This is a genomic window from Acinetobacter sp. YWS30-1, assembly GCF_033558715.1.
Classification (GTDB): domain Bacteria; phylum Pseudomonadota; class Gammaproteobacteria; order Pseudomonadales; family Moraxellaceae; genus Acinetobacter.
In genome coordinates, this window is the sequence record NZ_CP114606.1 from 230,687 (window position 1) to 346,029 (window position 115,343).

At 43.7% G+C, this 115,343-nt stretch carries 95 protein-coding genes, 8 tRNA genes and 1 pseudogene (2 of these 104 running past the window's edge); 57 read left to right on the plus strand and 47 right to left on the minus strand.

Annotation, left to right across the window (positions count from 1 at the left end):
• The 16 genes from gspD to rplL form a co-directional block, all read left to right on the plus strand.
• A protein-coding gene (gene gspD / locus O4M77_RS01095; RefSeq protein ID WP_323713693.1) for a type II secretion system secretin GspD crosses the window boundary here: on the plus strand, window positions 1-609 show its final stretch. The gene continues 1,644 nt to the left of window position 1, outside the view; the window shows 609 of its 2,253 coding nt (coding positions 1,645-2,253); its start codon lies off the left edge, out of view; its stop codon occupies window positions 607-609.
• A 62-nt stretch (window positions 610-671) separates the two neighbouring features.
• Complete coding sequence (locus O4M77_RS01100) at window positions 672-1,331, plus strand: FHA domain-containing protein (RefSeq protein WP_323713694.1); 660 nt, start codon at window positions 672-674, stop codon at window positions 1,329-1,331.
• 78 nt (window positions 1,332-1,409) lie between these two features.
• A complete protein-coding gene (gph, locus tag O4M77_RS01105; RefSeq protein WP_323713695.1) occupies window positions 1,410-2,078 on the plus strand; it encodes a phosphoglycolate phosphatase in 669 nt (222 codons plus the stop codon).
• A 108-nt stretch (window positions 2,079-2,186) separates the two neighbouring features.
• Entirely contained in the window at window positions 2,187-3,680 is a 1,494-nt protein-coding gene (trpE, locus tag O4M77_RS01110) for an anthranilate synthase component I (RefSeq protein ID WP_179991966.1), read from the plus strand.
• A 98-nt stretch (window positions 3,681-3,778) separates the two neighbouring features.
• Window positions 3,779-3,854, plus strand: a tRNA-Thr gene (locus O4M77_RS01115).
• Between the two features lie 55 nt (window positions 3,855-3,909).
• Window positions 3,910-3,993, plus strand: a tRNA-Tyr gene (locus O4M77_RS01120).
• A gap of 36 nt (window positions 3,994-4,029) precedes the next feature.
• Window positions 4,030-4,105, plus strand: a tRNA-Gly gene (locus O4M77_RS01125).
• A gap of 21 nt (window positions 4,106-4,126) precedes the next feature.
• Window positions 4,127-4,201, plus strand: a tRNA-Thr gene (locus O4M77_RS01130).
• A 151-nt stretch (window positions 4,202-4,352) separates the two neighbouring features.
• Window positions 4,353-5,543: an elongation factor Tu gene (gene tuf / locus O4M77_RS01135; protein WP_179991967.1), complete on the plus strand. Its 1,191-nt coding sequence runs from the start codon at window positions 4,353-4,355 to the stop codon at window positions 5,541-5,543.
• 46 nt (window positions 5,544-5,589) lie between these two features.
• Window positions 5,590-5,665, plus strand: a tRNA-Trp gene (locus O4M77_RS01140).
• Between the two features lie 75 nt (window positions 5,666-5,740).
• Complete coding sequence (secE, locus tag O4M77_RS01145; protein ID WP_179991968.1) at window positions 5,741-6,181, plus strand: preprotein translocase subunit SecE; 441 nt, start codon at window positions 5,741-5,743, stop codon at window positions 6,179-6,181.
• Between the two features lie 7 nt (window positions 6,182-6,188).
• Window positions 6,189-6,722, plus strand: a complete 534-nt coding sequence (nusG, locus tag O4M77_RS01150; RefSeq protein WP_005232530.1) for a transcription termination/antitermination protein NusG — start codon at window positions 6,189-6,191, stop codon at window positions 6,720-6,722.
• A 117-nt stretch (window positions 6,723-6,839) separates the two neighbouring features.
• Window positions 6,840-7,268, plus strand: coding sequence for a 50S ribosomal protein L11 (rplK, locus tag O4M77_RS01155; RefSeq protein ID WP_004781668.1), 429 nt, complete (start codon window positions 6,840-6,842; stop codon window positions 7,266-7,268).
• Between the two features lie 3 nt (window positions 7,269-7,271).
• On the plus strand, window positions 7,272-7,967 hold the full coding sequence (rplA, locus tag O4M77_RS01160; protein WP_004781669.1) for a 50S ribosomal protein L1: 696 nt from the start codon (window positions 7,272-7,274) through the stop codon (window positions 7,965-7,967).
• 306 nt (window positions 7,968-8,273) lie between these two features.
• A complete protein-coding gene (gene rplJ, locus O4M77_RS01165) occupies window positions 8,274-8,780 on the plus strand; it encodes a 50S ribosomal protein L10 (protein WP_004781671.1) in 507 nt (168 codons plus the stop codon).
• A 48-nt stretch (window positions 8,781-8,828) separates the two neighbouring features.
• Window positions 8,829-9,197 carry a 50S ribosomal protein L7/L12 gene (gene rplL, locus O4M77_RS01170; protein ID WP_159123444.1) on the plus strand — a complete coding sequence of 123 codons (369 nt, stop codon included), beginning with the start codon at window positions 8,829-8,831 and terminating at the stop codon, window positions 9,195-9,197.
• A 63-nt stretch (window positions 9,198-9,260) separates the two neighbouring features.
• Here the strand turns inward: rplL and O4M77_RS01175 are convergent, their stop codons facing one another.
• Window positions 9,261-9,512 (minus strand): hypothetical protein, encoded by a 252-nt coding sequence (locus O4M77_RS01175; RefSeq protein ID WP_034170979.1) that lies wholly within the window; start codon window positions 9,510-9,512, stop codon window positions 9,261-9,263.
• Here O4M77_RS01175 and rpoB point away from each other — a divergent pair.
• The 3 genes from rpoB to O4M77_RS01190 all read left to right on the plus strand — a co-directional run bounded on the left by rpoB (window position 9,506) and on the right by O4M77_RS01190 (window position 18,578).
• On the plus strand, window positions 9,506-13,594 hold the full coding sequence (gene rpoB, locus O4M77_RS01180) for a DNA-directed RNA polymerase subunit beta (protein WP_004781674.1): 4,089 nt from the start codon (window positions 9,506-9,508) through the stop codon (window positions 13,592-13,594). The two genes, O4M77_RS01175 and rpoB, sit on opposite strands and share 7 nt — an antisense overlap.
• Before the next feature lie 158 nt (window positions 13,595-13,752).
• Window positions 13,753-17,952 (plus strand): DNA-directed RNA polymerase subunit beta', encoded by a 4,200-nt coding sequence (rpoC, locus tag O4M77_RS01185; protein ID WP_284880093.1) that lies wholly within the window; start codon window positions 13,753-13,755, stop codon window positions 17,950-17,952.
• A 260-nt stretch (window positions 17,953-18,212) separates the two neighbouring features.
• The gene (locus tag O4M77_RS01190; protein WP_034170980.1) at window positions 18,213-18,578 is read left to right on the plus strand and encodes a DNA transfer protein p32; all 366 of its coding nucleotides are present in this window, start codon (window positions 18,213-18,215) and stop codon (window positions 18,576-18,578) included.
• 67 nt (window positions 18,579-18,645) lie between these two features.
• Here O4M77_RS01190 and O4M77_RS01195 read toward each other — a convergent pair whose 3' ends face one another.
• Window positions 18,646-19,140 (minus strand): DUF4442 domain-containing protein, encoded by a 495-nt coding sequence (locus tag O4M77_RS01195; RefSeq protein WP_159123442.1) that lies wholly within the window; start codon window positions 19,138-19,140, stop codon window positions 18,646-18,648.
• A 117-nt stretch (window positions 19,141-19,257) separates the two neighbouring features.
• Here O4M77_RS01195 and O4M77_RS01200 point away from each other — a divergent pair, with 117 nt between their 5' ends.
• The 6 genes from O4M77_RS01200 (at window position 19,258) to O4M77_RS01225 (ending at window position 25,639) form a co-directional block, all read left to right on the plus strand.
• Window positions 19,258-20,139, plus strand: coding sequence for an alpha/beta fold hydrolase (locus tag O4M77_RS01200; RefSeq protein ID WP_323713696.1), 882 nt, complete (start codon window positions 19,258-19,260; stop codon window positions 20,137-20,139).
• Between the two features lie 98 nt (window positions 20,140-20,237).
• On the plus strand, window positions 20,238-21,605 hold the full coding sequence (locus O4M77_RS01205) for a Na+/H+ antiporter family protein (RefSeq protein ID WP_323713697.1): 1,368 nt from the start codon (window positions 20,238-20,240) through the stop codon (window positions 21,603-21,605).
• 332 nt (window positions 21,606-21,937) lie between these two features.
• Window positions 21,938-22,573, plus strand: coding sequence for an OmpW/AlkL family protein (locus O4M77_RS01210; RefSeq protein WP_323713698.1), 636 nt, complete (start codon window positions 21,938-21,940; stop codon window positions 22,571-22,573).
• 175 nt (window positions 22,574-22,748) lie between these two features.
• On the plus strand, window positions 22,749-23,093 hold the full coding sequence (locus O4M77_RS01215) for a lysozyme inhibitor LprI family protein (protein WP_034170983.1): 345 nt from the start codon (window positions 22,749-22,751) through the stop codon (window positions 23,091-23,093).
• A 154-nt stretch (window positions 23,094-23,247) separates the two neighbouring features.
• A complete protein-coding gene (gene htpG / locus O4M77_RS01220; RefSeq protein ID WP_323713699.1) occupies window positions 23,248-25,167 on the plus strand; it encodes a molecular chaperone HtpG in 1,920 nt (639 codons plus the stop codon).
• 199 nt (window positions 25,168-25,366) lie between these two features.
• Window positions 25,367-25,639 (plus strand): hypothetical protein, encoded by a 273-nt coding sequence (locus tag O4M77_RS01225; protein WP_180137768.1) that lies wholly within the window; start codon window positions 25,367-25,369, stop codon window positions 25,637-25,639.
• A 70-nt stretch (window positions 25,640-25,709) separates the two neighbouring features.
• On the opposite strand, the gene O4M77_RS01230 is transcribed toward O4M77_RS01225, so the two are convergent.
• The 4 genes from O4M77_RS01230 to O4M77_RS01245 form a co-directional block, all read right to left on the minus strand.
• Window positions 25,710-26,909, minus strand: a complete 1,200-nt coding sequence (locus O4M77_RS01230) for a hypothetical protein (protein WP_323713700.1) — start codon at window positions 26,907-26,909, stop codon at window positions 25,710-25,712.
• A gap of 94 nt (window positions 26,910-27,003) precedes the next feature.
• Window positions 27,004-28,422: a hypothetical protein gene (locus tag O4M77_RS01235; protein WP_323713701.1), complete on the minus strand. Its 1,419-nt coding sequence runs from the start codon at window positions 28,420-28,422 to the stop codon at window positions 27,004-27,006.
• 9 nt (window positions 28,423-28,431) lie between these two features.
• Window positions 28,432-28,611 carry a hypothetical protein gene (locus O4M77_RS01240; RefSeq protein ID WP_004781696.1) on the minus strand — a complete coding sequence of 60 codons (180 nt, stop codon included), beginning with the start codon at window positions 28,609-28,611 and terminating at the stop codon, window positions 28,432-28,434.
• A 256-nt stretch (window positions 28,612-28,867) separates the two neighbouring features.
• Complete coding sequence (locus O4M77_RS01245; RefSeq protein ID WP_166134776.1) at window positions 28,868-29,035, minus strand: hypothetical protein; 168 nt, start codon at window positions 29,033-29,035, stop codon at window positions 28,868-28,870.
• Between the two features lie 417 nt (window positions 29,036-29,452).
• Between O4M77_RS01245 and O4M77_RS01250 the strand changes: the two genes are divergently transcribed.
• On the plus strand, window positions 29,453-29,653 hold the full coding sequence (locus tag O4M77_RS01250) for a dodecin family protein (protein WP_179991974.1): 201 nt from the start codon (window positions 29,453-29,455) through the stop codon (window positions 29,651-29,653).
• 56 nt (window positions 29,654-29,709) lie between these two features.
• Here O4M77_RS01250 and O4M77_RS01255 read toward each other — a convergent pair whose 3' ends face one another.
• The 4 genes from O4M77_RS01255 to ompR form a co-directional block, all read right to left on the minus strand.
• The gene (locus O4M77_RS01255; protein WP_179991975.1) at window positions 29,710-30,405 is read right to left on the minus strand and encodes a DsbA family oxidoreductase; all 696 of its coding nucleotides are present in this window, start codon (window positions 30,403-30,405) and stop codon (window positions 29,710-29,712) included.
• Between the two features lie 204 nt (window positions 30,406-30,609).
• A complete protein-coding gene (locus tag O4M77_RS01260) occupies window positions 30,610-32,127 on the minus strand; it encodes an acetyl-CoA hydrolase/transferase family protein (RefSeq protein WP_159123434.1) in 1,518 nt (505 codons plus the stop codon).
• A gap of 205 nt (window positions 32,128-32,332) precedes the next feature.
• Window positions 32,333-33,793 carry an ATP-binding protein gene (locus tag O4M77_RS01265; protein WP_323713702.1) on the minus strand — a complete coding sequence of 487 codons (1,461 nt, stop codon included), beginning with the start codon at window positions 33,791-33,793 and terminating at the stop codon, window positions 32,333-32,335.
• 310 nt (window positions 33,794-34,103) lie between these two features.
• Window positions 34,104-34,868 (minus strand): two-component system response regulator OmpR, encoded by a 765-nt coding sequence (gene ompR, locus O4M77_RS01270; RefSeq protein WP_004781707.1) that lies wholly within the window; start codon window positions 34,866-34,868, stop codon window positions 34,104-34,106.
• A 336-nt stretch (window positions 34,869-35,204) separates the two neighbouring features.
• Here ompR and O4M77_RS01275 point away from each other — a divergent pair, with 336 nt between their 5' ends.
• Complete coding sequence (locus O4M77_RS01275; RefSeq protein WP_180034175.1) at window positions 35,205-37,556, plus strand: Tex family protein; 2,352 nt, start codon at window positions 35,205-35,207, stop codon at window positions 37,554-37,556.
• A 75-nt stretch (window positions 37,557-37,631) separates the two neighbouring features.
• On the plus strand, window positions 37,632-39,326 hold the full coding sequence (locus O4M77_RS01280; RefSeq protein ID WP_323713703.1) for a hypothetical protein: 1,695 nt from the start codon (window positions 37,632-37,634) through the stop codon (window positions 39,324-39,326).
• A 33-nt stretch (window positions 39,327-39,359) separates the two neighbouring features.
• Here O4M77_RS01280 and O4M77_RS01285 read toward each other — a convergent pair whose 3' ends face one another.
• The 6 genes from O4M77_RS01285 to O4M77_RS01310 form a co-directional block, all read right to left on the minus strand.
• The gene (locus O4M77_RS01285; protein WP_004781714.1) at window positions 39,360-39,677 is read right to left on the minus strand and encodes a hypothetical protein; all 318 of its coding nucleotides are present in this window, start codon (window positions 39,675-39,677) and stop codon (window positions 39,360-39,362) included.
• 61 nt (window positions 39,678-39,738) lie between these two features.
• Complete coding sequence (locus tag O4M77_RS01290) at window positions 39,739-40,815, minus strand: patatin-like phospholipase family protein (protein ID WP_166134788.1); 1,077 nt, start codon at window positions 40,813-40,815, stop codon at window positions 39,739-39,741.
• 158 nt (window positions 40,816-40,973) lie between these two features.
• Window positions 40,974-42,593 (minus strand): ABC1 kinase family protein, encoded by a 1,620-nt coding sequence (locus O4M77_RS01295; RefSeq protein ID WP_166134791.1) that lies wholly within the window; start codon window positions 42,591-42,593, stop codon window positions 40,974-40,976.
• Window positions 42,594-42,605: 12 nt separating this feature from the next.
• Window positions 42,606-43,319 carry a hypothetical protein gene (locus O4M77_RS01300; RefSeq protein WP_323713704.1) on the minus strand — a complete coding sequence of 238 codons (714 nt, stop codon included), beginning with the start codon at window positions 43,317-43,319 and terminating at the stop codon, window positions 42,606-42,608.
• Between the two features lie 14 nt (window positions 43,320-43,333).
• Window positions 43,334-44,278, minus strand: coding sequence for a bifunctional demethylmenaquinone methyltransferase/2-methoxy-6-polyprenyl-1,4-benzoquinol methylase UbiE (gene ubiE, locus O4M77_RS01305; protein ID WP_005232491.1), 945 nt, complete (start codon window positions 44,276-44,278; stop codon window positions 43,334-43,336).
• 260 nt (window positions 44,279-44,538) lie between these two features.
• Entirely contained in the window at window positions 44,539-45,243 is a 705-nt protein-coding gene (locus tag O4M77_RS01310) for an FFLEELY motif protein (protein WP_180052877.1), read from the minus strand.
• 206 nt (window positions 45,244-45,449) lie between these two features.
• Here O4M77_RS01310 and O4M77_RS01315 point away from each other — a divergent pair, with 206 nt between their 5' ends.
• Entirely contained in the window at window positions 45,450-46,871 is a 1,422-nt protein-coding gene (locus O4M77_RS01315) for a phosphate--AMP phosphotransferase (RefSeq protein WP_323713705.1), read from the plus strand.
• Window positions 46,872-46,919: 48 nt separating this feature from the next.
• Here O4M77_RS01315 and O4M77_RS01320 read toward each other — a convergent pair whose 3' ends face one another.
• Window positions 46,920-47,423 carry a hypothetical protein gene (locus O4M77_RS01320; protein WP_159123426.1) on the minus strand — a complete coding sequence of 168 codons (504 nt, stop codon included), beginning with the start codon at window positions 47,421-47,423 and terminating at the stop codon, window positions 46,920-46,922.
• A 180-nt stretch (window positions 47,424-47,603) separates the two neighbouring features.
• Between O4M77_RS01320 and O4M77_RS01325 the strand changes: the two genes are divergently transcribed.
• The 5 genes from O4M77_RS01325 (at window position 47,604) to pnp (ending at window position 60,778) form a co-directional block, all read left to right on the plus strand.
• Entirely contained in the window at window positions 47,604-51,314 is a 3,711-nt protein-coding gene (locus tag O4M77_RS01325) for an exodeoxyribonuclease V subunit gamma (RefSeq protein ID WP_323713706.1), read from the plus strand.
• Window positions 51,314-55,432 (plus strand): UvrD-helicase domain-containing protein, encoded by a 4,119-nt coding sequence (locus O4M77_RS01330; protein WP_323713707.1) that lies wholly within the window; start codon window positions 51,314-51,316, stop codon window positions 55,430-55,432. Before O4M77_RS01325 ends, O4M77_RS01330 begins: the two co-directional genes overlap by 1 nt.
• Window positions 55,433-55,503: 71 nt before the next feature.
• Window positions 55,504-57,276, plus strand: a complete 1,773-nt coding sequence (gene recD, locus O4M77_RS01335) for an exodeoxyribonuclease V subunit alpha (protein ID WP_323713708.1) — start codon at window positions 55,504-55,506, stop codon at window positions 57,274-57,276.
• A gap of 895 nt (window positions 57,277-58,171) precedes the next feature.
• On the plus strand, window positions 58,172-58,441 hold the full coding sequence (gene rpsO, locus O4M77_RS01340; protein WP_004637724.1) for a 30S ribosomal protein S15: 270 nt from the start codon (window positions 58,172-58,174) through the stop codon (window positions 58,439-58,441).
• A gap of 249 nt (window positions 58,442-58,690) precedes the next feature.
• The gene (gene pnp, locus O4M77_RS01345; RefSeq protein WP_323714077.1) at window positions 58,691-60,778 is read left to right on the plus strand and encodes a polyribonucleotide nucleotidyltransferase; all 2,088 of its coding nucleotides are present in this window, start codon (window positions 58,691-58,693) and stop codon (window positions 60,776-60,778) included.
• A gap of 161 nt (window positions 60,779-60,939) precedes the next feature.
• Here the strand turns inward: pnp and O4M77_RS01350 are convergent, their stop codons facing one another.
• The 8 genes from O4M77_RS01350 to O4M77_RS01385 form a co-directional block, all read right to left on the minus strand.
• Window positions 60,940-61,203 carry a YdcH family protein gene (locus tag O4M77_RS01350; RefSeq protein WP_004781728.1) on the minus strand — a complete coding sequence of 88 codons (264 nt, stop codon included), beginning with the start codon at window positions 61,201-61,203 and terminating at the stop codon, window positions 60,940-60,942.
• A 93-nt stretch (window positions 61,204-61,296) separates the two neighbouring features.
• On the minus strand, window positions 61,297-61,626 hold the full coding sequence (locus tag O4M77_RS01355; protein WP_004781729.1) for a chaperone modulator CbpM: 330 nt from the start codon (window positions 61,624-61,626) through the stop codon (window positions 61,297-61,299).
• A gap of 520 nt (window positions 61,627-62,146) precedes the next feature.
• The gene (locus O4M77_RS01360) at window positions 62,147-62,608 is read right to left on the minus strand and encodes a DUF2147 domain-containing protein (protein WP_179991984.1); all 462 of its coding nucleotides are present in this window, start codon (window positions 62,606-62,608) and stop codon (window positions 62,147-62,149) included.
• Window positions 62,609-62,795: 187 nt separating this feature from the next.
• Window positions 62,796-63,257 (minus strand): DUF2147 domain-containing protein, encoded by a 462-nt coding sequence (locus tag O4M77_RS01365; protein WP_323713709.1) that lies wholly within the window; start codon window positions 63,255-63,257, stop codon window positions 62,796-62,798.
• 277 nt (window positions 63,258-63,534) lie between these two features.
• Complete coding sequence (locus O4M77_RS01370) at window positions 63,535-63,984, minus strand: DUF2147 domain-containing protein (protein WP_323713710.1); 450 nt, start codon at window positions 63,982-63,984, stop codon at window positions 63,535-63,537.
• Window positions 63,985-64,201: 217 nt separating this feature from the next.
• Complete coding sequence (hslO, locus tag O4M77_RS01375; protein WP_004781734.1) at window positions 64,202-65,077, minus strand: Hsp33 family molecular chaperone HslO; 876 nt, start codon at window positions 65,075-65,077, stop codon at window positions 64,202-64,204.
• A gap of 50 nt (window positions 65,078-65,127) precedes the next feature.
• Window positions 65,128-66,984, minus strand: coding sequence for a cation:proton antiporter (locus O4M77_RS01380; protein WP_323713711.1), 1,857 nt, complete (start codon window positions 66,982-66,984; stop codon window positions 65,128-65,130).
• A 73-nt stretch (window positions 66,985-67,057) separates the two neighbouring features.
• Window positions 67,058-69,280 carry a primosomal protein N' gene (locus O4M77_RS01385; protein WP_180011868.1) on the minus strand — a complete coding sequence of 741 codons (2,223 nt, stop codon included), beginning with the start codon at window positions 69,278-69,280 and terminating at the stop codon, window positions 67,058-67,060.
• Between the two features lie 149 nt (window positions 69,281-69,429).
• Here O4M77_RS01385 and gspF point away from each other — a divergent pair, with 149 nt between their 5' ends.
• The 3 genes from gspF (at window position 69,430) to O4M77_RS01400 (ending at window position 71,822) form a co-directional block, all read left to right on the plus strand.
• A complete protein-coding gene (gene gspF / locus O4M77_RS01390) occupies window positions 69,430-70,635 on the plus strand; it encodes a type II secretion system inner membrane protein GspF (protein ID WP_323713712.1) in 1,206 nt (401 codons plus the stop codon).
• Window positions 70,636-70,818: 183 nt separating this feature from the next.
• Window positions 70,819-71,202: a type II secretion system major pseudopilin GspG gene (gene gspG / locus O4M77_RS01395; RefSeq protein WP_240904185.1), complete on the plus strand. Its 384-nt coding sequence runs from the start codon at window positions 70,819-70,821 to the stop codon at window positions 71,200-71,202.
• 284 nt (window positions 71,203-71,486) lie between these two features.
• Window positions 71,487-71,822 carry a hypothetical protein gene (locus O4M77_RS01400; protein ID WP_005232472.1) on the plus strand — a complete coding sequence of 112 codons (336 nt, stop codon included), beginning with the start codon at window positions 71,487-71,489 and terminating at the stop codon, window positions 71,820-71,822.
• Window positions 71,823-71,973: 151 nt separating this feature from the next.
• Here the strand turns inward: O4M77_RS01400 and lnt are convergent, their stop codons facing one another.
• Window positions 71,974-73,533 (minus strand): apolipoprotein N-acyltransferase, encoded by a 1,560-nt coding sequence (gene lnt / locus O4M77_RS01405; RefSeq protein WP_302700088.1) that lies wholly within the window; start codon window positions 73,531-73,533, stop codon window positions 71,974-71,976.
• Entirely contained in the window at window positions 73,530-74,369 is an 840-nt protein-coding gene (locus O4M77_RS01410; protein WP_004781742.1) for an HlyC/CorC family transporter, read from the minus strand. The genes lnt and O4M77_RS01410 overlap by 4 nt, the downstream gene beginning before the upstream one ends.
• A gap of 201 nt (window positions 74,370-74,570) precedes the next feature.
• Here O4M77_RS01410 and tusA point away from each other — a divergent pair, with 201 nt between their 5' ends.
• From tusA to O4M77_RS01435, 5 genes and pseudogenes are all read left to right on the plus strand, one after another.
• Entirely contained in the window at window positions 74,571-74,831 is a 261-nt protein-coding gene (gene tusA, locus O4M77_RS01415; protein WP_004781744.1) for a sulfurtransferase TusA, read from the plus strand.
• A gap of 245 nt (window positions 74,832-75,076) precedes the next feature.
• Window positions 75,077-77,866 (plus strand): annotated as a pseudogene (locus tag O4M77_RS01420) (type VI secretion system Vgr family protein).
• Complete coding sequence (locus tag O4M77_RS01425; RefSeq protein ID WP_323713713.1) at window positions 77,863-78,981, plus strand: hypothetical protein; 1,119 nt, start codon at window positions 77,863-77,865, stop codon at window positions 78,979-78,981. The pseudogene O4M77_RS01420 and the gene O4M77_RS01425 overlap by 4 nt, the downstream one beginning before the upstream one ends.
• Window positions 78,982-78,999: 18 nt before the next feature.
• Window positions 79,000-79,428, plus strand: a complete 429-nt coding sequence (locus tag O4M77_RS01430) for a hypothetical protein (protein ID WP_166134832.1) — start codon at window positions 79,000-79,002, stop codon at window positions 79,426-79,428.
• A 157-nt stretch (window positions 79,429-79,585) separates the two neighbouring features.
• Entirely contained in the window at window positions 79,586-80,548 is a 963-nt protein-coding gene (locus O4M77_RS01435) for an IS30-like element IS18 family transposase (RefSeq protein ID WP_180070468.1), read from the plus strand.
• 67 nt (window positions 80,549-80,615) lie between these two features.
• On the opposite strand, the gene O4M77_RS01440 is transcribed toward O4M77_RS01435, so the two are convergent.
• On the minus strand, window positions 80,616-82,328 hold the full coding sequence (locus O4M77_RS01440) for an electron transfer flavoprotein-ubiquinone oxidoreductase (RefSeq protein ID WP_323713714.1): 1,713 nt from the start codon (window positions 82,326-82,328) through the stop codon (window positions 80,616-80,618).
• Window positions 82,329-82,515: 187 nt separating this feature from the next.
• On the opposite strand from O4M77_RS01440, the gene O4M77_RS01445 reads away from it, so the two are divergent.
• From O4M77_RS01445 to O4M77_RS01465, 5 genes are all read left to right on the plus strand, one after another.
• Window positions 82,516-83,127 (plus strand): DUF1285 domain-containing protein, encoded by a 612-nt coding sequence (locus O4M77_RS01445; RefSeq protein WP_159123934.1) that lies wholly within the window; start codon window positions 82,516-82,518, stop codon window positions 83,125-83,127.
• Window positions 83,128-83,176: 49 nt separating this feature from the next.
• Window positions 83,177-84,055, plus strand: coding sequence for a glutamate racemase (gene murI, locus O4M77_RS01450; protein WP_166138033.1), 879 nt, complete (start codon window positions 83,177-83,179; stop codon window positions 84,053-84,055).
• Between the two features lie 115 nt (window positions 84,056-84,170).
• Window positions 84,171-85,199 carry a DUF4062 domain-containing protein gene (locus O4M77_RS01455; RefSeq protein ID WP_323713715.1) on the plus strand — a complete coding sequence of 343 codons (1,029 nt, stop codon included), beginning with the start codon at window positions 84,171-84,173 and terminating at the stop codon, window positions 85,197-85,199.
• 65 nt (window positions 85,200-85,264) lie between these two features.
• Window positions 85,265-86,278: a ferrochelatase gene (hemH, locus tag O4M77_RS01460; protein WP_323713716.1), complete on the plus strand. Its 1,014-nt coding sequence runs from the start codon at window positions 85,265-85,267 to the stop codon at window positions 86,276-86,278.
• A 21-nt stretch (window positions 86,279-86,299) separates the two neighbouring features.
• Window positions 86,300-86,944, plus strand: a complete 645-nt coding sequence (locus O4M77_RS01465) for an MBL fold metallo-hydrolase (RefSeq protein ID WP_323713717.1) — start codon at window positions 86,300-86,302, stop codon at window positions 86,942-86,944.
• 32 nt (window positions 86,945-86,976) lie between these two features.
• Here the strand turns inward: O4M77_RS01465 and O4M77_RS01470 are convergent, their stop codons facing one another.
• Both O4M77_RS01470 and O4M77_RS01475 read right to left on the minus strand, forming a co-directional pair.
• Entirely contained in the window at window positions 86,977-87,159 is a 183-nt protein-coding gene (locus O4M77_RS01470; protein ID WP_004781764.1) for a hypothetical protein, read from the minus strand.
• Between the two features lie 150 nt (window positions 87,160-87,309).
• The gene (locus O4M77_RS01475; RefSeq protein ID WP_179992857.1) at window positions 87,310-87,486 is read right to left on the minus strand and encodes a DNA gyrase inhibitor YacG; all 177 of its coding nucleotides are present in this window, start codon (window positions 87,484-87,486) and stop codon (window positions 87,310-87,312) included.
• 84 nt (window positions 87,487-87,570) lie between these two features.
• Between O4M77_RS01475 and O4M77_RS01480 the strand changes: the two genes are divergently transcribed.
• Complete coding sequence (locus O4M77_RS01480) at window positions 87,571-88,215, plus strand: SAM-dependent methyltransferase (protein WP_323714078.1); 645 nt, start codon at window positions 87,571-87,573, stop codon at window positions 88,213-88,215.
• 3 nt (window positions 88,216-88,218) lie between these two features.
• Complete coding sequence (locus O4M77_RS01485; RefSeq protein WP_125278829.1) at window positions 88,219-89,421, plus strand: TIGR03862 family flavoprotein; 1,203 nt, start codon at window positions 88,219-88,221, stop codon at window positions 89,419-89,421.
• 83 nt (window positions 89,422-89,504) lie between these two features.
• On the opposite strand, the gene O4M77_RS01490 is transcribed toward O4M77_RS01485, so the two are convergent.
• Both O4M77_RS01490 and O4M77_RS01495 read right to left on the minus strand, forming a co-directional pair.
• Window positions 89,505-90,083: a hypothetical protein gene (locus O4M77_RS01490; RefSeq protein ID WP_323713718.1), complete on the minus strand. Its 579-nt coding sequence runs from the start codon at window positions 90,081-90,083 to the stop codon at window positions 89,505-89,507.
• A 15-nt stretch (window positions 90,084-90,098) separates the two neighbouring features.
• On the minus strand, window positions 90,099-90,875 hold the full coding sequence (locus tag O4M77_RS01495) for a class I SAM-dependent methyltransferase (protein ID WP_323713719.1): 777 nt from the start codon (window positions 90,873-90,875) through the stop codon (window positions 90,099-90,101).
• Window positions 90,876-90,988: 113 nt separating this feature from the next.
• Here O4M77_RS01495 and O4M77_RS01500 point away from each other — a divergent pair, with 113 nt between their 5' ends.
• The 3 genes from O4M77_RS01500 to O4M77_RS01510 all read left to right on the plus strand — a co-directional run bounded on the left by O4M77_RS01500 (window position 90,989) and on the right by O4M77_RS01510 (window position 93,623).
• The gene (locus tag O4M77_RS01500) at window positions 90,989-92,260 is read left to right on the plus strand and encodes a hypothetical protein (RefSeq protein WP_323713720.1); all 1,272 of its coding nucleotides are present in this window, start codon (window positions 90,989-90,991) and stop codon (window positions 92,258-92,260) included.
• A gap of 122 nt (window positions 92,261-92,382) precedes the next feature.
• A complete protein-coding gene (locus O4M77_RS01505; protein WP_005232434.1) occupies window positions 92,383-92,577 on the plus strand; it encodes a hypothetical protein in 195 nt (64 codons plus the stop codon).
• A 92-nt stretch (window positions 92,578-92,669) separates the two neighbouring features.
• Window positions 92,670-93,623, plus strand: coding sequence for a 2-hydroxyacid dehydrogenase (locus O4M77_RS01510; protein ID WP_323713721.1), 954 nt, complete (start codon window positions 92,670-92,672; stop codon window positions 93,621-93,623).
• Between the two features lie 38 nt (window positions 93,624-93,661).
• Here O4M77_RS01510 and O4M77_RS01515 read toward each other — a convergent pair whose 3' ends face one another.
• The 4 genes from O4M77_RS01515 to O4M77_RS01530 all read right to left on the minus strand — a co-directional run bounded on the left by O4M77_RS01515 (window position 93,662) and on the right by O4M77_RS01530 (window position 96,046).
• On the minus strand, window positions 93,662-94,180 hold the full coding sequence (locus tag O4M77_RS01515) for a hypothetical protein (RefSeq protein WP_313483389.1): 519 nt from the start codon (window positions 94,178-94,180) through the stop codon (window positions 93,662-93,664).
• A gap of 108 nt (window positions 94,181-94,288) precedes the next feature.
• Entirely contained in the window at window positions 94,289-94,768 is a 480-nt protein-coding gene (locus O4M77_RS01520) for a hypothetical protein (protein ID WP_179992851.1), read from the minus strand.
• A gap of 235 nt (window positions 94,769-95,003) precedes the next feature.
• Window positions 95,004-95,393 (minus strand): hypothetical protein, encoded by a 390-nt coding sequence (locus O4M77_RS01525; RefSeq protein WP_159123919.1) that lies wholly within the window; start codon window positions 95,391-95,393, stop codon window positions 95,004-95,006.
• A gap of 122 nt (window positions 95,394-95,515) precedes the next feature.
• The gene (locus O4M77_RS01530) at window positions 95,516-96,046 is read right to left on the minus strand and encodes a hypothetical protein (protein WP_323713722.1); all 531 of its coding nucleotides are present in this window, start codon (window positions 96,044-96,046) and stop codon (window positions 95,516-95,518) included.
• A gap of 137 nt (window positions 96,047-96,183) precedes the next feature.
• Here O4M77_RS01530 and O4M77_RS01535 point away from each other — a divergent pair, with 137 nt between their 5' ends.
• Window positions 96,184-97,152 carry an IS30 family transposase gene (locus O4M77_RS01535; RefSeq protein ID WP_253105210.1) on the plus strand — a complete coding sequence of 323 codons (969 nt, stop codon included), beginning with the start codon at window positions 96,184-96,186 and terminating at the stop codon, window positions 97,150-97,152.
• Here O4M77_RS01535 and O4M77_RS01540 read toward each other — a convergent pair.
• The 3 genes from O4M77_RS01540 to glyQ form a co-directional block, all read right to left on the minus strand.
• Window positions 97,087-98,196 carry a hypothetical protein gene (locus tag O4M77_RS01540; RefSeq protein ID WP_323713723.1) on the minus strand — a complete coding sequence of 370 codons (1,110 nt, stop codon included), beginning with the start codon at window positions 98,194-98,196 and terminating at the stop codon, window positions 97,087-97,089. The genes O4M77_RS01535 and O4M77_RS01540 overlap by 66 nt on opposite strands.
• Before the next feature lie 69 nt (window positions 98,197-98,265).
• Window positions 98,266-100,335 carry a glycine--tRNA ligase subunit beta gene (glyS, locus tag O4M77_RS01545; protein ID WP_323713724.1) on the minus strand — a complete coding sequence of 690 codons (2,070 nt, stop codon included), beginning with the start codon at window positions 100,333-100,335 and terminating at the stop codon, window positions 98,266-98,268.
• On the minus strand, window positions 100,335-101,324 hold the full coding sequence (gene glyQ, locus O4M77_RS01550) for a glycine--tRNA ligase subunit alpha (protein WP_005232423.1): 990 nt from the start codon (window positions 101,322-101,324) through the stop codon (window positions 100,335-100,337). Before glyQ ends, glyS begins: the two co-directional genes overlap by 1 nt.
• Before the next feature lie 314 nt (window positions 101,325-101,638).
• On the opposite strand from glyQ, the gene O4M77_RS01555 reads away from it, so the two are divergent.
• Complete coding sequence (locus O4M77_RS01555; protein ID WP_180003003.1) at window positions 101,639-102,466, plus strand: transglutaminase-like domain-containing protein; 828 nt, start codon at window positions 101,639-101,641, stop codon at window positions 102,464-102,466.
• Window positions 102,467-102,664: 198 nt separating this feature from the next.
• Window positions 102,665-103,774 carry an HPP family protein gene (locus tag O4M77_RS01560; RefSeq protein ID WP_323713725.1) on the plus strand — a complete coding sequence of 370 codons (1,110 nt, stop codon included), beginning with the start codon at window positions 102,665-102,667 and terminating at the stop codon, window positions 103,772-103,774.
• Between the two features lie 73 nt (window positions 103,775-103,847).
• Here the strand turns inward: O4M77_RS01560 and O4M77_RS01565 are convergent, their stop codons facing one another.
• From O4M77_RS01565 to O4M77_RS01575, 3 genes are all read right to left on the minus strand, one after another.
• Complete coding sequence (locus O4M77_RS01565; RefSeq protein WP_004781797.1) at window positions 103,848-105,257, minus strand: SLC13 family permease; 1,410 nt, start codon at window positions 105,255-105,257, stop codon at window positions 103,848-103,850.
• A gap of 84 nt (window positions 105,258-105,341) precedes the next feature.
• Window positions 105,342-106,124, minus strand: a complete 783-nt coding sequence (locus O4M77_RS01570; protein ID WP_180053050.1) for a sulfite exporter TauE/SafE family protein — start codon at window positions 106,122-106,124, stop codon at window positions 105,342-105,344.
• A 180-nt stretch (window positions 106,125-106,304) separates the two neighbouring features.
• Window positions 106,305-106,577, minus strand: a complete 273-nt coding sequence (locus O4M77_RS01575) for a PspC domain-containing protein (RefSeq protein WP_034169835.1) — start codon at window positions 106,575-106,577, stop codon at window positions 106,305-106,307.
• Between the two features lie 250 nt (window positions 106,578-106,827).
• Here O4M77_RS01575 and O4M77_RS01580 point away from each other — a divergent pair, with 250 nt between their 5' ends.
• Window positions 106,828-107,514, plus strand: coding sequence for a hypothetical protein (locus O4M77_RS01580; protein ID WP_159123913.1), 687 nt, complete (start codon window positions 106,828-106,830; stop codon window positions 107,512-107,514).
• Between the two features lie 157 nt (window positions 107,515-107,671).
• Here O4M77_RS01580 and O4M77_RS01585 read toward each other — a convergent pair.
• From O4M77_RS01585 to O4M77_RS01605, 5 genes are all read right to left on the minus strand, one after another.
• Window positions 107,672-107,747: transfer RNA gene (locus tag O4M77_RS01585), tRNA-Lys, on the minus strand.
• Window positions 107,748-107,804: 57 nt separating this feature from the next.
• A tRNA-Lys gene (locus O4M77_RS01590) sits at window positions 107,805-107,880 on the minus strand.
• A gap of 21 nt (window positions 107,881-107,901) precedes the next feature.
• Window positions 107,902-107,977 (minus strand) — tRNA-Lys (locus O4M77_RS01595).
• Between the two features lie 197 nt (window positions 107,978-108,174).
• Window positions 108,175-110,016: a long-chain-acyl-CoA synthetase gene (locus O4M77_RS01600; RefSeq protein ID WP_323713726.1), complete on the minus strand. Its 1,842-nt coding sequence runs from the start codon at window positions 110,014-110,016 to the stop codon at window positions 108,175-108,177.
• A 174-nt stretch (window positions 110,017-110,190) separates the two neighbouring features.
• On the minus strand, window positions 110,191-113,625 hold the full coding sequence (locus O4M77_RS01605; RefSeq protein WP_323713727.1) for an Rne/Rng family ribonuclease: 3,435 nt from the start codon (window positions 113,623-113,625) through the stop codon (window positions 110,191-110,193).
• 769 nt (window positions 113,626-114,394) lie between these two features.
• Between O4M77_RS01605 and O4M77_RS01610 the strand changes: the two genes are divergently transcribed.
• Window positions 114,395-115,343, plus strand: partial view of an RluA family pseudouridine synthase gene (locus O4M77_RS01610; RefSeq protein WP_004781807.1) — the 5' portion only. 20 nt of this gene lie beyond the right edge of the window; 949 of the gene's 969 nt are visible here — the first part of the coding sequence; the start codon lies at window positions 114,395-114,397; the stop codon falls past the right edge of the window.

Below are 115,343 nucleotides of genomic sequence, written 5' to 3' on the forward strand. Positions count from 1 at the left end.
GTACGTCTGGAAGTTGAGCAGGAAGTCTCAGATGTAAAAGCCAATAAAGGCCAAGCGCAAGATCTGGTCACCAGCAAACGTGCGATTAAAACCTCGATTCTGGCAGAACATGGACAAACGATCGTATTAGGTGGCTTGATTTCGGACAATACCAGTTATGGACGTCAGGCAGTACCGGGTCTAGGGGCAATTCCAGGGGTGGGACGTTTGTTCCGCTCAGAAGGTAAGTCTAATCAGAAACGTAACTTATTGATCTTTATCCATCCAACGATTGTGGGGGATAAAAATGAAGTACGTAAACTGGCTCAACAACGTTATGCTCAACTCTATAGCCTGCAATTGGCACTCGATTCAGACGGTAATTTTGCCAAGTTGCCGGAAAGTGTTGAAGATGTGTATCAGCAGCGTATTCCAGTTTCTAAGACACCACTGACGAATTCGTCCTACCAGAATGTTCCGAGTGCGCCAGCATCAACGCGATCAGCCGTAGCAGTTGCTACACCGGTGGCAATTGAGCCAGGGATTCAGCGACAAGTGGTGCAGCCCGTCCAGCAGGTTGAAAAAAGTAGAAATACCGTTACAACAACAACACTTAGACCCAAAAGCTAGACCATTCGCATTTGCATACAGCATGTTATGATAATGTCAAAGAGAATAGAGAAGTAGATTTCATGACTTGGAAAATACAGGCAATTACCGATGATTTGACCGGACAGGAAATAGCGATTGACCGTGACATGCTGGTGGGGCGTCATCAGACAGCTGATATTGTGCTACAGGCTGCGGAAATCTCGCGTAAGCATGCTGCTTTTCTGCTAAAAGACGATGCTCTGTGGGTACAGGATCTAGGCTCATCTAACGGTACTTTCGTAAATGACCTGCGTATTGAGCAGGAAACGCGATTAAAACAGGACGATGTAGTCCAGTTTGCCAGCTTGAAATTTCTGGTTCTTGAACCTGTAGCACCTGTTGCGGTTGCGCCAGAAGTTGAAGAAACAGCAGAGCAAGTGGTTGAAGAAATCGAAACGGTCGAGAAAACCCCTGCCCAGCAGATGAATGATCAGGGTATTCCAGAATTGAGAGAGCGTGATGCTTCAGTCAACTTGACCCGTGATGGTATGCCGACCAATGTTGGTATTCCAAAACCTGCACCAATTGCTGAGGGTGTAGACCTGAGCTCGGTTAAGCCAGAACCCGCACCAATTCCGGTGGAACAGCCTGTTTCTCGTGTAGAGCAGGAAAAAGAAGCACAGAAAAATGCATCTATTGGACTGATTTCACTAATCGTTCTGATTATTTTGGCGATTATCGCCTGGGTGTTGTTTAAATAAGCCCATGATTGGTTACAATCGAGGCATGCATCACGCATGCCTTTTTTATAGCTGCAAATAAAGAAAATGAGGGTCAGGATGTCAATTGCACAACTGGAACAACGTAAGCTGATTTTATTCGATCTGGATGGCACCTTGGTGGATTCAGCCCATGATTTGTATCGGGCCATGAATATGAGCCTGAATGTCTTGCAGCTACCCCTGGTGACTGAGGAGCAGGTGCGAGTCTGGATTGGTAAAGGGACGTCCAAGTTCTGTGAAAGCGTACTCCAGCATCTGGTGGGAGAAGTACTACCTGCCCAACATCAGGAATTACTTACGACGTTCCTGGAAATTTATAATGCCGATCCTTGTGTAGATACCAAGCCATTTGATGGAATTATCGAGTTTCTGGAATGGGGTAAGGCTAACGATAAAAAACTGATCTGTGTGACCAATAAACCAGAAGAACCGGCACGCAGTATTCTGGATATTCTGGAAATGGCGAAATACTTTGATGACACCATTGGTGGTGATCGCTTTGCCGAGCGTAAGCCAGATCCGCGTCAGTTGTTGCATTGTGTGGAGCATTATGGCGTGACCAAAGAGCAGGTACTGATGATCGGGGACTCAGTCAATGACATCGAAGCTGCGCGCCGTGCGGGTATAGATTGTATTGTAGTCAGCTATGGCTATAATCATGGTGAAAATATAGCAGACTGTGATCCTCAAGAAATTATTGATGATCTACGTGAGTTGCTTGCTTAAATAGGGTACGAAGGAAATAAGATGAATAGTTGTAAGGTTTTTCGATGGCGTCGCTCAGTCCAATTCCATTTCCATACTGAGTAACCCTAATTTAAAGAGAAAAACCGAATGACAACTTCAGCTCAATTCCAGCAACTTGCATCTCAAGGCTACAACCTGATTCCTGTATACCGCCAGCGTCTGGCTGATACCGATACTCCTTTATCTATCTTTGCCCGTCTAAAACAGCACCAACAGGCTTATCTGTTCGAATCTGTGGAAGGGGGAGAAAACTGGGCGCGCTATTCAATTATCGGCCTGGGTGAATCGACTGTATTCTCCTGTAATGCGGGTGAACTGACTGTTCAGCATCCAGATGGCTCTATTGAAAAACAGCACTGTGCCGATCCATTCCAGTATATCCGTGACTTTCAGGCACAGTTTAAAGTACCGACCCAGGCAGAACTTCCAGCCTTACCAAGCTTTACCGGTGGTCTTGTCGGTTACTTTGGTTATGACTCAGTACGTTATATCGAACCTAAGCTAAAAAATGTGCCTGAAGCTGATCCGGTAGGCTTGCCAGATATCTGGATGATGCTGTCCAAAACCGTCATCGTATTCGATAATCTGAAAGATACCCTGTTCCTGATTGTCCATGCCGATGCAGCGGATCAGGCAGCTTATGAGAAAGCGCAGCAGCAGCTGGATGAGCTGGAAAATATTCTGGCAACACCAGTGAGCCTGAAAGCAGAAAAACATACAGCACCGCACTTTGAGTCTTTAACTGGACATGACAACTTTATTGCCTCTATTGAAAAGGTAAAAGAGTACATTCGTGCCGGAGATGTGATGCAGGTCGTGCCGGGTCATCGTATGGTTTCTGATTTCGATGGTGAGCCTTTACAGGTCTATCGCGCATTACGTCATCTTAATCCATCACCTTACCTGTTCCTCGTGCAAGGGCAGACCCTAGAAAATAATACGCCGTTCCATATTGTCGGCTCTTCACCGGAAATTCTTTCTCGTCTGGAAAATGGCATTGCGACTGTTCGTCCACTGGCGGGTACGCGTCCACGTGGCAAGACCAAAGAAGAAGATCTGGCACTGGAAAAAGATTTACTGTCTGATGAAAAAGAAATTGCCGAGCACTTAATGCTGATTGACTTAGGCCGAAATGATGTCGGTCGAGTATCCAAAATCGGTAAAGTGCAAGTCACTGATCAAATGGTGATCGAACGTTACTCGCATGTGATGCACATTGTGTCGAATGTACAAGGTGAAGTGCGGGATGATGTGGATGCGCTGGATGTTTTTAAGGCAACTTTCCCGGCTGGAACACTTTCTGGTGCACCAAAAATCCGTGCTATGGAAATTATTGACGAAGTTGAGCCAGTGAAACGCGGAATTTTTGGCGGCGCTGTTGGTTATTTAGGCTGGCATGGCGAAATGGACATGTCGATCGCGATTCGTACCTGCGTGATTCGTGAAAATAAGGTCTATGTTCAGGCGGGAGCAGGGCTGGTTGCGGACTCAAATCCTGAGTCAGAATGGAATGAAACCCAAATAAAAGCTCGTGCAGTGATCAAAGCGGTTGAATTATCATCAAACGGATTGATTTTGTGAGTTTTTGGCGTTTTTTTTGAAAAAAACACTTGCATGGATTCTGAGTTTTGCTAAACTGCACACCGTTCCGATACGAAACGTACGAAACACTAAGAAACGCCGGCATAGCTCAGTTGGTAGAGCAACTGACTTGTAATCAGTAGGTCCACAGTTCGAATCCGTGTGCCGGCACCATCTTAGGGAGTTTGGAGTGCGAAGTAAAGAACGACACTGATGTAAGTGTAAAAATGGTGAGGTTCCCGAGCGGTCAAAGGGGGCGGACTGTAACTCCGCTACGAAAGTTTCGAAGGTTCGAATCCTTCCCTCACCACCAATTTTAAGACTTCAAAGTGGTAAGTACCAACATCGTGCGGGAGTAGCTCAGTTGGTAGAGCGGCAGCCTTCCAAGCTGCATGTCGCGAGTTCGATCCTCGTCTCCCGCTCCATTGTTTGAAGTGCTAATATTTGCTCTTATAGCTCAGTGGTAGAGCACTCCCTTGGTAAGGGAGAGGTCTCGAGTTCAAATCTCGATAAGAGCTCCAGATTACAGTTTGGCAACGTGGTTGCAAAAATATTTCAAAAGCAGGCTATTTAGTCTGCTTTTCAAGTATTTGGTGTTTGATTTTTTTTAAACGATATGTCGGAGCTGGGTTTTACTCAGAATTGTGTTCGACGTAAACGAGGAAGATGAACATGGCTAAGGCTAAGTTTGAACGTAATAAGCCACACGTTAACGTGGGCACAATCGGTCACGTTGACCATGGTAAAACAACTTTAACAGCTGCGATTGCAACTGTATGTGCTAAAAAATTCGGTGGTGAAGCGAAAGACTACGCTGCAATCGACTCTGCACCAGAAGAAAAAGCACGTGGTATTACAATTAATACTTCACACGTAGAATACGATTCTCCAACTCGTCACTATGCTCACGTAGACTGCCCGGGCCACGCCGATTATGTTAAAAACATGATTACTGGTGCTGCTCAGATGGACGGTGCGATCCTTGTATGTGCTGCGACTGACGGTCCAATGCCACAAACTCGTGAACACATCCTGCTTTCTCGTCAGGTAGGTGTACCTTACATCGTTGTATTCTTGAACAAATGCGACCTTGTAGACGACGAAGAGCTTCTTGAACTGGTTGAAATGGAAGTTCGTGAACTTCTTTCTACTTACGACTTCCCAGGTGATGACACTCCTGTAATCCGTGGTTCAGCACTTGCTGCACTGAACGGTGAAGCTGGTCAATACGGTGAAGATGCAGTTGTAGCTCTTGTTGAAGCGCTTGACTCTTACATTCCAGAACCAGAACGTGCAATCGACCAAGCATTCTTGATGCCAATCGAAGACGTATTCTCAATTTCTGGTCGTGGTACAGTAGTAACTGGCCGTGTAGAAACTGGTGTCATCAAAGTTGGTGAAGAAGTTGAAATCGTGGGTATCAAAGACACAGTTAAGACTACTGTAACTGGCGTTGAAATGTTCCGTAAACTTCTTGACGAAGGCCGTGCTGGTGAGAACTGTGGTATCTTGCTTCGTGGTACTAAACGTGAAGACGTACAACGTGGTCAAGTACTTGCTAAACCAGGTTCTATCAAACCGCACACTAAATTCGATGCAGAAGTATACGTACTTTCTAAAGACGAAGGTGGTCGTCACACTCCATTCCTGAATGGTTACCGTCCACAGTTCTACTTCCGTACAACTGACGTAACTGGCGCGATTTCTTTGAAAGAAGGCGTTGAAATGGTTATGCCTGGTGACAACGTAGAAATGTCAGTAGAACTAATTCACCCAATCGCAATGGACCCAGGTCTACGTTTTGCGATCCGTGAGGGTGGTCGTACAGTTGGTGCTGGTGTAGTTGCTAAAGTAACTGCATAATCATAGAATAGAAAATAAGCTGGAGTTTCGGCTCCAGTTTATCTACAGGCCAGTAGTTCAATTGGTAGAGCGTCGGTCTCCAAAACCGAATGTTGGGGGTTCGAGTCCCTCCTGGCCTGCCAAGTTTTTTCAAAAGACGCTTGATGTCGGCAAAACTGGTCATATAATAAGTCGCGAAACCTACGACGAGTACAAAAATGTCGAATGATAAATCACGCGACGCATTAAGCGAAGCGGCAATTCCTCAAAGAAATAATCCTGCTGTAGATGTAAGTTCTGGTTCTCCATTAGACATTGTTCTATGGGTTATCGCCTTGATTTTATTGGTCGGTGCTATGATGGTAAACCAATATTTACCTGCATACTGGGCGCCTGCGAATGATATTTGGGTGCGCGTTGGGGTAATTTTGGCTTGTATCGTTGTGGCATTCGGTTTATTATACGCCACCCATCAAGGCAAAGGCTTTGTTCGTCTTCTTAAGGATGCACGAATCGAGTTACGTCGAGTGACCTGGCCTACCAAACAAGAGACTGTGACCACATCTTGGCAAGTCCTTGCTGTTGTAGTGATTGCAGCCATTGTTCTATGGTGCTTTGACTATGTTTTAGGCTGGTTAATGAAGTTTATTATCGGGTAAGAGAGCTATGAAACGTTGGTACATTATTCATGCCTATTCAGGTTATGAAAAACAAGTGATGCGTTCGCTTAATGATCGAATCCAGCGTAGCGCTGTTGCCGATAGCTTTGGTGAAGTCCTTGTTCCTACCGAAGAAGTGGTAGAAATGAAGGATGGCAAGAAGCGTAAATCAGAGCGTAAGTTCTTTCCTGGCTATGTATTAGTCGAAATGGAAATGAACGATGACACTTGGCACATCGTGAAAGAGTGTCCAAAAGTGCTTGGTTTTATTGGTGGTACGGCTGAAAAACCGGCTCCAATTACGCAAAAAGAAGCTGATGCAATTCTTGCACGTGTACGCAATACTGGTGAAGCACCGCGTCCTAAGACCATGTTTGAACCAGGTGAAGAATTACTCGTAATTGACGGTCCATTCACTGACTTTAAAGGTGTAGTGGAAGAAGTGCTTTACGACAAGTCACGCTTAACGCTGACGATTAACGTATTTAACCGACCAACTCAGGTTGAACTGGAATTTCGCCAAGTCGAAAAAACAGTTTAATTTGTTCGGGTTGAAAACGCCTGATTTGCGTGCAAATCAGGCATTGTTGTTGTAACGGTATCGTTACTTGAAATCATTGGGGAGCCTAACGGCGTTTGCACCCAGAGGTAATTTGAAATGGCTAAGAAGATTGACGGCTATATCAAGCTGCAAGTTCCAGCTGGTAAAGCGAATCCATCTCCACCGATTGGTCCTGCACTAGGTCAACGTGGTGTTAACATCATGGCATTCTGTAAAGAATTCAATGCTGCTACACAAAAAGTTGAAGCTGGTCTACCAATTCCAGTCGTGATCACTGTGTACAACGACAAGTCGTTCACATTCATCATGAAAACTCCACCTGCTGCTGTTCTTCTTAAGAAAGCTGCTGGTATCCAAAAGGGTTCTTCTGTACCTAACAAAACTAAAGTTGGTAAGTTGACTCGTGCTCAATTGGAAGAAATCGCGACTACTAAAGAACCAGACTTAACTGGTGCTGATTTAGACGCGCGTGTACGTACCATCGCTGGTTCTGCACGTTCTATGGGCTTGGAAGTGGAGCTATAAGACATGGCAAAGTTAACTAAACGTCAAAAAGCCATTGCTGCTGCTGTAGAAGCACAGAAAGTTTACACTTTAGAAGAAGCTGTAGAAGTTCTTACTAGCCTTCCAGCTGCGAAATTCAAAGAATCTTTGGACATCGCTGTAAACCTGGGTGTTGACCCTCGTAAATCTGATCAAGTTGTTCGTGGCGCGACTACTCTTCCTGCAGGTACTGGTAAAACTGTACGCGTAGCTGTATTTGCTCAAGGCGCTGCTGCTGAAGCTGCGAAAGAAGCTGGTGCAGACGTTGTTGGTTTCGACGATCTTGCTGAAAGCATCCAAGGCGGAAACCTTGACTTCGACGTAGTGATTGCTGCTCCTGATGCAATGCGCGTTGTTGGTAAACTGGGTACGATTCTTGGTCCACGTGGCTTAATGCCAAACCCTAAAGTGGGTACTGTAACTCCTGACGTTGCGACTGCAGTTAAAAATGCAAAAGCTGGTCAAGCGCGTTACCGTGTAGACAAAGCAGGTATTATCCACGCTGCGATCGGTCAAGTAGGTTTCTCTGCTGAAGCTGTTCGTCAAAACGTTGAAGCTCTTGTAGCTGACCTTAAGAAAGCAAAACCTGCTACTTCTAAAGGTGTTTACATTCAAAAGATCACTCTAAGCTCTACTATGGGTCCTGGTCTGATCGTTGATGTAGCAAACGTTTCTAAATAAGTTATAAACTTATACAGAATTTTAAAGCCCTGAGTAAGTTTTAAAGCACTGCTTTAAAACTTACGCAAGAAGAAACCGGTTTCGGACTACTTGCGAACTTAGGCAGACTTTGAATTGATAAATGTAAATTTATCAGCGTCAAAGACCTCAGGCGAGGGGAGTTTTATGCTTTCCTTTTAATACTCCAGCCTGCGTAGACGCGGTGGTGTGATTTGTTCATCCTCCGCGTGTGATTTCAGAGATGAATTCACGAATTGGGAGTGTGCTTGTGATCAGGCACATAAATCACCGTTAGGAGGTTTTACAATGGCTCTTCTTATTGAAGGCAAAAAACAGATCGTAGCTGAAGTAAGTGAAATTGCTTCTACTGCATTTGCCGCTGTTGTTGCTGACTACCAAGGTTTAACAGTTGAGCAATTAACTGCTCTTCGTGTTGAAGCTCGTAAACTAGGTGTTAAAACACGTATCGTGCGTAACACTCTGGCTAAACGCGCTCTTCAAGATACTCAATTCAATATCTTGAACGACAGCCTTGTTGGCCCAACAATCTTAGCTTTCTCGACTTCTGAAGACGACATGGGTGCAGCTGCACGCTTGTTCGAAGAATTCGCAAAAACTAACAAAGCATTCGAACTTAAAGCTGCTGCATTTGATGGCAAAGTTTACGAAGGTGCTGAAGTTAGCGTAATCGCGAACCTTCCGAACCAAGAAAAAGCGCTTACTATGCTTGCAAACGTTCTTCAAGCTCCTATTTCGAAATTGGGTCGCCTTATTACTGCGCTCAAAGAGAAAAACGAGTCAGAAGCTGCATAAGCTTAAATTTATTTCCACACCATTCAATTTCCATTTGGAGTTATTCTCATGGCTTTAACTAACGAAGAAATCCTAAACGCAGTTGCAGAAAAAACTGTTCTTGAACTTGTTGAACTAATCTCTGCTTTCGAAGAGAAATTCAACGTATCTGCTGCTGCTGTTGCTGTTGCTGCTGCTCCTGGCGCTGCTGCTGCTGCTGAAGAACAATCAGAATTCAACGTTGAGTTGACTTCTTTCGGTGGTAACAAAGTTGCTGTAATTAAAGCAGTTCGTGAAGCTACTGGTCTTGGCTTGAAAGAAGCTAAAGACATGGTTGAAGGCGCACCTACAGTTCTTAAAGAAGGTGTTTCTAAAGAAGAAGGCGAAGAGCTTAAGAAAAAACTTGAAGAAGCTGGTGCTACAGTTACTCTTAAGTAATTTCTTAAAGGAGCCGGTTTTTTTATAATCGGCTCCAAAAATTGGCTGATGGCTCTTGGGTCATCAGCCTTTTTGCGTTACAATAATCGGCTCGATTTTTGTTTGCATGATATAAAATTCATACAAATTAAAAATAAACATAATGAACAAACGCTTACCAATATTTTTCATTAAAAAAATATTGTTAAGCGTTTTAATACCACTAAAAATTGCAGCATTTGTAAAGAGTGGTGGCCATATCGGCCAGCGTAATTCCTTCTGAGCCCGTTCTGCAGGCGGGCTTGGTTTACACTTTCCGAGGACTCCAGATGGCATACTCATATACCGAAAAGAAACGGATCCGTAAGAATTTTGGTAAATTGCCTAGCGTCATGGATGCTCCGTACCTGCTCGCGATTCAAGTCGACTCGTACAGAACATTCTTACAAGATGGCAAATCACCAAAAAACCGCGAAGATATCGGTCTCCAAGCCGCATTTCGTTCAGTTTTTCCTATTGAAAGTTATTCTGGCAATGCTGCTTTAGAATTCGTTGAGTATAGTCTTGGTAAGCCTGAGTTTGATGTACGCGAATGTATCCTTCGTGGCTCAACTTATGCAGCACCAATGCGCGTAAAAATTCGTTTGATCCTGAAAGATCGCGAAACTAAATCAATCAAAGACGTACGTGAACAAGAAGTCTACATGGGCGAAATGCCGCTTATGACAGACAACGGTACTTTCGTCATTAACGGTACCGAGCGTGTAATCGTATCGCAATTGCACCGTTCACCGGGCGTATTCTTTGACCACGATAAAGGCAAAACTCACTCAAGCGGTAAAGTCCTTTATTCAGCTCGTATCATTCCTTACCGTGGTTCATGGTTAGACTTTGAATTCGATGCCAAAGACCTGGTCTACGTACGTATTGACCGTCGTCGTAAATTGCTTGCGACTGTGGTGCTTCGTGCGCTGGGTTATGCCAACGAACAAATTCTCGACATGTTCTACGAGAAAGTACCTGTGTATCTGGACATGGGTAGCTACCAGATTGACCTTGTTCCAGAGCGCCTGCGCGGCGAAATGGCACAGTTCGACATTGCTGACAAAGACGGCAAAGTCATTGTTGAACAAGGTAAACGTATTAACGCACGTCATGTACGTCAAATGGAAGCATCTGGTCTTGAGAAGCTTTCTGTTCCTGATGAATACCTGTACGAACGTATCACTGCTGAAGACATCCCACTGAAAGATGGTGATGTGATTGCAGCCAATACTGTTCTAAGCCATGAAATTATGGTGAAAATTGCAGAAGGCGGCGTGAAACAGTTCAACATCCTGTTCACTAACGATATCGACCGTGGTCCATTCATTGCGGATACATTACGTGCTGATACCACAGTAAGCCGTGATGAAGCACTTGTAGAAATCTACAAAGTCATGCGTCCAGGTGAGCCACCAACAAAAGAAGCTGCTGAGAACCTGTTCAACAACCTGTTCTTCTCTTCTGAGCGTTATGATCTGTCTCCAGTCGGCCGTATGAAGTTTAACCGTCGTTTGGGTCGTCCTTACGAAGTGGGTACTGATCAGAAGTCACGCGAAGTTGAAGGCATTCTCTCGAATGAAGATATCACTGATGTATTAAAAACATTAGTAGAAATCCGTAACGGTAAAGGTGAAGTCGACGATATCGACCACTTGGGTAACCGTCGTGTTCGTTCTGTGGGTGAAATGACTGAGAACCAATTCCGTGTAGGTCTGGTTCGTGTAGAACGTGCTGTTAAAGAACGTTTGTCTCAAGCTGAAACTGATAATCTGTCTCCGCAAGACCTGATCAATGCGAAGCCAGTGGCTGCTGCAATCAAAGAATTCTTTGGTTCAAGCCAGTTGTCTCAGTTCATGGACCAAAACAATCCGTTGTCTGAAATTACACACAAACGTCGTGTATCAGCACTTGGGCCTGGTGGTTTGACTCGTGAACGTGCGGGCTTCGAAGTACGTGACGTACATCAAACTCACTATGGTCGTGTATGTCCAATTGAGACTCCTGAAGGTCCAAACATTGGTTTGATCAACTCTCTGTCTGTTTACGCCAAATGTAACAACTTCGGTTTCCTGGAAACTCCATACCGTAAAGTGGTTGATGGCCGCGTAACTGATGACGTTGAATACCTGTCTGCGATTGAAGAAGTAGGTACTGTGATTGCACAGGCCGACTCTGCAGTAGATAAAGACGGCAACCTGTCTGAAGAATTCGTTTCTGTACGTCACCAAGGTGAATTCGTACGTATGCCTCCTGAAAAAGTGACGCATATGGATGTATCTGCTCAACAGGTTGTATCTGTAGCAGCATCACTGATTCCGTTCCTTGAGCACGATGACGCCAACCGTGCATTGATGGGTTCGAACATGCAACGTCAGGCTGTTCCTACGTTAATCGCTGACAAACCACTGGTTGGTACCGGTATGGAAGCGAACGTAGCACATGACTCTGGTGTATGTGTAATCGCGAAACGTGGTGGTCGTATTGAATTTGTTGACGCTTCGCGTGTCGTGATTCGTGTCAACGAAGACGAAATGGTTGCAGGCGAAGCAGGTGTAGATATCTATAACCTGATCAAATACACACGTTCTAACCAGAACACTTGTATCAACCAGAAAGTTCTTGTGAACCTGGGCGATAAAGTAGGTCGTGGCGACGTTCTGGCTGACGGTCCATCAACTGATGGTGGTGAGCTAGCATTGGGTCAAAACATGCGTGTAGCGTTCATGACTTGGAACGGTTACAACTACGAAGACTCGATCTTGTTATCTGAGCGTGTTCTTCAAGAAGACCGTTTAACGTCTATTCACATCCAGGAACTTTCATGTGTTGCACGTGATACCAAACTGGGTGCTGAAGAAATTACTGCCGATATCCCGAACGTGGGTGAAGCAGCGCTTTCTAAACTGGACGAGTCAGGTATCGTTTACATCGGTGCTGAAGTGACCGCGGGTGACATCCTGGTAGGTAAAGTAACGCCTAAAGGTGAAACTCAGTTAACTCCTGAAGAAAAACTGCTTCGTGCAATCTTCGGTGAAAAAGCGGCTGACGTAAAAGACTCTTCTTTACGTGTTCCATCGGGTACTAAAGGTACTGTGATCGACGTTCAAGTGTTTACACGTGACGGTCTTGAGAAAGACGAACGTGCTCAGGCAATTGAAAAAGCTCAGCTGGATGCTTACCGTAAAGACTTGAAAGAAGAATACAAAATCTTCGAAGAAGCAGCACGTGAACGTATTGTACGTCTGTTGAAAGGTCAGGAATCAAACGGTGGCGGTACTACTAAACGCGGTGACAAACTGTCTGAAGAATTGTTATCTGGTTTAGAACTTGTAGATCTGCTTGATATCCAACCAAGTGATGAAGCAATTGCTGAACGTTTAACTCAAATTCAAGTGTTTTTGAAAGAGAAGAGCCTTGAAATTGATGAGAAATTTGCTGAGAAAAAACGCAAACTTTCTACAGGTGATGAACTGACAACTGGCGTATTGAAAGTTGTTAAGGTTTACCTGGCAGTTAAACGTCGTATTCAGCCTGGTGATAAGATGGCGGGTCGTCACGGTAACAAGGGTGTGGTATCTAACATCCTGCCTGTTGAAGACATGCCGCACGATGCCAATGGTGTACCAGTAGATATCGTACTGAACCCGCTCGGTGTACCATCACGTATGAACGTGGGTCAGATTCTTGAAACTCACTTGGGTATGGCTGCTAAAGGTCTTGGCGATCAAATCGACAAGATGCTGAAAGAACAGCGTACAGTTCTTGAACTGCGTGATTTCCTAGACAAGATTTATAATAAGGTTGGCGGTCAGCAAGAAGATCTTGACAGCCTGACTGATGAAGAAATCTTGAAACTGTCTGGTAACTTGCGTAAAGGTGTTCCTCTGGCAACTCCAGTATTTGATGGTGCTGAAGAAGGTCAGATCAAAGAATTACTTGAGCTTGCTGGCTTGTCACGTACGGGTCAAACTGTATTGTATGATGGTCGTACTGGTGAACGTTTCGACCGTCCTGTAACTGTAGGTTACATGTACATGCTGAAACTGAACCACTTGGTTGACGACAAGATGCATGCGCGTTCTACTGGTTCTTACTCTCTAGTAACGCAACAGCCGCTTGGTGGTAAAGCACAATTCGGTGGTCAGCGTTTCGGTGAGATGGAAGTCTGGGCACTGGAAGCATACGGTGCAGCATATACGCTTCAAGAAATGCTTACTGTGAAGTCGGATGACGTTGAAGGCCGTACCCGTATCTATAAGAACATTGTAGATGGTAACCATTATATGGACCCAGGTATGCCTGAATCGTTCAACGTATTGACCAAAGAGATCCGTTCTTTAGGTATCAACATTGAACTGAAAAATGGTGACTAAGAAATCTCCCCCGACCCCTCTTTAAGAAAGAGGGGAGAAAGTCCCCCCTTTATAAAGGGGGATTTAGGGGGATTTTTGAGATTCCCGAATTTCAGTAAAAAACAATATTTGTGACCCAGTCGGGAAGTGAAAATCTCCTCGACACACGGAGAAAAAAATTGAAAGACTTGCTCGATATCATGCGCAAAAAGACGGATTCCGACGGTCATGCTCCAGTAGAGTTTGATCGTATCCGTATTGGTCTTGCGTCACCAGAAATGATTAAGTCGTGGTCTCATGGTGAAGTTAAAAAGCCAGAAACCATTAACTACCGTACGTTCAAACCAGAACGTGACGGTCTGTTCTGTGCCAAAATCTTTGGTCCAGTAAAAGATTACGAATGCTTGTGTGGTAAATACAAGCGTATGAAATACAAAGGCGTCATTTGTGAAAAATGTGGCGTTGAAGTAACAACTGCGAAAGTTCGTCGTGAACGTATGGGTCACATTGAGCTTGCGTCTCCAGTTGCACACATCTGGTTCCTGAAATCATTGCCTAGCCGTATCGGTCTTTTATTAGATATGACGCTACGTGATATCGAACGCGTATTGTATTTCGAATCTTATGTCGTAACTGACCCAGGTATGACTCCATTTGAGAAATACCAACTTCTGAACGATGAAGAATACTTCAATGCGTTAGAAGAACACGGTGATGAATTCACTGCGAAAATGGGTGCAGAAGCGGTTCAAGACTTGCTTAAAGATATCGATCTTGAAGCTGAAATTGCGCGTCTTCGTGAAGAAATCCCTAACACAACTTCAGAAACTAAGCTTAAAAAAGCCTCTAAACGTCTGAAATTGATGGAAGCATTCAACGATTCGAACAACAAGCCAGAATGGATGGTGATGAACGTACTTCCTGTACTTCCACCAGATCTTCGTCCGCTTGTACCACTTGAAGGTGGTCGTTTCGCGACTTCTGACCTGAACGACCTTTACCGTCGTGTGATCAACCGTAACAACCGTTTAAAACGTCTTCTTGACCTTGCGGCTCCAGACATCATCGTACGTAACGAAAAACGTATGTTGCAAGAATCTGTAGATGCATTGCTGGATAACGGTCGTCGTGGTCGTGCAATTACTGGTTCTAACAAACGTCCGCTTAAATCTTTGGCAGATATGATCAAAGGTAAACAAGGTCGTTTCCGTCAGAACTTGTTGGGTAAACGTGTCGATTACTCTGGTCGTTCGGTAATTACCGTAGGTCCAAGCCTGCGTTTACACCAATGTGGTCTTCCTAAGAAAATGGCGCTTGAGCTGTTCAAGCCATTTATCTTTGCGAAACTGCAAGCATCTGGTCAGGCTACAACCATTAAAGCTGCGAAGAAAATGGTTGAGCGCGAAACTCCAGAAGTTTGGGACGTTCTAGCATCTGTGATTCGTCAACATCCAGTGATGTTGAACCGTGCGCCAACACTTCACCGTCTAGGTCTTCAAGCATTCGAACCTATCCTAATTGAAGGTAAAGCGATCCGTCTTCACCCGCTCGTATGTGCTGCGTTCAACGCCGACTTCGATGGTGACCAAATGGCGGTACACGTACCATTAACACTTGAAGCTCAGTTAGAAGCTCGTGCGTTAATGATGTCGACCAACAACATTCTGTCTCCAGCGAACGGTGAGCCAATCATCGTACCGTCTCAGGATGTTGTCTTGGGTCTTTACTACATCACTCGTGATGCGGTAAATGCCAAAGGTGAAGGCATGGTGTTTGCGGACACTGACGAAGTGAACCGTGCGCTTGCGACTGGTCAGGTGGATATGCACGCTCGCGTGAAAGCACGTGTACACCAAACCGTGATCAACGAAAACGGCGAACGTGAACAGCAAACGATTATCGTAGATACAACTCCTGGTCGCTGTCTGCTTTGGGAAGTTGTGCCTGAAGGTATGGACTTCCAGCAAATTAACGTTGAGATGACTAAAAAGAACATCTCTAAGTTAATCAACTCTTGCTACCGTAAACTGGGTCTGAAAGACACTGTTATCTTCGCTGACCAATTGATGTACCTTGGCTTCCGTCAAGCGACTCGTTCTGGTGTTTCTGTAGGTATGGAAGACATGGTCATTCCACCACAAAAACAAGCGATTATCGGGAAAGCCGAAGCTGAAGTTCGTGAAATTGAACAACAGTTCGAACAAGGTTTCGTAACTGCCGGCGAACGTTATAACAAAGTTGTCGATATCTGGGCGCGTACTAACGACCAGGTAGCGAAAGCGATGATGGATAACTTGTCATTCACGACTGTTAAGAACAAACAGGGTGAGGACGAGAAACAGAAATCATTCAACAGCATCTACATGATGTCTGACTCTGGTGCCCGTGGTTCTGCAGCTCAGATTCGTCAGTTGGCTGGTATGCGTGGTCTGATGGCGAAACCGGATGGTTCGATCATTGAGACACCAATTAAAGCGAACTTCCGTGAAGGTTTGACAGTACTTCAGTACTTCATTTCAACACACGGTGCGCGTAAAGGTTTGGCCGATACAGCACTGAAAACAGCGAACTCTGGTTACCTGACTCGTCGTCTGGTAGACGTTGCGCAAGACTTGGTCATCACTGAGCCGGATTGTGGTACGTTGTCTGGTCTTGTCATGACTCCGTTCATTCAAGGCGGTGACGTGATCGAGAACCTGGGTACTCGAGTACTAGGTCGTGTAGTTGCTGAAGATGTGAAACGTGCTGGTACTGAAGAAGTTATTCTGCCGCGTAACACATTGATCGACGAAAAACTTGCAAACTACCTGGAAGAGCAAGGTGTCGATGAAGTTAAAGTACGTTCAGTCGTATCTTGTGAATCTACTTTCGGTGTTTGTGCGAAATGTTACGGTCGTGACCTTGCACGCGGTCACTTGGTAAACCCAGGTGAATCTGTGGGTGTTATGGCTGCTCAGTCAATTGGTGAGCCGGGTACACAGTTAACCATGCGTACCTTCCACGTAGGTGGTGCTGCGAGCCGAACTTCTGCTGCAAACAGCGTACAAGTCCGTAATAAAGGTACTGTACGTTTCCATAACGTAAAAACTGTACAACATGCCAAAGGTCACTTGGTATCAACTTCACGTTCAGGTGAAATCGGTATTGCAGATGACTTAGGCCGTGAACGTGAACGTTACAAACTGCCATATGGTGCGTCTATCTTGCTGAAAGATGGTGAAGCTGTAGAAGCAGGCGGTATCGTAGCGACTTGGGATCCGCATACACATCCACTGGTTACAGAAGTAGCTGGTAAAGTTCGCTTCAGCCAGATTGCTGATGGTGTAACTGCAACATCGAAAACTGATGATGCAACTGGTATGACCACTGTTGAAATCTTACCTGTAACAGCACGTCCTGCTTCTGGTAAAGATTTACGTCCAGCTGTTGTGCTTGACACACTAGACGGCGGTGAACAGTTCTACTTCTTGCCACAAAACACCATTCTTTCTGTCCGTGATGGCGAAACAATTGGTGTGGGTGACGTAATTGGTCGTGTACCACAAGAATCTTCACGTACTCGTGATATTACCGGTGGTCTGCCACGTGTTGCTGACTTGTTCGAAGCGCGTAAACCGAAAGAACATGCAATCCTTGCAGAAGTTTCAGGTGTTGTAAGTTTCGGTAAAGAGACCAAAGGTAAAAACCGTCTGGTGATTACTCCGGATGATGGTTCTGAGATCTACGAAGAGCTGATTCCGAAATGGCGTACCATTAACGTGTTCGAAGGCGAACATGTGAACCGTGGTGAAACTATTTCTGATGGTCCACAGAACCCGCATGACATCTTACGTTTGAAAGGTGAAGTGGCGTTGACTAACTACATCGTGAACGAAGTTCAGGACGTTTACCGTCTGCAAGGTGTAAAAATCAACGACAAGCATATTGAAGTGATCGTACGTCAAATGCTGCGTAAAGTGGACATCACTGACGGTGGCGATACAAGCTTTATCAAAGGTGAACAAGTGGATTACATCCGTGTGATGCAAGAGAACCAAGCTGTTCTTGCGCAGAACAAGTTCCCTGCGAAGTTTGAACGTCAATTGATGGGTATTACCAAAGCGTCGCTTTCTACTGACTCGTTCATCTCTGCTGCATCGTTCCAGGAAACCACTCGTGTGTTAACTGAAGCGGCTGTAACAGGTAAAGAAGATGATTTACGCGGTCTGAAAGAAAACGTAGTTGTAGGTCGTCTGATCCCAGCGGGTACAGGCCTGGCTTACCACTTAGAGCGTCGTCGTCAGGAAGCAGAAGCTGCAGAATTTGAATTGCACAATGACTTCTCTGATGTAGACCAGGCGTTGAGCCAAGCATTCAGCGATGAATTTAACGGTCTGTAATTAGCCGCTAAATCATTTTAAAAAGCCACCTTCGGGTGGCTTTTTTATTTCCTAAAATTATTCATATTTATATCGCTAGAAAAGATCAGATTATCTGGTGGTTACTTGTCCTAAATATGGAGAAATCATCAATAAAACATGATCTTTCATGCGCTCTTTACAAAATAAATCATGAGGGTTTCAAGATTTAACATCTTGTTATGAATCGCTCCTTAAAATCAGGTTAATCTTAAGTCAAAGCACGAAGGAAGGCCAAGATCATGAAAAAGTTAATGAGCGTAATGGCTGTTGCAACTATCTCCACTTTTATGTTGGCAGGCTGTGAAAATATGTCTGCTAAAGATCAGCGTATTGGCGCAGCTGCGCTCGGTGGTGCAGTGGGTGGTGGTGTAGGTAACAGAGTAGGTGGTGGTGTTGGTGCAGCAGTTGGCGGTGGTGCCGGTGCAGCAGTCGGTAGTAAAGCTCAAGGTGGTTCAAACCGTAATGCGACCTATAGTGGTGTCGGTGGTGCTGTAGGTTCTGCAGTGGGTAAAAGCATCTTTGGCGGTACAGGTGGGGCTGCAATTGGTGGTGCCATCGGTGGTGGTGCTGGTGCAGCGATCGAACAGAATAACCGTCGTCGTTAATCGACAGAACTATCCTCCAGATCGATTTAAAAGCGCCTCAATGGCGCTTTTAGTTTATTCAATTTCGTTATTTAGCTTCTCGAGGCTTGCCTTTGCTCTGTTTAAGGCGGATATAAACGGTCTTTTGTACCTCAGCGATACGCACACCGGAATCATCATAAATATTAAGCTGATACTGGCGATAAACCGGACTATGGTTAGCTGCCAGTTCTTTTACTGTTTGTACTTCCTGCTTGGAAATCCGGATGTCAGCATAGACTGTTCCGCGTCCTGGCGCCAGAAACTGAATGGTAGAGCTTTTATCCCAAACAATGTATTTCGGACCAAGATGATGCATCAGCAATAACATATAAAAAGGGTCGACCATGGAATACAGGCTGCCACCAAAATGTACTCCCACAATATTCTGATTCTTGCGAGTCAGTGGCATTTTCACGCGAACGTGATAATTGGCAAAGTCCATTTCATCAATGACAATGCCTGCTCCACGATAAGGGGCATAGCGATTCAGGATAAATTTGGATAACAAAGGCAGTTGCTGAATTTTTCGTAATAGGCTCATGCGGATATTCTTTTTTCTGGTCTTGTATGCATACTAGAACAACAAAAATAAGCTGGCATTGATAAATCGTGCCTATTTCAACAATAAAAGAGTCAATCAGCGAATAAGGATACATCTATGCAAAGACATAGCCAGTGGGTAGATACCAGCGATCATCAACGTCTCTATGTGAAAACCTGGGGTGAGCCTGAGCGACCGGCTTTGGTGCTGGTTCATGGTTATCCTGACCATCAGGATGTTTGGGAAGCGGTGATTTCTCACCTCGTTCAGGATTATTTTGTGGTGACCTATGATGTGCGCGGAGCAGGAGACTCCAGCGTTCCCAAAAAAATTAAGGACTATCGTTTGGAACGTCTGTGTGCAGATTTAGAGCAAGTGGTCGATCAGGTCTTGCCAGGACGAGCTTTCCACTTTGCGGCTCATGACTGGGGGTCAATCCAGGCTTGGGAAGCAGTCACCGAACCTAAATTTAAAGGCCGGATTTTGTCTTTTAGCACCATGTCAGGTCCATGTCTGGATCATGCTGCTTTCTGGATGCGTGAACAGTTTAAACAGTATAAGGCCAAGTTTTTTAAACAGATGACCAAGTCTTGGTATATCGCGGTATTCCAGCTACCTTTTATAGCACCTACAGCATGGAATTTCTTTAATGCAGAACGTTGGGGCAAAATGATCAGTCAGCTGGAACAGCAGGATAATCTGCCGCTAAACCAGAATATTGTCAAAGACGGCAAATATGGCGTCAATCTGTATCGGGCGAACTTTCTACCACGTTTATCTCGGCCTAGACAGCGTTTTGCGGTCTGTCCGGTACAGGCAATTGTGCTCAAGAAGGACCAGTTTGTTGGCCCGGATCTGATTAATGAAATGCCAAAATGGGTAGAAGATTTTTCCCAGGTAGAACTGAATGCCAATCACTGGGCAATTTTGAGCCAACCGGAACAGGTGGCTCATCTGATTCATAATTTTATTCAGCAAAAATTAACAGCGGCCACTTGATACGGAGATTGGGAATGTGACTCGGCAAGGGATAAGTGGAAGAATTTTTATCCGGATTTTCTGATAAAATAGCCATTTTCTCTCATTCCCAATTCATTATGTTCGCAATTCTTGTTGCTATTGGAGTCATGTTTGGACTCTCATTGGCACGTGTACCTGTGGTTTTTGCCCTGGTCATTGGTGCTGTTACGGGTGGTTTGCTGGCGGGTCTTGGCCTCCAAGGAACTTTAGACGCATTTAACAATGGTCTGGGCGGTGGCGCTAAAATTGCCTTAGCTTATGGCATCTTGGGTGCTTTTGCTTTGGCCTTGGCACGTTCCGGTTTGCCCGACTTGCTGGCCTATAAAATGATCACCACTTTAAAAGGTGAGGCATCAGAAAAGGCACAGAACAAGGTTAAATATCTGATCTTCTGTACCGTCGCATTGGCTGCCGTTTTCTCGCAAAACGTGATTCCAGTGCACATCGCCTTTATTCCGGTTCTGATTCCACCGTTATTGCTGGTATTTAACCATCTGAAGCTGGATCGCCGTTTGGTGGCCTGTCTGCTGACCTTTGGTTTGGTGGGAACATATATGCTGGTTCCAGTCGGTTTTGGTGCCATCTTCCTGAATGATATTCTGGGCCATAACATCAATACCTTTGGTAAACCTTATGGCTTTGAGATTACTTATGACCAGATTCCCGCTGCGATGGCGATTCCGGTCTCAGGTATGTTCGTGGGTTTGCTGGTGGCCATGTTTATCAGCTACCGTAAGCCGCGTCTCTATAAAGATATCCATGTGGAACAGCAGCAAAGTATCTCTGCTGAACTGGGTGTAGAACAAAAATCAGCGAAACCGCAAATTGCCAAACTGACCATCTGGATGGCAGCGATCGCGGTGATTGCAACTCTTGTGGTACAGCTCTATTCAGATTCCATGATTCTTGCCGGTCTGGTCGGTGTCGCAATCTTGAGTTGTGCCGGAATCTTTAAATGGAAAGAAGCAGATGATGTGATCATCACCGGTATGCGTATGATGGCCCTGGTTGGCTTTATCATGATTGCCGCGCAAGGTTTTGCTGCCGTGATTGAGGCAACAGGACAGGTTCCTGCGCTGGTTGAAGCGTCGGTTGACTGGATTGGTAATAGCCAGGCACTTGCCGCCTTTTTAATGTTGTTGATTGGTCTGCTGATTACTTTGGGTATCGGTTCATCATTCTCTACCATTCCGATTCTGGCGATTATTTATGTACCGCTCTGTATTCAATTTGGTTTTAGTCCTGCCGCAACTATTGCGATCATTGGGACTGCGGCTGCTTTGGGTGATGCCGGCTCTCCAGCATCAGATTCAACTTTAGGCCCAACATCCGGTCTGAATATGGATGGTCAGCATGACCATATGAAGGATAGTGTGATTCCAACCTTCATTCATTTTAATATTCCGCTTATCATTTTTGGCTGGATTGCAGCCATGGTTCTGTAAGTCCTTTTTAATCTGCTCTGATATAAATCGGAGCAGATTTGCCTAGATTTAAAATAAATTATAAGATGTATTTAAAATATATATTTAAATAAAAAATTAATATAAACCTGATTATTTTACTCTGAATATTATTATTTTAATCTGATTAAATTACTGGGTATTTAAAACCAACCAATATAGTCAATTTAAAATAAATAATTAATAATTACATATACTTAAATAATAAATAAAATTTAGTTTTATAATCTCTATTGCATATTAATTTAAGCCATGTTTATTATTAATTAAGAAATATTTTCTTAATAATTATTCTTCCCTTGGGGTATTTTAAAATGTTAAAGCAAATAGCTCTAATTGCATTAATGGGTCTTTCAGCATCTGCGATGGCAGGGCAATGGCAAGTGAAAGTGGGGGCTTCTGTATTAGCACCTACTCAGGAAACTGACCTGATTGCTGGTGTAGTTGAAGATGCTAAAGCAAGTAGCGAACTCAATTTTACTCCTTCAGTCGAATATTTCTTCAATGACAACATTTCAGCCGAATTATTATTGGCTACCCCATTTAAACATGATGTTGAGATGGCGGGTGATGTGAAAATTGCATCATTAAAACATCTACCACCCACGATTACAGCCAAATATAATTTTAAAAATTCAAGTCGCTTTACTCCATATATCGGTGTAGGTGCTACAGTATTCATTCCATGGGATGAAGAATTTAGCCAAACTGCAAAAGACGCATTAGATGTAGCAAAGCTTGATGCAGATGTTGCTTATGGGGTAGCTGGCCAAGTCGGCTTTAACTTTCAGCCAGCGGATGCAAAAAACTGGGGTGTCTTTGTTGATGCACGTTATGCAGACTTAGATACAGATCTGGAAGCAAAGACTGCTGATGGGACAAAAATTAATTTAGGTGAATTTGGAATCGATCCTTGGGTGTATACAATCGGTTATAGCTATAAATTCTAAGCTCCAATTTTTTGGTTCACTTTTTCCAAAAGCCTCATCCTGAATGGGGCTTTTTTTCAAAATAACAACGATTTATAACGTATTGAAATTGAGCAAATTGGCAATACTCAAATATATTAAAACGAATAAAGTAAATATTAATTGAATACGACTTAATAATAAGGAAGATCAAAGCATGAGTTTTTTGTCGAAGAGTCTTTTGATCTTCAGCACGTTGTTTATTTCACAGAGTTATGCTGCCAGTTTTAATTGTCAGAAAGCGACAACCGCGACTGAGAAAACAATTTGTGAACATCGTTTGCTGAATGACGCTGATGTCAAAATGAGTACCAGCTATAACATCTTGCGCCGTATGGTGCCGATGGGAACACGTTCGGTGATTCAACGCGATCAGGTGAAATGGCTACAATTTCGTGACCGCTGTCAGGAATCTGTATCCTGCTTGAGTCAGGTCTATAATATGCGTCAGCAGCAGCTGGATCTGCATTTTGATCGTATCTATAAGATGGGACCTTATTAAGTCTTATCCATCCCATCAATTAAACTGATAAAAATGAAAGCCATAAAAATATTTTTTGCGAAAAAATTATTTTAAGGCTATTGAAAATTATTGAACTCACTCCATTCATATAGGCAACAGTTAACATCTGTATCTAAAATAATAGGAGTGATTCATGAGCGATTTAAGCGTACAAAAACACAGTTTCCAGGCTGAGGTAGCGCAGTTACTGCACCTTGTGACCCATTCACTTTATTCAAATCCTGAAATTTTCCTGCGTGAATTAATTTCTAATGCTTCAGATGCGTGTGACAAATTACGTTTTGAAGGGATCAACCATCCTGAATATTATGAAAATGATCCTGACCTCCGCGTACGTGTCAGCCTCGATCCAGAAAATAAAACTATTACCATTTCAGATAACGGGATCGGTTTAAGCCAGCAAGAAGCCATTGAAAATTTGGGGACAATTGCCAAATCTGGTACCAAAGACTTTATGTCAAAACTGACGGGTGATCAGAAAGCTGATGCTCAGCTGATTGGCCAGTTTGGTGTCGGCTTCTACTCAGGTTTTATTGTGGCTGACAAGATTACCGTAGAATCACGCCGTGCCGGTACGGATGCCTCAGAAGGAGTGCGCTGGATCAGTGGCGGTACCGGTGAGTTCGAAGTTGAACAGATCACCAAAGAAGGCCGTGGTACCGATATTATCCTGCACCTACGCGAAGATGCGCTGGATTATCTGCAAAGCTATAAAGTCAAACAGATCATTAATAAATATTCAGATCACATTAGCCTGCCAATCCAGATGCAAAAAGAAGTCTGGCAGGAAGAAGAAGTTGCTGAAGGTGAAACACCAAAAGGCGGTCAATATGTGAAGACCGATGAGTGGGAAGCAATTAACTCGGCTAGCGCATTGTGGACTCGGAATAAATCTGAGATTACTGAAGAGCAATATACCGAATTCTATAAGAACCTGACCCATGATTTTGCTGCCCCATTGGCTTGGGCGCATAACCGTGTTGAAGGTAGTACTGAATATACCCAACTGCTTTATATCCCAAGCAAGGCGCCACAGGATATTTTCACCCGTGAAGCCAAAGCCGGCATCAAACTCTATGTGAAACGTGTGTTCATTATGGATGATGCGGATAACCTGATTCCAAACTATCTGCGCTTTGTACAGGGTGTGGTAGACAGTGCTGATCTGCCATTGAACGTGAGCCGTGAATTGCTGCAGGAAAGCCGTGATGTAAAAACCATCCGTGAAGGCAATACCCGCCGTATTCTGACCACTTTGGATAATCTGGCAAAATCTGAAGATGAAAAAGATCAGGAAAACTTCAAAACTTTCTACCGCGAATTTGGTGCGGTGCTGAAAGAAGGTTTGGGTGAAGATTTCGGTAACCGCGAACGCATCTTGAAACTGCTGCGCTATGCAACTTCGAGCAATGATGAAGTGAGCACTTCATTGGCGGACTATAAAGCACGTATGAAAGAAGGCCAGAAAGCGATTTACTACATTACCGCTGAAAGCCTGAATGCTGCGAAAAATTCACCGCAACTGGAAGTGTTCAAGAAAAAAGACATTGAAGTATTGCTGATGTCTGAACGCGTCGATGAATGGGCAATGAATTTCGTGCATGAGTTTGATGGTACACCATTGCAAAATGTCTCTAAGGGTGCAGTGGATCTAGGTGATCTGCAAGATGCGGAAGAGAAAAAAGCACTTGAAGCGGCTGCTGAACAGTTCAAACCTGTGGTTGAAAAGCTGACAGATTCTTTGAAAGACAAAACCAAAGAAGTACGTGTAACGACTCGTCTGGTTGATTCACCAGCGTGTCTGGTCACAGGAGAAGGGGAGCTTTCTCCACAACTGATCCGTATGCTGAAAGATGCAGGTCAGCCCGTACCGGATGTGAAGCCGATTCTGGAGATTAACCCGCAACACCCATTGGTGAAAAAACTGGAAGGTTCTGCCCAGTTTGATGATCTGGCCAATGTGATCTTTGATCAGGCCATGATTGCAGAAGGTGGTCTACCAGAAAATCCGGCTGAATATGTAAAACGTATTAACAGCCTATTGTTGGGTTAATTTTTATATTTCAAAAATCCCTCTACGGAGGGATTTTTTTATATTCTGAATCTAGTGTTTAAAACTTCAGTTTTTCTTTAATGATTTAAAAAAGCGATAGCCAGAATAAAAAAATACCTTTAGGTTTTAAATCTAAAAAATAGATAATAATTAAAATATTAATTTATAATAACGATTATTAAGTTAAGAGAATTCTCCCATGAAAAAATCACTGATGATGAGTCTGAGTACAGTCATTCTGATGTCAATGAGCGCAGCCACAATGGCCGATACTGAGTCCAAAAAAGTGACTCGTAGCGATCGTATTAGTTTTCAGGCACCCATGAAAAAAGAAGCGCCAAAAGTAAAACGAATGCAGCGTACCGACCGCGCGGTATGGAATATGCCACAGATGGAACAGCCTTCTTTGCAGCAAAAACGTGTGATTCGTAGTGATCGTATTACCTTTACAACGGTTGAGCACCGCCAATAAAAACTTATTGGATTCAGACATTAAAAAGCCCATATTTTATGGGCTTTTATAGTTTCGGATTTGTTCAAATTTAGAAAATGGCCTCAAGACGTACCATCGCACCCAGATAATGGCTGCGGTCCAGTCGGTCATCATTCAGATAGTTCAGGTCGCCTTGCACAAAGAACCATTCACGTAAGAAAGGCTGTCTCCAGGACACATAAGGTCCCCAGCGATTTAAGCGTAAATCTTTATCATCCAGATAGCCGCCCGTATAGATGCCATAGTTAAAGCGGTTGCCCTGGAAAAATTGATGCTGTCTGAAGGTATAGTTGTCCCAGGTCAAATCGTCTTCCTGCTCATCTGCATAGGTTAAACTTAACTGATTGGAAAAAAAGGCCTCATTGGGACGAGCATGGATCAGTTCCAGGTTGGTCCGCAAATAATTTTCACTCTGCAATCCATAGCGATAAATCTGTTCGGCATGAAAAGAGAAGTCATTCTGCATCGCCCAGTCTTTGCTGATTTTGGCCCGTACATAGATATCATCCCCAGAACGTACCCCCAGATCCAGATCGCTATCGAAAGGTAGGCCATTTGAAAATTCTGACCAGCGTAGTGCAAACGAGCTGTTGTTTTCACGGGTACGGCGAATATCCAGATTTTTATCCCGGGCATTGCCAGGATTTTCATTGGTAATTGCGACATTGTTATCCAGTTCGTTATCCAGGCTGTCATCACCAAAGACCAGACTTAACTTTTGTTCCAAGGTTGGAAGCTTGATTTTTCCTCGAATCCTCGGCTTGATTTCATAGTTTTCATATTTGTCCCAGCTATTATCCAGGATGATTCGCAAAGTCGCAGTTGCTGGCTCATCCGGGTTGGTCTGGCCAAACCAGTTATCAATCTTATGTGCGGTGCGGTCTGCCCATTCACGGATTCTTTTCTGCTTTTTGTCAGCCCAAGATTTATCTTCTGTTTCTTCGGTGGTGGGCACCATCGCTTCGTCTGACTGTTCAGGTAAAATCGTAGGCGTGGCATCGATCAAGCGTGGAATCTGATCTAAAATACCTGTACCTGTACCTGTACCTGTACCTGTACCTGTACCTGTACCTGTACCTGTACCTGTACCTGTACCTGTACCTGTACCTGTACCTGTACCTGTACCTGTACCTGTAGGCTGTTCTGTTTCTGCAGGTTCTGTAGGAGATGCTTCTGCCCAAACTGGGCTACTACTTAATCCCACGCCAAGTGATAGCAATAAGATTCGAGTAATTTGGTTTATTCGCATGAGTTGATTCTTGCTCTTATCGTATTTTATTTACTGCGCTAGTTTTCTAAAAAATAAGGAAAAAAAGCAAGGATAAACTACATAACTACATCAATTATTTAATGATTTGTGCCTGAATTGCCATATAAAGATCTAAAACCCGTACCGGCTGTGACAATCCTAAAACAATTTGATGAATTTTTTGCCAATTCAAATCCTTATCACGTTTGAGCATTAAATAAGGATAAGCGATTTCCTGATTGGACAATGCCAGGCGACGTTCTCCATGAATCACCCGAATTTTCTGATGTTCCTGTAGCAATAAAATTGGAGTAGAAAAATCAGCGGGCGCTTCCTCAAAATTGATAAATTTCTTTTGATGAATACACCGAGCCGGAATATAGGCATAGCTTTCCTCAGGCATCCAGACCGTTTCGGCTTGTTGCAGATATATTTCACTGAAAAGATCTATCTGATCAAGACAGGCACCTAAAGCTGCCCATGATATGGATTTTATCTCTATACAACGCCGTCCACGTTGCGTGCCCCAGTGCTGGATACAGAAATTGGCCTGCAAGAGGCTCGGTGCGCCTAAGAGCATCAGATATTTCAGACCTTGCCCTTGCTGATCGGTCTGCATGGAGATATAAACAGGACGTGCCTGCCAGTGCTCTTCCTCGGCATAATATAGCGCTATTTCCAGATCGGCCGGTTGGGAGACAGTCGGTTGTAATTCTAGGGCACAGAGACGCCGTATAGTCGCTCCAGCATGTTCTAAGGGATGCAGCAGGGCAGAGAATTTACCTAGCTGTATAGATTCAGGAAAATTAATATTTTCATCTATTATCAAAATAGAGGATGAACTATCCGTGTTGTCTATTTCTATAGACAGCTCAGCTGTTTTAGCTTCTTCTGTTTCGCTAGTTGCTCTGTCTAAATCAGGTTTAATTGTTTTAGACAATTGAGGTGCAGTGATCTTGGTCTGGATCTGCGAACTGCCCTGATGATAACGCGCGATTTCTAGGGTAAGCGTATTGAATTCGGCATCCTGAACAGATAAAGCCGGAATATCCAGTTGGGGATCGAGAGGAAAATATGCGTCTTGTTGCTGTTGCTGCAAAAGCCAGTGATGGCAATTTGCTAATTCATCCCATTCACTATGTAAAAAATCAGTTTGCTCTACAGGACCCAGCCAGATTTGCCAGCCTTGTTGTGGCTGATGCAAAAAGGCCCAGCCTGTTTCTGAATGTGCAGTGAGTGCCTGTTGCAGCTGGACAGGATTCTTAAAATAACCGCGATAACAGTGATGAAACTCGGTGCTCGCCGCAAACTGATGTGCTGCCAGCTCAGGCTGGACACGGGATTTAAAACTTAAAATCTGATTTTTAAAAACAGGTTCATCACAGAGATGAAAAATATCCTGGAGCCGTTTTTTGGTTCGGGCGGCTTCATATAAACTGAGGGATTTATGTTCTAGTTGCTGCCCCAATTCATTTAATTCTTTAATTAACTTTGCTTTTTCTAAAGCATTCATTTTAGCTCTCTAGATATATTTGAGTGCTTTATCCAGTGACTTGGCCATGATCATATTGACCGCAAGTTCTACCAATTTATATTCGGTAGAGTTGGGATCTGGATAACGCTCAGCCATTTCAATCAAAAAATCCACAGAAATTGCCTGCGGAGAAATTTTTCCCTGTATTAATGCTTGAAGCTGGTTCATAACAAGAAAGTCTGAAATCCATAAAAGATCAGGTTCTGATTATAAGCATCTGATCGACAAAATACTTGATTATTTTGAGTATTTTTTAAGCGAATTTGGTAGTTGTTTTTGAATAAAAAGTGAACGAAATCAAAATAAAATAAAAAATAATGAGATTCTTAATACTCGCTAAACAGAAGAACAAGTTAGATTTTTGGAGCCCTGAAATAAAAACAGACTGAATAATTCAGCCTGCTGGGAGATTTCGCTTAAAGACTTAAGCCGCTTTTTCAGTTTCTGCAGTTGCAGTATCTGTAGCTACAGTTTTAACTGGAGCTTTGCTCACAGGGAAATCTGGAAGATAAACCACTTGAGCCATTTGTGCTGAAGCTTGTAGAGAAAAAGCCATCACAGTTGCTGCGCATAAAAATTTAACAGTTTTCATAACATGACCTTTTAATATCTGGATGTTCAAGAGCTTGAACAAGGAAAAAATTAGTCTTAAATCACGTGAAAAATAATATCAAATGGCAATTAATAAAAAATGATCAAATCGGCAAGAAAAGCAACTAAATTTAGATAAAATACTCTATAAAACAATATATTAGAATATTTGCTCTAGATGGTTTTGGATTGTTTTTTATACATTTTTTAGATGTTTTAGAAGCTTTTAAGCAAACATTTATTTGTTGATTATTTAAAACTAGAGATCCAGATTTAAATTTTTTTTAAAGCAGTAAGGGCAGATCAGTATTTGTTCATTCCCTGTAAGTTTTTGCTATTACTTGTTTGCTAGGAGCTGTAGAGAAATTTAAATCGACTAAGATGAATGCTTCTATCTTCACAGAGTGAGTGTTGAATCATGGCAATTGCAAAAGTGGTAGAAGTCAATTCAAGCAGTAGTAAAAGCTTTGAGGATGCAATTCAAAGTGGCATCGCAAAAGTCACAGAGACGATCAAAAATGTTCAAGGTGCCTGGATCAATGAACAGAAAGTCGTGATTAATGACAATAAAATTACCGAATATCGTGTCAATCTAAAGATCAGTTTTCTGGTTGAATAATTCACATCATTCATAAAAAAATCCCCATCTTAAATGGGGATTTTTTGATTTAGTTTTTACTCAGGCTTTGCCGGAACATCACAAGCATCTGTAGAACACTGATCAGCTGCTGGCTGTTGTTGTGGTTCCTCTAAAGCTTTTTCAAGAACTTGCAAGAAAACTTCCTTCGGCTGAGCACCCGCCAAAGCAATGCGTTGATCAAATACAAAGAACGGAACACCGGTAACTTTGAGCTGGTCATGCGCTACTTCCTGGTCAAACTTAACAAAATCCGCAAATTCATCCGAGTCGAGTAAATCATCTACTTCAACCGGGTTCAGGCCAATACGCGCCGCGACATCTTCCAACGTTTCACGTTCACCAATTGGCAGGCCTTGCGTCATATAGCTGTAGAAAAAAGCTTCCTGAGCTTCATTGCCCAAGCCTTTGCTTTGTGCCAGGTGAATGATGCGATGCGCATTCAAGGTATTGCCAGAGTTGGCACCTTCCCAGTTAAATTCAATGCCTTCCTGTTTGGCCATGGCTGCGATATTGCGCTGCATGTCTTCAACTTCTGCCACTGAACGGCCATATTTTTGTGCCAAACGCTCAGAGTTGGAAACTTCCTGACGGACTGGCGCTTCAGGATCTAGCTGAAAACTATGCCAATGGACTTCAAGTTCAATTCCGCTTTCCTTTGCAGCAGCTTCCAGCCGTTTTTTACCAATATAGCAAAAAGGGCAGACCACATCTGACCAAATATCTACGCGCATGTCATGTCTCTAATCTTTGTCTTGTTAGAAGTATGAGGGTGAAGAACTGGAATTTAAAGCCCTGCATCCAGACTAAGTGCAGTTTAATCATTCAAAATATTTAGGAAGTTAAGCTGATTAGATTTTTATAGATGGATTTGTCCTCGTTTATTTATTATTTTTCCCATAAAAAACGCCCCGTAGGGCGTTTTCTGAAGCGGTCAATTAAGCAGTTTTGACTGCAGCTTCTACTGCAAGCATATGACCATTTTCTTCAAAGTTAGAATGCCAAGACAATGCTTCACGAAGCAAGTGAGGGGTATGGCCACCTTTCGCACATGCACGGTCGAAGTAGTCATTTAATGCATCACGGTACATTGGGTGGGCACAGTTGTCGATGATCGCACGAGCACGCTCACGCGGAGCCAAACCACGAAGATCTGCAAGACCTTGTTCAGTCACAAGGATATCAACATCGTGTTCTGCATGGTCGATATGTGAAGCAAACGGCACTACAGAAGAGATGTCGCCACCTTTCGCGATTGATTTAGTCACGAAGATCGCCAAGTGGGCATTACGCGCGAAGTCACCTGAACCACCAATACCGTTCATCATTTTGGTACCACATACGTGAGTTGAGTTCACGTTACCGTAAATATCAAACTCAAGTGCAGTGTTGATGCCGATAATACCTAAACGGCGTACCAGTTCAGGATGGTTTGAAATTTCCTGTGGACGTAATACAAGTTTGTCTTTGTAGTGCTCAAGGTTGTTAAATACTTTTTCGCCATATTTAGCAGAAAGTGTAATAGAAGAACCTGAAGCAAACTTCATTTTACCGGCATCGATCAATTCAAAGGTACAGTCTTGTAGTACTTCTGAGTACATGATCAAGTCTTCGAAGTTTGAATCTTTCAGACCCGTCAATACGGCGTTTGCAATGGAACCGATCCCTGCTTGAAGAGGGCCAAGGTTTTTCGGTAAACGCTCTTCAGCTACTTCTTTTTCAAAGAAAGCGATCAAGTGGTTAGCAATTGATTGAGTCTCATCATCTGGTGCAGTTACAGTTGATGGAGAGTCATGCAATTCATTGTTGAATACGATACCCACGATTTTTGAAGGATCAATATTGATTGCATGTGTACCGATACGCTCATCCACTTGAGTCAATGGAATTGCTTGACGTGTTGGACGGTAAGTCGGGATGTAGATGTCGTGCAAGCCTTCAAATGCAGGACTTAAATTCGTGTTGATTTCAACAATCACTTTCTCAGCAAAAATTGCAAAACTTGCAGAGTTACCTACAGAAGTTGTTGGAATGATGCCGCCATCTTCAGTGATCGCAACCGCTTCAATTACCGCCACATCAGGTTTTTTCAACTGCTGGTTACGCATCTGTTCAACGGTTTCAGACAAATGCTGATCGATGAACATCACTTCACCTTTGTTGATCGCTTTACGTAAAGTGCTATCTACCTGGAATGGTAAACGACGTGCCAATACGCCTGCTTCAGTGAGTTGCTTGTCCAAATCGTTACCGAGTGATGCACCTGTGATCAACGTGATTTTCAGTGGATTTGCTTTTGCGCGTTGTACCAAAGCTAAAGGAACCGCCTTCGCTTCACCAGCGCGAGTAAAGCCACTCATACCCACAGTCATACCATCTTCGATGAATTCAGCAGCTTGTTCAGGGCTGATGACTTTGTTGTGTAGGGAGGCTAAACGGATACGATCTAAAGACATTTCAACTCTCATAAATTCTTAAATAATGATACGGATTGTACCGATCAAAAAATGTATTTTGCATAGGTGTTAGGCTAAGGTCTAATTTTTTAGCTAAATGTAGGTATAATGAAAAATGATGTTTTTTAAATGATTGAATTATTAAAAATTAAAATGAATTATATAGAAATACTAAAAAGTCGTTTGTTGCTTTTATGATCACTTACTAGAAGTGATCAGTGAGCGTTTGACGAATTTTATCTAAGGTGGTTGGGGCAGCGGGTGCCTCGGAATCTGCTGTTTTCAGGGGTAAGGCGATAATGGCTTCCAGACCGCCTTCAGGCCGATTCTGGATATGCAGCTCACCTGAGTGAATATCTACAATACGTTTGACAATGGCCAGACCCAGACCACTACCTTGTACGGTACGCGCAGAATTTCCACGAACAAAAGGTTGCATCAGCGCTTCAATCTGGTCTTCCGGAATCCCTTCACCATGATCGGCCACACTGATCATCAGTTTATGGTTCTGCACATAGGCAGCCAGCTCGATCGGTTCGGCACCATAGCGTTTCGAGTTGTTGATCAGATTACCAATCAGACGTTTCAGCGACATGCTGCGTACCTCAACCAGGGGTATCTCTTGAGGTGTAAAGCGAATATCGAGTGGCTTAAACTGCTTGACCAGTTCCTGCAACAGCACATTAACATTGGTTTCTTGCAGTTCTTCATCGGAGCCATCCCGCATATAGGAAATGAACTGGTTCAGAATGGCATCCATATCCTCCACGTCATAAATCAGACCTTCCTTGAGGAAGTCTTCATCCGGCATCATTTCTGCGCTCAGACGGATACGGGTCAACGGCGTACGAAGGTCATGTGAAATCCCCGCGAGCATGATTCGACGATCACGCTCGGTTTGATCCAAGGTATAAATCATCTGGTTAAAGGCATGATTCACCTGACGGATTTCCAGCGGACCATGATTGGTATCCAGATAAGGGGCGGAACCATTTTTACTATAGCTGTTTGCTGCATTCTGTAGGCGGCGTAAAGGACGGTTCAGCTGACGCACCAGGGTCAGAATAATAATGCCGGCAATGAGTGGTGTACCAAGCAGCCAGCCTAGAATCAGTTCAGGGCTATAGTTGGCATAGGTTTTAAGAGGTTCACGTACCCAGTTGCCATTCATTTCAGGGGTTTGAATCCAGATGCGTGGACTTGGCTTGAACTGGAAATAAACGGTTGCCTGTTCGATTCTTAATTCTTTGGCCAGTTTGGTTTCAATCTGGTTAGTAAAGAATTCAGCAATAACCTTGTCTTTTACATTGGGGTATTCAGCCGGATTGGTGACATATTCGATTCCGATCCGGTTTTTGAGCCAGGTATCAATATCGACTTCCTGTTCTTTATGATAAAGACGCAGGTCCGGATTGTTGAGAATTTCTAGCTCCATGGCCAGATAACGCGCGTGTTGCTGAATTTCAGGTAAATAAAGTGTGCGCCAGAAAAACCAGATTGACATGAACAGGCTGAAACAGACCACAAAGACCACCAGTACAGTGGTTCGCATCGCTGCAGAGCGCGGCTTGATTTTGTCCAGAAAGCGTTCCCAAGGGGTACGTTTTTTTTCTGAGTAGCTGACAAAATCGGTAAATTTTTGTGGGTCGATGGGGTCGAGTTTCACTGAGCAATCCTGTGCTATGACTTCAGCAAATTATTATGAGTTGATTAAAAGGCCTTATCACACCGGAGTCAAACCATCTGTAATTTAGATATAGGTTGAAACCTTCGGTTCGACCTACTTTTGTTTCGGCAAAAGTAGGCAAAACCATTTTCATTCGCAAAACTCGTCAAATTGCGGCAAGTAATCAATTTATCGCAGAAACATTAGAGATGAATACCTCCTGCCTCAAACAGTTGCGAATGAATTTGTCACGTAATTAAAAACTAAATTGATAGACGGACGAATATTTTACTTTCTTCTAATAAGAAAATTATTCAGCACCATCTGGAACAAACACATAACCGACACCCCAAACGGTTTGAATATAACGCGCACGGGCAGGGTTTTCTTCAATCAAACGACGTAAGCGTGATACCTGAACGTCAATTGAACGTTCCATCGCACCCCATTCACGACCACGCGCCAGATTCATCAGCTTGTCACGAGTTAAAGGTTCACGTGGATGTTGGACTAAGGCTTTCAATACGGCGAATTCACCGGTAGTTAAGGTGACGACCTGTCCTTCACGAGTCAGGGTACGTGTCGACAGATCCAGTGACCATGGGCCAAAGGATACCACTTCCATTTGCTGGCTAGGAGCGCCTGGAACTTCACGGACTTGACGACGCAAAACTGCACGAATACGTGCCAGCAATTCATTTGGATTAAATGGTTTAGGCAGGTAATCATCTGCACCGGCTTCCAGACCTGCAATACGATCTGAATCGCTACCACGTGCGGTGAGCATAATGATTGGAATATCAATATTCGATTGGCGTAGGCGACGACAGATGCTGAGGCCATCTTCTACAGGCAACATAAAATCGAGCACAATCAGAGAAAACAGTTCCCGCTGTAATAATCGATCCATCTGGGTGGCATCGTGCGCAGTTTTAACGACGAAGCCTTTATCTTCAAGGAAACGTTGTAACAGGGTACGCAGACGCACATCATCATCGACAACCAGGATGCGCTCGACCCGGTCGGTTTCGGTATGTACAGCATCGGGTTTTTCAGCAGGTACCACTAAACTCATGAGGTGCTCCTTTATTCTTTATTGTCGTCATAAACAAAAAATGAAATATGCTTTGAGTATACGATTCATTACTATTAATTGACTATGCTCTAAAGCATCAAATATTGCAGTTAAAATCAAGACATAGATACCAAATATATACATCTATATGCGAAAAAAATCGTCCCGGAACAAGAATAAAATGCAAAGTTCATGCAAACTTTAGTGGAAAAACTGGAAAACGATCGTATACGGTTATCTGAAGCTTATATAAATTAATAAAAACAATGGTGGATTTTATAGACCTGGTCTTTATAATCATGCCATTTAGTACTTATCCTTGTGGGATCAAACACGATGACTGACTTAGTTCAGCAGTTGGCAAAAGAACTTGCCGTACGTCCAAATCAAGTAGAAGCTGCCATCAAACTGATTGATGAGGGTGCCAGCGTTCCTTTCATTGCACGTTACCGTAAAGAAGTAACGCAGGGCTTAGACGATACGCAACTACGCCAGCTCGATACACGTTTATCGTATTTGCGTGATTTGTATGAACGCCGTGAAAAGGTGATCGAATCACTAAAAGAACAAAATAAATTATCTGATGATTTATTGGCACGGGTGAATGCGGCAGAAACTAAAAATGCCCTAGAAGAAATTTACGCACCATACCGTCCAAAACGTACCAGCAAATCGTTTAAAGCTAAAGAAGCCGGTTTAGGTCCGATTGCAGAAAAAATCTTTACTGAAGCCGTGGATCCAGCAGAAGCTTTAGCAGGTTTTAGCCATGAAGATTATCCAGATCTGGAAAGCCAGCTCGATGCAATCCAGCACATCCTGATTGATGACTGGGCACAGAATATTGCGTTGACCACTGAGCTTAAAGCAATGTTTGCTAAAACTGCCGTGCTGAAAAGTCTGGTCGCTAGCGAAGAGAAAAAAGAAGTTGGTAAAAAATTCCGTGATTACTTCGATTTCTCTGAAAATCTGAACAAGGTACCTTCGCATCGCTTATTGGCAATGCTACGTGGCCGTCAGGAAAATGTACTGGGCCTTAAAGTAGATGGCGAAGATGATGCACCATTGGCACGTATTGAAACTGAATACAACCTGGATACCATTCAGCCGCAATCTCGTCAGGATTTCTTAAAGCAAACTGCGAAACTGTTCTGGCTTGGTAAAGTTCGTCCAACGATCGAACATTCATTATTGACTGAAAAACGTCTGGCTGCTGAAGCTGAAGCAATGCAGGTCTTTGCTGAAAACCTGCGTCATTTACTGCTTTCTGCGCCTGCAGGTGCCCGTACAACTCTGGGTGTAGACCCTGGTATCCGTACTGGTGTGAAACTGGCAGTGGTGAATGAATCAGGTGATGTACTGACACATAGCACCATTTACCCATTTGCACCGAAAGATGATAAAGAAGGTTCACTGACTGAATTGGCGCGTCTTTGCCGCGAATTCAATGTTGACCTGATTGCAATCGGTAATGGTACGGCCAGCCGTGAAACTGAAGCATTGGTTGCTGAAATGATGGCTGCAAATAGCGACCTGAAATTGACCCGTGTTTCTGTTTCAGAAGCGGGAGCTTCTGTTTACTCAGCATCTGAACTGGCTTCTCAGGAATTGCCTGAATTGGATGTATCGATCCGTGGTGCAGTATCAATTGCACGCCGTCTGCAAGATCCATTAGCAGAACTGGTGAAAATCGATCCTAAGTCCATTGGTGTAGGTCAGTACCAGCATGATGTAAACCAGACCGGTCTGGCAAAAACTCTTGAAGCAGTCGTTGAAGACTGTGTGAACTCGGTCGGTGTGGATGTGAATACTGCATCTGCTGCGATTTTGGGTTATATCGCAGGTCTGAACAAATCAATCGCGCAGCAAATCGTGGACTTCCGTAAGGAAAATGGCCGTTTTGACAACCGTCAGGACCTGAAAAAAGTGCCACGTCTAGGTGAACGTACTTTTGAACAGGCAGCGGGTTTCTTGCGTATCCAGCAAGGTTCAGAACCATTAGATGCGTCTGCAGTTCACCCTGAATCTTATCCACTGGTATCTAAAATTGTTGAAGCAAAAGCAACGACTGTTAAAGACATCATTGGTAATACTGAAATCATTCGTCAGGTCAATGCTGAAGAGTTTGTGGATGATAAATTCGGGCTGCCAACCGTTCAGGACGTTTTGGCTGAACTGGAAAAACCTGGCCGTGACCCGCGTCCAGAATTCCGTACCGCAAAATTCCGTGATGATATTACTGAAGTGGCTCAATTGACTGAAGGCATGCAGCTGGAAGGCGTAGTCACCAATGTGACTAACTTCGGTGCTTTCGTGGATGTTGGTGTACATCAGGATGGTTTGGTACATATTTCTGAATTAGCCAATGAATTTGTGGCTGATCCGCATAAAGTGGTAAAACCAGGTCAAATCGTACAAGTTCGTGTACTGAACGTTGATGTGGAACGTAACCGTGTCAATCTGTCGATGCGTCCTGAAGGCTCTGAAGCACCAGTGAAAGCACCACGTCAACCACGTCGTGACAATGAGCAACGTGGTGAGCGCAAGCCACAAGGCAAACGTCCACAGCATGCACGTCCACAAGGTGACCGCCCGCATGGCAAGAAACCTCAAGCGGCTAAACCACAAGAAAATAAAATTGGTGGTTTAGGAGCACTATTACTTCAAGCCGGGATTAAAGGTTCGAAATAAACAGATGAGTTTGTTTGAATAGTAATCTAAAATAAAAAGAGCCGTAAGGCTCTTTTTATACTATGGGGGAAATTTGTGAATAAAAAGCTTAATGTCATAGTTAGTTTTTTTCGTTATAGAACAGAAATAAGAAACTTATTAGAACAAAACTTTGAAGAAATACAAAAAATAGATTTTGAAAATTTCTTATTAGATATTGATAAATTATTAACTGATATTAAAAATGAAAAGCAGTCTATTAAAAAAGAACTTAAAGAACACAAAAATGATGAGTTTTATAAAAATATAGACTTTTTATATAATGAAGAAGAAATTGGTAATAAAATTTTAAAAAAAGAAAATCACTTGAAATTCTGTGGATTGCAAGAAAAATATTTTAAAAATATTAGGAGTATTATTCTATTATATAGAATAATGGAAATTAAACTTAAGAATGAAATTAACGAAGAAAAATTTTTTAATATAATTAATAAAATTGATTTTAGGAGTGGGATTTACTTTTATAATTTAGGGTATTACTTATATTTGAAAAATTTTTACTCAAAAGAGTTTAATGATAAAAATTTTATTAGAAAGGTTCTTTCTGATTTTTTAAATGATAAGGTTTTAAATATTTCAACACATTTTAGTGATGATTATTTCAAGGTTTATTATTTCCCTGATAGATTTTACGAACAGAACTTTACTTCTATTTTATTAAATTATAATGAAAATTTAAATAATAAGGTTAAGGTTAGAGAAGATTTAGATTTTGTATTATTTTTAAAAAATATTGCTAATATAAAAATGTTGGATTTACAAAATCATGTTATTGAAATGCTGACTAATCTTTTAGTAGATTTTGATAGTGAGTATGAAAGAAAGGTTGCTCACTATACTAATTTTACTGTTGCTCAATTATTAGGAACAAATAGAACTAAATTTAGATTAAATTCAACAGATTTTATGAATGATCCCTCTGAGGGAAATATTTTATTTGAATACTTACATCTCAATAAAATTGAATATGACTCACATAATAAAACTTTTTTAAGTTGTTTTACGTTTAATCATAATAGCTTAAATCAATTTAGATTATATGGGTTACAGGATAATAAACCTTGTACTGGTGTAAGCTTAGTTTATAACTCAAATTTTTTCTTTAATACGGATACTATGATTGTTGATTCTATTAAGGATAATAACTTAGATTCTGTAAATAAAGAAGATTTTAAAAATGGCCTTAAAATTCCTCTATTTAGATGTGTATATTTGGATTCTTTTACAGGCTATTTCGAGGTTGCTAAGAGAAATAAGTTTACTTTTTTTCAGGAAATTCAAGACAAGTCTTTAAGTGTTAAAAGCTGGGAAGACTACATGAAAAAAATGATGGGAATTGAAGAAAAAGTAAACAATTCAATGAACTATATATTAATTGCATTAAATTATATAAAAGGTGAAAGCCATAACTTAAAAGTGGATGATTTAAAATCAGCTAATAAAATTATTTCACCTATAAGTTTTCTATTTAAACATTTTGCTTTTCAAGAAGAGCAAGAATGTAGAATGGTTGTTATAGATAAAATTGAAAGTGATCATGTAATTTTAGATGAAAATGACAAAACCAAATCTTATATTGAATATAGTCAGCCGACTAATAGAGATATAAAGAATATTTATATTGGGCTTGCATCTTCATATAAAATGTCTGACTTATTGAAAAAAATGAAAGAATCTGGAGTAAAAAAATTACCTAAAACAATTATCTCTGAAAATCCATATCGTATTTAGGAAAAACCCAATCGGGAGGTTTTTTATTTTGGATTAACTATTAATAATCGGAACAATCCAGCTGGTAATAATCAATAAAATACCCAGATGTCCCAGTTTACGTGTCACATAAACCAGTTTAGACGGTGGTTGTTCCAGCTGTTTGGCATACTCTTCCATGGTGATGCCTTGTTTGCCTTTACTGGTATATAAAAACACACCCAAATCCAGACAGATCAGAATGGTGCCAATATCTGCCACCAGTTCCATCAGCTCAAATTGCTGGGTATACAGCGACATGCTAACGCTATAAATTAGATAAAGTCCAAAGGCTATACATGCATATTGCAGGATCACTAAAAATTTCTGCATAAATCTCAACAGTTCAAAAAATTAAGGCAATTATACAAACAATTCGGACAGGCTGTGCCCATTACAGGCTTTGCATCACATCGGCAAAATTCTGCTTCTCGACCAGTTCCAGAAATTCATCTCCCAGGCGCTGACTTTCAGCAATACATTGCTTCCAGAGCTGAATCCGCTGAGCTTGATCCAAACCTTTCAAAGTGAAGTCTTTACGATCCGGTAAACGACCCAAAGGCAAACTTTGCAAATATTCCTGAGAGGGTGAAATTAGCAAAGTTCGTGCCTGATTTTCCGGGCGTGCCGTGCGTTTAAACAGTTTATCGAACCAGCCGGGAGTAATGCTATCAGTAAAATGCGGATACAGCACGATGCCTTTGCTCTGAAACGGCAGGTCAATATGATAGTCAATCAGACCGCCATCGCGATAATAACCTTGCGGTGCATCCGGAATATTATTGACTGCTGCCATCACGCCTGGAATAGAGGCAGAAGCCATCAGCCAGGACAAAACACTTTGCTCAGTCAAGGCGTGATAATGTGTAGTAAATCCATCATCGGCAATTTTAAACTGTTCTCCGGTATTCGGCTGGCTGATCACACGTTGCATAAAATGGCGACTATGTTTGCGCGCTACAGCGGTAGTTCCCACAATGCCAGCTACAGAGGCGAGTAGGGGGAGCGCCTTGTCACTTTGGAAAATGTGCTGGGCTTTAATCGACAATACCGTTAGATGATAATCTGGATGATTCACCAGATCGGTTTCTTTGCCTTGTACCAGATCCAGCAGCATGCCACGACAAACGTCACTGACCTCCTTACGGGTCATTTTCTTGTGAAAGTACAGATGGGTATACAAGTCGGCAAGACGTTCAGTGCCTGCTTTGGCTCCCCACGCCGCGACACTGGCAAAACGCCAGCTACCAATGGATGAACCGACTAAGGTTCTACGCTGAGGAGCACGTGGGAAAAACTCGCCAAAAATGGCCTGGTCCAGTCCCTGAATCCCAATGCCTTTGGGGCCACCTGCAGCACCCGGCACAATATCGACCTGTTCGGGTTGCAAACCTTCTTTCAGAATCAGCTCACGAGCCTGATGCCCAGCGCGGATTTTCAGAGCAGGCGCATGTTTTTGTAAAATCTGCATAAAGGTTCAACCCATATTTGACCAATGAGGACATATTTTAAGCATCTGGTCACAAAGCCCAATGGCAAGATATACCCTAAGGTGACTTTGCAGTCATAGGGAAGGAGAAAAATAAAAAAACCTGAACAATGTCAGGTCTTTTAAGAAGGTTATTTCAGTTATTTTGCAATCCGCCAGACTGCGAGTACGCTTGCCAGTACGATCAAAATCACTGACACAAACCATGGTGAAATGATCGCAATTGAAAGCAGGATAGCCATGATGCTGCCAAAAATCCAGCTACGCTTTTGCTGATGTTCCATTTGCAGGCGCATGCTTTGCAATTCATTAAGCTGCTTGGCATGCCAGGCGGACTGGTTTTTCAGACCGTTCAGGCTGTCGATCATCAGGGTCGGTAGGTCCTGCGCGCCCAAAAGCAGATCCGGGATTTTTTGTCCGAGTTCCTTGATATTCTTTTGCGGATTCATCTGGGCTTTGACCCAATCGGTGAGGATGGGTTTCGCCAGACTCCAGATATCCAGTTCAGGATACAAGTCTGTTCCCAGACCTTCTACATGAACCAGCGTTTTCAGTAACAACATCAGTTGTGGCGGGATTTCCAGATGGAAACGACGGGCGATGTCCATGACCTGAATCAGAATCCCGGCAAAATCCAGTTCATGCATCGGCTTGGAGACCATTGGACCCACGGTACGACGCATTTCGCGTGCTAGCGCGTCCTGATCGGTACCCGGTGGAATCCAGCCGGCCTGATGCACAATCTGAATCAGCTGCATGAAGTCGCTGTTCATGACCGCCAACAGCATACGTGCTACGGTCATCTGGTCATGCTTAGACAGCTCTCCCATAATCGCGCAGTCCAGCGCAATAAAGCGCGGATTGGCCGGATTGATAGTTTCGACAAAGACATTGCCTGGATGCATGTCCGCATGGAAGAAGTTGTCGCGGAAGACCTGAGTAAAGAAGATAGTTAAACCTTTACGTGCCAGATCAGCACGGTCCATACCCAGTTCATCAAAGGTGGCAATATCTGAAATCGGAACACCGGTAATCCGTTCTGCTACTAGCACGTCCTTACTGTCCATATAAACTTCAGGCACATACATCATGCTGGAGCCAGTGAAGTAATGACGCATACGGCGGGTATTGTCCGCTTCCAGCGTCAGGTCCAGCTCATTCAGAATGATCTGGCGATAGTCCTGAATAATTTCAGACAAGTGTAGGGCACGCGCTGCTTCCAGACGTTTTTCCAGAAAATCGCCCAGCCAGCTAAGAATTTCAAAATCCTGCAAGATCTGCTGGCGAATATTCGGACGGGTCACTTTGACCACCACTTCACGGCCATCATGCAGGGCTGCAGTATGCACCTGTGCAATCGAGGCGGCTGCCAGTGGCTGAACATCAAATCGAGCGAACAGGGTATTTACATCCGCTTTTAATGATTCTTGAATACGCATCTTGGCGACATCATTATCAAAGGGCTTAACCTGATCCTGTAATAGAACCAGTTGTTGCAGCACTTCAGGCGGAATCAGGTCACGACGGGTCGAAAGTAACTGACCCAGCTTGATCGCTAGCGGTCCCATTTCTTCCAGTGCCAGTTTCAGCTTAAGTGAATTCTTGCGCTCACGGCTGGACCAGGCTGCCGGATGCATACGGATCAAAGACAAAATGTGCCGGGCTTTTTCAGGAAGTTCTTCCGCAGGAAACAACGTGTCGAGTCTATAGTGCGCGGCGATGCGCCAAAGTTCGAGTAAACGTGAAACATGCGGAATCATAAAGCGGTGTACCTAGTATTGAGAAGGAATATGAGGTGTAGCAGGAGTAAATGGCTGATCAGTAGAATCGTCAGATTCAATCTGTGCCTGAAGCTGACGGATTTTGGCTTCGACGCGATCCAAATTCTGGTTCAGGATACGGGTATCCTGATTCAGGTCATCCATTTGCCAGCGCGGGGCAAAGAGACCACTATCTTCTTTTAGGGCATCTTCAGCGAAAAATAATTGGCTTTGCAAAGTGCGTTTTAAATGCTTCGGAGCCAGCTGCAACTTGCCAATTTCATGTGCCAGAGCAGGGCCAATCCAAGGACTTAAATGCGCCGCCAGATCAGGTTCCGCTTGCTGCATGATGCGCTGGATTTCTTGCAGAAGTTTATAGTCACCTTGCAATGGAATATTACCGACTTCATCAGCAAGCAGCAGCTTAAGCAGCTCTACGACATTATTCACCTGTAGCGTCGCCGTTGCTTCAGGAATTTGAGCACTATTGGCTTCATAAGGGCGCTGTTCAAAAATCGAAGATTCTTCAGTATGGCCGGTTGGCGTTGGTTCCAGACGAACCTTGCCCTCATCAAAGAAGACATTGACGGACAGTTGCGGCGAAGCAATGACCACCCGCAGCATTTTGCCAGCCAAAGTATTGAGCTGAATGCGGGTAATCGCATCCAGATCAATCATATGATGAATCAGGCGTTCAACAGCACCGAGGGCGAGAAGTGACCACATATCGGGTACGACCCTTAAAGCTTGAAGCCACGGTGAACGGCAACGATACCGCCGGTCAGATTGTGGTAATCACAGTTCTGGAAACCAGCATTTTCCATCATGCCTTTTAAAGTACGCTGGTCTGGATGCATACGGATTGATTCAGCCAGGTATTTATAACTTTCTGAATCATTCGCCACGATTTTACCCATGATTGGTAAAGCGGTGAATGAATACAGGTCATACAGTTTTGAGAATGGCTCGAAGACTGGTTTAGAGAATTCCAGAATCAGTAAACGGCCGCCTGGCTTAAGTACGCGATACATGGCTGCCAGTGCTGCATCTTTATCGGTGACGTTACGCAGACCAAAAGAAATCGTTACCAGATCAAAGCTGTTATCGGCAAATGGTTCTAATGTTTCCGCATTCGCCAGAACGAAATCAACATTGGTACAGCCGGCATCAATCAGACGATCACGGCCAACATTCAGCATGGATTCGTTAATATCAGACAGTACTACATGACCGGTAGGGCCCACTTCACGGCTAAATACTTTGGCTAGGTCGCCTGTACCGCCTGCAATATCCAGCACATGCTGGCCACGGCGCACGCCTGACATATTAATCGCAAAACGTTTCCACAGACGGTGAATGCCGAATGACATCAGGTCATTCATGATGTCGTATTTGCTGGCCACCGAATGGAATACTTCAGCCACTTTCTGGGCTTTTTCGTCACTGCTCACAGTCTTGTAGCCGAAGTGCGTGGTTGGACCGACGTTACCGGTATTGGCACCGCGTGGCAGGTTATATTTAGGGACAGTTCCAGTCACAGGCGTATCGGTCAGGCGTTGTTCTAGAGATTGTTGCTGACCTTGTGGAGCGCCTTGCGGAAGCGGAGTGGTTAAGAATGGGCTCACTTTGTCTGTCTGTTGTGCCGACTCGGGTGTAGGGGTAGGCGTTTGATTTTCATTCGACATTGGAGTCACTCCTAACATATCAATCGGGTTAATCTTGCATTGCCTGCATAATGACAGATTCTTGGATGTTATTCAGCAATCATGATGCAATTGTTATGAATAATATACAGAAAAATAGGAATATGGGCGGAAATCTTCACTGCCAGTGATCGAATAATTCATATGATTTATCATTGGCGATGGCCTGCCCTAAAGACCTGAAAATATCAGGATCAGGCAGGACCGCAAGCCTTCCTCATCATGGATGGGAAAGGAATCTACTATTGGAATGGCACTGGATCGCCTGAATGCACCTTATCAATAATGCCGCGTTCAATCGCAGTAAAGTCATGTACGAATTTTTCTGCCGATTTTAACGGTTTCATGGCCTGGAAACCGTCCTGCATAAACTCATACATCACCTGAAAATGATATTTATTGGCTGCGCCTTTACACATCTTGAAGGCGGTATAAACCACAAAGGAACGCATATATTTATCCAGGCTGACACCCAGCTGATCCAGCAATGCCAGCTGTTTCAAGCGCGCCTCACCCTGATCCAGTTTCAGATAGGTCACACGCATCATTTCATCGGTCAATGGTGCATTGGCAGGATAATCCTCTAAAAGCTGGATTGCGACCTGTTCATCCAGCTGTACCGCCAGAATCGCCAGTTCGACACCTGAGGTTCCGGTTTTCAGGGCATTTTCCGGAATCATTTTTTCTGCCTTGTGCGCATATTTCATCAGTCGGGCAATCTGTTCGGCCAGTGCGTCAAAGTCTGGGCCGCCATAGAGCCGATTCAGGAAATATTCGGCCATCAGCTGGTTATTTTTTTCAGAAAAATGCTGATGATGGCTACGCTGCATCCGTGCCTTTTGCCATGCCTGCACATCCTGTAAACGGCTTAAAATTTCAGGCTGAGTGTGATACTTCAGCTGATAATACTGTTCTAAGAGTTCATCTAATCGGGCAAGTTTGGACATGTATTTTCAAATATGATTTTTCGATCTCAGAATCTTAGAGGGTGTGGCGCAATCTCGCTATGACAAATTGATCAATGATTCCTTATTTGAATGTCAATTTGCTGTTTAAACAGACAATCTAATCGTGTGAAAAACGTTGCTAACGCTATTTTTGCGTTCAGACTCCTCGCTATACTGCCCACAAGAATAAAAGATGAGGGATCTCCATGCGTACAGAAGAACAAAGTTTCCAGTTAATGGATGAAGACCAGTTATCCCTTGCGCTGATCAATGCCCAGTATGATCTGAGAAAAACCCAGGGACAGAAAAATGGCAAAAGCCTGATTGTTCTGGTCAATGGAATCGAGCTGGCAGGTAAGGGCGAAGCAGTCAAACAGTTACGTGAATGGGTAGATCCTCGTTATTTGCAGGTGAAGGCCGATCAGCCGCAAGTATTAGGAGAAAAACAGACCTTCTGGCAACCCTATACACGGTTTATTCCTGCCCAAGGCCAGATCATGGTCTTGTTTGGTAACTGGTACAGCGATCTGCTCAGAACCACCATGCAGACTGGTGCCATTGATGATGCCCAGTTTGATGCCTATCTGGAAGATATGCGTGTCTTTGAGCAGGATCTAAAAAATAACTATGTTGATGTGGTCAAGGTCTGGTTCGACTTACCTTGGAAAACGCTACAAAAACGCCTGGATCAGATGGATCCGAGTGAAATGCAATGGCACAAACTGCATGGGCTGGACTGGCGCGACAAAAAAAAGTACGACACCGTGCAACGTTTGCGAGAGCGGTTTACTAAAGACGAAGACTGGCTGATCATTGACGGGGAAGATGAAAAACAGCGTGACCAGCAGTTTGCACAGTATATTTTGCAGGCGCTAAAACATTGTCCCAATCATCCGGTTCGGGCCAAAGGACGATGGAAACAGGCCAAAATTCCAGAATTATTGCAGCATCCTTCGCAAGAACTTGCCAAGACAGAGGACTATAAGGCGGAACTGAAAAAACTGTCTCTTCAGGTGGCCAAGGCGCTGCGCTCAGACCCACGCAATGTGATTTTGCTGTTTGAAGGGATGGATGCAGCAGGCAAGGGCGGAGCAATCAAGCGGATTGTGAAAAAGCTGGATCCACGTGAATATGAAATCCAGACCATCGGGGCGCCGGAAAAATATGAACTGAATCGTCCTTATTTATGGCGTTTCTGGAACAAGCTGCAAACTGATGATGATATCTGTATTTTTGACCGCTCCTGGTATGGTCGGGTGCTGGTAGAACGGGTAGAAGGCTTTGCCAGCCCGGCAGAATGGCAGCGGGCCTATGATGAAATTAACCGATTTGAACAGAGCCTGATTAACCATCAAACCGTAATTATTAAATTCTGGCTGGCGATTTCCCAGGAAGAGCAGGCGGCCCGTTTCAAGGCGCGTGAAGATACCCCACATAAGCGCTTTAAAATCACCGATGAGGACTGGCGTAACCGGGAACGTTGGGATGATTATTTAAAAGCGGCCGCCGACATGTTTGAACGTACGTCGACAGAACAGGCACCATGGCACATTATCGCCACTGATGATAAAAACACCGCTCGGGTCGAAACTTTAAAAACAATTTTAAAGCAGCTTCAGGCAGATTAATCTGCCTGAGTTTTGAAAAGTTTGGGGATAAAAAATGGGGCGGGAAATTTATTTGCCTTGAGCAATCTGTTTTTGCTGAATATTTTTTGCTGTGCGATAGCAATCTTCCACATGCGCTTCAGCAATTTTCTTCATGACAAAATAACCGAGGCTCGCGGCTACCAGTTGACCACCCAGCGGAATGAATTTTGTGACTTGCTTTGTGATCACTTTCGCTGCAACATTGTTCAAAGATTTTTTGACTGCTGTACGTGCTACCACCAGACCGGAAAACTCGATTCCGCGTTTACGCAGTTCATTCCAGTGCACCTGTTTGGTTGCAGGATCAAACACACTGATCTGTTCAGGGGCTAGACCAAAGCGGGCATTGATCTCCGGAATCAGTTGCGACAGAATGCCGACATCAATGACCACGTCCAGAAATGGCACCGGAATCACAGCTGCTCCGGCAGAATAATAGGCACGTTTTTTGGTTAGCTCTAAGCACTCGTTGCGAATTCTGTCTAAATCTAAACTTGGATCGATACGATCTGGAATTTTGTCTAATTTCATGGGCATTACCTAAAGCTAGATGTTGTTTTTTTCTGTTCAAACATCAATAAGATGCTTTTTTCAAAGAACTTTTTTGACTGAAGTATGAGTTTTAAAAAGTGACATAGACAGTTCGGTAAGTATAGTAAATAATCTTTATCATTTTGTAGTACTGCTCCATCTCATTTTTCAGGGGAAACGATGGCAATTCATGTTATTCAGAGTCAACGCATTGATGTGCTTTTGGATAGTATGCTGCGTATCGTCAACCAGAGCGCAAAAAATCCCTTGGCCGTGTTACAGCCACGGCATTTTATTGTACCGTCTCCTGCAGTCGAGGCCTGGCTCACCCAGAAAATTGCCGAGAAAAAGGGCATCAGTGCCAATACCCAGTTTCATCACCGGATCCGTGCCTTTCAGTGGACTTCCTATCAGTGGGTGCTGAATAATCCCAAAGAAGTCGAACAGGTTCGTGAAGCCAATATTCCCCGAATTATTATTAAATGGCGGGTATTTCAGGCATTACGTAAATGCATTTTGCCTGAGCAGATTCCATTAGAGATCGATCATCCACTGTATTCGATTATCAAACGGATTTATGACAGCGCAGATCGTCTGGAACAGGGCATAGAGAAGCAGCTGAAAAAACAAAGCATGCTGTACTGGGTATCCGAACAGGTCTCGCGCCTGTTTAGCCATTATATGGATTACCGTGGTTATTGCGCGCGGAATTGCCCACCACAGGAATGTCGTTGTCCCACTAACTGGCTGGCGTCCTGGGGGCAGGATATTGCGCTCGATGTTGAGCATATGATCTATATTCCTAAAGATGAAAATGGCCATGAAATTCCGGTGGCAGACTTCGTCAAGATTCAGGCACGCGAACTGGAAGCCTGGCAGCGCTGGTTGTGGCAGCATGTCTTTCAGGATGATTATGCCAAGATTCTGGACATCGAACAGATGTACTGGGAACGTCTGGAAAATGAAGATACTCAGGTACAGGCTTTAAAACGTTTGCCAGAACAGGTCGTGGTCTTTACCTTGCTAGAATTGCCACCGAGTCAGCTGGATTTCTTGCGCCGTCTCGGTCAATACATCGATATTTATATTTTCCACTTTAACCCGTCACAGGAATACTGGGCCGATAGTGTCGATCCAGACTGGAAAGCACGTTATGACCTTGGCGTGCAGGAACGTTTCATCAAGAAATTTGAAAAATCTCAGGGACGTTTGCCGACTGATACCGAAATCCAGCATTTCTTTGCAGCCTTTCAGTTGAACTTTAATGCCGAAGACCGAGAATCGCGTCATCCCTTGCTGACCCGCTTTGGCAAGCAGGCACGTGATCATTTCTCGTTATTGTCCAAACTGTCTTCAGGTGAAGAAGGTCTCTGGGCCGATGCTTTCGTGGATGAATATCAGGATAAGTTACTGGCCAAAATCCAGTCGGATATTTTGTACCTGCTGGAACCGGAAAAACACCAGTATCCGCTCAAACCCGACGATGATTCGGTACAGATTCATGTCTGTCATTCCTCACTGCGCCAGCTGGAAGTCTTAAAAGAACAGATGATTCACTGGCTGGCCCAAGGCACGGAAGATGCCCCACGTCAGCCGAGCGATATTCTGGTGCTGGCCCCGAACCTGAAAGAGCTGGAACCGGCGATTCGTAGCGTCTTTGCACCACCCCCGCGAGAACGGGAAGGCCATAGCCAGCGTTTGCAAAAAGATAATCTATATTTACCGATTCAGATTGCCGGGGTGTCCCGACTCGATGTCAGCAATGCCTGGCGCGCGGTACTGGGCCGGATTCAGCTGGTGCATCGACGTTTCAGTATCGAAGATTTTGCCGACTGGCTCAGCCTGAATGCGACCCAGCAACTATATGCGCTGGACTACGCGCAAGTTGAGCGCATGTTGCAGTTACTGGGCGAAGCGGGCTTTAAACGCGGTCTGGATCAGCAGCATTTACAGCAAAGCCTGACTGCCGGTGATGAAGATTACCGTTTCAGTTTTAAATTTGCATTGGATCGGCTGGCACTCGGACTTGCAGTGCCAGAACACGCCCTGTTTCAGGACACCTTAAGTTATGCTCAGGTCTTGAGTAGTGATTTCCCTCTGATCTCGACTTTAATCCAGATTTATCAGGATTTGGTACAGCGCCGTGACTGGTTGATTTTGCATGAACAGGGCCAACGTACCCCGGTAAAAACTTGGCTGGAATATCTGCGTGAAGACTTGAATGAGTTCCGTGAAGCCGGGGTTGAGTTCTTAAAGACGGTCGCAGAAATCATTGACAAGCAGATGCGGATGCTGACGTTGGCCGATTACCATGATCAGGATGATCCGCAGGCCAGCCAGGAGCTGGTCGCCTTAAGTCTGCCATTGCCTTATGTACTGGAAGAAATTCAGAATACGTTGGAGATGCAACTGGATCAGGCCGAGCCGACCGGACAGATTACCTTTAGTCAAATCGGCCAGATCCGTCCGTTGCCGTATAAGCTGGTGGTGATGCTGAATCTGGATACCGGTAAATTTCCGAGCCGGAATCAGCAGGTGCCATTTGACCTGATGAACAGTCTGAAGCCGCAGTTAGGGGATCGTTCCCGTCTGGATGATGACCAAGGCGCTTTTCTGGATGCATTGCTACTGGCACAGGACAATTTATGGCTGTTCTATAATGGCTTTGATGTTGATGATGGTGAAGCGCGTGATCCATCCACTTCATTGCAGGAACTGATCCAGCATATTGCCTTGATTTGCCAGTCAGACCAGCCCGATGCTGAAGTCGATGAAACGGTTGAGATGAATGGTTTGAGCGTGGCCAAGCATATCCGTCAGCTCTATCATGTGCATCCACTACAGCCGTTCGATCCGATCGGTTACGTCGAATCTCATACTCCACGTTATCAGACCCAGTGGTTTGCTGTAGCAGAATATATTCGCAGTGCAGAGGGCAAGCGCAGCAGCTGGATCAATGCCCATTATCCGGCCTTGATGCAGAAAGAAATCCGGGTGCTGAAAGGGGATGAGTGGATTCGGGACATGATTTTCCCGGCACGTCTATTCCTGAAAAGTGTCGGTATTTCCAGTGTGAGATATGCCGATCTGCCAAGTTCACGAGAACCCTTATTGCTGAATAAACTGGAACAGTATCAGGTTCGGGATTTTCTGCTGCAACAGGATCAAGAGATTGAGCCACAGCTGATGTTAGACCGCTTACCGGTGGGAAAAACTCAGGAAGCGACCTGGCTCAGCAGTCAGCAGGAACAGCAATCGCTAAAAGAACGTTTATTGCAGCTGAATAAAGAGCTGACACCTGTAACGCAGCAAACCTGGCAATATAACCCTGAATTGCTGATTCATATTACCTTGCCGCAAGTGCCGCACAGCAATTATTGGCTCAGCATGCAGTCTTCCTCCGCTTCGGAAAAACGTCGGGCACAGGTCTGGCTGGAATATCTGCTCTGGCTAGCCTATCTGAATAATGATGAACTGTCGCCGCAGTTGGAACGGATTGTCATTTTCAGTAATAAAACCCTGAAATTCTCCGGACTGCGTTCTAGTCAGGCACGTCATCATTTACAGGCCTGGCTGAAAGCTTGGGAAGTGGGACAGACCCAGCCGCTGGTATTGCCTGCCGAATTGCTGATGAAAAAGGCCTGGGAATGGACCGAAAATGAACAGGGACAGATCACCATTGCCGAGATGCAGGAACTGCTAAAGGCCTGGAACAACAGCTATGAAAGTGCCAAGCCTTTGGCCAGCGATGAATCCAGCCAGTTGCATCAGGACTGGCAGTTTATTTTGCAGGATCAGGACCCGGATCTGGCCTTGCAACGCTGTTGCCATGATTTTGCTCATGCGTTATATGCACCGATTCATGAACATCTGGAATGGATAAAAGAATAATGACCATGTTACCCAACCAGAACAAAAAGATTTCAACCAATCCGATTCAGGACATGCGCTTTAGCGGCCTGCACTGGATTGAAGCTTCCGCGGGGACCGGTAAAACCTATACCTTATCCAGTTTGATGGTACGGATTTTTCTGGATCAGTATTATCCGCATCAGGTGATTGCCACAACCTTTACCCGTAAGGCTACAGCTGAACTGAAAAACCGGGTACGTCTCAGAGTCGAGGAAACGCTAGCCTTCATTCAGCGTCATCAGGAGCTGAATTCGGTCGAAATCACCGCCAAAATCCAGGCTGAATCGGATCCGCTGTTCCAGCAGGTGTTGAAAGATTATGGCTCACGCATGGACTATGCCCGGCGCCGTCTACGTCTGGTTCTGAACCAGCTGGATGAGCTGTTTGTCGGAACACTGGACAGCTTTAGCCAGAAATTATTGCGTGAATTTGCCTTTGAAAGCGGCAAGATTGAACGGGCTGAACTGACTGAAGATCAGGATCTGTATATCCAGCAGCTGATTCATGATGTGTTGCGGGAATGGATCCAGCAGCAGCCGCAATATATGATCAATCATCTATATCTGCAAAACCTGTTGAAACCAGTAGAACATTATACTGGACTAGTTCGTGATGCTCTAAATTTCCGTGTGCAATACTTTCAGAAGGTAGAAAAAGTCGAATGGGATCTGACTGAACTAGAGCACTGCATCCAGCGCTTATTCGATGTGCATGAATATGAAATTGAAATCATTCGGGAGTATTGCCAGAATTCTCCGAAGTATTTTCATAAGAGTTTTTTGACCAGATTAAGTGACGTTTGTGAAAACTTTATGACCTGGATGGCGGCACTGAAAACCAAAGGTGTGATGAGCTTTTTTGATCCAGAACTGCATGCGATCTTATTGAATCTGTGTTATTTGCGCCGTAAGAAAACCGATTTTCAGCCGACGACTCAAGTGTTTAACAAAAGCTGTCCGGAAGAAGAGCAACAGCAGATTCTGCAACATAGCCTGATTCAGGCCATTGATGGATTGTGCGAAGTCAAAGAGAAGATGGATGCACAGTTGAAGCAGCTGACCACCTATCTTGAATATCATATTATTCGCAGTGTGCAGAACCGTCTGCCACAAACCTTGCAAAAACAGGGTGAAACCACATTTTCCCAACAGATTCGAACCTTGGCTGAAGCTTTACAGGGACAGCAAGGTCAACGCTTTGCCCAGTTTGTACAGGCACGCTATCCACTCATTCTGGTGGATGAATTTCAGGATACCAACCAGGATCAGGATGATCTGCTGGCTAAAATCTGGCGTGATCCGAATCGAGTCAAAGCCGGTTGTATGATCATGGTGGGTGATCCGAAACAGGCGATTTACGGTTTCCGTGGCGGTGACATGCTGACCTATAACAAGGCGCGTGCCGATGTGCTGCAAAAGCAGGGCCGTGAATATACTCTGATCCAGAACCATCGCTCGGTAAAGCCTTTAGTCGAGGTGGTGGACGCGTTGTTTCAACGCCAGATGGATTTTGGTGAACAGGTGCATTACACCCTGATTCAGGCGGGGAGCCGGCCACATCCGGATTTAATCGATAAAACGCTGAGTAATCCGTATCCACTACGCTGGATTCAGCTCGGTGAACAGGACGTTGAAGCCGATCAGGTGGTCTGGAAAATCCGCCAGTTATTGAATCAGTCTGAACAGCAGCAACTGTATTTCCAGCAGGGTGACAACGTTCAGCACTTAAAAGCGGATGATATTGCAGTTCTCAGTTTTGGCCATTATGCGCTGGAACAGGTCAAGCAGCGTCTGCAACGCATGGGGATTCCCTGTTATAAGGAATCTAAGCAGAGCGTCTTTGCCAGTCCGGTGGCTCAGGATGTTGCAGCTGTTCTGACCGCGATCATGGAGCCTTTTAACGAAGCCAAAGTCAAACGTGCCTTATTGACCCGTTTATTGGGCTTTAACCTGAAAAAGTTAATCGAACTGCAAGAGCAGAGCGAAGGTCTGAGCCGTTATATTGCAGACTTTGATGCTATCCGGGAAATGTGGTTTGAAAAAGGGTTTCTGACGGCCTGGAATTATGCTTTAAATCTGTTTCAGGTCTGGACCAATCTGGTTGCAAGCCAGAGTCTGGACAATGAACGGGTGGTGGTGAATTTACGTCACCTGACCGAGATTCTGTGCCAGCAAAGTGAATATTATCAGGGTGCTCAAAAGCTGTATCACTGGTATCTGCGTCAATTGCAATCACCTTCCGGCAAGGACAATGAAAAAGAGCGCAAACTCTCCGGCGATCATGGGGTGCAACTGCTGACCATCCATGCTTCCAAGGGACTGGAATTCAAAGTCGTGTTCCTGTTGGGTGCCGATGCGCCTTTTGATGTAAATAAGGGGAATCTGAACTTTTCCCTGTCAGCTGCGGAAAATGTACTGGAACAATCCCGGGTAATTGCAGTTAATCATAAGGACTTGCATGAGCAGGCGATTTTGCAAAATGCGGCTCGGAATGCCGCAGAAAATCACCGGCTTTGGTATGTGGCACTGACCCGGGCCAGTCACCGGGTTTATGCCATGCTGCAAGATCAGAGCGGACAAGCGGATTCAGGTCTGGCGTTCTGGCGTGGACAAGGTGAGGCGGCCTTTCAGCATGCCCTAAGTCTGCTGGAACAACCTCTGGCTTCTGAGCCGCCTAGAATTGTGGCAAAACAGACAGAAGCACCGTTACAGATGCAGGCTCATCCTTTACCGGAGCGACAGTTCTATCCACGGACTAAAACCAGCTTTACCGCGCTGTCACAGCATCTCCCGCATCAGGCGATATTGCAGGATGATCTGGTCATCGCTTCTGAACGTCCGGACAGTGCCGCAGATGAAATGAATCTACTGGAACTGGAACAGCAGATAGCCAGTCAGCCACTGGACTGGATCAGGCTGAATTTTCCAAAAGGCACGGTAGCCGGAACCTTCCTGCACAGTATTTTTGAGCATATCGATTTTCAGGATCGCAGTTACTGGAATCTGGAAATCCGTCGTCGTTTTAAAAATACGGCGCCACAAATCTGGCAGGAACTGAAAGAGAAATTTCATCAGGCCTTTCATATTCGTCCATTGTTACAGCAGGCATTTACCCCGGGCTATCAGACGGCCTGTGTGAATTTACAGACCCTGTTTAGTCAGGTGGCCCGTCAAGGTCAAATGCAGCCGGAAAAATTGCAGCAGAGTATGCAAAAAGTACTCTCCAGCCTGAATTATAAAATCCTGACCGGAATTCGCCTGCATGATCAGAGTGAAGCTTATCGTCAGGAATGGCAGCAGTTTTTCCGTTCCGCTCAAACATTCGATCACTTTGAATGGTTGAACTTCTTAGGGCAGTTTCAGCGCTATTTTACAGAACTGGATGATGAACCTTTTATCCTGTTTTTCGAACAGGAAATAGCGCAGATGACGCCTGCTGAGACAGCAGCGCAACTGGATGTAGAAGCCGTTTTTCAGCAGGCATTCGATCATTTCATTGATGAGATGACTGAGGATCTTCTACTCAATCGGGTTCATGACTGGCTCAAAGAAATTCTGGCTGCACCCCTACAGGAAGACTTCAGCCTGGAACAGTTGCAGCAAGGTGCGTATCTGTCCGAGTTTCCGTTTTATCTGTCTTTAACCGATGCACCGTTACAGATTCGTCAGATCCAGCAACTGTTTGCCGAGCATGATATTCTCATGCCTGATTTTAATGAGGCAAAATCGGCACGCTATCTGACCGGTTCTATCGATTTGGTTTATTTTGATGGCCAGCGTTATCATATTGCCGATTATAAAAGCAATTTTCTCGGGCCGGATCAGCAGCATTACACGGCCGAGGCCATCCAGCAGAATATGACCCACTCCAGTTACTGGCTGCAAGCGGCCTTATATCTGGTGGCATTGCATCGTTATCTAAGCGTGAACATGCAGGGATATGACATGCAGCAGCATCTGGGTGGGGCGACTTATCTGTATTTGCGCGGTATGAATGGTCAGGCTGAACAAGGCGCTTATCACTGGCAGCCTGGTCTGGAATTTATTCTGAAACTGGATGAAATTCTGGGCTATTTTGAGCAGAAAAAATCAGCATAATTTTGATGATTTATAAAATTTTAAGAGTTTAAACAGAAGATTATCCTGTGGATAACTTTGAGGATAACTGTGTGGAAAATGAGCAAATTCACGTGTCTCAGCAATCAGCCCATTTAATGGCCTGGATTGACTATCTATGTCAGCCACCGTTCAGTTCGGCGACCTTTGATGCTGCCGCAAAATTGCTGATTCAGCAGCTCCTTGAAGCGATGCAGGAGGGCAATAGTTGTATTCCGGCTAGTGCCGAGCAAACAGCTCTATTGCATCATTTGGTACTGGATCGTAACCAGCAGGCTCAAGGCATTGCACCTTTTATTTTTGAAAACCAGCAATTGTATTTATACCGCTACTGGCAGCTGGAACAAGCGGTCGCCGCCCAGATCGCCCGGATTAAGGCACAAGCTGTCACGCCGGTTGAATTAAGTGAGCGTGATCGTAACCTCCTGACAGATCCACAGCAAAAGCAAGCGCTGGAAATGGTCGCCAAGCAGGGGCTGAATATTATTACCGGTGGGCCAGGAACTGGTAAAACCTACACCTTGGCACATATTATTGCGGTGCTACATGAAGCCCTACCCAATATCCGGATTGCGATGGCTGCTCCGACGGGTAAAGCTGCGCAGCGAATGCAAGAAGCCTTGCAGAAAGCTTTATATAGTGAAAAGTTACACGCTTTTGAACTGGAGGCTTTAAAGCAGGTTCAACCCGTTACTTTGCACCGCTTACTGGGCTTGGGCCGGTTGGGACGCCCACGGTTTCATGCCAAGCAGCCTTTACCCTATGATGTGATCGTGGTTGATGAAGCATCCATGTTGGACTTAAGCCTGTCACAGATGCTTCTTGCTGCAGTGCCAGATTCAGCCCGCTTAATTTTATTAGGCGATGCAGATCAGCTGGCCTCGGTGGATGTCGGCACTGTACTGGCAGATTTACAGCAGACTTCTGTTTTGGCGGATAACCGAGTGAATTTAATCACGACGCGCCGTTTTGCTTCAGGCGCCCGGATTGGAGCGATGGCACACTTTATCCAGCAGGAGCATGTTCCAGCATCAGTTTTAAACCAGTTTGAACAACAAGTAGTTACTGCGAGTGAGCTGCAAGCAATTGCACTGGACCAAGTGGAAATTGACCAGCTGCAACTGCAATATTTGCCAGAAATAAACCCAACTACAGGTCTACAGTTAGACCAATATTATGATCAACTGATGTATGGCTATCAGGGTTATGCAGACGCGATCAAGCTGGCTCAGGATCAGGCTGATTTTGATCAATATGTGCAGCAGGCAATTCAGTACTTTGATGGTTACCGGATTCTCACCGCAATCCGGCATGGTGATCTGGGCTTGAATAAAATCAATCAGCAGATTGAACAGCGTTTTCTGGCCAGTGTAGGCAAGTTAAAACAGGGCGACTGGTATACCGGTCGACCAGTGATGATGACTTATAACGATTATCAGCTGGGTCTGTCCAATGGTGATATTGGCATCTGTTTCTGGAGAGAACAAGAAGGACAGTCACAATTTGAAGTGTATTTCCCGAGCTTAGAAAAATGGGTGCTGGCGACCCGCTTACCGAAAAGTATCGAAACGGCATTTGCTTTGACGATTCATAAATCGCAAGGTTCAGAATTTACTCATACGGCTGTAGTACTCGATCAACAGGCCAAAAATTTGCTGAGTAAGGAACTGATTTATACAGCGATTACCCGGGCCAAAAAAGTTGTGAGCTTGCTGGTAGATCGCGACGCGTTTACACAAGCGCTATGCGTCAGAACCACACGAAAGAGTGGCTTAAGCGAAAAAATACTTGAACAATGCAACAATCTATTGGCAAAAAATAAATAACTGTTGTAGGTAAATGCTTACATGGATTCAGGAAATTGGCGCATGGAGCTTTTACTCGGTTTTTGAGAAGATTGGTCACACAAAAGAACTCAACACGGAAAGTTGGGTATAAATCGCATAATAAGAACAAGAATGTCACCAGACAGCGAACTTACAGTGAAGTAAGTGAAAGAGGAAACTTACAGCCGCTAAGCCTTGTAGTTTTGGGAGAGACTACAAGGCTTTTTTATATCTGCCGTTAATGGAATTTTGCCGTAATCTTATAGTTCAATTAAGTTGGCAGAATAAGTAAATTTAAGTAAATAGTGTAATTAAAAGATATATAAGTGTAATATTTTGCAAATTTCGATGACAATTTTGTACGCAATGGCTTACAGCGAGTGAGGATAAATGCCTCTATGAGCATTTCGACAATATGGCAAAATCTACCACACAAGGAAGTTATTTTTAGCCAGGAAGATTTGAAAATAATAAAGCGTAAAACGCACTAAAAAAAAACAATAAATAAAAAATGATAATAGAAGAAACTACAGCGCGAAAAAGCCCGAGTTTACTCGGGCTTTTTTTTATCATTTATTTCTAAGCGCGACCAGAAATATTTTAAATATAAAAAGATCAGTTAATTTCTGCAGTTATCTAAACAGCTATTCGTAAGCCAGATCAAGTCCAATTCCTGAAATTATGTGTAAATTGAACCATATGGGATTTCTTCATATCAGTAAATAAGCAAAGACATCTGGCAGCTAAAACTATCAAAATTCATGATCTATTTTTGCAATCTGACGCAATTTCCCTTAAAATATGCAACTTGCTGTAGTGATGCACGGCAGTCAATGTATTGAATTCTCATTACTTTGATTTTTATCAAGATATATAAGCATCTCGGAGAAATCGAATGGCTTTAACAAACGCAGATCGCGCAGAGATCATTGCTAAATTCGCTCGCGCTGAAAACGACACTGGTTCACCAGAAGTTCAAGTAGCTCTTTTAACTGCTCAAATCAATGACTTACAAGGTCACTTCAAAGAGCACAAACACGACCACCATAGCCGTCGCGGTCTGATCCGTATGGTTAACCAACGTCGTAAGCTTCTTGACTACCTAAATGGTAAAGACCACGGTCGTTATGTTGCATTGATCGGTGCTTTAGGTTTACGTCGTTAATTCGATTTAAACTTTATTTTCGGGTTTATTGCATGCCTTATGCTTTATTGCTGAAAACTAAAGTCGGTTTAGCCTTTGGCTAGATCAGGGGAAGGGGCGAATGTTCGCTCCTTCTTTGTGTTTAAAAATAGTGTTTATTTCTGGTGAGGTCGGCTTCTAAGCTTTGTCATTTACCCGTCCATTTGGATGTGAATGCCAAACCTTAGGGGTCTCCACTAGAATAAAATCAGGAAAAAATAAAACATGTCGATGTTTAATATTGTTCGTAAAGAATTCCAATTTGGCCAACATCAGGTTGTCCTAGAAACAGGTCGTGTTGCGCGTCAGGCCAATACCGTATTGATTATTATGGGCGGCGTAACTGTATTAGTTGCTGTTGTTGCTCAACCAACTGCTAAAGCAGGTCAAGACTTTTTCCCACTGACTGTTAACTATCAAGAAAAACAATACGCAGCTGGCCGTATTCCTGGTGGTTACGGTAAACGTGAAGGCCGTGCATCTGAAGCTGAAACGCTGATTTCACGTCTGATCGACCGTCCAATCCGTCCATTGTTCCCAGAAGGTTACTATAACGAAATCCAGGTGACTGCGACTGTTGTGTCTTCTGACAAGACTATGGAAGCTGACATTGCAGCAATGCTGGGTACTTCTGCAGCACTTGCGATCGCAGGTACACCATTCCGTGGTCCAATCGGTGCGGCACGTGTGGGTCTGATCAACGGTGAATACGTTCTAAACCCAAGCTTTGAACAATTGAAAGAAAGTGATCTTGATCTTGTCGTTGCAGGTACGGAATCTGCAGTACTGATGGTTGAATCAGAAGCGAAAGAACTTTCAGAAGACCAAATGCTGGGTGCAGTATTGTTCGGTCATGATGAAATGCAAATCGCGATCCAAGCAATCAAAGAATTCGCGACCGCAGCTGGTGCGAAAGAATCAACTTGGGTTGCTCCTGAGAAAAACGAAGACCTTCGTGCAAAACTGAAAGAAGCATTCGAAGCGAAAATCTCTGAAGCATATACCATTGCGGTGAAACAAGACCGTTATGCAGCACTTGATGCACTTCAAGCAGAAGCGCTAGCTCAGTTCGTTCCAGAAGGTGACGAAACTGGTCTTGCTGATGACGTAAACGAATTATTTGAAGATCTTAAATACCGTACCGTACGTGACAACATCCTGTCTGGTAAACCGCGTATTGACGGTCGTGATACTAAAACTGTTCGTGCCCTTGATGTACAGGTTGGCGTATTAGACCGTGCTCACGGTTCTGCATTATTCACACGTGGTGAAACTCAGGCATTGGTCACTACTACTCTGGGTAATACTCGTGATGCGTTGATGGTAGATACCTTGGCTGGTACTAAAACTGACAACTTCATGCTTCACTACAACTTCCCTGCATATTCTGTAGGTGAAACAGGTCGTGAGTCTGGTCCTAAACGTCGTGAAATCGGTCATGGCCGTCTGGCTCGTCGTGGTGTTCAAGCCGTGCTTCCAGCAGCTGACCGCTTCCCGTACGTGATCCGTATCGTATCTGACATCACTGAATCTAATGGTTCATCTTCAATGGCGTCTGTATGTGGTGCTTCTCTATCATTGATGGATGCCGGTGTTCCACTTAAAGCACCAGTTGCGGGTATCGCAATGGGTCTAGTGAAAGAAGGCGAACGTTTCGCAGTTCTTTCTGACATCTTGGGTGACGAAGACCATCTTGGTGATATGGACTTTAAAGTAGCGGGTTCTGCTAACGGTATTACTGCACTACAAATGGACATCAAGATCGAAGGTATTACTGAAGAGATCATGGAAGTTGCATTGAACCAGGCTTATGCAGGTCGTATGCACATTCTGAACGCAATGAATCAAGTGATTTCACGTGCTCGTCCAGAAATCTCTATGCACGCGCCGACTTTCCAAGTGATCAACATCAACCCTGACAAGATCCGTGACGTGATTGGTAAAGGTGGTGCGACTATCCGTCAAATCACTGAAGAAACTAAAGCTGCGATTGACATCGAAGATAACGGTACAGTACGCGTATTTGGTGAAACTAAAGCTGCTGCACAGGCTGCGATTGCAAAAATCCAGGCACTGACTGCTGAAGTTGAGCCAGGCACAATCTACACAGGTAAAGTGATTCGTATCGTTGAATTCGGTGCATTCGTGAACATCCTGCCAGGTACTGACGGTCTGCTTCATATTTCTCAAATCTCTAACGAACGTATTGCCAACGTGGCTGACGTATTGAAAGAAGGTCAGGAAGTGAAAGTACAAGTTGCTGACGTTGACAACCGTGGTCGTATTAAATTGACCATGAAAGACATCGAACAAGCATAATTCGATTACTTTTAAGCCTGAAAAAGCCTGCATCATGCGGGCTTTTTTATTTGGACAGATTCTTTATTTAAGAACCGAAATCATTTAATAATCACATTGTAGATAAAACGGATGATTAAACCTTATATTGAAACATTCTTGGTTGAGAAAGCTGTTCTCATTTAGGTAAGCGGATCGGCTTCAGAGTTTTTCAGCATGCGATAAATCTCGTCTTTCAGTTTTAGTTTTTTGCGTTTAATCGCATCGATATCATCATTGATATGATTGACTGGATCGAGTTCAAGCTGACTAATCTGTTTGTCCAATTCACTATGTTCCTCAAACAGTCGGGCAAAGTACGGATTTTCCTCACGTAATTGCACAATTAAATCACGGTATTCTGGGAACATATATTTGATCTTTTTATTGCAGTCTTTGGTTTTCATAGGGATATTTATCACTCAAAAAATAAAAGAAAAAAGCAAAATATGCCCTAGTCCGCATTGATCTAACTCATGCAGACCGGACATTAAAGGGCATTACTTGAAATGCAGATGTTTCACCTCACGACGTAATTCCTGCACTTCATCAATGAGATCCAGCATCATGGCAACGGCACTAAAGGAAGCATCAAAATCACGCTGCAAACGGTAAGCCCGCTGTGCTCGAGTAATATCTTCCCCGAGGAAGGTACCAGGATGCGTTTTAGAACGGTTCGGCAAAATTCCATGTTCAATGAGTTGCATCACCCATTCCGGACTTTGGCCACATGCTTCAGAAAAGTGGAACAAATCAAAGGTACGATCATCCATGATTTCAGAGGGGATATAACCGTTGGAAAAGTTTTCTCTATATTGAATTGTAGTCATAGCTCTACTCCTTAAACAGCCAGGCTTGAGACATTCAGAAAGGAAGGTCGTCCTGAAGTAGGGGAATGCCATAATATTTTATGGCCGCTGCGCTGTGCCCTAACGGTATGGGATGCTAGTTGAACCAGCACCCTGCCTAGAAGAGGAACTCCTATCCTGTGGAAATCCTGCTTGAACCTGAACAGCTCAGTCTGAGCAGGGAAACAAAGATCTAGGCGGGCATCTGTTTTTATAGTTTTATCTGTCATTTGCAAACCATCCGCTGTTTGCAACACACATTTACCCATGCCTATCAATTGAGGAATACTTGTTGCATGGATACTCCGTTCCAGAGGTTCCAGAGTCCGTAGCAGATTGAATTGCAGCTGAAGATAGATCATTGTGTGAATAAAAAATAACCGTCTTCAATTCATTATTATGAGTTTGGGCTAAGGGAAACAGTTTTTATTTGTACTTAATTGTTTCAAATCATAACCATTAAAAAAGCCCCTGAAACAGGGGCATGGAAAACTGACAAAAATTAGTATTTTATCCAGGTAACACTGCGTCCGATAACCGAAACGCCTACATAACCACGCAGGGTCAGGCGTTTGCCATTGGCGCTTAAACGTGCTTTACCTTTGTAAACTTTACCGCTGATTGGATCAAGTATCTTGCCATCATGGAATTCGTGAGGTTTTTTGGGGTCTGCCTTAAAATCCCAGATAAATGGCAAGCCAATAAATGGTTTATTCTTAAGCTGTCCTGGGCATTTGCTACAGATTCCCAGTTTTTCTGCACCTGGCAGGCTACGGGTTTCTACGATAATTCCCTCATAGCTGCCATCTGGTTTTTTACGGATTTCGACATCAGCACGAGAATAACCGGATTGATCATCGATAGTCTTCCATTTCCCCAGTAGTGGATCTTCAGAAGCAAAGCTTAAACCTGCTGCTGTTGCCAATGTGATCCCCATCATTAAGCGACTTAAAATTTTCTTCATAACATGCCTGTTGATCAATGATTATTCGTATTAGATTTATTACTCTAATTTATTCATAAAATGTAACAAAATCAATAGCACAAAGTGTGATAAGATTGGCATAAGATTAATAGATTCATGTGAATTATCACATGACCTAAAATAAAAAAGCTCCTAAGGAGCTTTTCTTAATAATCTGAATTCGAAACTAGTTTTTAATCCAGGTCATATTGCGTACGACCGGTGCACCTTCAGCACGACTATGAATGGTAAGATGCCTGCCATTATTTTTCAGGCGGGCACGGGCCTGATAAAGCTGTCCAGAAACCGGGTCGAGCAGAGTGCCGTTAATAAATTCATTGCTATGCTCGGGATGACTACTCAGTCCCTTAAGCATCGTCAGTCCAATGAGCGGCTGATCCTTCAATGCGCCTTTGCATAGGGTGCAAGTCTGCTGTCGAGCTGCCCCTGGAATCTCACGAACATGCACAATTTTGGCAATATAGTGATTCTGAGCATCCTTACTAATCACCACATCTGCCAGGGAATAACCAGTACGGTCATCAATGGTTTTCCAGTGGCCAAGTAATGGGTCACTGTTGGCGAAAGCAGATAGACTGATGGTGCTTGCTGCTGTAAGAATGATAGAACAAAGCAGTTTGAATCTCATTGCCACATTACCCCATGTTATTGAAAATATATTTAATTTCTTAAAGGCATAAAAAAATTATGGGATTAATATAGCGTGAAAAATACACTAAATACCAGTCAATAATCACATTAAATTAAGAAAAATGAATATGAGTTAAAATTTACGTTCATTCAGCATGATGAGAATGAGTAAGTATTTACGTGATAAGGAATGGGATAAAGATAATGATTTTAAGCTGTCCAAGCCTTTGATCTGGCCAGACAGCTTGCAGATGAGAATTTATAAAAAATGAGATTTATTCGACTTTCACCCAGGATACTGTTCGTCCGAGCATGGGTGTACCTACATAGCCACGAAGCGTCAGCACATTGCCTCGGGAATTCAGAGTTGCCTTGCTTTTATAGACATTGCCGGTTAGTGGATCGAGAATTGAACCATTAACGAATTCATTTTTCTTTTCTGGATTTGGTTTTAGACCTGATAAGACAGAGAGACCCAGAATAGGTACGTCTTTCAGTGCCCCCTTACATTTAGAGCAATGGGTATGTGCAGGACGATTTGGAATGGCATGGATACGAACGACTTTCCCCTGATAAGTACCATCATTGAGTTTACTGATTTCAACATCAGCACGTGCATAGCCCGTTTTGTCATCAATGGCTTTCCATGTCCCCGTGATTTCGGCTGCATAGCTGAAGCTCTGCGCAGCACATAACATCACACCCATTAAATATCGAAATTTCATTTAAAATCTTCCACTTATTTTTTTTGATTTTTTTACTTTGAAAATACCGTTGATCTTCTGATTCTATCGGTGTGCAAATTTTAATCATGAGGCAAGCTTGAAATTAAGTACATTTGTCTTTTTTTTATGAGGAATTTTGGTCAATATTTTATGAAAATATAAAATGAAAAAAGCACTCAATATTGAGTGCTTTTTTTGAGTCGAACAGGGGAGGTTATTAACTGAGGTGTTCACCAAACAGGCTCAAAGCTTCTTCAGCCGTAAAAATATAACGGCTATTACAGAACTGACAGTCCATCTCAATTGGATTCTGGAATTCTAAAGTTTCACGAACCGATTCTACACCAATCTGCTGTAAGGCAATCGCACAACGTTCTTTAGAACAGGTACAGCCAAACTGCAAATGTTCTACTTCTGGTAAGCGCACTTCTTCTTCGTTATATAAACGATAGAGAATTTCATTGGCCTCCAGAGTGACCAGTTCTTCTGTTTTTAATGTTTCAGTCAGCATGGTCAGACGTGGCCATAAGTCTTCATCGACACGGCGTTGTTCTTCTTCACTGTTACGCGGTAGCAATTGAATCAGCAAACCACCTGCACGGTTGTTGTCACTGGCCAGCACGATACGTGTCGGAATCTGGGCAGACAGGTCATAATATTGCATTAGACAGCCAGCCAGATTTTCCTGATCAAGCGGAACAATACCCTGATAACGCTCACCAAATTCAGGCTCGATATTGATAAACAGCACTGGATTAGTCAGTGATTTTAAAACTGTGCTGCTATCTTCTGCTGCCTGAAAGTGTGGATCTTCTTCGTAATCCGCCAGTGCACGTACTTCACCGCGATGGTTACATTCAGCCATTGCCCATTTAAATGTGCCTGAAGCCTGAATTTGCAGGCTGATACGCCCTTTAATTTTCAGGGTGCTGGCCAATAGTGCAGTGGCGCTCAGCATTTCACCTAACAGGATTTTTACTGCAGGCGCATAGTCACGCTGGGCCAAAATTGTTTGTAAAGCTTCTTCAAGATGCACCACTTCACCACGAACAGGGCTATCTTCAATAAAAAAGCGTTGGCGTAAATCAGACATAAAATTCTCCATAACCCTGCTTTAATGGTGGCATTATTGTAAAACACAAGTTATGCCAGATCATCTCTTATGGCATCAATTCCTGAAGCGTTGTTGTCCTGTTGCGTGTCCGTATCCTGTTCTGGTATTTTTTTTAGCTGATCCTGAGCAAAAAGATACTCCAGTTCTGCCAGTGTATTCCTTGAGCCTGCAGAATTAAACGGGCTCTCCGTATCCAGATGAAATTGACGATTGAGCAGGTTTTCATCGTGAGTATGAAACTCATGGATCTTTTGTTGCGCCTGCTCTTCAGACAGTCCGCTCAGCTGACCTAGCAGACACTGACTGAGTTCTCGTGCAGAAGCATAGGTTTCTCGCCAGATTCGTTCCACGCCCAGCTCCTGAAGTAGATGGACATGATGCCGGTCACGTGCCCGTACCCATAAAGACATATCAGGATAATTTAATCGCAGATGCCGGACGGTCAGCAGTGAATCTTCAATATCATCAATGGCGACAATCACATGCTGAACCGTATCCAGATGTGCCTGAGCTAAAGCCTCTGGCTCAGTCGCATTGGCCTGATAGAAGGTAATACCGTAAGAGGTGAGCAATTCAGTTGCTTCGATATTGCTGTCCATGACACTGAATTTTTGTTGCTGTTGCAGCAAAATACGGGTAATGATCTGGCCAAAACGGCCAAAACCGATTAATAAAATTGGTGCAGTATTTGGTGGAAGGCTTTCAATGTCAAAGGTCGCTGCCAAATGATTTTGCCGATCCAGTCGTGGCAGAATCTGGTTATGTAATAACCAGTAAAATGCCGGTGTGAGTAGCATGGATAAACTTGCCATCCACATCAATGGGGAGAGCAGGGTTGGAGTAATGATCTGCTGCGAAAGTGCAATGATGAGTGCCAGAAAAGCGAACTCACCACTTTGTGCCACACTGGCGGCGAGTAGCGTACTGTTGCGCCAGCTATGTTGATAATAACGTGCCAATCCTAAGGTAATCGCAAATTTAATCAGGATCAGCGAAAGTGTTCCGGCAATAATCAATACGGGTTGCGTCAGTATATCGGCAAACTGCAATGACATGCCCAGGCTGATAAAAGCCAGCCCAATCAATAATCCGCTAAAAGGCTGCAGACTCTTTTCGACCGAAATCCGGAAATCAGAATCAGCCAGTAACATGCCAGCAAATAATGCCGCGAGGTACAGATTCAATCCCAGCGTATCCATCAGGACTAGTAAGCTCAGGAAAATGACAATGGCAACAATGCTATGCAATTCATGACGACCACTTTTGGCAATCCAGCGATAGAGCGGCTGCATGAAATAGCGGTTACATAGAAATAAGCCAGTAAAGGTAGCCATCATGGCAGCAAAATAAGCTATGCCATGTTCTGTTGAACTGACCCCAGCAAAAAGCGGAATCGCTGCAATGATAGGAATTGCAATCAGTGCATGAATCAGGGTGTTGGCATAAGCGGATTGACCATAACTGGTCGCCAGTTGTTGCTGATTATTTAAAAACTGGGTCACCAACGTCATGGCAGAGAGGCTGCCGGCCAGTCCGATGACAATGCTGGAAACCAGATGCTGATCGAGAAAGAACCAGGCCAGCAGGCTCAAAATCAGGGCCGTGCTCAGTACCTGTAAAATGGCCATAAACCACAGGGGTTGCCCAAGCTGAAGAATTCGTTGTGGTCTGAGTTGCAGACCAATCCAGAACATTAGGGCCAACAGGCTGATTTGAATAAAAGTCTGCATCACCTCAGGAGCAGAGATCAGCGCTAAGGCACTCGACCCAATGATTAAACCTGTCAGTAAATAGCCCAGCACTGTTGGCAGTCTGAGTTTATGGCTCAGTGGCACCATGAACAGTGCAATCGCCAGAACCAGCGCTATTTGTAACAGTATCGACATTTTTCCGCCTTAAATTTTATTTTCATCCAGTCTTAAAGTTGAGCCTTTATCAAATGAAGATGGTCTCAATATTTTAGCTGAGTTCTTGTGGATCGATATCCAGTGTCAGCTTCATATTGGATGGCTTATCCTGTAACAGGTTTTGCCACCAGCTACGGACATAATAATGCAAACGGGCACGGTCTGCGGACAATAGCACCATATGGGATTGATAGCGTCCGGCTTTGCGTTCCATCGGGGCAGGAATGGGACCCCAGATGTCCAGCACCAGATCGGGATATTGCCTGAGCAGGGCAGCATGTTTCTGTAAGAATTCGGTATTTTGTGCCTGATCTTTGGATTCACAGCGAATCAGCACGGCATAACGAAAAGGAGGCATCTGGGCGATTTGCCGTTCGGTCAAAGTCTGCTTGGCAAAAGCGCGGTAATTTTCAGTGACTAAGGTATTCAGCAGCGCATGATCAGGTCTTAGGGTCTGTAAATATACATCCCCTTTATGTTCCCCACGTCCTGCACGACCTGCGACCTGTACGATCAATTGTGCTGTACGTTCTGTGGCCCGGAAATCAACGCTAAGAAGACCAGAATCGATATCCAAAATTGCAACCAGCGTGACATAAGGAAAATGATGGCCTTTGGCCAGCATCTGCGTGCCGAGCAGAATCGCAGGCTCACTTTTCTGAATCTTGTCATAGATCTTTTGCCAACTACCGACCCGGCTGGTTGAGTCGCGATCGACCCGGATCACTTCAAAATCTGGAAAAAGCTCATTCAGATGTTCTTCAACTTTTCCAGTCCCCATGCCTAAAGTGGCCAACTCCTGATGCTGGCATTGCGGACACTGTTCAGGCATACGATGAATGGTGCCGCAATGATGACAATGCAGATGTTGATAAGGTTGCCGGTGCACAGTGAAATTGGCATCACAGTTCGGACACTGCGCCTGCCAGCCACAACTGCCACAAATCAGTACGGGCGCATAACCACGACGATTCAGGAAAATGAGTACCTGTTCTTTTTTAGCCAGGCGCTTTTTGATTTCTTCAATCAGATGCAGGCTGATGCCATGCTGCTTTGGTGCCACTTTTAAATCCAGAATATGGATTTTTGGCATTAGTGCTGTACCCGCGCGTTGATTCAGTTCCAGCACCTGCATTTTGCCTTGCTGCACCAGCGCATAGCTGTCAATGCTGGGGGTGGCCGAACCCAAGAGGACTGGACATTGCTGTAAATGTCCCCGGTACAATGCCACATCACGGGCATGATAGCGAAAACCTTCCTGTTGTTTAAAAGACAGGTCATGCTCTTCATCCAGAATGATCAAACCCAGATTCGGCATCGGTGTATAGATCGCAGAACGGGTGCCAAGCACAATGGACGCTTTACCGGTTTCAGCGGCTTGCCAGGCTTGTAAGCGTTTACTGTCATTCAGGCCAGAGTGAAGCAGGGCAATATGACAATGGAAACGAGACTGAAAGCGGCTAATCGTTTGTGGCGTCAGTCCGATTTCAGGCACCAGTACCAGTACCTGCTTGCCCTGTTTAAGTACCTGTTCCATGATCTGAAGATAGACTTCAGTTTTGCCGCTGCCAGTCAGGCCATCGAGTAAAAAGGCCTGATATTGCTTGCGGTATTTCAGCACTTGCTGAATCGCATGCTTTTGTTCCGGATTGGCCGTTAATGGCATCTGGGCCAGTTGTACAGGTTGCGGGCTAAAATCCTGTGCTTCCAGGACACATTCGCAAATTCCTTTTTTTTCGAGCGCTTTTAAAGTCGCTGTTTCTATTCCGGCCAGATTTAAGAGATTCTCAGTTGTTCCCACCGGATGCAGTTTTAGAATCCGATAGGCTTCCTGTTGCCTCTCGGAACGGCGAACCTTGGCTTCAGCCTCATGATCCAGCAATTTCCAGTTTCGGGCCAGCAGGTTATAAGGTTTGCCCTGACGCAATAAGGTCGGCAAGGCAGTCTGGATCACTTCCCCGATAGGAAACTGGTAATACTGTGCTGACCAGGTCAATACACTTAAAACCTGGGAATTGATAATGGCACGGTCATCTAAAAGCTCGGTAATTGCTTTCAGTTTGAAACTGGGATCAATCGGAGCATCTAGCGGTAATTTTTCAGTAATCACGCCGACCAGATTTTGCCGGCCAAAAGAAACCGCGACTCGGGCACCCACTTCTGCCTGCTGATATTGTTCCTGACTCAAGCTATAGTCAAAACAGTCAAACAGATGCACCGGCACTGCAACACGAACACGATAAACAGGGGCAGTAACGGGAACAGAATTTGGCATAGTAACAGAGTGGGTCCTGATGAAATTTCGTCGTGCTCAAAGTTCAGTTATGTTAGAGTGAGCAGATAATTTATATTGAAGAATATGAATGATTTTGATGGTCTGACGCAACAGCGTTAAGCAAAATTTTGGAAAATTAGAGCATTACAATGCCTGCATATCAGTTTACTGCGCTTGACGCTTCAGGGAAGCAGCAAAAAGGCGTGCTTGAGGGGGATTCAGCACGACAAATCCGGCAACAGCTTCGGGATCAGGCGCTGATTCCGGTCTCTGTAGATCCGGTTGAGAAAAAAGACCAGCACTACCGTCGCAAATGGTTTGAAAAAAGCATTACTGCTTATGATTTGGCTCTTATGACCCGACAACTCTCGGTACTGGTCGCTGCCGCAATTCCGCTGGAAGAAGCTATTCGCGCCGTCGGCAAGCAGAGCGAAAAAGTTCATGTGCAAAATCTGCTGATGTCAGTACGTTCTAAAGTGCTGGAAGGACATAGCTTGGCTCAGGCGCTACAACAGTCTGGACGTTTTCCAGAGCTGTATATTGCCACCATTGCGGCTGGTGAACGTTCTGGTCACTTGGACCTGATTCTGGATCAGTTAGCTGACTATACCGAAAACCGTTTTGCTATGCAGAAAAAGATTCAAGGGGCGATGATCTATCCGATTATTTTGCTCTTGATGTCTTTTGCGATTGTGATGGGTCTAATGACCTATGTGGTACCGGATATCGTCAAGACCTTTGATCAAAGCAAAGATGCCTTGCCGTGGATTACAGTGACTTTAATGAAAGCCAGCGATTTTATCCGGATCGCCTGGCCATTTTTGTTGATAGGGAGTGCGGCAAGTATTTTTCTGCTGGTACGTTTTTTAAGAACGACCGCTGGGCATTATGCTTTTGATCGTCTAACTCTGAAACTACCTTTATTCGGAAAATTATCACGTGGCATTAATGCTGCCCGTTTTGCCAGTACCTTATCAATTCTAACCCAGTCTGGTGTGCCACTGGTGGATGCCTTACGCATCGGAGCAGCGGTAAGTAATAACTGGGTGATCCGGGATTCGGTTAATCTGGCTGCTGAAAAAGTCACTGAAGGGGGGAACCTGGCTACCCAGCTGGAACGTAGTGGTTATTTCCCCCCGATGATGGTACAAATGATCAAAAGTGGCGAAGCCTCGGGGGAGCTGGATCGTATGCTGGAACGGGCATCGACCATGCAGGACCGTGAAGTGACCACGCTGATTTCGACATTACTCGCGCTTCTGGAGCCGCTGATGCTAGTACTTATGGCCAGTATTGTGCTAGTAATTGTGATCGCGGTGATGCTGCCAATCGTGAATATGAATAATATGATTTAAATAACATGTGTAACGTCTACGAAGAATCGAAAGTGCCTGAACTTTCTAAAGATGAATGAGAGATATTGAATGAAAAGGAATCCAAATCAAGCCATAGACCCTTCAACTACAGCTGTTGAACCTACCGTACGTGTGAGCCAGTTACGTGCACATCGTGCCTCAGGTTTTACCCTGATTGAAGTAATGGTGGTTATTGTTATTCTCGGTGTGCTTGCGGCCCTAATTGTTCCAAATGTAATGGGACGCGGTGAAAAGGCTAAAGTGGATACCACAGTCATCAAATTGCAGAGTATTGCGGGTTCACTGGATCAATATAAGCTGGACAATGGCAAATATCCAAGCATGCAGGAAGGTGGTCTAGATGCACTGGTAAATCAGCCGGCAACAGCGAAGAACTGGCTGCCAGGTGGCTATGTGAAAGGGGGTTATCCGAAAGACAGCTGGGATAATGACCTGCAATATGTGATTCCAGGAACCAATGGTCGTGCTTTTGATTTGTACTCTTTTGGTGCCGATGGACAGGCAGGTGGCGAAGGAACTGATGCTGATATTTATTACCAACCTTAATTGATAATTATTATAAATTAGTGAGTTATTGAATATATCACTTCACTTGATTGGTTGTTTCAATACTAGGTGAAGTGATAATAACTCTCAATCATAAAATATAATATAAGTAACTGAATTTAATAATATTAGTATAATATTAATGATTTGATAGTTATAATAAGAATTATTCCCATATTTATCTATTACAATTATCGTAAAATGTGAATAAATATAGCCTTTCTATTTACAAAAAATAGCTCATAATATTCTTAATGGCCCTTTTTTAGCCAAAGGAGAATGGTATGAAAGCATTAATATTGTCGGATGAAATAAACCAGTTTCATTGGTCGATGCTGAAATCTGTTCTTTTGGTTTTAAGCATTCTTCCAGCCAGCCAGGGAATTTTGCATTTATGGCAGACCACTGAAGGCAGCAGCCAGATTATGGTTGGTTTCTTTGCCATTAGCATGATGAGTACCTTATTCGTACTATGCTTCTGGTCAGCATTAAAAGCATCGGTCGTACAGTTTGAACAGGAACAGGCCTCTGCATTTGAAAATGGTATTGTTCAGATCTATCGTTATATTCCAATGTTGTCACTGGCGAGCATGTTGTCTTATCTGGTGATCCAGTTTTAATAACATATAGATAAAAAAACCGAGGCATGAACCTCGGTTTTTTTATAGTTCCTCCCTTTTAAAAAGGGAGGCCGGGAAGGATTTAGAAAATTAACTCCCTCTTGCGCCATATATGGATCACCTTTTGCAAAGGGGAAACTTTTGAGAGAAATTATCTTCTCGACTTAAAGCTGATATCCACTTTACGTGGACGGAAGCGCCAGCCCAGCAATAAGAGCAATACGGAGAAAATCAGCACTGGCCAGTCGCTGAGTTTCATATAGAGCGTTTCACCCTGCATGGCGGGGAGCTCACCGCGGAGTATAGCTTCTTTATCCATAGGTGCACGTTTCACAATATGACCATTGTGGTCGATGAACGCGGTTACCCCGGTATTGGTGGCACGAATAAACCAGCGACCATTTTCCTTGGCCCGCATTTGCACCATCTGTAAATGTTGCTGTGGACCGGCAGTGCCGGTAAACCAGGCATCATTAGATACGGTCACCAGAAAATCGCTTTGGCTTGCATTACGACGAGTCAGGTTTGGATAAGCCACTTCATAGCAAATTGCCGCACCTAGAGGATGGTTTTTCACATTTAATGGTTTCTGGATATCCGCACCACGCGAAAAACCACTTACCGAAGGGTCGTTTTGCAGAGCTGGAAGTACCCAACTGAGTGCGCCAGAGAGTGGAATATATTCTCCAAAAGGCACCAGACGCTGCTTCTTATAAAGTCCACTCGACTCATCACCAGTGGCCATGATGCTATTGTAATATTTTGGCGTGCCTGCTTCCTGTGACTCAGCCAGATCCCAGAACGGAATACCTGTGACCCAAGCTGTTCCAGATTTTTCTGCCTGAACTTTCATGGCATCCAAGAAAGGTTCGATATCAGTCTGGAACATCGGAATCGAAGATTCTGGCCAGACAATCAGGTCACGTCCCCATTCGGTCTTGCTCAGATTGGCATAGATCAGCAGGGTTTTTACCTGATATTCAGTTAACCATTTCAGGTCCTGGGGGATATTGCCCTGAATCAGAGAAACAGTGAGCGGCTTTTGATTTTTTTCTTGCACGAAAGTCAGTTGTGCTGCGCCCCAAGCACCCAATAACAAGAGTGCAGAAGGAACGATCCAGAAGACCCGTTTACTTAAAATTTCAACCAGCGCACAAGCTAGAACAATCACTACAAAGGACACCCCAAATACACCGAATAAAGGCGCATAGGCATCCAGATAGAGCTCAGTAAAAGCATAACCTGCAAAGAGCCATGGGAAACCGGTAAATACCCAGGTTTTGGCCCATTCAAAGATCACCCAAAGTGGGGCGAAGGTAAGGGGGGTTTCCGGGAAAAAGCGACGATAAATAAAAGTCTGAAGCGCAGTAAACAGTCCCATGACAATCGCCATGATCAGGATCATGATTACGCTCAGGAAAGCACTGGTATCGCCATACACATGAATAGAGGTATAGAGCCAGAATGCACCCACAAACCACAATCCAATCCCATAAGCCCAGCCAATCCCAAAGGCCTGTTTCGCACTACGACCACGGACGCAAGCATACAATAAAGCAGGAGACAGAATTGCCAGCCACCAGTAATGATAAGGTGCCAGTGCCAAGCTAAAAATAGCGCCGGCAAATAAGGCAATCAATACAGGATAAATTAAGGCTAGCTGCTTTTGCTGCTGGGCTGGATTTAATAGCTTATCGAAATATGCTCTCATTGGCGCACAGCTCGAATTAAACGAATAGAACGTGAATCTGCCTCAAGAATGGTAAATTGCCAGTTTTCCAGTTCAATCGTCTGACCTTCCAAATCATTTACTAGACCGATTTCTTGTAATAACAAACCGCCCATGGTTTCAACTTCATCATCGGAGAAATTGGCATCTAGCATATTGTTAAAATGCTCGATTGGTGTCAGCGCTTGTACTACCCAGGTATTGGCTGTCTTCGGGTCTTGATCCGGAACAATATATTGTGCTTCTTCATCCGCGATATCATGTTCGTCTTCAATTTCACCCACAATTTCTTCGAGAATATCTTCTAATGTCACCAGGCCTGAAGTTGTACCGTACTCATCAATCACTACCGCAATATGAGTCTGGGTATTTTTCAGCATACGTAGAACCTGATCCGAACGTGCACTTTCCGGCACAAACAGCGGCTGACGCATCAAGGCACGAATATCGACTTTGGAAGAAGGCTCGGTCAGGAAAGGAAGCAGATCTTTGGCCAGCAAAATACCAACCACATTATCCGGTTGATCCGATGAGAACACAGGGAATCGCGAATGCGCAGATTCAACTAAAACATGCAGAATTTCGAGAAGTTGGTCATCTTCCTGCAAGCTAATCATGGACGTTCTTGGCGTCATGACTTCACGAATTTTGGTAGCCGGCAGATCCAATACGCCTTCCAGCATTGCAACAGTATCGGGTTCTAAAAATCGACGTGAATCTTGTACTAATTTTAGCAGTTCGTCGCGAGTTTCGGGTGCAGTTCCCAGCCATTTACGTAAGCCGCGCATACCCCACGACGGGCCTGATTCCTCGTGCATGATCTTTCCTAAAGACTCTTAATATCTAAAAAAACGTGATTTTATCATACCGCAGAAAATACGCTTGTCTATTGTAATTATGCTGCGCAGACTTGATCGCGCGGGTCAGTATGGTTTTGTGAATTGGTTCAAAGCGCGGGCTGCAATGCGATAGCCGCTTTATGCTAAAATAAGGCTGATCTTGAATTCCTGAGTCTGTCGATGTCTGAAGCCGAAATTACGCCAAGCCTGCAATTGAATACCCGTGGATTACGCTGCCCTGAGCCAGTGATGATGTTGCATCAAGCCATCCGTAAGTCTAAAGCTGGTGATGTAGTTGAAGTTTTTGCTACGGATAATTCAACTTCTTGGGATATTCCAAAATTCTGTATGCACCTTGGCCATGAACTGCTGCTTCAAGAAGAACGTCTGGATGAAAATGGCAATAAAGAGTTCCATTATCTGGTGAAAAAAGGCGGTTAAGAGATTTTTTGGGTAGATGAGTGATTCATTTGCCCATATTTTTGAAAGATTAAAATGAAAAGAAAGCTATTTTTTTTTGAATACTTGATCTGCTTGAAGTTCCTGACTTTCAGAAAATAAAAATTTGATATTCAAGCCTCTTCCAGAATTACAGTGATGAATCGGAACCATGGCCAGACCAATGAATCTAGGCTGAATATAAATAATTCACTATAATGCCGCAAAAATATTTATAACAATTAAAAATGATAAAAAATCATATCGCTCAAGTATTAGAGCAATTGGGTCTTAGCGCACAGAAGCGTGCTTTGCTTGTTCAGTTTTCCCATCAAAAACTTAATTCTGAAGTTTTTCTGCAACGTATTGATGGCCAACATGTCCTGAATCAGGGACTAAAAATTGAGCTGATTTGTGTGTCGACTAATGCCTTGATTCCCCTTAAAGAATTTATTGGAATTCAAGTAGCGATAGATCAGGTCACGGATCAAGGACAGTTATTTCGCAGTTCCGGAATTATTACTGCAGCAACTCAGGGACAGAGTGATGGTGCATTAGTGCTTTATAAACTCACCCTGGAAGATGCAACGTCGCTATGGCATAAACGCCGTAATAGTCGTGTGTTCATGGACAAGAGTGTCCGAGAGATTACTGAAATCTTATTCAAAGAATGGCAGGGTAAGAGTCCATTATTTTCGGCTGCACTTAAGCTGGATTTATCCGGTTTGCAGCAAACTTATGATGTACGTCCTTTTACTATGCAGTTGAATGAAAGCGACTATGACTTTTTAACCCGTTTATGGCGTAGTGAAGGGATTAACTGGCTGATTGATGAGTCTGAGCTTATAGTTGTGCATTCATCTGCACCGATTGCAGCACAAAAGCTTAGATTAATTGATGACAATAGCCACTACCAAGCTTTAAGCCGCAGGGCGATCCGTTTCCATCGTTCCAGTGCGACTGAACAAGAAGATAGCATGACCAGTTTTATTGCAGAACGACAGTTGCAGCCGACCGCTGTACATATCCAGCGCTGGCATGCCGGTCGCTTGAATCAGGAAGAAGGCATAGGTTCAGTACAAAGCAAGCACCAGCAGAGTCAGGTTCAGGATAATGCCAGCCTGGCATTGGAACAAGGCTGGAACATCAGTCCGGCATGGATCACTGATCTCAGGCATGCAGATCAGGCAACTCTAGCCTCGGATGCACAAATCGAGAAAATAAACCAAAATTTGCAGCATTTCTATGATGCACAGGCCAAACAATTTTTAGCAACATCCACGGTACGTGATGCCCAAGTGGGTTACTGGTTTCGGCTGGATCAGCATCCTGAAATTGACCAGCATCCAGCAGTAGATAAAGAATTTTTAATCATCTCTAGGAAATTTTATAACCAAAATAATTTGCCTAAAGACTTAAATGAGCAGGTTCATGCTTTAATTCAGCAAAGCTGTTGGCAGATGACAGAATCCAAGGACGCAGGTGAGCGTCAGGCCAACCAGCTAGTCTTGCAACGTCGCCATATTCACTTGGTTCCTGAGTATCAACCTTTATTGCAGCGGCCACAGGCCTATCCGCAATGCGCCAAGGTAGTCGGGCCAGAAGATGAAGAAATTTATGTGGATGAATGGGGGCGGATCAAAATCCGTTTTCTGTTCACTCGTCCGGATGACCATGCTCACGATGGTGGCGCAGGCAGCAATGACAGTGATACAGATTCAGCCTGGGTAGATGTTCTGACCCCGTGGGCAGGTATAGGTTATGGGGTCCGTTTCTTGCCACGCATTGGTGAAATTGTGGTCGTCGACTTTTTTGATGGCAATATTGATCGGCCTTTTGTGGTAGGTCGGATTCATGAAGGCCAACGTTCTCCGACGAAGTTTGATCAAAAAGGACAACTACCAGATACCAAAAAACTCAGTGGTATTCGCTCGCAAGAAGTACAGGGGCAAGGCTTTAACCAGTTACGTTTTGATGATACGACTGGCCAGATCAGTATACAGTTACATAGTAGTCAAGCTGCCAGTCAGCTCAATCTGGGTAACTTAAGTTATTCAAAAGAACAGGCTGAAAATGAAGGACGGGGTGAAGGCTTTGAACTTAGAACTGACCAATGGGGTGCAGTCCGTGCAGGTAAAGGGTTATTGATTTCGGCTCATAAACAGCAAGCCGCAGACGGTTCACATATGGATGCTGAACCAGCGAAAAGCCAGCTTGAATCAGGCTTGCAGATGAGCCAGGCGCTAAGTGATGTTGCTAAAAACCAGCAAACTGATCTGCTTGAAATCTTTGAAAATTTAAAAAGCTTTATTGAGAAAATTGAACAGCAAGATCAAGACAAGGCAACTGCCTTTAAACAGGCAATTATGATTCTGACAGCACCAAAATCCATTGCGCTGAGTACCCAGCAGGATATTCATTTGTCTGCGGAGGGTCAAATTAGCCACCAGTCAGCGGACAGTATTAATTTAAGTTCGCAGAAAAATATTATTGGGCATGCCTCTTCTAAAGTCAGTCTGTTTGCAGCCCAACAAGGCTTAAGAGCTTATGCCGCAAAAGGCAAAGTTTAACTACAGGCGCAAAATGATGGGATGGATATTATTGCACGCAAAGGTATCAAAACTATCTCCACTGAAGATCAGATCGAAATTACAGCAGCGAAGGAAATTGTTTTAACTGCGGGCGGTTCTCAAGTTGAGATCAGTAGTGCCGGAATTTTGCCGATGACGGGTGGTCAGTTTGAGATGAAGGCAGGGCAGCATCAATTTTTATCAGGGGAAAAGACAATACATGATATTCCCTATCTTCCTGCCTCATATAATAGTTCCTATATTTTAGAGTTCGATGTGCGACATAAAATAGACAATAAATTATTAGAAAGCTCTCCAAATTTTAGTCTTATTGATTCTAAGGGGAATGTACGAACAGGAGAGGTTCCCAAAGATGGAATTATTAGAATTACCTCAAAAAATAAGGAAGAAAAATATACGGTTATGGTGCATAAATATGATGCAGAGATATCGGAGTTAGAAGAATGACTTATACGGCTCGTTTAAAAGTATCCTGTGATAATAAAGACCTTTTATCAAAATTAAGCTATACCTTACTAAATACGACAACTCAAAAAAGTTATGGAGGAAAAATTGATCCGAATGGTTGTACCAAAATCTATAGTTGCAATAAATTAGATTTAATCTTTGTAGAGTTAATTTTAAATAATTCAAAAATTGCCAGAGTGCGTGTTCCCGCACTAGAAAATGGCGAATTTAATAAATCGATATATAAATTAAAATCAACTACAGGTACAACAAAACAAGCAGAATTAAATAAAGTACCTGTTAAAGTTAAAAATGAATTAGAAATAGCACTTGAAGCCTTACATGGTACAGCACTTTACTTTAGTAATAACTTTTTAGATCATGATAGCTCCTTAAGAATTGCTTATATGAAAGCAATTAAAAAAATGAGTCATGATTACTTAAAGGATGTTGAAAATGGAAGAATGACTGTAAAAGATGCTTCGAAAGAGGCTCATACATTAAGAAATGATATCTTAGAACAGACCAGGAAAAAGAATTCTCCAATCGCGTTAGCAGTATCACAAAAAGAAAAAATAGCGGCTAAAAGCTTAGATCAATTCTTAGAATATTATGCATTGAAATTAAAAGATCCTGATAAATGGAAAAGACTGAAAGATCAGTCAAGACAAACCTTAGATCATTATGTAAAAGCATCAACAGGTACAAGAAATTCATATTTTCAGGCGCTTTCAACAGCAGATAAAAATAAAGTTTTTTATAGTGTAGTTAAAGGATCAGGGGCATCCCATGGAACTTTTGATAAAGCAGCAAAGTATATGAAACCACTAGGCAGAGTAATTGTCGTTATTTCAATTTCCTATGCTTGGTATGAGATTTTTTCAGCTGAGAATAAAGAAAAGGAATTTTATAAAGAAGCCGCAACCATAGGCTCAGGAGTGGCAGCTGGCGCTGTGGGTGGTGCTATTGCAGGAGGAATTTGTGGCCCCGGGTCTCCCATATGTTCAACAGTAGGTGTAATAATTGGCGGTCTAGCGGGAGGGTATGGAGCATATAAATTAGTTGAAGCTTATGATGAAGAGTTGGAAGCTTTTACAGAATGGACTTTATTTTAATTCCAGTAGGTAGCCTGTATGTTTAAGTTTTTAAAAAGGTTAGTAAGAAAAGAAGCTAATAAAAATTTAGATACGAGTAATTATAAAACTAAAATTAAAAATTTTAGCTTAGAGCATGATCAGATTGTGGGCGTAAATATAGATGATGTAATAATAAAAATACCTTATATAGACATAGTAAGGATATCTATTATGGTTTATGGGGAAGATTTACTCCCTCAACCAATCTGGACTGTGCAAACAATAAAAGACATTATTGATATACCGAATGAATTAAATAATACTGATAAATTATTTTTTGAGGTTCTTAATAAAAAATTAGATGGTTACAACTCAATTCAAACCCAAGAAGAAATATTAAAAGCTATGAATTGTACCCATAACAGCCTATTCCATATTTGGCAGCGCCATGATGCAGATAAAATATTTAAATCTATTAAATACTAATTTTTTCTTGTACAAAAAAATTAAATGATGCGTATTTCATAATCTTATAAATACGCAGATTCAAATCCCAAGTGCAACACATTTGTAGTTAGTTGAAAAAGTTAGGTGTATTCATAGAATCATTAGACTTTTTCAACTCGCAATTGGAAAGCACACAATGAAGAAATACACCCAACTTTCTCAAGATGAAAGATACGAAATTTATGCTACTTTGAAAAGTAAAAGTTCAATCGCTACCCTTGCTCGGGAATTAGGACGTTCACGATCAACCATCTACCGTGAATTAAAAAGAAATACTGGGCAACGTGGATATAGAGCTCAACAGGCAGCTAAATTTGCAAGTCAAAGACGGTACCGTCCTTCATCATCAATGACAGCATTTGCCTTCGCTTATATTGATTATTTGATTGGTTTGGACTGGTCACCCGAACAAATTTCAGGTGCTTTAACACAACGCGGTTGGCTGGATGTACCTTCACATGAGTGGATTTACCAGTACATTTATCAAGATAAATCAAAAGGCGGTAAACTTCATCTACATTTAAGGCATCAGAAGAAATATCGAAAACGCGGTTACAAAAACACGGATCGTAGGGGTCAAATCATTGATAAAACAAGTATTCACTGCCGAGACCAGGTCATTGATCAACGACAACGTTTAGGAGATTTCGAAGGTGACACGGTGATTGGTAAACATCATAAAGGTGCTTTATTGACTCTCGTTGATCGAAAGAGCCTGTATGTACATATTGTTCATTTAGGGCCAACAAGAGCATCCTCTCCAACGATTACTTGTGCATTAGATCGTTTACAAATGAGCCATGCTTATAGTGTGACATTTGATAATGGCAAAGAATTTTCCGAACACAAAAGAATTACTGATGCTGGCATAGAGACGTATTTTGCTGATCCTTACAAGTCTATTCAGCGAGCTAGAAATGAAAATACGAATGGTTTAATCCGTCAATATCTGCCAAAATCATCATCGTTTGATGGCGTGTCAAACGAACAAATAGAGCAGATAGAGTTTGCACTCAACCATCGTCCTAGAAAAACACTAGGTTGGTATACACCGAGTGAAGTTATGGCTGGTTTTTATACTGTTGCACTTGCCGCTTGAATCCGCCATATAAAAAAGCCTCTAAAATAATTAATTATTTTAGAGGCTTATGCAAGCTAATTAAGCATTACATATTAGGGTAGTTCGGACCACCGCCACCTTCCGGTGTTACCCAGGTGATATTCTGAGATGGATCTTTGATGTCACAGGTCTTGCAGTGTACACAGTTCGCTGCATTGATCTGGAAGCGTTTTGAACCGTCATCATTTTCCATGATTTCATACACACCCGCCGGGCAGTAGCGCTGCGCAGGCTCATCCCATTTCGGTAGGTTCACATCTACTGGAATCGAAGCATCGGTCAGTTTTAAATGCGCAGGCTGGTTTTCTTCGTGTACCGTGTTCGATACAAACACAGAAGACAGACGGTCAAAGGTCAGCTTGCCATCCGGTCTTGGATAGTTCGGCTTGAAGTTCACTGCATCGACAGTTTTTAATGCCTTAAAGTCTGGCACCAGATCATGCAGGGTGAACGGTACTTTAAAGATGTTCTGGTCGATGAAGTTAAATGCACCCCCCATCCATTGACCGAACTTGTGCATTGCCGGGCCAAAGTTACGCGCGCTATACAACTCCTCTTTCAACCAGCTGTTGTTGAACTTGTCTGTATAAGATGTCAGTTCTTTTACAAAGAAGTCTTCACCTTCAGTCACACGGGCAATCGCCAGGTCACCGCCTTTTTCTACACCGGCAGCAATCGCTTCAAATACCGCTTCACCACACAGCATGCCGGATTTCATTGCAGTATGTGAGCCTTTGATCTTGGCAAAGTTCAGGAAGCCTGCATCATCACCGATGAGTGAGCCACCCGGGAAGGTAAATTTCGGCAGAGAGTTAAAACCACCTTTGGTTACGGCACGCGCACCATAAGAAATACGTTTACCGCCTTCTAGATACTGTTTGATCAGTGGATGGGTTTTCCAGCGCTGCATTTCCATGAATGGATACATGTGCGGATTTTCATAAGACAGATCCACGATCATGCCCAGAGTCACCTGGTTGTTTTCAGCATGGTATAACCACCAGCCACCTGACGAACCGGTTTCAGATAAAGGCCAGCCTGCACCATGCATTACCAGACCTGGTTTGTGTTTCGCTGGATCGATTTCCCAGAGTTCTTTAATGCCGATCCCGTAGTGCTGCGGATCAGCATCTTTATCCAGATTGAATTTTTGGATCAGGCGTTTACCTAAATGACCGCGGCAGCCTTCAGCAAAGATGGTGTATTTGGCATGCAGCTCATAACCCGGCGCAAAGTTATGCGTCGGTTCGCCATCTTTACCAATACCCATATCACCGGTTTGGATACCTTTCACCGTACCATCTTCATGATACAGAATTTCAGAAGCAGCAAAGCCCGGGAAGATCGATACTTCCAGTTCTTCGGCTTTCTGGCCTAACCAGCGCACCACGTTACCCAGTGAGATCACGTAGTTACCATCGTTATGCATAGTTTTAGGCACCATCCAGTGCGGTGCTTCTTGTGATTTTTCATCTGAAAGAAGGAAGAAAGTTTTGTCTTCTGTCACTGGCACATTTAAAGGTGCACCTTCTTCTTTCCAGTTCGGGAATAGTTCGTTCATGGCACGTGGTTCAAGCACAGCACCCGAAAGAATATGTGCACCGACTTCGGAGCCTTTTTCTACGACACAAACGGACAGATCATTTAAATTGTTTTCAATTGCAAGTTGACGGATCTTGATTGCAGCAGACAGGCCGGCAGGACCCGCACCTACGATCACAACGTCAAACTCCATCGATTCACGTTCGATGTGTTCCATGTAGGACTCCTCATATTTCTATTCGGTGGCAACCATAATCGGATGATTGGGTGCTGCCATGAGTGTTCTGAATTCCTAGACACAAAAATAGTAGTGTCTTTAAGCATCTGGGCTAGTATAGTTTTAAACCCAGGTTAAGCCAATTGGCTGAAACATATTATTTTTCCGTCATTAAGGTCTTCTTTATATGAATAAGTCAGCACCCGATAAAAATCCGACGAAAAAAGTAGCTTCTAGCGATGATAAAAATTTAATGGATATCGCACAATACTTAAAAGATGCACAGGGCAGTCACAAAAGGTCAATCCCGCCTTTGGATCAATGGCAGCCAAAGCATTGTGGCGCAATGGATCTCAAGGTTTTGGCCAATGGAGAATGGTGGCACGAAGGTCAATTGATCAAGCGTCAGCCGATGATAGACCTGTTTTCCACGGTACTCTGGAAAGAAGAAGGAAAATTCTATCTAAAGACGCCGGTTGAAATGATTGAAATCGAGGTCGAAGATGAACCTCTGTTTGTAAATCAGGTCGATCAGGTCAAGATTGAAGGCAGGACTTACCTGCAACTGACCACCACGACTCAGGACATCATTATTGTCGATAGCGAACATCCTATCTTTATGCGTCAGTATCAGGATGAATTGCGCCCTTATGTGCATGTGCGTTTTGGAATCAATGCGCTTATTCAGCGGGCTGCTTTTTTACATCTGGTGGAGATGGGCGAGCTTGGTGAAAATGCTGCTGGAGAGACGGTTTTAAGCTTGAAAAGTGGTGATTTAGACTTGCATTTAAGCACCTGAGGTTTAAGCTTTGTCGCAAGGTCATTTGAAACAAGCAACTAGCAACGTTATGAGCGCTATCCAACCGATTTATCCCTTAGTAGATCCCATGCCTAAAGCCAGTGCTGATGCACCTATCGGGATTTTTGATTCTGGTGTGGGAGGGTTGTCGGTTGCTTTGGAAATTGCCCGGTATTTGCCCAATGAACGCTTTGTTTATTATGCCGACACGGCTTACGTACCTTATGGGCCCCGTAAAGATCAGGAAATCCGTGACCTAACTGCGCGAGCGATTGAATGGCTGTATCGTGAAGGCTGTAAAGTTGCAGTCGTTGCCTGTAATACCGCTTCTGCATTTAGCCTGGATTATTTACGTGAGCATTATGGTGAAAACTTTCCGATCATTGGACTGGTGCCAGCGCTCAAACCTGCAGTCCTCAATACCCAATCCAAAACGGTGGCCGTTCTGGCCACACCTGCAACCTTTCGTGGCCAGCTGATTAAGGATGTCATGACCCGTTTTGCCGAGCCGGCACAGGTCAAAGTAATTCCGGTGACCTGTCTGGATCTGGTGCCTTTTGTAGAAGCCGGTCAGCAGATGAGTCCTGAGTGTCTGGCGACATTAACTCAGATTTTACAACCGGTTGTTGATCAGGGTGCTGATTATTTAGTGCTAGGATGTACACATTACCCCTTCCTAAAATCGTCAATTCAGTATATTTTTGGTCAAAAGCTGACATTAATTGACTCAGGATTCGCGGTTGCGAGACAAACGGCCCGAATTTTGATCAAAAATGGGTTATTATTTGAACATGAGTGCAAGGACAGTCTAAAAATCCGACTTGTGGTTAGTGGTCAAAATGCTGAACAGCTCCAGCCGATTTTAGGGCATCTGATTCCAGCCGATATTAAATGGCAGGTCAGCAATATGGAGACAGAAGTCAGCTAGGCGACCGTCACTCATCTTATAATTTTGAAAGATATATTTTTATACTGGGGTCGTCATATTGTGTCAGGGCAGGGTTTAGCCGGCCAGATCAATGTGCAGTAAAAGAGGATAACCAATGCTCGATAAACGTTATCAGGTGTTTATCTCCACCTCTGGTGTAGAAATGCAGCCAGAGCGGATCATCTTGTCACAAACTTTGGTCGGCATGGGTTTCTTTTCCTGGGGGCTGGAACAACGCACTCCTTTAAATACTGCATTTGCACGTCGCCAGATTGATGATTGTGATTATGTGGTGATTCTGCTGGGTAGCCAGTATGGCGAGCAGTCGGTTTCCGGTGTAGGTTATATGCATCTGGAATACATTTACGCTGTGACCAAGCAGAAACCGATTATTGTGTTTATGCATGAAGATCCGGCTTCACGTGATCCTTCCTTGCACGATGCGAAACCTGAATTACAAGAAAAATTTAAAGAATTTCGTCAGTTATTGCAGCAGGAAGCTGATCAGGTCTTTTGCTATCGTACCTTGCGCGATCTGGAAATGGCGGTACGTTTGAACATGCCGCAAATGCTGGAACGTTATCCGGTAAGTGGCTGGGTACGTCCTCAGAATACTCAAGCCTTGCATGACGAGATTGACCAGCTCAAAGCTAAAGTGGCCCAACTGGAACGCGATGGGGGGACACGTGAAGTGGATCCTTTCCTGAGCCTGCCGAAAGTGTCTATGCATGAAGTTTTCTCCTTCGAATACCGTATGCATGCTTATCAGGATGGTAACTTTAAAGAGCTGAAAGTTCAGAAAAGACTGACCTGGGCACAATTGCTGGCTATTCTCGGCTCTACATTCATTAATCCGACGCCGGAGGAATTTTTCTCCAAGCGTATGAATGAGTATTTGAATGAAACCGGTCTGGAAGATGCACGAGCGGAAATGCCGCGTGCACATGCTGTAGCCCGTGCCCAGATTAATATTCGTGCCCTGCATAGCCTGAAATTGCAGATGCGCCAGAATGACTGGATTGTGCCGTCAGGCCGTGATGACCGTCAGCGTCTGCTTTGGCAGATTACGCCTAAGGCACAAAAACTGCTGGATAGTAACTTGCTGGATAAAGATCGTACTTTTCAATATAAGTCAGTGTATTAATCCATATAGAGAATAAGTAAAAAGCTGTTAAAGTAAGCAGGTTGATACCACGACGGGCGTACTGCATGTTTTCTACAGCTAAACCGAAAGTTACGATTATATTGGCAAATTTAGGCACACCTGATGCACCGACTGTGCCGGCAGTACGCGATTTCCTGAAGCAGTTTTTATCTGATCAGCGTGTCATTGAAATTCCCAAGCCGATCTGGCAACTTATCCTGCGTTTATTTATTTTACCGTTCCGTCCCAAGCGAGTTTCCCAGGCTTATGCACAGGTCTGGGGTCAGGATTCACCGATGCGTGAGATTCTGCTGCAGCAGATGAGTCAAGTAAAGGCCAAACTCATTGAACAATATCCGCAATTTGAACTGAATGTGGTGCCTGCCATGACTTATGGCAATCCTAATATTCAGGCTGTCCTTGATCAGATTTCGGCTCAACCGCAAGATCATATTATTCTGTTTCCGTTATTTCCCCAGTATTCAGCGACCTCTACCGCACCTCTGTATGATGCAGTCGCAAAATGGGTATTGAAACAGCGCAATTTACCTGGTTTGTCGATTATCCGCGATTATTATCAGCATCCCTTATTTATTCAGTCACTGGCACAAAGTGTTCGGGATTATCAGGCGATTCATGGGCAGCCGGAAAAACTATTGATGTCATTTCATGGTATCCCGCAGCCCTATGCCGATAAAGGTGATCCTTATGCGGATCGTTGCCGGATCACAGGCAAACTGGTTGCAGAAGCTTTAGGTCTATCTGAAGATCAATATGCAATTAGTTTCCAGTCCCGGTTTGGTAAACAGGAGTGGGTTAAGCCTTATACGGATGCCTTAATTGAAGAGTGGGGCAAACAGGGCGTGAAATCAATTCAGGTGATGAGTCCGGCTTTCTCGGCCGACTGTTTGGAAACACTGGAAGAGCTGGCCATGGAAAATGGAGAGACCTTCAAGGCCAATGGCGGGAAAAGTTACAGTTATATTCCGGCTTTGAACAATCGTGAGGATCATGTGCAATTGCTCAATACGCTGTTACAGGCTAATCTTGAAGCATTGAACCAGACGCTTGCCCATTAATCTTTTGAGGTTTCTTATCCTATGTTACAAGTCAAAATTGTTCCTGTGACTGCATTTCAGCAAAACTGCTCGATTCTTTGGGATAGTGACAGTAAAGAGGCCGTTTTGATTGATGCAGGGGGCGAACCTGAAAAATTAAAAGCGGAAGTAGAAGCACTGGGCTTAACGGTCAAGGCTTTATGGCTGACTCATGGTCATCTCGATCATGCTGGAGCAGTTGGTGCTTTAAAAAAAGTTTGGGATGTGCCGGTGATTGGTCCGCATAAGGACGATGCATTCTGGTTAGATATGATTCAGGAAGTGTCTGCCCGTTACGGTTTTCCGATTCCGGAAAAAGTAGAAGTCACGCAATGGCTGGAAGGTGGAGAAGTTCTCAAACTGGGTGATGAAGAGTTTGAAGTACGTTTTGCCCCGGGCCATACTCCAGGTCATGTAATGTTCTATAACAGGAACCATGCTTTGTTATGGACAGGGGATGTACTGTTTAAAGGCTCAATTGGACGGACAGATTTTCCGCGTGGCAATCACCAGCAGTTACTCGATTCAATCCAGCGCGAATGTTTTAGTCTGCCCGATGAAACCCGGTTTATTTCAGGGCATGGTCCGATCAGCAATATTGGTTTTGAAAAACAGCATAATCCTTTCGTTGCGGGAAAAGCCGGTTAAAGTAGTTGAAAAGATCAGCCTAGCTGGTCTTTTTATTTGCTAAAAGGATTATTTAAAGACTGACGGGTTTGTGCGTAGATCAGCCAAGTCATAATGGCAAGGAGAATTCCAACAACAATAAATAAGCCATCCTGCTGGAAAATGCCTATCCCTAATGACAATATCGCAAGTATTCCTACCCCAATTAAAATGATCTTTAGAATAATGTAGCCCATGTTCTTGCTCTAAAATAATGTGATATTTCTGCGTAAGAACATAGTATTAAACTGGCATATGTGCTGTTAACTTGTGTTGGTTTTCTATAAGCCTTTTATAAAAATCATGTGATTATTTAGGATATGCTTAAATAGGATATTTTAAAAGGTTCAGTCTTCTTCAGAAGATTCAGTTGTTGGAGCATCTTGGGTTGGCAGTTTGTATTCCTCACTGGCCCAAGCGCCTAGATCAATCATTTTGCAGCGTTCCGAGCAGAAAGGACGAAATTCATTATTTTCCCAAGTGGTCAGTTTGCCACAGCGTGGACATTTTAAAGTGGTCGGCATCAGCACACTCCCTAGAAAAATAAAGCTTCGATTAGGCAAATATAACTGCACTTGTTAGACTTATACAGTTTTTATTAGTTTGATCTGATTATGTCGATTCGTCAATTTCAAGCACAGCGTATGCATGCGCCTCGTGATTTCCAAAGTATCAGTTCTGAACCGGTTTGTGTGGAAATCGGTGCGGGCAAAGGTAAACACGCATTGCTCTTTACCCAGACCAATCCGAACAGCAAGCTGATAGCGATCGAGCGGACTCGAGAGAAATTTTTGGCCATGCAAAAACAGCATGCGCTGGAAGGACAGCCGAATTTACAAACGGTTCATGCCGATGCCTTGCCGTGGATTGTGCATGCACTCTATCCAGCACAAGTCGAACAATTCTTTATTTTGTATCCGAACCCTGAGCCGCATAACCCGGCACAGCGTTGGCTGAATATGCCATTTTTTGAGTTTTTATTATCGCGTTTAGAAACTGGTGGCACGATTACTTTGGCGAGTAATATTCCTGAATATATTGAGGAGGCAGAGCAGCAGGTTCAAAACCTGTGGAAACTGCCTTTCGTTAAAGAAGTCATTGGCCAAGACTCGGCAAGAACTCATTTTGAAATTAAATATCTAGAACGTGGTGAGTTGTGCCAGCAATTGATTATTAGTAAACCGGAAGGCTATACAACACGTTTTGATGAGTTTCAGCCGCTACAAGGGCAGAATGCGAGTTCAGCGGAATAAGCCATGACGAAGCACATTGCAATTGTGGGTGCTGGCCCGGCAGGCTTGATGGCTGCAGAAGTTCTGAGCCAGTCTGATTATGAAGTTCATGTGTTTGAACAGAAGCCTTCGGCTGCCCGTAAATTCCTGATGGCTGGCAAAACCGGCCTAAATATTTCTCATGCCGAACCCGTCGAGCAGTTTGTGCAGCGTTATGATCAGGTAGACTGGTTAGAACCTTGGATCAAACGCTGGGATGCGATATGGATTCAAAACTGGATGAAAGATCTTGGCATTGAACCTTATATTGGTTCTTCAGGTCGAGTTTTTCCTACAGAAATGAAAGCCGCTCCACTATTGCGTGTCTGGTTAAAACGTTTAACTGAGCAAGGGGTACAATTTCATTATCGTCATCAAATTCTAGATCTGAAAAATCATCAGCTACAGATCCATGATTTAAAAAATGATTGCGCATTCACAGAAAACTTTGATGCGATTGTTTTGGCTTGTGGTGCAGTGTCATGGTCAAAACTCGGCAGTGATGGGAAATGGCAAGCATGGCTTGATTGCAGTGAGATTGAACCTTTCCAAGCCAGTAATGCGGGTGTGGAATATCCATGGTCTAAGTTTATGCAGCCAATCTTCGGTCAGCCCCTAAAACGGGTCGAGGCTTGGGTTGATGGCGGTGACAAGACCATGGGAGATATCGTGATCAGTCACTATGGTCTGGAAAGTGGTCTAATCTATAAACAGGACCGGGGACTGCGTCAACAGCTGAAACAGGGTCAGCCAATGCAGCTGAATCTGGATCTTTTTCCGGATCAAACCTTAGAGCAGCTGGCTAAAAAATTACAGCCAAGTAAAAAGCAGTCTTTGAATAATATCTGGCGGAAAGCAGGTCTGGATGGTGCAAAAGCTGCTCTGGTGCGTGAACTGTTACCAAAGCCACTTTGGCAAAATGCTACTGAATTAGCACAGCAGATTAAGCAATTGAAAATTCCTTTAACAGGTTTCCGTCCTATACAGGAAGCGATTAGCTGTGCAGGTGGTGTTAAACGCGAGGTTCTGTCAGAGCAGCTTCAGCTTAAATCCAATCCACATGTGTTCTTATGTGGTGAGATGCTGGACTGGGATGCGCCTACAGGGGGTTACTTGCTGACAGCCTGTTTTGCCACTGGACGAGCAGCCGCAGAAGGGGTGCAGCAATATTTAGTTCAAGCTCAATAATACGCATTCTTCAGAAAGTGAAAGTTAAATCTTAGAACTGCATATAAAATTTCAGGAAGCGTCCGCTTCCTGAAATGTATTATTTATTGTGCTGGGGCTTTATTTGCGGTGATCATCTCTGGATATTGCGAACGCCAGCGTTCCAGTTGCTCTTGGGCATGTAGATATTTGCCCAGACCTTTTACATTTTCACTGGCTTCATTTACGGTAGAGGCCTGAGATCTCGGACTATTCACCAGTTTTTCCTGATGTTCCCAGTATTGATACATCAAACCCTGAATATAACGGCCCTGTTCAGTTTTAAGCTCCAGATCTTTGAGCATATTTAGCGAAGACTGGACATGATCGCGTTGACGTTGCTGGACAAATTCCGGAGTCAGATTGTCATCATTGCGCATGCCATTGAGCTCAGCTTCCAGATCCGCGCTCATTTCCTGGAAACGTTCTTCATAGTCATTCAAGACAGCAATATCATGGGGATCATCTTCCGTTTTAGGGAAGTTTTTCACGGGTCCAGTTTTCAATTCCTGCATGATTTCCTCCGATGCAGAGTCTTCCGTTGCCTGCTGTTCTACAGATTGTGAACTTTTCTGGTCACAGGCCATCAAAAACATGGCGGCAGTGAAAAGTGCAGTTCGTGACATCAATTGAATCGTGTGCATGATTGAATCCTGTTCCTAATTATTTTTCTTGAATACATAAACATAGGTGATATAAGGGAAATTAATCATATCTTCTGCACCCTTGTCCGTATAGTTTTTGATAATTTGTTCGAATTGCTGCTTGAGCTGCTGTTGCTGTTCTTTTGGTAGTGCCGCAATAAAGCTGGTTGACAATAAGCGTTTGGAAACCACCTGCTCGACAGGGCCATGCTGTAGCTGTTGCATTTGCGTTTCAGCATAAGGCTGAAAGAGATTCTGTTCTTCAAATACTTTACGCCAGGCACCACTATGATAGCGTGGCGTATTGCCTTCCAGTGGTGCAATGCAATCTGCCAGGGCTTTAACCCAGTCGACTGTAATATCTCGTTGGTTCCAGACCAGTACCAGAAAGCCTTGAGGTTTAAGTACCCGATCCAGCTCCTTTAAGGTCTCTAGATTGGAAAACCAGTGAAATGACTGTGCACAAAACACGGCATTCACGCTATGATCGGGCAGGGGAAGCTGGTGGCTCATCCCTTCAAGGGTATGAATATCCGGATGTGCCAGTTTTAACTGGGCCAGCATTTCAGGGACAGGATCAATGGCGGTGATGTGGCTGCTGAGTGGAAGCAAATAGGCAATAAATTTACCTGTTCCTGTTCCCAAATCAACAAGATCTGCATCTACAGGCAATGACAGTGTCTCGGCAAGCCATGGGCTAAGATCTGCCGGATAGTCAGGGCGTACCTGCTGATAAAGCTCAGCCGCTGTACTAAACCCTTGTTGAGCTGCAGGATGCAGTGATTGTGTCATATTTTGCGCTTTTTAATCTTTTTCATCGATATAAAATAGCATATTCACTTTTTCGGCCCTATTCATTGAGTGAATTGTTGCCGAAAAGTTAGATTCACCAGCACGGGAAAGTTATGGATAAGCAGATTGTTTTTGAAGATGAGCATATACGCGCAATTTTTATGCCGGGGTCATCTTCAGAATTGATTTTTTCATTTGGAGATTTGATTACCCGTGCCAAGGGCTTGAGCATCAATGCCGAAAAATCATTAGCAAAATTTGAATTTAATGTTTTGGGAATCATGCCCAAACATAAATCCTGGTTTCCAAAAAGTTCCATGTGGAACATGTTGCAAGCCATTGCCGAGCTGATTGCACCGTTTCAGCAGCGCATTGCCTATGGTGGCTCCATGGGTGGCTATGCTGCGATTAAATATTCCAATCTGCTGAATGTTCAGCGAGTGGTCGCGATGGTGCCGCAATATTCGATTGATCCGGAAGATGTCGAAGATGCCCGCTACAACATGTTTTACCAGCCTGAGCTGAATGAAGGCATGCGGATTGAGGCAGAAGACGTCAGTCCGGAACGGGAATATATTCTGGTTTATGACCCATATTGTACCGAAGACCGGGCACATTATCTGAAACTAGAAGCCATACTTCCACAGCATCATGTACTGCATCTGCCATTTACCGGCCATGACGCCATCGCTGTTCTGGCCAGCTCCGAGCTGCTGTATGACTTTTTATTGCATGAATATGATGAAAGTTATTTCTACCAGAAAATGCGTCGGGTCAAGAAAAACAGCAAGTTCTATTATCGTAAGGTGATTGAGAATATCTTGCCGAGGCATCGTTTTGCTTTAGGGCGTATCCTGAAAAATAATGATCTGCTGCTGGATACCCAGTTTTTTGATGCAGCGCAAAAACAGGTGATTTTGCGTGAATTGCTGAGTAATAAACAGGTCGATCAGCAGGATCTGCTTAAGCTCGGAATTCACGTCAATCTGCCGCAGGAAAAGCGCCAGTTATTGCTCGATGCCTATGGACATGCACTGGTCTTTAACGTCATCAGCAACAAGATCGAAAGCTATACCGGTGATGCGATTGCACTGAACCATAAATTCCTGATTCCAATCTATGCCAAAGGTAATGGCTTGCTGACCATCAATCTGAATGATGAACGTTATCTGGTAGTGATGAATGATCGGCATATTATGAAACTGGTCAAGGAGCAGGATGAATTAAATGTAGGCATGCATCCGATTATCATGAAACGCTATGCTGATTTTTATATGTTCAGCTATAAACATCTGAATTTGCATACAGATGAATACGGCGCTTCCGGTTTCGTTGACGCAAGTGACAAAAATACACAGTTTGTGACACGAAGTGAAATGAACTAACCAAAAAATTTATCTAAAAAACAAATACTTGACTTATGTTTGCTAAGGCCTAATATGGTCTTAGGCGGTATGAAAAATAGTCACACCGCTTCCGGTTGTTTATATGACAAGGGAGTAAATATATGCAATCCAAACAAGTTACAAGTATTTGTTTTATTCTTGGACTGATGCTGCCTAATTTTGCACACGCGGAAAGTGTGCATCCTGCAGTGATCTTGCTCAGTTCTTCTCTTATTTTTCTGATCTTTCTCAGTGTATATGTGATTTATAAGGTGCGCCGTTCTCTGCGTAACCATATTGATAAGTCTGTAGATTAACCACTTCTGACAGTAAGTTGCTTGAAAACCCTGCAGGACTTGTTTTAAATGGCAATCAAAATAAATTGTCAAACAAGGTTGAGGGTAGCGCCATGAAAGCCGCTTATTTAGATTATGCTTCTTTAGACCAACAGGATTTGGACTTTCAGGCACTACATGCAGTATTTGATCAGCTGGTCTTATACCCGGCCACATCGGCTGCAGAGATTCAGTCTCGTGTGGCCGATGTCGATGTCATCATTACCAACAAAGTCATGATTGACGCGGCAACCATCCAGCAATGCCCTCAACTGAAACTGATCCTGATTTCTGCTACGGGCACCAATAATGTCGATCTGGCTGCGGCCAAGGCATGTGGCATTGTGGTGTGTAACTGTCAGGCTTATGGCACCTCTGCCGTCGCTCAGCATACCCTTATGCTGATGCTCAATCTGGCCACTTCATTTTTAACCTATCAACGTGCAGTACAGCAGGGCGAATGGCAAAAGGCCAGCCAGTTCTGTCTATTGGGTGCGCCAATTGTAGAATTGGCAGGCAAGACCTTAGGTATTATTGGTTATGGTGAGCTGGGCCATGCAGTTGCCAGACTGGCAGAAGCCTTTGGCATGAAAGTACTGATTGCAGCTTTGCCCAACCGTCCAGCAGATGATTCCCGTATTCCATTTGCAGAGTTATTGCCACAAGTGGATTTTTTAAGCCTGCATTGCCCTTTAACGGAAGATACCCGTCATTTAATCAGTCATGCCGAACTGGACACGATGAAACCAAGTGCATTTTTAATTAACTGTGCGCGTGGTGGAATCGTCGATGAACAGGCTTTGGCTCAGGCCTTATGCGAAGGCAAAATTGCCGGTGCTGCGACGGATGTGCTTACCGTGGAGCCTCCGAAAGAGGGAAATGTATTGCTCGATGCCTCAATTCCTAACCTGATCGTTACACCGCACAATGCTTGGGGCAGCGTTGATGCGCGTCAACGCATTGTGGATCAGATGGTGGAAAATGTAGAAGCCTTTAAGCAAGGCCGGCCTATCCGTCAGGTAAATTAAAAACTGCCAAATAAAAACTAAATGCTGATTAAATTCGATCAGCATTTTTTTCGGTTTTCTGGCGTAATATATTTATCTAATAGCTTTAAAAATTCACTCTGAACCAGTGCAGACCGGGGGTTAAATATAATTTCCTGATAGACGCGCTTAAATTCGGGTACCCGTTCATCGGGACGCTTGTCATAAGATGTTCGATAATGGGTTTCAAACATATAAATCAGATGATTCTGCGAAAAATAAGCAGTTCGATAGCTATAAATGTCATCTCCTTGAGTCCCGATTCTTAATTTACACATATCCTTGATCCGATACAGGTCGGCATTATTGCCAGAGGCGGGCCTAAATTCAGCTTCCTCCAAGTGTTCTATATGCTGGATTTTTTCGCCTTCGGTTTTATGGTTATAAGGATTCGCACTAGACAGGCTCGGGATGGAGGATAATTCATCATCAATCGCAGCAATTGAGGTCACGGTTTCACCTGAAACCAGTAAAGTGATGTACAGGATGGCTACACCACACAGAATGCCGGCGATAAAGCTGAGGAGATTTTTTTTCATTTTTATTATCTTCTCATGATTTTACTTGAGTTCAGTCTAAAGAAAGACTCAACTATCTTCAATGCTTAAAAGAAAAAGCCCGTAATGGGCTTTTTTCAATGCGATGATTTAAAGATCATCTACTGCATAACTGGTTGCTGTACCGGAACTTGATTGGGATTGTGATACCGATGAATTTTGAGTTGCGGTAGATGGCTGACTCAAAGGCTGTTGCACGATTGGCGTCTGTTGTGAATTGCCGCGCCAGACTTCACGGGTTTGCTGAATTTTCTGACCCGTTTGCTGTGCTGCCTGAGTCGCACCTTCATCTACTTTCTGGATGGTATCTGATGCCGCAGACTTGGTATTGCCCCAGGCACGATCTACACCCGGTTTGATTTTGGCAATGCCTTTTTCAGTGACTTCACCTACTTTTTCAGCGGTATTGATAACACCTTCCTGTGCTTTATAGGCAAATACATGCAGCAGGTTCGGATTCTCACCATAAGGTGCAATCGGTTTAGTAGTCTGAGTGGTTTCGGTCTGTGCAAATACAGGTGCACAGAACATTAAAGCAGTCGTTAAAATAATTGGGGTTTTGATATTCATTATGGATCGACCTCGAATTCGTCAAAGAGCGGTCTGAGTTTGGTTTTCAGTGTAACGGATAATCAGCCAAAAACAATGAATAAGCTGTGAAGAGAATATAGGTTCAGCGTAGTTTGATGCGAGGATTTTATAATTTTTAAGAGAAAGAAAAAGTAGGTCAAATCAGAAGAAAGATTAAATTTCTGTTCATTCAAATAAATAGCCCCATTTTCATCATAAAAACAGGGCGATCTATTTAATCACATTGAGTTAGGGCATCTTTGGCAAAATGATTGCGCAGAGTTACAAAGTTCTTTTGTACTGCCGCATCATGCAGGTCAAATTTTTGTGCTGTGCTGGTTCCGTCGCGCTGGAAAGTTGCTGAGCCGGCATCAATCAGGGTCATGCCTTTAAATGACCATTGTTCAACTGAACGGTTGTTACCGATGTCGCCAGTAAATTCAATCACGCATTTGTCGAGGAACTTAGTCAGTTTCGCCTTATTGTTGGTGGTTTCTGGAATAACTTCGAGATTTTTTACTTCCTGTAATACACCCAGTTCCAGTTGTGGAATGGTGGGTTGAGATGTACATGCTGTAAGTGCGATACCCGCAAGAGTCGTCATAATGAGTGTTTGAAATTTCATGCGCTTCTTTCTTGTTGAGTGTTGTTAGGGTGAGTATAGGGAATTACTAAAAGATTGGCCATACTCCATATCTTTCAAATTTAAAGATAAAATCAAGTTACTTAATAAAATGGTTTAGAAAATTATTTCTTTCTAGATAAAGGGCCATTTCTTTTGGCAAACCTTTCATTTTCTTTATTTCTTTCCATTGTTGTTTCAATAAAATTGTTTGGAAGTAATGTGGAAATTAATGCATAAATTTGTGCGATGCTTAATAGAAATAAATATGCAAAAAACACACTTCTAAGCAAATATTTTATTGGCTCAAATAGACTTATATTCTTAATAGGATAAATAATAAAATTAGATAAAATACAAAGTATTAATATAAAAGTAGTAATAACTAGGCTTAGGCTTAGTCTCTTGAAAATTTCATCCTTATCTTTTTCATGAGCTTCAGTAGAACTACTACTTGTATCTCCTTTAAAAATTTTAGAAATAGTATCAGGATAAAATAACGCGAGCCATATACCTAAAATTGCAAAAATGATTGAAGTAGTACTCGTGATACTATCGAAAATATTTTTTTGATACTCGAAGGGAATCCACTTTCCTAAGAAGAAAGCTATAAGAGTAAAGAGGAAGATGAGTAATACAAACTCTCTTTTAGTCATTTTTTTCTTCTTGTAAAAGAAGGATAGGCAGAGTAAAACTTGAAGTGCGACATAAACCACCTAATTAATTTAAAGGGTTTATGGAGTATATAAAATTGTCATACCATCATCTTAACTTTGAAGATCGTACTGCATTAATGCTTGAGTCAAGAAAAGAAGGCTTTTCAGCCAGAAAATTTGCTGAACTCATTAAAAGACATCCTAGTACGATCTATCGTGAGCTTAAAAGAAATAGCATCAATGACGTTTATCAAGCTCAATATGCTTCTGATAACACCTTCGCTAGACGTAGACGCGGTCACAGAAAACTCAAAATCGACTCAATTCTCTGGAGATTTATTGTTGAAGCGATCCGTTGTTTATGGTCTCCTCAGCAAATAGCAAAGCGTTTAAAGACATTTCCTGATTTGGATCAAACAATGAATGTAAGCCATACAACGATTTATTCAACTATACGAGCATTACCAAAGGGTGAGTTGAAAAAAGACTTATTATCCTGTCTGCGTCATGAAAATAAAAAGCGAAAAGCTAATGGTGAACCTAAAAAAGATTCTATATTACAGGATATTAAAACTATTCATGAGCGCCCAGCCGAAGTTCAAGAAAGAAAAATACCGGGTCATTGGGAAGCCGATTTAATTAAAGGTAAAGACAATAAAAGTTCGATAGCAACACTTATTGAACGAAATACACGGCTCTGTATCTTGGCAACATTACCTGATGCAAAGGCAGAATCAGTGCGCAAGGCTTTAACTGAAGCTCTGAAATATTTACCTGCAGAACTGCGTAAAACGTTGACCTATGACCGTGGACGTGAGATGTCAGAACATAAAATACTCGAAGAAGATTTAGGCATAGATGTATATTTCTGTGACCCACATTCGCCATGGCAGAAAGGTACATGCGAAAATATGAATGGTTTAATTAGGCAATATTTACCTAAAGGGATTGATTTAAATCAGGCAGATCAGCATTATTTAAATCAAGTCGCCATGTCACTGAATACTCGTCCTAGAAAAGCGTTAGATTGGCTTACACCATTAGAGAAATTTGCTCAGCTTGTTGATTATCATAAGGCTTTTGAAACTGTCGCACCTCATGTTTGAATTCGCCATATCTTTCTTATGGTGGTATAACCAATTTAATAATTGATCTGTATCAAAGATTTGATTTCCATTTTGATGAATATCTAACTCAAACTCGTCATTTGCGATACTTTTACTTAACCAATAAATTTTAGAGGTATTCCCTTGTAAAGAAAAACCAAGGTCATCCCATTTACTATTTAATGAAGATTGAGATTCCCATTCATCAAGTATTTTGATTAATTCCTCTTTATTTTGAGGCTGGTAATTAGTTTCTAAAGAAAACTTAATTACTTTTTCATTAATATGATCATCTTTACGAAGTATTTTGTTAGTTAAGCTTTGCCATTTACTTAGATTCAAAAATTCAATTGTAGAAATTTTATTATGTTGATAAATTTTTCTAATTTGAGAGTGATTTTTCAAGAGAAAATCAATTTTTCCTTTATTTCTAATTAATTGCAGCTGAAATTTACCAATTAAGTTTTTATATAAATTACCATCTTCATCTTCCCAGCCGGTAATGATATTTTCGAATGAACCATCAATATTTTTCTGTGAAGTAAACGCTACATAAGAACTTAATTTAGAAAAAAACTCTTTTAGATATTTTTCTAAATTCAATCTTCCATTCTGCGTATAGTCAAAACTGATAGTTGCAACTTTTGCCTCTTGGGTCATAAAGTAAAAGTATGTTGGAAAGCCCGGAATTTCATCTTCTGCAATATCATTAAAGTTAATATTTGCTTCGCCAACTTTAGAAGATCCAGATATAGAAGGAAATTTATTATTAGTCGTAGCAGATTCATTCCAAGTAACTAATAGGAAATCATTATTGATTTTTTTAATATCATAACAAAAAGTTTTCTTTACATCTTTATCTTCAAAAGGAGCATAAGTACATGTTTCTTTTAGGGGTTTATCATCTTGAGTAACCCAATCCTTTAGGTCATCTAAAAATGTTTCCAGATTGCCGAAAATAGCTTTATTACTATTTCCTCTTTCATATAAACCGCTTTCTTTAATTTTGTATAAAGTTATTTTAGCGATAGTACTAGATGACATAATATTTTTTCATTAAAAAACCCCACTAATTTATAGCGGGGTTTTGTTTAAATTTCAAGCAATTAACATTTAATGTTGAAGCACTGAAATATCTGCAACTTTAGTGAACAGGTCACGTAGCTGAGCAAGCAGACGTAAACGGTTTGCTTTCAATTCAGCATCATCTGCCATCACCATGACGCCATTAAAGAACGCATCTACTGGTGCTCGTAGGGCAGCCAATGCAGATAACGCAGCAGTGTAATCTTTAGAAGCAAACAGCGGCTCAACCACTGGTGTGATTTTCGCAAGTTCAGCGAACAATGCTTTTTCAGCATCTTCCACCAGATTTGCTTCAACCACTGCACCTTCAGGCGCAGCTTCTTTAGCAAGAATATTCGCCACACGCTTGTTCGCAGCAGCAAGTGCAGCAGCTTCAGGCAATGCACGGAAGTGATTTACCGCATTTACACGCTTGTCAAAATCAAGCGGAGATTTTGGTGACAACGCTTGAACCGCCTGGATCACGTCAACGTCAACGCCTTGGTCTTCGTATTTCGCACGGTAACGGCCTTCAAGGAATGCAACTGCATCTGCCAAAGTCTTGTCGTGGTCTTTCAATACGTCGCCATAAGCAGCCAATGCCAGCTTGATCAGATCTTCGATTGAAACATCTAGTTCGTTTTCAGTTACCAGACGCAGGATACCAATCGCAGAACGACGTAGCGCAAATGGGTCTTTAGAACCTGTTGGTGCCTGACCGATACCGAAAATACCAGTCAAGGTATCTAAACGATCCGCAAGAGCAATCGTTGTACCAGTTTTAGTCTTAGGCAGAACGTCACCCGCGAATTTAGGTAAATACTGCTCACCTAAAGATTCAGCCACTTCATCATTTTCGCCTTCAAGACGTGCGTAGTAAGTACCCGCGATCCCTTGAAGTTCCGGGAATTCACCGACCAGCTCAGAAGTTAAGTCGCATTTTGCAAGTAAAGCTGCTTTTTCAGCATCTTCAGCTTTGGCACCGGTAATCGGAGCAAGCGCGACAGCCAGTTTGGCAATACGTTCAGACTTGTTCCACAAAGTACCCAGTTGTGCCTGGAATACCATGTTGGCCAGTTTCTCTTTACGAGACGCAAGCGGTTGTTTCTGGTCTTGCAGGAAGAAGAATTCTGCATCTGACAGACGCGGACGAACTACTTTTTCGTTACCTTCAATGATTTGAGTCGGATCTTTAGACTCAATATTAGAAACGGTAATGAAGTAAGGCTGTAATTTGTTTTCAGCATTCACCAGACAGAAATACTTCTGGTTGTCCTGCATAGTGGTGATTAACGCTTCTTGAGGAACGGCAAGGAAGCGTTCTTCGAAGCTGGCACGTAATGCAACCGGCCATTCAACCAGAGCAGTGACTTCGTCACGCAGATCCGCAGGAACAATGGCAATCGCATTCACTTCATCAGCCAGTACTTTGACTTGCTGATCGATGATTGCTTGACGCTCTTCAAAAGACGCAATCACTTTCGCAGCGCGCAGGGCATCCAGATACGCATCTGCATTGGCCAGAATAATCGCTTCAGGCGCATGGAAACGGTGGCCATAAGTCACGTTGCCTGCTTTATGATCCTGAATGGTTGCATCAATCACATTGCTGTCTTTTAACAAGACCACCCATTTTACCGGACGAACGAATTCAGTACGGCTAGCAGCAGAACGCATGCGTTTTGCGATTGGCAATTGATCCAGAGCATGTTGCAGGATTTGTGGCAGTAAAATGTCAAGGCTTTGGCCTTTCACATCTTTCAGGTAGCAGACTTTTTCAACTTTACCGGCGTGGAAAGTAGACACCTGATCAACCGTAATGCCTTGACCGCGCATAAAGCCTTCAAGTGCTTTGGTTGGTTTGCCTTCAGCATCATAAGCCGCTTGCACAGCAGGACCGTCAAAACGTTTTTGCGTATCCGCTTGAGCAGCATCAACATTTACGATTTTAAGTGCCAGACGACGTGGCGCTGCATAAGCTTCGATCGCATCGAAAGCCAGACCCGCATCTTTTAAGCCTTTTTCAGTTTCAGCTTTTAAAGCATCACGTAATTTTTTCAGGCTTTTTGGTGGAAGTTCTTCACAGCCAAGTTCAAATAAAACTGTATGTTTAGACATTATTTGTTCTCCGCTGATTTTTCTGCTTGAGCCGCTTCTGCTTCTACTTGAGCTTTAAGCTGAGCCAGGACTTCGTCACGTAGGTGAGGTTCTGCCATTGGGAAACCAAGTTTCGCACGTGCTGCTACATAACTGGTCGCAATTGAACGTGCCAAAGTACGCACACGCAGAATATAACGCTGACGTTCAGTCACAGAGATCGCGCCACGCGCATCTAACAGGTTAAAGCTGTGTGATGCTTTAATCACTTGCTCATAAGCAGGTAATGGCAGTTCAGCTTCGATTAAACGGGTCGCCTCAGCTTCGTAGAAATCGAACAGTTCGAACATTTTTTCTACTGGTGCATATTCGAAGTTATAAGTCGATTGTTCTACTTCATTTTGATGGAACACATCGCCATACGTCACAGTACCGAACTGACCTTTGGTCCAAACCAGATCGTAAACTGAGTCTACACCTTGCAGATACATCGCCAGACGTTCCAGACCATAAGTGATTTCACCGGTTACTGGGTAGCATTCAACACCACCGACTTGCTGGAAGTAAGTGAACTGAGTCACTTCCATGCCGTTCAGCCAAACTTCCCAGCCTAGACCCCATGCGCCCAGTGTTGGAGATTCCCAGTTATCTTCCACGAAACGGATGTCGTGAACTAAAGGATCAATACCGATTGCCTTTAAAGAATCTAGGTAAAGCTGCTGGATGTTGTCCGGGTTTGGCTTAAGCACAACCTGGAACTGGTAATAATGTTGCAGACGGTTCGGGTTCTCACCATAACGACCATCTTTCGGACGGCGTGATGGCTGAACATAAGCAGCATTCCAGGTTTCGGGACCTAACGCACGAAGGAAAGTTGCAGTGTGGAATGTCCCTGCACCCATTTCCATGTCGTAAGGCTGTAACACGACGCAGCCTTGCTCCGCCCAGTAGTTTTGTAAGGCAAGAATTAAGCCTTGGAAGGTATCAATATGCGATATGGCGCGACTCATGGTCATCCACTTAAAATTAGAGAAAAATTGTGCTTGATTATAAGGATTTTACAGGGGAGTGGCAAAGGGTTAATACGCTGAAAATATTTTGGAAAAAATTAAAATGGTCTTCATTCATGCCAGATTTTGCGCGGCTTTGCTGCAATTTTATGCTGGAATAGCAATGGGATGAGATCCAAAAATCAGGAATAAATCAGATGTATAGCATCCTGTTCACTGAAGCGCGATAAAGTTAAACTGATCTCATACGATTGCGGTCTTAGAATTAGTTTAATCTTCACACAATATAATAATGCCTAATAATAAGGAACTTCATGACCACTTACCAAATTCAGTGCCATTTAAAATACAAGATTGTGCAACCTACCGAATTTATTTTTATGGTTCAGGTCGCCCATCATCCCGATCAGAATATTCTCGGAGAACAGCTCACTATGAATATGCCGGTCAAGTGGCATGAATTTCAGGATGCTCAGCATCAAAACCGTCATATCCGGTTGCAACTCGAACCCTGTGAGGCATTTGAACTGAACTATAGCGCGACAGTTACCCGTCAGCCGAGCATTCCGAATGATCTGAGGCAAAACTTGAGTGAAGTCAAAATTCCAGACCTGCCGGATGAAGTACTACCTTATTTGCTGGCCAGCCGCTATTGCAATTCAGATTTATTACTAGAAATGGCGAAACGTTCATTTGGCTGGATGATACCCGGCTATACGCGTGTAAAAGCCATCGAACAGTGGATTTATAACAATATTTTTTATGTCTCTGGCTGTTCTGATCAGTTTACGACTGCAACGGATGTGCTGGTCCACCGAGCAGGTGTATGCCGTGACTTTGCTCATTTGGGCATTGCGCTGTGTCGTGCTTTAGGAATTCCGGCACGCATGGTGGTCGGTTATGTGGAAATTGAAAAATTTTTACCCGATTTTCATGCCATTTTTGAAGCCTATCTGGAAGGAGGATGGGTACAGTTTGATCCGACCCGTTTAGCCCCGGTCGACGAGCTGATTCGCATTGGTACTGGGGTAGATGCCGGAGATGTAGCATTTTCAACCTATTATGGTCAGGTCGAGCTGCTCAAAATCGAACCTCTGATTAAATCTGGTTCTCATAGCGAAGCTGAGACTAAAATCACCTGACATGAATGATCTTATTGAAAATCCTATGAGAGATTGAATAGTAAAATAGGACTAGATGGATGGTTTTTCTCTGGTGTGTGACTTAACTTTTTAAACAGCATCCATTTAAGTGTAATTAAAAGATATAAAATAAATACATCTTTAAAGCGACTAGTTTTATAATGCGCAAAATCTGTAAACATTAAAATCAGGCGCGCCGTGTTCCATTCCAATCTCGACTGGCTCAATACCTTAAAACCGAATTTTAAAGTTCTTCCACTCAAGGACCGTTTACTCTGCGGTATTGGGGCACTACTGGGTCTCACGGTATCGTCATTACTGAGTTTATGGATTCTGGGTGATTTTGAAGCCTGGTATATCGCACCGATGGGAGCTTCTTCGGTGCTGCTGTTTGCAGTTCCGGCCAGTCCATTGGCGCAGCCCTGGAATATTCTGGTAGGTAATACCATCGCGGCTGTGGTGGGTGTGAGCTGTGCCTTGTTTATTGCCAGTCCGACCGAAGCTTTTAGTCTGGCGGTGGCATTAGCAATCATTTTAATGATGACCACCGATTCCCTGCATCCACCGAGTGGTGCTGTGGCTATTACGGCGGTACTCGGCGGCAATGCGGTGCATGAACTCGGCTATGCTTTCGTTTTCTATCCGGTGCTGCTGAATTCGATCTTATTGATGGTAATTGCGATCGTCTTTAATCGAATGATTGGCAAGCGTTATCCGCAGCAGGCGCAATTGAATACCCGTTCCAAAGATCCGACCCCGACCCAGAAAGTCACTATTCAGCCGCAAGATATTCAGGAAGTACTAGATCAGCAAACCGAGCTGCTGGACATTAGTGAATATGACCTGCAAAAGATTATTCTGGAAGCGCAGGACCGAGCCAATGCCCGTGCGGTCAACCAGTTTACCTGTCAGGACATTATGACTAAAGACGTGGTGACCCTGCATGCTAATGATAATATTCAGCATGCACTGGATAAATTTAAAGAAATGAACCTGATGAGCCTGCCGGTGGTTAATGCGGAAGGCAAGCTGGTGGGAACGCTGGCCATGTATCAGGTGGTAGAATGGTTTAAACGTGCTGCAGATGTGCGCAGCAGCTGGGAACATCAAGTCAAACATATTATGACCCGCAAAGTGGTCACTGTGCAGCCATTGCAGCCGATTCAGGATCTGGTGCCCTATTTTGTGGAGCGTTCCTTTAACTATATTCCGGTAGTGAGTGAGCAGCGTCTGGTCGGAATTATCAGCCGCGCAGATATTATCGCTGCCCTGAATCAGGAACTGAACCATTTTAAAATGAGAGCTTAAAGCTGTTTTGAATAGTTCTGAAAAAAAAGCACCCTCGGGTGCTTTTTAATTTGGAATCTGGATTTATTTAAACTTAGATAAAGAACCAGTAAATAAACAGGGAAACCAAGAAAATACACATGATATTCAGGACAAAGCCGACTTTCATCATTTCACTTTGTTGAATATGGCCAGTACCAAACACAATCGCATTCGGTGGTGTCGCCACAGGTAGCATGAAGGCACAAGAAGCCCCAATCCCGATCACAATCACCAGAATCTCTTTAGGCATACCCATCTGGTCGGCAATGGCGGCAAAGACCGGAACCAGTAAGGCAGCCGAGGCAGTATTACTGGTAAATTCAGTCAGGAAGATGATGAAGGTTGCCACAACGAAGATAATTACGAGAGGCGAGGAGTCACCGAAAGCATTTGCCAGTGTTTGACCTAAAACCAGAGAACTGCCTGAATCCTTCAAGACAGCACTTAAGGTCAAGCCGCCACCAAACAGATAGAGCACGCCCCAATCGGTATTCTCAGCAACCTGTTTCCATGTAGCCGTACCCAGAATCACCACCAGACAGGCTGCCAGAATCGCGATCCAGGTATCAGGCTGTGAAATACCGAAATTTTCAGTCAATTTTTTACTGAAAATCCAGGCCATCGCCGTACAGAGGAACAACACCATCGTCGCAATACGGGTGGTGGTCCAGGGAATATTTTCGGTGACAAAATTCACCTTATGATTCAGCTTTGGACGCAGCACCAGATACAGACTGATCAACATTGCTGGCAGGATGATGAACATCATTGGTAGGCCGACTTTCATCCAGTCAGCGAAGTCATAACCGAGGGCTTTGGCTGCAATCGCATTCGGTGGAGAACCGACGATGGTGCCCAAGCCACCAATACTGGCTGAATAGGCAATCCCGAGCAGAATAAATACAAAGGTTTTACGTTCTTTTTCGGCATCCAGATGCGCAAGTAAACCCAGCGCCAGAGGCAACATCATAGCTGCGGTGGCGGTATTGGAAATCCACATCGACAGGGCAGCAGTTACTAAAAAGATAGCCAGTACCGAAGCACCGAGATGTCCACCGGAGAGCGAGATAATCCATGTGGCAATCTTCTTGTCCAGTTTCTGGATATGCAGCGCCGTAGCCAAAGCAAAACCACCAAAAAACAGGAAAATCACGGGATCGGCAAAGGTAGCGAGTGCTGCCTGCATGCTAATCGGTACCAGTTCATCACCATCTGCCATCGGCATACTCAATACAATCGCCAGTACCGGTATGAGTAGGGCTGTAATCGTAATATGCAGGGCTTCGGTCAGCCATAGAATGGCGATAAAGGTCAGTAGGGCCAATCCCTTATTGGCATTTTCGTCATAGGGTAAAATATGATACAAGCCATAAGAGATCACGGCAGCGATCACAATTAAAATCCAGCCTTTGCGAATTCCTTTTGGCATGGCATTAGTCGGGGTGCGTAAAGGGTCGTTCATACAACCTCCTTGCTCAACTTTTTTATTTAAAAGCGTTTTTGAAATTCTTATAAAAGTGAATATGTGTTTTGATTAAAAAAGATATTATTTAAACAGTATAGTAGAGTGTTGTAATAATCCCACACTTTGCCAAAGTGCGTAAATCCCCAGTCCAAATAGAAAAAACAGCACCAGATATTTGAAATGTTGCTGGGAAAGTCGATGCCGTATTTTTCCCCCTAACCAGACGCCGATGAGTGCAAATAACGTGATTCCGAGCAGGATATGTCGCTGATGGGTTTGTAAAGAAATGAGGATCGGGAAGAGTAAGGTCAACTGCACCAGTTTGCTGGCAATAAAGTTGAGATTACTGATAATGACGATATCAGTTTTGGAGAGCTGACAGCTAAGCAGATACATCATCAGGAAGGGTGCCATGGCATTGGTTGCACCTCCAATCATGCCGGCCAGTAAACCGAATCCTAGCATACTGAGCTGACTGCTACTGACCCGAAGCGGAGTAGAGCGTAACTGATCCAGTACATAGAAAATAATCACCAGACCCAGTAATAATTTAAGATAGCCTTCATTGATCCAGATGAGTAATTTGACCCCCAGCACACTACCGACCAAGCTGCTTAACATGAGTGGCCAATAGTGTGAGACATAATAGCAAATGCTCTGCAACAGGCTATGTTTTGGATCGCTATTGAGCATCCAAAGGTTCAATAACAGGCAGGGGAGGATCACTAAGGTGACTGCTGTACTTAAGGCATATTCACTGGATAAGGCAGCCGTACTCAGCATAGGAAAGCCAAAACCACTGACCCCATGCAGTAATGCCGCGATCGCACACAGCCAAAGTACAATCCATTCTGCCTGCGTCATCTGAAATCCATTTCAAGTAGAAAGTATCAACTTATCCTGAATAGGCGAGTAGGGTAAAGCGTAAAATGGTAATAAGACCAAAACCTAAAAATCAGACAAAAAAAACCACGATCTTTTGGGGGAAGGACCGTGGCATAAAAATTTCACCATATGAATATTTAGGTGAAAGAGGAAACGATTTTATCGGTAGTCTTTATCCTGATTCACGGTACGCACAGGACGTTCATAATCAGTTCTGCTCGCAGCATAATCAGGCATAGAATTCTTTTTTGGCATCACTAACCATAGAACCAGATAAACTAAGATACCCGGGAAAGCAGCACTCATGACCGAAATAATCACGAAGATCAAGCGTAATAAATTTGCGTTCCAACCAAAACGTTCAGCAATACCACCCATTACACCTGCAATCATGTTTGAGCGGTTAGAGCGATATAAACCAACATTGGCCATCCAAGTCTCCTGATAGAAAAAATAAGATTGAGTCTAAAAAATGACTCATATTTATAAGAATGGAGTTTTATCTAAATTTTTAAAGTATCTATTGAAAATAAATTCGTTAAGTAATGTTACGGGAGATTAAATAATCCTTAAAAAATCACTAAGATCATAAAAATTCCATTGAATTCATTATTAAAACTTATAAGTTTTCAGTGAGTCGTCTGCCTATATAGATGTGCACCCCTTCAGGTATATTTTTAAAATGAAATCGAATGTATCGCATCATTTAAGTGGTTTATGCCGGCTTGGATTTGTGCTGGGAAGTGTTGCAGGACTGATTGCCTGTGATGACCATCAAAGCAAACCCTTACCTGATACTACGAAAACTTTGGCACAAGATGGCGTAGTCATCTCCGCCGCCAATGAAAGTTATGACACCCGTAATGCTAAATCGCTCACCCAGACTGCAACCTATAATGCATTGCCTGTAGAACCAAATGTCGATCCTAAACCTGTACCGGATTATGCCAAAAGCTATGTCGGGCGTTATCTTACCCAGATTGATTGTGACGGACGGTTTGCACCTTGTACGGAAGGGAAGTCGGTGTTTATTTTGACTTTATTGCCAGATGGTACAGTGCATCGCAGTATCGTGCATTATGGCAAAGTCTTTGTGAATAATTCCAGACGAGTTCAGACCGAAAGCAATGTGACCTATCGTAAGGACCGCTGGACGATTAATCCGGAACAAACTGAACTGATCGTGGACCGTAAAGAGGGGGCAAAATTCTATTATACAATTAAAAGCCCAACCCATCTGGTCATGAATCTGGAAAAAATTTATGACGAAAAAGAACGGGCAAACCAGCAGTTATTTGATCAGGGTTATCCTGCACCTTCTAAAGCGTATGAGCTGGTCAAAGATTCTGAATTTAAGATGACAGAATAAAAGCGATAAAATCTGTAAAAAATTTAAAAACAGAGTAAATGGAAATGGCGATTCTAAAATTGTCAGGATGAATTGCGCTTAAATAAAAAGAATGAACTGAATAATATAGGAAATATTATAAGAATATTGAAAGAAGAAATAAATATAGAGGGGAGAATGGTGGGCCGTCCGCGACTCGAACGCGGGACCAATGGATTAAAAGTCCACTGCTCTACCAACTGAGCTAACGGCCCATTCGGGTAATCAAAGTAGCTTTGATTGAAGTTTCTAAAAAGAGATTTTAGAAATGATGGTGGGCCGTCCGCGACTCGAACGCGGGACCAATGGATTAAAAGTCCACTGCTCTACCAACTGAGCTAACGGCCCATCAGGGGATATCAAATTTAATGGTGGGCCGTCCGCGACTCGAACGCGGGACCAATGGATTAAAAGTCCACTGCTCTACCAACTGAGCTAACGGCCCTGAACCAACAATCAAGCAAGGCTTAATTGTGCAGTGCAAAAGAAACTAAAGAGTTCTGAAAGCACCACTTTGTTTGATGGAGCGTATTGTAGCAAGATCTCATTGCAGCGCAAGTAAAAAATAACAAAGTTGCCTATGTTTGATTATAAATACAACAATTCTGCTTTATCTAAACAAAAAATAGGCAACTTCAGCACTTAGAAACGATATTGATAGGCTTGAATGTTCTCAAAAATTTCTTGAGTCAGCTCACAATACGCATCGCTGCCTGGCAATAAAACCAGCAAGCGTTCATCGGTTTTGTTTGGGTCAAAAGCCTGTTCTTTCAGTTTGTTTTTCTGATACTTGAAGGTACCGGTCGTTTCTACCTGTTCTTGAATGCGCAGAAAAACTGGAACTGCATATGCAGGCAGACAGCGTTTAAAGGTGCTGACCATATTTTTCAGGTCTTGCTCATCCAGGGTGCTTCCCGGTTGCAGGGTAATTGCAGCCATACCGGCACGGCCATTGGTATTTGGAATTTCTACACCATAAACTACAGCTTCGATAATTTTGTCATACTCGGTCAGCATGTTTTCGACTTCAGTCGTTGAAACATTTTCACCTTTCCAGCGGAAGGTGTCACCGAGACGGTCGACAAACTGGGCATGACGGAAACCGATATTACGCACCAGATCGCCGGTATTGAAGTAGGAATCACCTTTACTGAACACGTCATGCATGATGACTGCCTTGTTCTTTTCCGGATCGGTATAACCATCGAAAGGGGAGCGGCGGGTAATTTTACCGATCAATAAACCGGTTTCACCTTTTTTTACCCGTTTGCAGCGACCTTTGGCATCACGCACAGGCTCATTTTTATCTTTATCAAATTCGATAATGGCATAAGGCGTTGGTGAGAAACCGACAGTATTGTCAAAGTTAAAGACATTGCTGAAACCGACATTACCTTCACTTGAGGCATACAGTTCCAGTACTTCCTTGATGCCAAAACGGGATTTGAATTTATCCCAGATATTCGGGCGCATGCCATTACCAATCATCTTGGTAACGCGATGGCCTTTTTCCAGTTCAGACGGTGGCGCATCCATCAGGTAGCGGCAAAGTTCACCGACATAACCAATCGCTGAAGCATCAAATTTTTTGACATCTTTCCAGAAGGAAGAGGTGGAGAATTTACGGCGGATGGCAAAAGTACTGCTTCCGGCAATCACCCCACACCAGCACACCACAATACCTGTCGCATGATAAAGCGGCAGGGTGCAGTACATCACGTCATCTTTATTCAGGTTCAGGACATGGCCATAGGTGCCATAGGCGAGTGTCCAGCGGCCATTGGTAAAAATGACCGCTTTGGGCAGGCCGGTAGTGCCTGAGGTATAAATATAGAACAGCCCGTCTTTGCCTTGTACTGAATGGGTAGTCGGCGGATTGAATTTTGGAGCAAGATCAATTTTTTCAGCCAGGTTGACGAAGCCTTCAGGTGCCTGCCCCGGGTCGGTTTGAGTATTCTGATCTGCAAACCAGTGCAGGCGTTCACCACTAATATTCAGGTCATTACGAATTTCATTCACAGCCTCACCGCACTCTTCACCGACGATCAGGGCAATTGGTTTGACCAGATTAATACTATGTGCCAATACCTTGCCTACTTGTGAGGTATTGACCAAAGCGCTCGTCACCCCCAGTTTAGCCAGACCAATCACACTGGCAATCAGTTCAGGTCGGTTCTCGATCATTACAGCTACGACATCACCTTTCTTGGCACCCAAAGACAGATAGAAATGTGCAATCTGGTTGGCCCAGGCATTGAGAGCGGCATAGCTGTAGCTTTGGTCTTCAAAACGTAATGCAATACCTTCAGGATTACGCTGTGTTGCTTTTTCAAAAGCTAAACCCAGGCCTGCGGGCGTATTGGGAGTACGTAAATACGCCTGTCGCAGTCCGTTTAGCAGATTAGGGACCTTACTGATGAAGGCAGGGATTTTGGCTGCGACATCTGCAATGCCAATAAGATCGGGTTGATTCGTCTGGGTCATGGGCGTCCTATTATTTTTCGTATCCAATGCGTTTAATTTATATGCAATAAACGGATGGTAGCCATCTTTTAGCGTGTTGAAACTAGAGTAATCAACCTATTCTGACAAAATCTAGCAAAAAAAACCTAGCCACCGAAATGACTAGGTTTTTTTAGTTAACTGCAATTGGGCGAATTATGACTCAGTTGCAGTATTGGTTTTTTTCGGTGGACGGCCACGTGGGCGACGTGGGCGGGTAGCCGGTTTTTCAGCTTTTGCTACAGTTTCTTCAGCTTTATCGGCTTCCGGAGTTTCGGTAGGTGCAGCTTCGTTTTCTGCTGGAGTTACTTCAACTGTAGTCGTTTCAGTGACTTCTTCAGCGGGAGCTTGTTCAGCTTTCGCAGTTTCTACAGATGCTTCAGCAGCTGGCTCAGGAGTTTGAGTCGCTTCAGTTGTATCAGCACTTTCTACTGCAGCTACCGGAGCTTCAGCAGGTGCAGCTTCAGCACTTTCAGCTTTCGCTTCTTCTGCTGGAGCCGTTGCTTCTGCAGCAGGTTCAACCGCAGTAGATTCTGCTTCAGCTTGTGCTTGCTGTTTTGCCTGCTGTAACGCTTGCTCGGCAGCCAGTTTAGCAAGACGGCGACGCTCACGTGGATCATTCGCCACACGTTTCTCTGAAACCGGTGCAGGCGGAGTTAAATCCAGCACAGGTGCAGGTTCTGCTTCAGGTTGCGCTTTGCTGACTTCTACATCGCGAGTTACAGGTTTTTTCTCTGTGGTCGCGGTCGAAACCGTTGCTAAAGTCGCATTATATTCCTGCGTGAACTTTTGCAATGCACGGTTAAATGTTGGTAACAGACCGAACTGTTCAATCAGGACTGAACAGTCTTCACCATAAACATGGCGAATCAGGCTACCAATGGTGTATTGGCCAAGTGTTGGCACCTGTGATGGTGTCAATTGCTGAGTTTTCGCCTGTTGGCCTTGTGCAGCACGGCGGTCGCGACGACGTTGACGTGGGTCATTGCTGGCACGCTGTTTTGATGATGACTGAGCTTCAGGCGTTTTCTCTGCAGGAGCAGATGCAGTCACTTCAGCCAGGAACTCTTCCGCAGCTGGTGCTTCTACAGGAGCATCGGCAGGGGCAGTCACTTCAACAGCAGGTTTTGCGACTGGAGCAGTGTCATTCAATGCCACAATTTCGCTTTTCGCCTCGTCAATATTTACCACCATTGCTGTTGGCATCACTTCTTTACGAGGAGCATCGACCAGTTCCACACGAACTTGCTTTTCATTGACTGCTGGCGCTTCAACGGCAGCAGGTGCTTGAGGTGCAGCTTGTTCATTTAGAACACTTGGATCGCGGTGGCGATTTGGACGTTCTGGACGTTGCTGGTTGCGACGGTCACGACGTGGCACGTTTTGCTGTTGCTCATTGCTGTGAGTATCGCTTTGCTGTGCAGACTCATTGTGGTGCTGACGGCGAGAGTTGCGTTTGTTTTCACGCGCTTCCTGACGTTGTTCCTGACGAGAAACCTGAACCACTTCTTCATGCACCTGATGTTGTGATGCATTATCAGACTGCGCCTGTTCACGTGGCTCTTTGTGCTTGTTGCTACGTGCTTTCTTGTTATGACGCTGTGATTTCTCTTCACGTTCAGCTTTTTCAGACTGATCACGCTCTGGTTTATGGACTACAGTCGATGGCGCCAGATAAGCATTGCCGGTAGTTGCTGGTGCTGCAACAGCTGTTGGCTGTGCGGATACTGCTGGTGTTACAGGAGCAACCTGGCCGAACTGGCCACGGCTCACTGCACCGCCATTCACCATCTGTTCAATAGCAGCAGCAGCATTGTTCGCTGTGCGAGATTGATCAACAGTAGTTGCCTGTTTTTGTACAAACAGGTTTTCTAACCATGCACATGGGCTGGCAGCAGGTGCGGCAACTTGAGCAGGTGCCTGTTGTGCAGCAGGTGCTTGCTGTACGTTTTGCTGATTCTGGTTATTGCGGCGTTTATTGTTTTTGCCGTTGTTTTGCTGCTGAGCAGGTGCTGGTGCAGCGGTATGCGTATGTTCTTCTTCTAAATGCCACTCAGAAGACTCATAGCCCAGTTCTTTTTCGCTTGAACGGGTTGCTTCAGTACGCTCGTAACTTGTCGGTGCGAAACCTTCAGGGTTATACGAAATTTCGTAGTGAGGTGTTTCCAAGTGTGGATGTGGAAGTACAGTTACACGTGTATTTGAAGTTTGTTCCAGATATACCAGACTGTGACGTTTTTCATTGAGCATGAACGCCGCAATTTCTACCGGTACTTCAACCTGAACTTCACCATGACGTTCACGTAGTGCGATTTCTTCCACTTTACGCATAATTGAAAGTGATAGAGAACGCAGGTCACGTACCATACCGGTACCATGACAGCGTGGGCAGACATAACCAGTTGCTTCTTCAAGCGATGGACGCAGACGTTGACGGCTCATTTCCATCAGGCCGAAACGAGACAGTTGGCCGAACTGGATACGTGCGCGGTCGCTTTGAGTTGCTTCACGCAGTTTCGCTTCTACCATACGCTGGTTGCGGTCTTTGGTCATGTCGATGAAGTCGATGACAACTAAGCCACCGATATCACGTAAACGTAATTGGCGAGCAATTTCTTCAGCGGCTTCAAGGTTGGTATTTAACGCTGTATCTTCAACGTCCTGACCGCGAGTTGATTTTGCCGAGTTAATGTCGATTGAAACTAAAGCTTCAGTTTGATCGATCACGATCGAACCGCCTGAAGGCAGTTTTACTTCACGTTCATAAGCAGTTTGAATTTGGCTTTCGATACCGAAATGCGCAAACAAAGGCTCATTCAATGTATAAGTTTTCAGTTTGTCTAACTGAAGCGGCATTACTGCTTTAACGAAGTTATAAGCTTCGTTATAGGCTTGCTCAGAGTCAATCAGGATTTCTGCTACATCATCACGCAGGTAATCACGGATGGCACGAGTTACCACACCTGCTTCCTGATGGACCAGCATAGGTGATGGACCTGAATTTGCAGTGCTTTGAATTTGTGCCCAAAGGTCTAGCAAATGTTGCAGATCAAGCTGTAATTCTTCTTGAGAACGGCCAATGCCTGCTGTACGAACAATGACGCTCATACCACGTGGCACATTTAAAGAGGCCAGCATTTCTTTCAGTTCTTCACGTACTGAACCAGAAATCTGACGGCTGATACCGCCACCTTTCGGATTGTTTGGCATCAGAACCAGATAACGACCAGCTAAAGAGATGAAAGTTGAAAGGGCAGCGCCTTTATTGCCGCGCTCTTCTTTTTCCACTTGAACCAGAAGTTCAGTGCCTTCAGTAATCAGTTCACGGATATTTGAAGTTTGGCGAGGATCGGCTTTGTAATAAGAGTTTGCGATTTCACGCATAGACAGGAAGCCTTGGCGACCTGCACCGTATTCAACGAATACAGCTTCTAAAGAAGGTTCAACGCGAGTCACGTGACCTTTATAGATATTAGATTTTTTTTGTTCACGGGTACGATTCTCTAAATCGAAATCGTAAAGACGCTGACCAGTGACAAGTGCAACGCGAATTTCTTCGGCATGTGTTGCATTAATCAACATACGTTTCATGGGTGTAACACCTTATAGTGATACACAGCAAAAAATCGCTATTCACGTAGCGAACATCACACATCACGGATCAATGGCCCAGATCTCCAATGAATTTCATTGTGGTCTGAGTCTTTTATTCCCGGCGTCTACTTGAATATAGATCAGCTTCGGTATTTTGATTCACGTATTGATGATGGCAATACGGCTTCAATCTTTAAACGATTAAAGTCACCTGAACGTTTCACTGGCGGACAAGCGGTGCATTAGATGTGAGTAACTTTCACTGTCACATTGCTCGAAGATCATCCCTTCTTTATAGAAAGTGTCTTGATACGGAATTGTCGTCGTATCTTTACAAACTGTGCAGATCCAATGCATCAAACGCTGTAGCCTGAAGTCGTCTTCAGGGTGCGACTAATCTGATGTGTATCAGTTTACGTTTAAAAACCAACTAGGTTGGCGACATATTTTTTCATACAAACTGATTTATGTACCTGAGGTACAATTAAACGCAACAGTTTGCTTTGTTTGCCGATATAATAAGCCTTCGGCGTCGGCATAATTCTTTTGGGACCTTCCCGTATCATGTGAGTCTTTAATTGAATAATCAAGTTCAGAGAAATCTGAAATGCTTCAACTTTTACTCACAAACGATGGTTTCCGTGCGCTGACTATATCAAACCTTGCATCATCTGCCTATGGGCTAAGCTTATGTTTCTTGTGTAAAGCATAACCTAAGTGATCATTTTTTAATCAATTTTAGTAATTTTTGGGTCATAGTAACTGTATGAATTCTACACAACAATGGCAAAGCGTCACTTGGTTTGAAGTGGATGAACATCAAGATGGACAGCGAATCGATAATTTCCTGTTCAGTCGTCTGAAAGGGGTGCCTAAAAGTCGGATTTATCGTCTGATTCGTGAGGGACAGGTTCGCGTCAATAAAAAACGCATTAAGGCCGAAACCAAACTAGCGATTGGCGACCAGATTCGTGTCGCACCTATCCGTTATGAACAAAAAGATGAATCAGAAGCGCCGATTTCGGACAAGGTGGCTCAAGGTCTTCTGTCACGTGTGGTATATGAAGATGAAGGCTTGATGGTTGTCAATAAACCATCGGGTATTGCTGTGCATGGCGGTAGCGGTGTGGCGTATGGCCTGATTGAAGGCCTACGTGCTGCAACAGGTAAAAAATACCTGGAATTGATTCACCGTATTGACCGTGACACATCGGGTCTGGTGATGATCTCGAAAAAGCGCAGTACCTTAAAAACGCTACAAGATTTATTACGTGAACATAAGATTAAAAAAACTTATGCCGCTGTCGTGAAAGGGCAGGTAACGCTAGATAAGCAACTCATTGATGCACCTTTGCATCGTTATGAACTTTCTAATGGTGAGCGCCGTGTCCGTGTCTCTAAAGAAGGCAAAGAGTCTAAAACCCAGTGGAATGTGGCAGAGCGTTTTATGCATGCGACACTGGTGTATGCTTCTCCATTGTCTGGTCGTACCCATCAGATTCGTGTACATGGTCTCAGCATTGGTCATCCGTTAGTGGGTGATGAGAAATATGGTCACGAGACTGAATATCGTGGACCAAAACCACGTCGTTTATGTCTGCATGCGATGCGCTTAGAAATTCCGGGTTATCCGACGATTGAAGCGCCTTTGCCTGAAGATATGCAGAGTCTTGTAGCTCAGCTTCGTGCACAAAAGGCGGATAAGGTGGTAATAC

Coding starts and splice junctions, on each gene's coding strand:
- O4M77_RS01100 (WP_323713694.1), top strand. CDS start 672: ATGACTTGGAAAATACAGGCAATTACCGATGATTTGACCGGACAGGAA.
- gph (WP_323713695.1), top strand. CDS start 1,410: ATGTCAATTGCACAACTGGAACAACGTAAGCTGATTTTATTCGATCTG.
- trpE (WP_179991966.1), top strand. CDS start 2,187: ATGACAACTTCAGCTCAATTCCAGCAACTTGCATCTCAAGGCTACAAC.
- tuf (WP_179991967.1), top strand. CDS start 4,353: ATGGCTAAGGCTAAGTTTGAACGTAATAAGCCACACGTTAACGTGGGC.
- secE (WP_179991968.1), top strand. CDS start 5,741: ATGTCGAATGATAAATCACGCGACGCATTAAGCGAAGCGGCAATTCCT.
- nusG (WP_005232530.1), top strand. CDS start 6,189: ATGAAACGTTGGTACATTATTCATGCCTATTCAGGTTATGAAAAACAA.
- rplK (WP_004781668.1), top strand. CDS start 6,840: ATGGCTAAGAAGATTGACGGCTATATCAAGCTGCAAGTTCCAGCTGGT.
- rplA (WP_004781669.1), top strand. CDS start 7,272: ATGGCAAAGTTAACTAAACGTCAAAAAGCCATTGCTGCTGCTGTAGAA.
- rplJ (WP_004781671.1), top strand. CDS start 8,274: ATGGCTCTTCTTATTGAAGGCAAAAAACAGATCGTAGCTGAAGTAAGT.
- rplL (WP_159123444.1), top strand. CDS start 8,829: ATGGCTTTAACTAACGAAGAAATCCTAAACGCAGTTGCAGAAAAAACT.
- rpoB (WP_004781674.1), top strand. CDS start 9,506: ATGGCATACTCATATACCGAAAAGAAACGGATCCGTAAGAATTTTGGT.
- O4M77_RS01175 (WP_034170979.1), bottom strand. CDS start 9,512: ATGCCATCTGGAGTCCTCGGAAAGTGTAAACCAAGCCCGCCTGCAGAA.
- O4M77_RS01190 (WP_034170980.1), top strand. CDS start 18,213: ATGAAAAAGTTAATGAGCGTAATGGCTGTTGCAACTATCTCCACTTTT.
- O4M77_RS01195 (WP_159123442.1), bottom strand. CDS start 19,140: ATGAGCCTATTACGAAAAATTCAGCAACTGCCTTTGTTATCCAAATTT.
- O4M77_RS01200 (WP_323713696.1), top strand. CDS start 19,258: ATGCAAAGACATAGCCAGTGGGTAGATACCAGCGATCATCAACGTCTC.
- O4M77_RS01205 (WP_323713697.1), top strand. CDS start 20,238: ATGTTCGCAATTCTTGTTGCTATTGGAGTCATGTTTGGACTCTCATTG.
- O4M77_RS01210 (WP_323713698.1), top strand. CDS start 21,938: ATGTTAAAGCAAATAGCTCTAATTGCATTAATGGGTCTTTCAGCATCT.
- O4M77_RS01215 (WP_034170983.1), top strand. CDS start 22,749: ATGAGTTTTTTGTCGAAGAGTCTTTTGATCTTCAGCACGTTGTTTATT.
- htpG (WP_323713699.1), top strand. CDS start 23,248: ATGAGCGATTTAAGCGTACAAAAACACAGTTTCCAGGCTGAGGTAGCG.
- O4M77_RS01225 (WP_180137768.1), top strand. CDS start 25,367: ATGAAAAAATCACTGATGATGAGTCTGAGTACAGTCATTCTGATGTCA.
- O4M77_RS01230 (WP_323713700.1), bottom strand. CDS start 26,909: ATGCGAATAAACCAAATTACTCGAATCTTATTGCTATCACTTGGCGTG.
- O4M77_RS01235 (WP_323713701.1), bottom strand. CDS start 28,422: ATGAATGCTTTAGAAAAAGCAAAGTTAATTAAAGAATTAAATGAATTG.
- O4M77_RS01240 (WP_004781696.1), bottom strand. CDS start 28,611: ATGAACCAGCTTCAAGCATTAATACAGGGAAAAATTTCTCCGCAGGCA.
- O4M77_RS01245 (WP_166134776.1), bottom strand. CDS start 29,035: ATGAAAACTGTTAAATTTTTATGCGCAGCAACTGTGATGGCTTTTTCT.
- O4M77_RS01250 (WP_179991974.1), top strand. CDS start 29,453: ATGGCAATTGCAAAAGTGGTAGAAGTCAATTCAAGCAGTAGTAAAAGC.
- O4M77_RS01255 (WP_179991975.1), bottom strand. CDS start 30,405: ATGCGCGTAGATATTTGGTCAGATGTGGTCTGCCCTTTTTGCTATATT.
- O4M77_RS01260 (WP_159123434.1), bottom strand. CDS start 32,127: ATGTCTTTAGATCGTATCCGTTTAGCCTCCCTACACAACAAAGTCATC.
- ompR (WP_004781707.1), bottom strand. CDS start 34,868: ATGAGTTTAGTGGTACCTGCTGAAAAACCCGATGCTGTACATACCGAA.
- O4M77_RS01275 (WP_180034175.1), top strand. CDS start 35,205: ATGACTGACTTAGTTCAGCAGTTGGCAAAAGAACTTGCCGTACGTCCA.
- O4M77_RS01285 (WP_004781714.1), bottom strand. CDS start 39,677: ATGCAGAAATTTTTAGTGATCCTGCAATATGCATGTATAGCCTTTGGA.
- O4M77_RS01290 (WP_166134788.1), bottom strand. CDS start 40,815: ATGCAGATTTTACAAAAACATGCGCCTGCTCTGAAAATCCGCGCTGGG.
- O4M77_RS01295 (WP_166134791.1), bottom strand. CDS start 42,593: ATGATTCCGCATGTTTCACGTTTACTCGAACTTTGGCGCATCGCCGCG.
- O4M77_RS01300 (WP_323713704.1), bottom strand. CDS start 43,319: ATGTGGTCACTTCTCGCCCTCGGTGCTGTTGAACGCCTGATTCATCAT.
- ubiE (WP_005232491.1), bottom strand. CDS start 44,278: ATGTCGAATGAAAATCAAACGCCTACCCCTACACCCGAGTCGGCACAA.
- O4M77_RS01310 (WP_180052877.1), bottom strand. CDS start 45,243: ATGTCCAAACTTGCCCGATTAGATGAACTCTTAGAACAGTATTATCAG.
- O4M77_RS01315 (WP_323713705.1), top strand. CDS start 45,450: ATGCGTACAGAAGAACAAAGTTTCCAGTTAATGGATGAAGACCAGTTA.
- O4M77_RS01320 (WP_159123426.1), bottom strand. CDS start 47,423: ATGAAATTAGACAAAATTCCAGATCGTATCGATCCAAGTTTAGATTTA.
- O4M77_RS01325 (WP_323713706.1), top strand. CDS start 47,604: ATGGCAATTCATGTTATTCAGAGTCAACGCATTGATGTGCTTTTGGAT.
- O4M77_RS01330 (WP_323713707.1), top strand. CDS start 51,314: ATGACCATGTTACCCAACCAGAACAAAAAGATTTCAACCAATCCGATT.
- rpsO (WP_004637724.1), top strand. CDS start 58,172: ATGGCTTTAACAAACGCAGATCGCGCAGAGATCATTGCTAAATTCGCT.
- pnp (WP_323714077.1), top strand. CDS start 58,691: ATGTTTAATATTGTTCGTAAAGAATTCCAATTTGGCCAACATCAGGTT.
- O4M77_RS01350 (WP_004781728.1), bottom strand. CDS start 61,203: ATGAAAACCAAAGACTGCAATAAAAAGATCAAATATATGTTCCCAGAA.
- O4M77_RS01355 (WP_004781729.1), bottom strand. CDS start 61,626: ATGACTACAATTCAATATAGAGAAAACTTTTCCAACGGTTATATCCCC.
- O4M77_RS01360 (WP_179991984.1), bottom strand. CDS start 62,608: ATGAAGAAAATTTTAAGTCGCTTAATGATGGGGATCACATTGGCAACA.
- O4M77_RS01365 (WP_323713709.1), bottom strand. CDS start 63,257: ATGAGATTCAAACTGCTTTGTTCTATCATTCTTACAGCAGCAAGCACC.
- O4M77_RS01370 (WP_323713710.1), bottom strand. CDS start 63,984: ATGAAATTTCGATATTTAATGGGTGTGATGTTATGTGCTGCGCAGAGC.
- hslO (WP_004781734.1), bottom strand. CDS start 65,077: ATGTCTGATTTACGCCAACGCTTTTTTATTGAAGATAGCCCTGTTCGT.
- O4M77_RS01380 (WP_323713711.1), bottom strand. CDS start 66,984: ATGTCGATACTGTTACAAATAGCGCTGGTTCTGGCGATTGCACTGTTC.
- O4M77_RS01385 (WP_180011868.1), bottom strand. CDS start 69,280: ATGCCAAATTCTGTTCCCGTTACTGCCCCTGTTTATCGTGTTCGTGTT.
- gspF (WP_323713712.1), top strand. CDS start 69,430: ATGCCTGCATATCAGTTTACTGCGCTTGACGCTTCAGGGAAGCAGCAA.
- gspG (WP_240904185.1), top strand. CDS start 70,819: ATGGTGGTTATTGTTATTCTCGGTGTGCTTGCGGCCCTAATTGTTCCA.
- O4M77_RS01400 (WP_005232472.1), top strand. CDS start 71,487: ATGAAAGCATTAATATTGTCGGATGAAATAAACCAGTTTCATTGGTCG.
- lnt (WP_302700088.1), bottom strand. CDS start 73,533: ATGAGAGCATATTTCGATAAGCTATTAAATCCAGCCCAGCAGCAAAAG.
- O4M77_RS01410 (WP_004781742.1), bottom strand. CDS start 74,369: ATGCACGAGGAATCAGGCCCGTCGTGGGGTATGCGCGGCTTACGTAAA.
- tusA (WP_004781744.1), top strand. CDS start 74,571: ATGTCTGAAGCCGAAATTACGCCAAGCCTGCAATTGAATACCCGTGGA.
- O4M77_RS01425 (WP_323713713.1), top strand. CDS start 77,863: ATGACTTATACGGCTCGTTTAAAAGTATCCTGTGATAATAAAGACCTT.
- O4M77_RS01430 (WP_166134832.1), top strand. CDS start 79,000: ATGTTTAAGTTTTTAAAAAGGTTAGTAAGAAAAGAAGCTAATAAAAAT.
- O4M77_RS01435 (WP_180070468.1), top strand. CDS start 79,586: ATGAAGAAATACACCCAACTTTCTCAAGATGAAAGATACGAAATTTAT.
- O4M77_RS01440 (WP_323713714.1), bottom strand. CDS start 82,328: ATGGAACACATCGAACGTGAATCGATGGAGTTTGACGTTGTGATCGTA.
- O4M77_RS01445 (WP_159123934.1), top strand. CDS start 82,516: ATGAATAAGTCAGCACCCGATAAAAATCCGACGAAAAAAGTAGCTTCT.
- murI (WP_166138033.1), top strand. CDS start 83,177: ATGAGCGCTATCCAACCGATTTATCCCTTAGTAGATCCCATGCCTAAA.
- O4M77_RS01455 (WP_323713715.1), top strand. CDS start 84,171: ATGCTCGATAAACGTTATCAGGTGTTTATCTCCACCTCTGGTGTAGAA.
- hemH (WP_323713716.1), top strand. CDS start 85,265: ATGTTTTCTACAGCTAAACCGAAAGTTACGATTATATTGGCAAATTTA.
- O4M77_RS01465 (WP_323713717.1), top strand. CDS start 86,300: ATGTTACAAGTCAAAATTGTTCCTGTGACTGCATTTCAGCAAAACTGC.
- O4M77_RS01470 (WP_004781764.1), bottom strand. CDS start 87,159: ATGGGCTACATTATTCTAAAGATCATTTTAATTGGGGTAGGAATACTT.
- O4M77_RS01475 (WP_179992857.1), bottom strand. CDS start 87,486: ATGCCGACCACTTTAAAATGTCCACGCTGTGGCAAACTGACCACTTGG.
- O4M77_RS01485 (WP_125278829.1), top strand. CDS start 88,219: ATGACGAAGCACATTGCAATTGTGGGTGCTGGCCCGGCAGGCTTGATG.
- O4M77_RS01490 (WP_323713718.1), bottom strand. CDS start 90,083: ATGCACACGATTCAATTGATGTCACGAACTGCACTTTTCACTGCCGCC.
- O4M77_RS01495 (WP_323713719.1), bottom strand. CDS start 90,875: ATGACACAATCACTGCATCCTGCAGCTCAACAAGGGTTTAGTACAGCG.
- O4M77_RS01500 (WP_323713720.1), top strand. CDS start 90,989: ATGGATAAGCAGATTGTTTTTGAAGATGAGCATATACGCGCAATTTTT.
- O4M77_RS01505 (WP_005232434.1), top strand. CDS start 92,383: ATGCAATCCAAACAAGTTACAAGTATTTGTTTTATTCTTGGACTGATG.
- O4M77_RS01510 (WP_323713721.1), top strand. CDS start 92,670: ATGAAAGCCGCTTATTTAGATTATGCTTCTTTAGACCAACAGGATTTG.
- O4M77_RS01515 (WP_313483389.1), bottom strand. CDS start 94,180: ATGAAAAAAAATCTCCTCAGCTTTATCGCCGGCATTCTGTGTGGTGTA.
- O4M77_RS01520 (WP_179992851.1), bottom strand. CDS start 94,768: ATGAATATCAAAACCCCAATTATTTTAACGACTGCTTTAATGTTCTGT.
- O4M77_RS01525 (WP_159123919.1), bottom strand. CDS start 95,393: ATGAAATTTCAAACACTCATTATGACGACTCTTGCGGGTATCGCACTT.
- O4M77_RS01530 (WP_323713722.1), bottom strand. CDS start 96,046: ATGACTAAAAGAGAGTTTGTATTACTCATCTTCCTCTTTACTCTTATA.
- O4M77_RS01535 (WP_253105210.1), top strand. CDS start 96,184: ATGCTTGAGTCAAGAAAAGAAGGCTTTTCAGCCAGAAAATTTGCTGAA.
- O4M77_RS01540 (WP_323713723.1), bottom strand. CDS start 98,196: ATGTCATCTAGTACTATCGCTAAAATAACTTTATACAAAATTAAAGAA.
- glyS (WP_323713724.1), bottom strand. CDS start 100,335: ATGTCTAAACATACAGTTTTATTTGAACTTGGCTGTGAAGAACTTCCA.
- glyQ (WP_005232423.1), bottom strand. CDS start 101,324: ATGAGTCGCGCCATATCGCATATTGATACCTTCCAAGGCTTAATTCTT.
- O4M77_RS01555 (WP_180003003.1), top strand. CDS start 101,639: ATGACCACTTACCAAATTCAGTGCCATTTAAAATACAAGATTGTGCAA.
- O4M77_RS01565 (WP_004781797.1), bottom strand. CDS start 105,257: ATGAACGACCCTTTACGCACCCCGACTAATGCCATGCCAAAAGGAATT.
- O4M77_RS01570 (WP_180053050.1), bottom strand. CDS start 106,124: ATGACGCAGGCAGAATGGATTGTACTTTGGCTGTGTGCGATCGCGGCA.
- O4M77_RS01575 (WP_034169835.1), bottom strand. CDS start 106,577: ATGGCCAATGTTGGTTTATATCGCTCTAACCGCTCAAACATGATTGCA.
- O4M77_RS01580 (WP_159123913.1), top strand. CDS start 106,828: ATGAAATCGAATGTATCGCATCATTTAAGTGGTTTATGCCGGCTTGGA.
- O4M77_RS01600 (WP_323713726.1), bottom strand. CDS start 110,016: ATGACCCAGACGAATCAACCCGATCTTATTGGCATTGCAGATGTCGCA.
- O4M77_RS01605 (WP_323713727.1), bottom strand. CDS start 113,625: ATGAAACGTATGTTGATTAATGCAACACATGCCGAAGAAATTCGCGTT.